The organism is Ensifer sp. 2TAB8 (genome assembly GCF_052115125.1).
In the GTDB taxonomy this organism is placed as follows: Bacteria; Pseudomonadota; Alphaproteobacteria; order Rhizobiales; family Rhizobiaceae; genus Ensifer.
The window spans coordinates 781,798-893,410 of sequence record NZ_JBFRGB010000001.1 but is presented as its reverse complement, the minus strand read 5'-3'; the positions used below and the strand labels follow the sequence as shown (position 1 = coordinate 893,410).

Below are 111,613 nucleotides of genomic sequence, written 5' to 3'. Positions count from 1 at the left end.
GTGCGCGAACCGGCGAGCCAGGAGAGATACTTCATATGCTGGCGGATATTGGCGCGCGACGTGCGCAGGATCTTGCTGTCCGGTGCGCCGCCGCCCTGGTCCGGCGTCATCTGCAGCTTGAAGATGCGTTCGCGCACCAGCGGCCGGGTGACGTCCGCTTCCATCTTCTGCAGGAACCACTCGACCAGGCGGCGGATTTCCGCGCGCTGGAACGGATCCTCGGCCAGAAGCCGGCGATCCCGCTTCATGATTCCGTTCGTCTCGTCGAGATATTCCGAGATGATCGTGGCGCCACAGAGCGCCCTCATACTGTCGTCAACATAGACCGGTAGCGTCCCGGCCGGGTTCAGGGCCAGGAAGTCGCGCCGGTTCTCCCACGGCTGCTCCTCGGACAATTCCGTCTGATAGCCATATTCCGAGAGGATAAGGCGAACGAAGCGTGAAGCGGAGGACATGGGGTGATGATACAGTGTCGGCATCGATGATCTGGCTTCTCAGCGTCTTTTTTCTGGGGGCGTCAGCGTGGCGGCGCAAGCGTCTGGCCACGGCTCCTGTGATAAAGCTATAGAAATTTGTGGTGGCAAACACAAGCGAATCAGCCTTTTCCTCCCACTCCAAAACTTGTCAGGAAAATCTCATACATGGCGGATCAATCGATCATCAGCGCGCTCGTCCTCGGGCTCATCGAGGGCTTGACGGAGTTTATCCCTGTCTCGTCGACGGCGCATGTCCTCCTCGCCGGCCACTTCCTCGGTTTCAAGTCGCCGGGCAACACCTTCGCCGTCCTCATCCAGCTCGGCGCCATTCTGGCGATCCTGCTCGTCTATTTCCAGAAGCTTCTGTCGATTGCGCTGGCGCTGCCGACGAGCATCAAGGCGCGTCGCTTCGTCCTGTCCGTGCTGATCGCCTTTCTGCCGGCAGCCGTCATCGGTGCGATCGCCCATGATTTCATCAAGACGGTGCTGTTCGAAACGCCTGTCCTGATCTGCGTCGTGCTGATCGTCGGCGGCTTCATCCTCTATGCGATCGACCATCTGCCGCTGAAGCCGCGCTACACAGACGTGATGGACTATCCGCCGTCGCTGGCGCTGAAGATCGGCCTGTTCCAGTGCCTGGCGATGATTCCCGGCACCTCGCGTTCCGGCGCCACGATCGCCGGGGCCTTGCTTATGGGAACCGACAAGCGCTCGGCTGCGGAGTTCTCCTTCTTCCTGGCGATGCCGACCATGCTCGGCGCCTTCACACTGGACCTCTACAAGAACCGCGACGCGCTCTCCTTCGACGACTTCACCCTGATCGCCGTCGGCTTCATTGCGGCGTTTGTCGCCGGCGTCTTCGTCGTGCGTTCGCTGCTCGACTTCGTCTCGCGGCGTGGGTTCACGCCCTTCGCGATCTGGCGCATTATCGTCGGCACCGCGGGCCTGATCGGCCTCTGGCTGCTCGGCTGATCCGGCATCATCAACAACCCAAAAAAAAGGCGCGTCTCGGACGCGCCTTTTTCTTTGCCCTCGTTCTTCTCCGGGCCTGGGCCGACCCTAAAAACAAAGCCGCGTGCGTTTCAAGGTGAAACGCACGCGGCCACTGGCCCCCGCCAATAACTTTAAATGCCCCAAACGCAATTCCAGGAATTGCGTGATCCAGAGGGCGCCGGCCTCAGTTGCCGGAAAGATCGATCGATGCCGTCGTGCACGGATCGACGCCATAGGCCGGCGCACAATCCTTGCCGCTGCTGGCGACCGTGTTCGGCGCCATGAATGAGCCAGCCAGAATGATCAGTGCCGCACACGCAAAAAAGATTGCGATCGACTTGCCCATGGACGCTATGCCTTTCGAGATTGATGCTGCCGCCGCCGTCATGCCTTGCGATCGGGGCGCGAGGCGGTGTTTAGTCGCTGGATATGACATGATCAATATCAGGACATGTTGAATTTGCGGTAAATGCCATTCGCTTTGTTAACTGCGGCAGAACTGCAACGCTGTTGCCTGGATACCACAGAAAAACGGCCGCCGGTGGTACCGGCGGCCGTTTTAAAAGAGTTGGCTTCGAAGCCGATCAGGCGGCGCGGCCGCTGCGGGTATACTGGCCCTGCGGGCGATAGCGCACGAGATAGGTCGGCAGGATCGGCTCCAGCATCGTCGGATCGATGCCGATGCCGGCGAGCGTGCGTCCTTCCGAAACCGCCTTTGCCGAGACAACATTGTCGGATTTCAGCAACACCACCTGGTCGGCGGTGAGCGGCGGCGTGACGAAGGGCACCATCGAGGCGATGCTGCCGATGAAGGACGCGACGCCGAAGGGAAGCGAGACGAGCGGACGCTTGCGGTCGATCGTGTTGAGCATGATCTCGAGACAGTCGCGGAAGCTCAAGACATCGGGGCCGCCGAGTTCGTAGATCTTGCCCTTGGCAATCTTGCCGTCGACGGCGCGCGCGACCGCCTCGGCGACATCGGTCACATAGACGGGCTGGAACTTGGTGTGGCCGCCACCGATCAGCGGCAGGACCGGCGAGAAGCGCGCCATGTCGGCGAACTTGTTGAAGAACCCGTCCTCGGGACCGAAGACGATCGAGGGGCGCAGGATGATCGCGTCCGGCTTCGTTTCCAGGATTGCCGTCTCGGCGCGACCCTTGCTGCGGGCGTAGTTCGACGGCGAGGAAGCGTCCGCGCCGATTGCCGAGATGTGTGTCAGCGTTGCGCCGACGCTACGCGCTGCTTCCGCAACGGCACGTGCGCCGAAATCCTGGACGGCGTCGAAGGTGTTGCGGCCGCTTTCAAAGAGCACGCCGACGCAGTTGATGACGTGGTCGGAGCCTTCGACGGCGCGGTCCACCGACTTGCGGTAGCGCAGGTTCGCCTGCACGAAGGAGATCTGGCCGACATTGCCGAGTGGTTGCAGGTGACCGGCAAGGTCAGGCCGGCGAACGGCGACGCGAATGCGGTAGCCGCGCCTGGCGAGCGCGCGCACGACATGACGGCCGACGAACCCGGATCCGCCGAAAATCGTCACCAGCGGCGGAAGGTTGGACAAGGTCATGGGAAACGCACTCCTGATCGCAGAGGAAAGAATTGATTGCTACATAGCCCAACAGCCGCGAGAGGTGAAGGCCAATCCACGCGGCTTGTCGGGTCTGTCGGAAGATGATGATGGTGGGTGGTCAGACGCCTTCGACGACGACCATCTCTGCGTCGGCGACTTCCTGGCGGATCGCGGCGGCAATCTGGTATTCGGGTGAGTTGTAACAGTCGACCGCGGCCTGCAGCGACGGAAACTCGATGACGACGTTGCGGGCGCGCACGCCGCCTTCCAGGCGCTGGTGTTCACCGCCGCGCGCGAGAAAATTCGCGCCGTATTTCTCGAAGGCCGGCTTTGCAGCCGCCACATAATCCTTGTACCGCTCGGTATCGCGGACATCGACCCGCGCGATCCAGTATCCCTTGGCCATTTTTGAGCTCCTCGTTTTGCGGCGCTGTAGGCTGACGGGAGTGTTACTTCCGGCAAATTTGGGTCGAGGTCAAGCGGATCGGCGCGGTCGCTGCGTGCGGGGAGCGTTCCTCGCGTCAGCGCGCGAGTGCGCCGTCCATTTCCGCGAGGATTGCGCGCGCGGCGGCGAGCGGCTCGACGACTGCGACGATTGGGCGCGCGACGACGAGATGACTGGATCCGGCCTTCAGGGCTTCGGCCGGCGTCATCACCCGCTTCTGGTCGCCCTTGTCGGCGCCGGCAGGGCGGATCCCCGGCGTCACCAGCGCCATGTTCGGGCCGATGATCTTGCGAACCGCAGCCGATTCTTCTGCCGAACAGACGATGCCCCCCATGCCGGCCGCGCGTGCCTGTTCGGCCCGGCGCAGCACCAACGTGTGCGGATCGTATTCGTAGCCGGCGTCGATCACGTCCTGCTCGTCCATGGAGGTCAGCACCGTGACGCCGAGCAGGCAGAGATCGGAGCCTTTCGCAGCCTCGACGGCCGCCTTCATGGCCTTCGGATAGGCGTGCAGGGTCAGCATCGACATGCCCATCTTCACGATGTTCTCGACGCCCTTGGCAACCGTGTTGTCGATGTCGAGCAGCTTCATGTCGAGGAAGACCTTTTTCCCGCTCTTGGCAAGGTCGCGCGCGAACTCGAGCCCGCCGGCAAAGACCAGCTGATAGCCGATCTTGTAGAAGGAGACGTCGTTTCCGAGCGTCGAGACGATCTTCTCGGCATCGGTGATCGTCGGAAGGTCGAGGCCTACGATCAGTCTGTCGCGCGCGGTTTCGGTCATCGTCTACATCCCCTGCCAGTGTTCCATCGGGGTCCAGTCGCACGCGACGGCCCGATCCGCAAGGCGGAAAGCGAAGACGTTGCCGCCGCCGCCACCCTTCTGGTCGGCGGTGCGCGAGATCGGTGCGCCGAGCAGCCGGCATTTCAGGAGGGTGCCGACGCCGCCATGGCCGACGAAGGCGATCGGAATCTTCGGATCGTGGTCGTCGAGGACGCGAAGGACTGCGTCCGAAATCCGCGTCTGGGCGTCGATCGCGCGCTCCCAGCCCTTGAAGCTCTCGGTCGGATTGGCGAAGAACCAGTCGGCCGCCTTCTCGAATTCCGGCGGCGGCAGGAAGCCCGTGGCAGAGCGATCGTTCTCGCCCATGTCGTGGTGGATCTCGACGGTGGCGCCGGCCGCATCGGCCAGCAGCTGCGCCGTCTCGACTGCCTTGGTTTCGTCGCTCGAGACGATCCTCCCGAGAAAGCGCGCCCACGGCAATGAGGCGGCGAGGGCCGCGCGTTCGCGGCCAACAGCGGATAGTCCCCATTTGGGGACGGGCACGTCCGGATCGATCTGGACCTGCGGATGGGTGACGTAGACGCCGAACATCCCGTCAGTGCGCCCGGCGATAGACCCAGAGCTGTGCCGGCGGGATGTTGCGCACGACGAAGTCCAGATGCTGGATGCTGTAACGATCCGGCATGGCGACGACGGGCGAAAGCGGCCCGTAGGAAATCTGCACCACCGGCCGGCCGACCGGGATGCGCGACAGCAGGTCATCGATCAGTTCGACGCGCCGATGCATCGGGAAGTTCAGGAGCGGAACCGCCGAGACGACGCTGTCGAAGGTCTGGCCCTTCAGTTCGCCAAGGGTGTGTTCCAGATCAAAGGCGTCGCCATTGACGAAGTTCACACCGGCGAAATTGGCCCTGAGCTGGTTATAGAAGTCGGTGGAGTATTCGACCGACACAAGGCTCTCGGCAGGCAGGCCGCGTTCCAGGATCGCCTTGGTGATGACGCCCGTGCCAGGGCCGAGTTCAAGCACCGGCAGGCCCGAAGCTGGATTGATCACACTCGCCATTCGGCGCGCGGTGACGGAAGAGGTCGGCAGGATTGCGCCGACAGCCTTGGCATTGCTCATCCATCCCTTGAAAAAGCGAATTTCCTCATCGAACTTCCGTCCGAGCCGTTCCTTCACCTTCACGCGCAAATTCATTGAACCCCTCAAAACCGTCGTCCTCTCCTCATACGGCCGCCCGCTTATGTCCCCGCTCGATGATTCGAGCCGGCTTGGACGGCGGCAATCATAATGTGTCCCCATCTGCGGCAAAAACAAGTCTATCTGCGCCTGAAAGCGTCCGCTTATCAACAGCCGCCGGATGGATCGACCAACAAAAAACCCGCCACGCGTGGGCGTGACGGGTTGGCATTTCGCCTCGCGTCAGACCCGGTTACACGCGCATCGGCATGAGCACGTAGAGCGCATCTTCAGCGGCAAGGTCGCGAACGAGCGTCGGCGAACCTGGATCGGCCAGCATGAAGATCGCATCGGTGCCGGTCAGCTGCGAGGTGATGTCGAGCAGATACTTGGCGTTGAAGCCGATCTCGATCGGATCGTGATCGTAGCCGACGGGCAGTTCTTCGGTAGCACTGCCGGAATCCGGATTGTTGACCGTCAGCGTCATCTGGCCTTCGTTCAGCGCCAGCTTGACGGCGCGACCACGCTCCGACGAGATCGTCGATACACGGTCGACGGCCTGGGCGAAGGACTGGCAATCGACGCGCAGTTCCTTGTCGTTGTTGGCAGGGATCACGCGCTGGTAATCCGGGAACGTGCCGTCGATCAGCTTCGAGGTCATGACGATCGAGCCGATGGTGAGGCGGATCTTGGCATCGGACACTTCGACCGTGACGACGAGATCCGGATTGTCGAGGAGCTTCTGCAGTTCGCTGACAGTCTTGCGCGGGATGATGATGCCCGGCATGCCTTCGGAACCGGACGGTGCTTCCACGTCGGCGCGCGCCAGACGGTGGCCGTCGGTGGCGACGGCGCGCAGCTTCAGTTCGCCCTTGCTCTCGACGGTGTGGACGAAGATGCCGTTGAGATAGTAGCGGGTTTCCTCCGTCGAGATCGCGAACTGGGTGCGATCGATCAACATCTTGAGGTCAGTCGCCTTGAGGCGGAACGAGTGCGAGAAGCTGCCTGCAGTGAGATCCGGGAAGTCGGATTGCGGCAGGCACTGCAGCGAAAATTTCGAGCGGCCGGAGGCAACGGTCATCGCCGTGCCCTCGGCATTGGTTGCGAGCAGCACTTCCGAGCCGTCCGGCAGCTTGCGCACGATGTCATAGAGCAGGTGTGCCGGCACCGTGGTCGCGCCCGCCTGTTCCACCTGCGCCGGGGTCGCCTCGGTAATTTCGAGGTCGAGGTCGGTCGCCTTCATTTCCAGGCTCGCGCCGTCGGAACGCAGGAGCACGTTCGAGAGGATCGGGATCGTGTTTCGCCGCTCCACCACGCGGTGCACGTGGTTCAGCGATTTCAGGAGGTTGGACCGCTCGAGAGTAATGCGCATGGGATGCCGCTTTCAACCATTGCCCGGCGGACGAGGCGCCCGCCTGAGCGTCAACTGCGAGTGTCCCGGCCGACGGACCGGAAAGATGTGGACCGGCAAAATGGCAGAAACAGCGCCCGGAAAGCAAGGGGTTTGAAGGCTTCTGTCCCCAGATGCGGCACGTAGCCCCGCTGCCTTGCCCTTGCTCTGTCATACGGGCTCACTCATAAAGACCGAACGAGAGCGGGATGAGGAAAAGTGCGTACGGTTTTCCGCCCGCGTCCCGCTTCAAGCAGCGGCATTTACGATTTCAGGTCGGACCGACCTGAAATCGTAAATCTAGGCATCGGCAAGCACGATCAGGACGTTACAGTTGGAAAAGCAGAAGACACCGGAACCGTCAGGCGGGCAGAGAGAGCGCAGCTATCGGCTGCACAATGTGAGCGTTCCGGCCCGCCCGCTCGATGCGGCGCTCTATCTGGTGGCAACCCCGATCGGCAATCTCGGCGATATCACTCTGCGTGCGCTGGAGACGTTGGCCGGTGCCGATGTGCTTGCCTGCGAGGACACGCGGGTCACCCGCGTGCTGCTCGACCGCTACGGCATCGTGAACCGGCCCTATGCCTACCACGAGCACAATGCGGACGAGGCCGGCCCCCGGCTGCTTGCAGCGCTTGCCGAAGGGCGATCGGTAGCACTTGTCTCCGACGCCGGCACACCGCTCGTCTCCGACCCCGGCTACCGGCTGGGCCAGCTTGCGATCGAAGCCGGGCACCGCGTCGTGCCAATCCCGGGCGCCTCGGCGCCGCTCGCAGCGCTCGTCGGTTCCGGCCTGCCGAACGACGCTTTCCTCTTTGCCGGTTTCCTGCCGACTAAGGACAAGGCGAAACGCGATCGTCTCAGGGAGTTTGCGACCGTTCCCGCGACCATCATGTTCTTTGAATCGCCGCATCGGATCGCCGCGACGGTAGCGGCCGCCTCAGAGGTGCTGGGCGAAGGCAGAAGAGCCGCCGTCTGCCGTGAGCTTACCAAGACCTTCGAGGAGTTCCGCCGCGGCACGCTCGGCGAGCTTGCCGCCCATTATGAAGAGGCAGGGGCCGTGAAGGGCGAGATCGTGCTCGTCATCGGCCCGCCGGATGCAGCACCAGAACCGGAAGCGGCCGATGTCGACGCGCTGCTACAAAGCCTCATCGCCGCCATGCCGGCCGGAAAGGCGGCAACCGAAGCCGCTCGCCAGACCGGCTTGCCGCGCAAGGAACTCTATGACCGGCTGCTGCAACTGAAGGAGCGCCATGACGACTGATGCGGGCGATCGGCGGAAGCTGAAGGCGCTCAGGCGGGGATACCTCGCCGAGTATCGCGCGGCGCTCTGCCTGTTGCTGAAGGGTTATCGCATCGTCGCCATGCGCCACCGCACCAAGCTCGGCGAGATCGACATCATCGCCCGGCGCGGCGATCTCATCGCCTGCGTCGAGGTCAAGGCCCGCCGCTCTGCTGATGAAGGCGTCTTCGCGGTGACGGCCACCGCGCAAAAGCGCATACGTGCCGCGAGCGATCTCTGGCTCGCCAAACAACCGGATTTCAACAGGCTTTCAGTACGTTACGATATCGTCACGGTGACGCCGTGGGCTTGGCCGCGGCATCTGCCGGACGCCTTTTGAGGCGGCGCGGCCGAGGAGGAAATGGTTGATGCGTTCCGTCCGCGCCTCGACTTGGAACATATTCTCGAATTTGTAATCGTTCCGACACAAAAGCGTAACCAGCCTGTCATTGAAGGTCACTAGTCCACTGCCATCCGTAATCCGGTGGAGAGGACAGTCATGTTCAAGAAGTTTTCGCTCGCAGCCCTTACTATTGCTTTTTCCGCAACGTCGTCGTTTGCCGCAACCAACATCACCTGGTGGCACGGCATGGCCGGCCGCAACGGCGAAGTCATCAATGAAGTTTCCAAGAAGTTCAACGAAGCCCAGAGCGCCTGTGCGCTGACCCCGGTTTCGAAGGGCACCTATGAAGAGGCGCTCGCATCCGGCATCGCCGCTTTCCGCTCGGGCGAACAGCCGAACATCCTGCAGGTGTTTGACGCCGGCGCCGCCACCATCATCAACGCCAAGGGCGCGGTCATCCCGGCCGAGGACCTGATCATCAAGGCCGGCCACAACTTCGACCGCAACGCTTTCATCGATGGCGTGCGCTACTTCTACGCCGACAGCGAAGGCAAGTTCGTCGGCATGCCGTTCAACTCGTCGGCGCCGATCATGTACATCAACGACGAGGCGCTCAAGAAGGCCGGCGTCGAAGCGCCGAAGACCTGGGAAGAGTTCGAGGCCGTTGCCCCGAAGCTGAAGGAAGCCGGCTACATCCCGCTCGTCCAGTCGCAGCTCACCTGGCAGTTCACCGAGAACTTCTTCTCGCGCAACAACATCCAGTTCGCCACCAACAACAACGGTTATGACGCCGTCGTCGACACGCAGCTGAAGGTCACCGACCCGAACCTCGTCATGATGTTCGACAAGCTGAAGGCCTGGAAGGATGAGGGCTACTTCGCCTTCTACGGCGCCGGCTGGAACGACAACCAGAAGGTCTTCGAAGAAGGCAAGGCCGCCTTCTGGATCGGTTCGTCGGGCTCCTTCGGCGGCCTGCAGAAGACGGCGCAGATGCCGTTCTCCGCGACCTTCCTGCCCTATTGGGGTTCGATCAAGGGCGCCGGCACCAACTCCTTCATCGGTGGTGCTGCTCTGTTTGCCATGTCCGGCAAGTCGGATGAAGAAAACAAGTGCGTCGCCGACTTCTTCCAGTTCCTGACCTCGCCCGAGATCCAGTACTTCTACCACAAGGCCACCGGCTACGTTGCCATCACCAAGGCAGCCTACGAGCTCGCCCAGAAGGATGGCTACTACAAGGAGAAGCCGGTCGCTGAAGTCGGCATCAAGCAGCTCATGCTGCCGGCCGGCGACTGGTCGAAGGGCTACCGCCTCGGCTTCTATCCGCAGATCCGAGAAATCATGGAACGCGAATACGGCCGCATCTTCTCGGGCGAAACGACCGTCAAGGACGCTTTCGACACGATCGAGAAGGAAGGCAACGAGCTGCTCGCTCGTTTCGCCAAGACCGCCGGCTGATCTCCCATGTCGACCGCGACAGATCTCCTCCCCGCAGCGCGGGGAGGAACCGGAACCCGGACCGGGAGGCGTCACTTCGGCGCCTTCCGGTCTTTCGGTGGCCAGTCGAGTGGCGAAGGGGAAAGTGCTGCCAAGCGCGTGCAGTTCTCATCGCCGTTCCTGCCCTACCTCTTCCTCGCGCCGCAGCTCGCGATCATCTTCATTTTCTTCTACTGGCCGTCGGTCCAGGCGATCCAGTCGTCCTTCTATCTCGAGGACCCCTTCGGCTTTGGCTCGACCTTCGTCGGCATGACCAACTATACCGACGTGCTGAAGTCGGGCGAATATCTCGGAATTGCCCGCTTTACCGCCGTCTTCACAGCGCTGGTGACATTCTTCGCGCTGTCGATCGGCCTGCTGCTCGCCGTCAAGGCCGACGGCGTCATCCGCGGCAACGCGGCCTACAAGACGCTGCTCATCTGGGTCTATGCCATCGCGCCGCCGGTCGCCGGCCTCATCGGCATGATGTTCTTCGATCAGCATATCGGCCCGATTGTCGAGCTCGCCCGCTGGTTCGGCTGGGACATCAAGGTTGGCCTGAAGTACTTCGACACCGCGTTTTCCATGGTGGTCGTTTCGGTCTGGAAACAGATCCCCTACAACTTCATCTTCTTCCTCTCAGGGCTCCAGGGCATTCCGGTCTCGGTGCGCGAGGCAGCGGCGATCGATTGCCGCTCCGGCTTCCGTCGCTTCTGGACGGTGATCCTGCCGCTGCTCGCGCCGACCGCCTTCTTCCTTTTGATCATCAACGTCACCTATGCGCTGTTCGACACCTTCGGCGTCATCGATGTGATGGTGAAGGACAAGGCCGCCAACAATCCGATCACCCTTGTCTACAAGGTCTACATGGACGGTTTCCGCGGCAACGATCTCGGCGGCTCTTCGGCCCAATCGGTGATCCTGATGCTGATCGTTTTCGTTCTCACCATCTTCCAGTTCCGCTTCATCGAGCGGCGCGTGCACTACAACTGAGGTCGGGCCGATGTATCGCACCAAGATTTTCGACCACATCATCCTGCTCTTCGGCGTCTTCATCATGGTGGCGCCGGTTGTCGTCGCCTTCATGACCTCGACGCACGAGGCGGCCGATATCCACCGCAACGGCCTGAGCCTCACCTGGGGCGGCCATTTCGTCGAGACCTATCAGACCGTGCTGACGCGTCAGGGCGGCTTCACCGGCAAGATCACCGGCTTCAACATGATGCTGAACTCGATGATCCTCGGGCTTGGCTTCGCCGTCGGCAAGATCGTGCTCTCCATGCTCGCGGCCTATGCGCTGGTCTACTTCCGCTTTCCGCTGGCGACGTTCTTCTTCTGGGTGATCTTCACGACGCTGCTCCTGCCGCTCGAAGTGCGCATCCTTCCCTCCTACGAAGTGATGAACACGCTGAGGCTGACGAACACCTATACCGGCTTGATCGTGCCGCTGCTGGCGTCTGCGACCGGCACCTTCTATTTCCGGCAGTTCTTCAAGTCGGTGCCGGACGAGTTGCTGGAGGCGGCGCGCATCGATGGCGCCGGGCCGTTCAAGTTCTTCATCGACGTGTTGGTGCCGCTCTCGCGCACCATGATGGCAGCGATCTTCATCATCATGTTCGTCTACGGCTGGAACCAGTATCTCTGGCCCACGTTGATGACCACCGACGAAGGCTTCTTCACCCTGGTGCGCGGCATCAAGCAGATCCTTCTCGTCTGGGTCGGCTCGAACATTCCTGACTATAACGAGGCCTTTGCGCTGGCGATCCTCGCCATGCTGCCGCCTGTGATGATCGTGGTGATCTTCCAGCGCTGGTTCATCAAGGGCCTGACCGAAAGCGACAAGTAAGCGGAGCGGCGGCGGGACAAAAGGTCCCGCCCGCTTCTGAAACGACACCAAATTTACGGAGGCAGCCATGGCGGCCATTACCATCGCCGAGGTCTCGAAGATCTATCACGGCAATGTCGAGGCGGTGAAATCCGTCTCGATCGACATCGAGGACGGCGAATTCATCGTGCTGGTCGGCCCGTCCGGCTGCGGCAAGTCCACGCTCCTGCGCATGGTCGCTGGCCTTGAAACGATCTCCAAGGGCACGGTCACGATCGGCTCGCGCGTGATCAACGACGTCGATCCGGCCGAGCGCGATATCGCCATGGTCTTCCAGAACTACGCGCTCTATCCGCACATGACTGTTTACGACAACCTCGCCTACGGCCTGAAGAACCGGAAGACCCCGAAGGCCGAGATCGACGCCCGTGTCGCCGAAGCCGCACGCATGCTGGAGATTGAGCCCTATCTTTCCCGTAAACCCCGCGCGCTCTCCGGCGGCCAGCGCCAGCGTGTCGCCATGGGCCGCGCCATCGTACGCAAGCCGGCGGCCTTCCTGTTCGACGAGCCGCTCTCCAATCTCGATGCCAAGCTGCGTGTCTCGATGCGCGGCGAAATCAAGCGCCTGCAGAAGCGCCTCGGCACGACCTCGCTCTACGTCACCCACGACCAGCTCGAGGCGATGACGCTCGCCGACCGGCTGGTGGTTCTGAATGGCGGCCGCATCGAGCAGATCGGCCGGCCGCTCGACGTCTACCACCGTCCGGCCTCGACCTTCGTTGCGAGCTTCATCGGTTCGCCGGCGATGAACCTCGTCAAGGGACACATCGAAGGCGGCAGCCTGCAGATCGGCCTCCACCGGATAGACCTCGCCGGCCGCGCGCCGGTGGAGGGCGCTGTGACCGTTGGCCTGCGCGCTGAGGATCTCCGGCTTGCCGGTGTCGGCGAAGACGCGATGCTGCTCCAGGTCGACTATGTCGAGGAACTGGGCGCCCAGCGGCTCGTGCATGGCACCGTCGAGGGCCAGGCCCTCACCATCGCGCTGTCGCCGGAAACGCCGCTGTCGGGCGATCTCGCTGTAACCATCGCCGTCGACCGCCTGCATTTCTTCTCGCCGGAGACTGGCAAGCGGCTGGAGCGCGGCACGTCGTTTGCGGGCGAAGCCTCGGCGCAGACCCTTCGTCTGGAGACCGCATCGTGATCTTTGAAATCGTAGAGCAGCTAGCCGTTCCCTCGCTCGAACTGCGCGAGGGATTTGCGTCGATCGTGCGCACCATTGCGGCCCATGACGCCGCCATGGGCGCACGCCCGGAGATGAACAGCATCGAGGTCGGCGGCACGCCTTCGTCGGATACGCCGCTCGCCTTTCCGTTCACCGTTGCTGCCTGGAACCTGGAACGCTGCCTGTTCCCGGCGGAAAGTGCCGCGCATCTGGCCGCAACGAATGCTCCGGTCGTCCTGCTTTCGGAAATGGACAACGGCATGGCCCGTACCGGCCAGCGTCATCCGACCGCCGAAGTCGCCGATACGCTCGGCATGCAATACGCCTATGGCATCGAGTTCATCGAGCTTGGCCTCGGCTCCGACACCGAGCGCGAATTCTGCGAGGACGATTTCAACGCCAAAGGGTTTCACGGCAATGCGCTGATGGCATCGATGCCGCTCGGCCGTCCGTTCCTGTTACGCCTGTGGGGCGAACGCCTCTGGTTCACCGATGGCGAGCAGCCGCGCCTTGGCGAGCGCTTTGCGATCGGCGCCGTCATCGAGACCGAGGCGGGGTCCTTCGTCGCCGTCGCCACTCATCTCGAAAGCGCAACGACCGCCGTCTATCGCGAGCGCCAGGTCAAGGAATTGATCGATGCCCTCGACGAGACTTTCCCGGGCCTGCCGGTGCTGATCGGCGGCGATCTCAACACCGGCAACCACGCCGGCGGCGACTTCGAGGCCGAAGGCCTCTTTGCCGTCAGTGCCGCACGCGGCTTTACCCGCCACGGCGGCTCGCTCGACATCATGACCACGCGTCCGAGCCTCATCACCCGCTGGCCGGAGCGGGCGATGAAGCTCGACTGGTTCCTGTCGCGCGGTTTGAAGATCGGCGAGACCCGCGTCGTCCCCTCGCTCGATGAAACCGGTCGTCCGCTTTCGGACCACGATCTCATCACCTGCGCCATTGAGGGCTTTGAATAGGCTCGCCTCTCCTTGCCTAAGGCGCGCCCGCATTCTACATGTCGAGGGCTTTGCCAGTGCGGCAGAGGGCAGCGGTTTTCCGTCCTCTTCCGTTCCGGCGGTTTGAAATCGATCACGGCTATCCGTGATCCATGAGGGATGGGTAGATGGCGAAAATCGTCAATGTCGGGGTCCAGATGGACCATGTCTCGGGCATCAACATCGCGGGGGATTCCACCTTCGCCATGAGCCTCGAGGCACAGTCGCGCGGCTATCGTCTCTTCCACTATACGCCTGAGAAACTGTCGCTGCGCGACGGCAAGGTCTATGCGAGCGCGCAGCAGATGACGCTGCGCGACGTCAAGGGCGATCACTTCACGCTTGGCGAAGCCGAGCGCGTCGATCTTTCGACGATGGACGTCATCCTGCTCCGCCAGGATCCGCCCTTCGACATGGCCTACATCACCTCGACGCATCTTCTCGAGCGCCTGCATCCGAAGACGCTGGTCGTCAATGATCCGGCCTGGGTGCGCAATTCGCCGGAGAAGATCTTCGTCACCGAATTTGCCGACCTGATGCCGAAGACGCTGATCACCCGCGACCCCGCCGAAATCGCCAGCTTCCGCCAGGAGATGGGCGACATCATCCTGAAGCCGCTCTACGGCAATGGCGGCGCCGGCGTTTTCCATTCGACGCGCGACGATCGCAACCTCTCTTCTCTTCTGGAAATGTTCGGCCAGATGTTCCGCGAGCCCTTCATCGCCCAGGAATACCTGCCGGCGGTGCGCAAGGGCGACAAGCGCATCCTGCTCGTCGACGGCGAGCCGGTCGGCGCCATCAACCGCGTTCCGGCCGAGCATGACGCCCGCTCCAACATGCATGCCGGCGGCCGCCCGGAGCCGACCGAACTGACGGCGCGCGAAAAGGAAATCTGCGAACGCATCGCTCCGGCGCTGAAGGCCCGCGGCTTCCTCTTCGTCGGCATCGACGTCATCGGCGACTACATGACCGAGATCAACGTGACCTCGCCGACCGGCATTCGCGAAGTCAAGAAGTTCGGCGGCGCCGATGTCGCCAGCCTTCTCTGGGATGCGATCGAGCGCAAGCGCGCCTGATCGGCGCTAGCGGATAGACTACTCCGGTCGACGAAGCGTGCTGCGGGCCTTCGCCCGCGGCCGTTTGCCGGAACTGCACCTTTGTCGGTGCGTCCGCCTCCTTTCGAATGTTCTGTAATTGTTCTTGTTTTTGTGCGTTATCCGTGCAAGGCTTCTGTCTGCAACTCTGGGCGGTTGCGGCGCCCGATAGCCGGGCTGCCTGGGCGAGGGGGCAAGCATGGTCGCGCGCGTCAGCACGGTGGCATTTCAGGGTATCGAGGGACTGCCTGTTGACGTGCAGGTGATGGTCGCGCCGGGCAAGGTCGGCATGCAGATCGTCGGCCTGCCGGACAAGGCCGTCGCCGAAAGCCGCGAGCGGGTACAGGCCGCGTTGCATGCCTCCGGTCTCGCCCTGCCGGCTAAGCGGGTCACCGTCAATCTCGCGCCCGCCGACCTGCCGAAGGAAGGCAGCCATTTCGACCTCGCCATCGCACTCGGGCTGATGGCAGCCCTCGGCGCCATCCCCGGCGATGCACTGGCGCCATACGTTGTGATCGGCGAACTCAATCTCGATGGCACCATTGCCGCAGTTGCCGGTGCGCTTCCTGCGGCAATCGGCGCCAATGCGCTCGGCAAAGGGCTGATCTGCCCGGCCGAAAGCGGACCCGAGGCGGCCTGGGCCGGGGCCGAGATCGATATCCTGGCGCCGCGCAGCCTGATCGCCATCGCCAACCATTTCCGCGGCACGCAGGTGCTTTCGCGGCCGGAGGCCGCAATCCGCTCGGGCGCATCTAACCTGCCCGACCTCGCCGATATCAAGGGCCAGGAGAGCGCCAAGCGCGCGCTTGAGGTGGCCGCTGCCGGCAACCACAATCTCTTGATGGTTGGCCCGCCCGGATCAGGCAAGTCGATGCTCGCCGCCCGCCTGCCGTCGATCCTGCCGCCGCTCAATCCGGCCGAGCTTCTCGAAGTCTCGATGATCCATTCGATCGCCGGGCAACTGCCGGGCGGCAAGCTGTCGGACCGGCGGCCGTTCCGCACGCCGCACCACTCCGCGACCATGGCGGCCATGGTCGGTGGTGGCTTGCGCGCCAAGCCCGGCGAGGCCTCGCTCGCCCATAACGGCGTGCTGTTCCTCGACGAGTTTCCGGAATTCTCGCCGCAGGTGCTCGACGCGCTGCGCCAGCCGCTCGAGACTGCCGAATGCATCATCGCCCGCGCCAATCACCGGGTGAGCTATCCCGCCGCGATCCAGCTCGTTGCCGCCATGAATCCCTGCCGCTGCGGGATGGCCGGCGAGCCCGGCCGCAGCTGCGCCCGCGGGCCGCGCTGCATGTCCGACTATCAGGCGCGTATCTCCGGTCCGCTGATGGACCGCATCGATATCCGCATCGACGTGCCGGCCGTCAGCGCCGCCGATCTGCTGAAGCCGGCGGCGGCCGAAATCAGTGAGGTCGTTGCGCGTCGTGTCGCTCGCGCCCGTGCCATGCAGATCGACCGCTTTGCCGTCCTCGGCCGCGCGGACCTGACCAGCAATGCCCGCGCGTCGACCTCGCTGATCGAGAAGATCGCAGCACCCGACGCGGCGGGGCTGCAGCTTCTGCGGGATGCGGCCGAAAAGATGAAATTCTCCGCCCGAGGTTACCATCGCGTGCTGAAGGTCGCCCGCACCCTCGCCGATCTCGACGGTGCCGCAACGGTCGGCCGTATTCATCTTGCCGAAGCGATTTCCTATCGGATCGCCGGCGAGCGGCTGCAGGCGGCGGCATAGCGATCGCCCCAGTGCGGCAATCGATCCATGTTTTCTTGTTTTGAGGTTCCGACACTATGTTCTCCCCCAGGCATAGCCGCTGCTCGAAACGCTTGGACGCGCTGATCAGTCTTGTGATGGACGGGTCTTTCCCGGGTCAGCGCCGCGCTTGTCGATCTCGCGCGATGCGGATGAGGTGTATCTCACCGCCGCCGCAAACTCCGGTACAATCATCCTTGAATTAGCCGACAGGGAGTGAACCGGATGACGGATGCATCAGACGGCAGAAGAACCGATCGCGCCGAACGTCTGATCAAGGCGCCGCCATCAGTCATCTATGCCGCGCTCATCGATCCCGTTGCCGTTGCGGTCTGGTTGCCGCCCGAAGGCATGAAGGGGCAGGTGCGTACTTTTGAGCCCCATGTCGGCGGCCTCTTCCGCATGGAACTGATCTACGAGGCGCCGGACGACAGGACGCAGGGCAAGAGCTCGGAGGACACCGACATTGTTTCTGGCCGCTTCGTCGCGTTGGAGCAGGATCGGTGCGTGGTGCAGGAGTCCGAGTTTCAATCCGACGATCCGGCCCTTGCCGGGACGATGCGGATCACCTGGGCGCTGGAGCCGCTGGCAGATGGCACCCACGTCAGCGTCACCTGCGAGAACGTGCCGGAGGGGATTTCCAAGGAGGATCACGACGCCGGCCTTCGCTCGACGCTCGCCAATCTCGCTGGCTTCACCGAGCAGGCTGGCTGAAGCGGGGCTGCCGGCCGCAAGGCAGAACGAAAAAAGGGCGCCCTCGGCGCCCTTACGGAACGTTGGAGAGCAGTGGACTAACCACCCAGACCCTCGAACAGCACCGTCGAGAGATAGCGCTCGGCAAAGGATGGGATGATGACGACGATGGTCTTGCCGGCATTTTCCTCGCGCTGGCCGACCTCGATCGCGGCGGTCAGTGCTGCGCCTGCAGAAATACCGACCGGCACGCCTTCAAGTCTTGCGACGAGGCGGGCGGCCTCGATCGCTTCAGTGCTGTTGACCGTGACGATCTCGTCATAGACCGTGGTGTCGAGGATCGCAGGGGCGAAGCCCGCGCCGATGCCCTGGATCTTGTGCGGCCCGGGATTGCCGCCGGAAAGCACGGGAGATTCCTCCGGCTCGACGGCGATGACCTTGATCGACGGCTTGCGCGCCTTCAGCACCTGGCCGGCGCCGGTAATCGTGCCGCCTGTGCCGATGCCGGACACGAAGATGTCGACAGCACCGTCGGTGTCGTTCCAGATTTCCTCTGCCGTCGTCCTGCGGTGAATTTCCGGATTGGCCGGGTTTTCGAACTGTTGCGGAATAATCGCGTCCGGCAACGTCTCGACCAGTTCCTGCGCCTTGGCGATCGCGCCCTTCATGCCCTTCGCGCCTTCAGTCAGCACCAGTTCGGCGCCGAACAGAGCCAGCATCTTGCGCCGCTCGACTGACATGGTCTCCGGCATGGTGAGGATCAGCTTGTAGCCCTTGGCGGCGGCGACGAAGGCGAGCGCGATGCCGGTATTGCCCGAGGTCGGCTCGATCAGCGTCGTGCGGCCGGGTGTAATCTTGCCTTGCGCTTCCAGGCTCTCGATCATCGCCACGCCGATGCGGTCCTTGACCGAGGCGATCGGGTTGAAGAATTCGAGCTTGGCGAGCAGGTTCGCCTTGACACCCTTTTCCTTGGCAAGCTTGTCCAGTCGCACGATGGGCGTGTCGCCGATCGTTTCCGTGATCGAGGAATAGACGCGGCCGCGGCCGGGCTTGCGTGTGTCGGACATCGGTTTCTCCCTTGGGCGTGAACTCTTGGCCTAAAGCATGTCGCACAAAAGTGTGCAGCGGTTCTGTGATAACGACATGCGAAAAACCATAAACTTGAAGCGCGGCGAGCGGATCTGAAGATCGCGACGCGCTTTAAGAATAGGAACAATGGCCGCGCAATTCCAGAACGGCAAACACGGAGCGACGATCCGCCGAAGGAAAAACCACCGGCGAAGTCGTTGTTCGGGAAAAGTTTTTTCAGCTCGCGCGGACGGCGATGTAGGCGGCCGTTCCGGCGAGCACGCTGGCGGCAACGCGGTTCAGCGCCTTCAGTGCCTTGGGTTGCTTGAGCAGAAGGCGTGCGCGTGCGGCGAGCAACATGTAGGGAACGAGCACTGTCAGGAGCACAAGGAAGGTTGCGGTCAGCAGCAGGCCGTAGTCGCGCGGGCCGATCGCCGCGATGTCGATCAGCGTCGGCACCAGCGCCACATAAAACAGCATCGTCTTCGGGTTTCCGAGCGTGACGAGCAGGCCGGAGAGGAAGGACATCGCCGCATTCGTCGAGGGCTTCGCCTTGATATCCTCGGGCAGCAGCCCCGCGGTCCAGAGCTTCCAGGCGATATAGCCGAGATAGAGGACGCCGGCGAGTTTTACCACCAGGAAGAGGGTGGTGAAGGTCTGGGCGATCAGCGCCAGCCCGAGCACGACCGCCGTCAGGTAGATCATGTCGCCGAGGATGACGCCGAGACCCATGAAGAAGGTTTCGCGAAAGCCGGAGCCGAGAGCGCGCGCAACGAGCGCCGTCACGCCGGGGCCTGGGATGGCTGCAGCGATGAAGAGCGCGCCGCTATAGGCGATAAGGGCCGCGAGCGTCATGGGACTTCCTTCCGATGGTGATGCCGGTTTCTAGCGCAAACGGCGCGAAAAGGGAAATCAAGGAGTGACGACCAATGGCACGCGGCGACAAAATTGATCCGGTGACAAGTCTCGCATTGTCCGCTGGCGCCGGATCGGTAGAGCTTGCAGAAAACGAGCGAAAGGCGCCTCTCCATGCCCGAGTTGAAAGACATGATCGGCTTTGCCCTGCTTGCTCTCGGCATGGTGCTGACGCCGGGGCCAAACATGATCTACCTGATCTCGCGATCGATCAGTCAGGGGCCGGGTGCCGGCTTGATCTCGCTCGGTGGCGTGGCGCTCGGTTTCGTCGTCTACATGGTCTCGGCCGCGCTCGGTATCACCGCACTCCTGTTGGCGGTGCCCTTCGCCTATGACGCCCTTCGGATCGCCGGYGTCGGCTATCTGCTCTATCTCGCCTGGCAGGCTGTGCGGCCCGGTGGGCGTTCGCCTTTTCAGATCAAGCATTTGCCGAAGGATGGGCCGAAGAAGCTGTTCGCCATGGGGTTTCTGACGAGCCTGCTCAATCCCAAGGTGGCGGTGCTCTACCTCTCGCTGCTGCCCCAATTCATCCGGCCTGAGCTTGGCAACGTGCTTGGCCAGTCGCTGGTCTTCGGCTCGATCCAGATCATGACCAGCGTCACCGTCAACGCGATGATTGCGCTTGCGGCCAGCGGCATCGCCGCCTTCCTCGCCGGTCGGCCACTGTTCATGGTGGTGCAGCGCTGGGCGATGGGGACGGCGCTGTTCGGCTTTGCGCTGAGCATGGCGTCGGAGGCACGGCGCTAACGCGCGCTTGCCGATGCCTCTCTCAAGCCCGGAGCTGGCTTACTCGAAAACCGGCCGCATGAAGCTGCGCTCGTAGCTGACGATGCAGCGCGTCTTTTCGGCATAGGCGAAGGCTTCCTGGCATTCCGGATCCGCAGCCATCTCCTTGCGGTAGGTCTCGTAGGCGGCAAGGCTCGGAAAGCTGAACAGCGCGAGCGCGATGTTGTTCGCCCCTTCATGCGGCAGGAAGTAGCCGTGATGCGTGCCGCCGAGGCGGTTGACCAGCGGTATCCAGAGCTTGGCATAGTGCTCGAACTCGGCCGCTTTATATGGGTCGATGACGTATTTCAGGTAGCAGGTGATCATGCAGTTCTCCCTTCGCGCTTACGCTTGATAAAAGAGGGCAGGCGAAGTTGCCAGCCGAGATTCATGCCCGCGGCGGCAATCAGGATCGCAATCGAGCCGAGGATCTGGATCGGCTGCAACTGGTGGCCGAAGGCAATGCGGTCGACGACGATCGCAGCGATCGGATAGATGAAGGAAAGCGCTCCGGTCATATGCGTCGGCAGTCGCTGGATCGCGCCGTAGAGCAGCACATACATCAGCCCGGTGTGGATGACGCCGACGGTGACGAGGATCGACCATTGCGCCCCTCCGGACGGGGCAGGGGCCGCAAGCGCCATCGGCGCCAGCATCAGGGTGCCGGTGATCACCTGGATCAGTGCGATCAGATGCGGCGGCGTGCCCTTGAGCAGCTTCGTCGCAATCGCCGCGATCGCATAGAAGAAGGCGGCGCCGATCGAAAGGGCGACGCCGATCAGATAGCTCTCCGGCGCGAAACCTTGGCCGGGCTTGGCCGCGATGATCGCGAGCATGCCGGCAAAGGAGACCGAGAGCCAGAAGATCTTGGTGGTGGTGATCCTCTCGCCGAGAAACAGCGCGCCGAGCCCCAGGAGCATGAAGGGCTGGGTATTGTAGACCATGGTCGCGATCGAGATCGAGGCATGGGAATAGGCGGCAAAGAGCAGCAGCCAGTTGACGACGATCGCGATGCCTCCAAGGACGGAAAGCAGCAGCATCCGCCGGCTGAAGTGGCGACGGTCGAGCAGCCCAAGCGCCCAGGCGATGGCAAAGAGCGTCACCGCCCCGAAGACGCAGCGCCAGAACACGACGCTCGTTACCGGCTGTCCGGACAGCAGCACGAACCAGCCGATGGTCCCGGAGATCAGCATTGCTGCCGTCATCTCGATGCTGCCGCGTTTGAGTTCGGTGTTCATGATGCTGCTCCATGTTGATGATCGGAGAATAGCTGGAGCCTGCCGCCTTTCCCATGGATGTAAGAAGGCAATTGTGCTAGATTGCCTAATTATCGAAGTTCTGTTTGCTGTTGTGACTTATGGTGCCGTGATGTTGGACGAGATTGACCGACGAATCCTCGACATTCTTGCCGCCAATGCACGGGTGTCGCTGAAGGAGCTGGCGCAGGAGTCCGGGCTATCCTCGCCGAGTGCCGCGGATCGCCTGCGCAAGCTGGAAGAGCGCGGCATTCTCGATGGCTTTACCATTGCGCTTAATCCGGTGAAGGTCGGCTATCCCCTGCAGGCGGTCATCCGCGTGCGGCCGATGCCGGGCATGCTGCACATTGTCGAGCGGCTGATCCAGGACACGCCCGAGATCGTCGAATGCGACAAGGTCACCGGCGACGATTGCTTCATCGCCAAGCTCTTCGTGCGCGACATGGCGCAGCTCGACACGATCCTCGACCGCATTGCCGAGAAGGCGCAGACCAACACCTCGATCGTCAAGTCGTCGCCGGTCAAGCGCCGCCTGCCGCCGCTGGTTTAATGGGAAGTCCGGCTTAAACGCCGGTCGAGCCGAAGCCGCCGGCGCCGCGTGCCGTCTCGCTGGCCCCGTCTGCCTCGCGGACCGCAACCTGGGTCACGGGCGCGATCACCATCTGGGCAATGCGCATGCCGCGCTCGATGAGGAAATCCTCGTCGCCGAGATTGACGAGCAGCACCTTCACTTCGCCGCGATAGTCGCTGTCGATGGTGCCTGGCGTGTTGAGGCAGGTGATGCCGTGTTTGAAGGCAAGGCCCGAGCGCGGGCGGATCTGCGCTTCGTAGCCAGCGGGGACTTCGAAAATGAAACCTGACGGCACCAGGGCGCGCTTGCCCGGGGTGAGCATGAGCGGCCGGTCTGCGGGAACGGCGGCCCGCAAATCCATGCCGGCGGCGCCTGCGGTCTCGTAGGCCGGAAGCTCCAGGCCTTCGCCGTGCGGCAGGCGAACGAGGTTGAGGGTCGGGCGGGATACGGAAGGGTGCGTGCTCATGCCCGCATAAGCCGGGCCGCGGGCGCCGCGGTCAATTGCATAATCAGGGCCGAGCCTGTAAAGGACGCGGCAACTCACAGGATTTTACGACATGGCTGAAACTCTCGCCGAGGCGGTCTCCCGCCGCCGCACATTTGCGATCATTGCGCACCCGGACGCCGGTAAGACCACGCTCACGGAAAAGTTGCTGCTGTTCGGCGGTGCTATCCAGCTCGCCGGTGAGGTCAAGGCCAAGAAGGATCGCATTCAGACCCGCTCGGACTGGATGAAGATCGAGCGTGAGCGCGGCATCTCGGTCGTCACCTCGGTGATGACCTTCGAATATGGCGGCAACGTCTTCAACATTCTCGATACGCCCGGTCACGAAGACTTCGCCGACGATACCTACCGCACCCTGACGGCGGTGGATGCGGCCGTCATGGTCATCGACGCCGCCAAGGGTATCGAGCCGCGCACGCTGAAGCTCTTCGAAGTCTGCCGCATGCGCGACATTCCGATCATTACCTTCGTCAACAAGATGGACCGCGAAAGCCGCGATCCCTTCGAGATTCTGGACGAGGTCGAGGAAAAGCTGGCGCTCGACTGCGCGCCTGTGACCTGGCCGATCGGCCGCTCGAAGACCTTCTGCGGCTCCTATCACCTGGCCGACAACACGGTGCGCGGCTCTGACACGCAGGAAATCCCGACCAAGGTCAACGGTCCGGAAATGGCCTCCCATCGCCTGCCGGAAAACGAGCGCGGTGCCTTTACCGAAGAACTGATGCTGGCGATCGAGGCTTGCAAGCCCTTCGACAAGAAGGCCTTCCTCGAAGGCCATTTGACACCGGTGTTCTTTGGCTCGGCACTGCGCAACTTCGGTGTGCGCGACCTCATCAACGCGCTCGGCGACATCGCGCCGCCGCCGCGCGACCAGGTCGCGGATATTCGCACGGTGCACGCCACCGATGACAAGATGACGGCCTTTGTCTTCAAGATCCAGGCCAACATGGACCCGAACCATCGCGACCGTATCGCCTTTGCCCGCGTCTGCTCCGGCAAGCTCGAGCGCGGCATGAAGGCGCGGCTGTCGCGCACCGGCAAGCAGCTGGGCCTCAGCGCCCCGCAATTCTTCTTCGCCTCGCAGCGCCAGCTCGCCGACACCGCTTACGCCGGCGACGTCGTCGGCATCCCGAACCACGGTACGCTCCGCATCGGCGACACGCTGACCGAGGGTGAGCCGCTGGTGTTCCAGGGTGTGCCGAACTTCTCGCCTGAAATCCTGCGCCGCGTGCGCTTGGAAGACGCGATGAAGGCGAAGAAGCTGAAGGAAGCGCTGCAGCAGATGGCCGAAGAGGGCGTCGTGCAGCTGTTCTCGCCGGAAGACGGCTCGCCGGCAATCGTCGGCGTCGTCGGCGCTCTGCAGCTCGACGTGTTGAAGGAGCGCCTGCAGGCAGAATACGGCCTGCCGGTATCCTTCGAAATGTCGCGCTTCTCGGTCTGCCGCTGGATTTCCTCCGACCAGCCTGCCGAACTCGACAAGTTCGTCACGGCCCGTCGTGGCGACATCGCCCGCGATCTCGATGGCGACCCGGTGTTTCTCGCACAGGACAGCTTCTCGCTGCGTTACGAGGCGGAGCGCTATCCGGCGATCAAGATGGTTGCGATCAAGGAATATCACGTCGCCAAGGCGGCCTGATCGATTTCGCTCCGGCCGGTGCCCAAGGGCGCCGGCCAGCACCTCGGCGCCGATGCGTCATATCTGAATGCCCCCTAAATCGAAAAGTCGAAACGCGGCGACGAGCGATCGAGCATGGCCGTGCTCGGGCGAGCGCCCCAGGCTGCGGCGATCGCCTCCGAAAGCGTGACGATCAACCGCATGACATCTTCTTGTGCCGTCCCGTGCAGGGCTTCGGCAACGATCAGTGCATGCGTCGTTTGAGGTCGGATCGCCGAGTGGCCGCTCTGCCGATTGGTCCAGCGCCGGGCATGCGCCTGCCCTTCGTCATCTGCAAAGATCACTTCGCCGGGCTCCGGGTTTTCCGTCTCTCCTGAGAAGGTCAGATAGGTCTCGCTGCCGGCCRCCCGGCGGACGTGCAGAAAACCGCTGACGTGGGAGAGGTCGAAGACGGCGATCGGGATCGCGAAGGCGAGCGAGGTGGCGTTGCAGAGGTCAATCAACGGATGGATCGCCGGCAAGCTGCCTTCCTTCCGGAAGCGTCGGAGCAAGGCTTCAGAAGCCGAGCGATATTGCGTCGGCTTCAGCCCCATCCTGGCAAAGGTCCGGCGCCAGGCCTGGATTGCCGGCAGGTCGCTTTCCGAGGCCGTTTCCAGGCGGTCATTCGCGATCGCCTGGAAACGGTGAATATGGTCCTCGACCGAAACGTCGCCGCTTATGCCGCTGATGAAAAGCGTACCGGCGCTCAGCTCCGGGAAGTCGCGCCAGATATCGTCTGCGTGTTGGAAGTGCATGAGGAGCCCTCGAAATGGATGCATTTATTCTCGTTCAAGCCTCTCCGGCGGAAAAGCTGCGTGCGGTCCTTCGGCTGGCAATGATCTGGGGCACGGTCAGGCCGAGAACGGCGCCGAGCACGCAGCCGATCCCAAGCAGTTGATGGCTGCCAACCGGCTCTCCGAGCAACAGAAAGGCGAAGATCACCGCCGAGACCGGTGCCAGCGCCGTGAAAACGGAGGCCTCGGTGCCGCTCACTTTCGCCGATCCCGCATACCAGAGCACGAAGCCGGCAACGGTCGGGATGAGGGCATAATAGAGGACCGCAAGGATCGCGTTCTTGTCGATCGCGGCAGTTGCATGCGCCTCGAAGAGGGCGGGGATGAGAGCGACGACGAAGCCGAGGCCGGTCATCAGTGTCGAGAGCGCCAGGGGCGAGATCTCTGCCTTCACGCGCTTGTTGAGAAGGATGAACAAGCCCTCGCAGATGACGGCGCCGAAGATGAGCGCGATACCGAGCGGAGAATGGCCGCCGTCCTCGCCGGGCTTGAAGACGATGGTGAGCACGCCGACAGCGGCGAGCGCGATCGCCGCCAGCATCCGACGGTCGGGGCGTTCGCCGAGAATGAGGATGGCGATGGCGGCGGAAACCACCGGCAGGGTGCCGATCACTACGCCGGCATCGGTTGCCGGCGTCAGGCTCAGGCCGGCGATCAGCAGGGTGGTGTAGCCGACGCTACCGGCGCCTGCCTGCGCAAGAAGGATCAGCCAGTCGCGGCCTTTAAGTTTCGGCCATGACGTCCTGGTGAGCCACATCAACAGCAGGAAGAGCGGAAAGGCGATGGCGAAGCGCAGGGCTGTCGCGGTGAAGGGTGCAAGCCCGGCGGCAATGATCTTGCTGGCGATCACGGTGCTGCCGACGAGGATCATCGCCAGCGAAAGATAGAGATAGCCCTGGAATTTTTTCGACATGTCCGTTCTCCGTTGCAGCGCCGCGCCTGTCGCTGTGCAGCCGGTGCAGCCATGCGCCCGGGGAGGGGGCGGGTCTTGAACGGAATTGCGGGTGCTACTTCGATTCTGACAGCTTAGAGCGGGATGCGGGCGGAGAACCGCGCATACTTTTCCTCATCCCGCCTTGCCTCGGCATAAAGGCCCGGGGAGAGGCCATATTTGCTGACGAAGACGCGCGTCATGTGGCTCTGGTCGGCGAAGCCGGCGGCAAACGCAGCCTCCGCCAGCGGCGTGCCCTCGCCGATCAGGCGGCGAGCAAGATCGATGCGGCGCTGGACGATATAGGCATGCGGTGTCAGGCCGACCGCGCTGGCGAAGTTGCGCACCAGTTGAAACCGGCTCAGCCTTGCCTCGGTCGCGAGGTCGGCAAGGGTGATCGCAGCTGTCGGATCATCGTCGATCATCGTCTTTGCGGCGGTGACCGTTGCCGGTCTTTCCTGGTACTCCGGTCTGCCGGTGGCAAGAACGCTCGCAAGCAGCAGCAGAAGCCGCTCCTCGCGCCGGATCGCCTCGTTCTCTGTTGTCGGGTCTGTGATCGTTGCGAACAGCGCCCGGAACTGATTTGCCGCGTCCGCATCCTTGAAAGCCGGTGAGGCAAACTCGGCGGCATCCGAACGGCCCTGGCTGATATCCTTGGCGGCGGCAGCGATGACGGACGGATCGAAATAGAGCATGCGCCAGGAGCGACCGGCATCCCCGATCGGTGCGCCGTCATGCACCTCGCCGGGATTGACGGTGATCATGTCGCCGGCGCCGGCTTCCACCACGCCGCGGCCGCTGAGCGATTTCTGGGCGCCCTGGTAGATCAGGCCGATGCCGAACTGGTCGTGAGTGTGGCGGGCGAAGGAATGGCGCGATTCCGCCTCGACCGCGTCAATACCCGCGGTCGCGCTGCGCAGTATCCTGAACTGACCCTTTGCCATCCGCGCGCCGATCCTGTTGCTCGTCGTTCTTTTACATCGTCCGAGCGTCTCCCGCTATCGTCTCCGCCTCGCCCAATCAAACGGCGCTTCGCATAAATTTTGAGCATAGTATTGAAATGTCAAAACATTGTGCAAATCCTGTTGCGAAAAATGCTGCGCCGCATCATGATCGACGCATGACGCACCGGGACCTCACCATTCTCGTCATTGACGAGAACGCCATCCGCGCCTCGATTATCGAGGAGGGATTGCATGAGGCCGGCCACCGCAAGGTCACGGTCATTCATGAAGTCCAGGGCATGGCCCGCACCATCGAGACGCTTCGGCCCGATGTCATCGTCATCGATATCGAAAACCCCAACCGCGACATGATGGAGCATCTGTTTCAGCTCACCCGCACAGTTGGGCGGCCGATCGCCATGTTCGTCGACCGCTCCGATACGGCCTCGATCGAGGCGGCGGTCGAGGCGGGCGTCTCGGCCTATGTGGTCGACGGGCTGAAGAAGGAGCGCGTCAAGCCGATCCTCGACATGGCCGTCAGCCGCTTCAACGCCTTCAGCCGCCTGCAGCGCGAGCTCGCCGATGCGAAATCGGCGCTGGAAGAGCGCAAGGTGATCGAGCGCGCCAAGGGCATCCTGATGAAGATGCGCGGCCTCTCCGAGGATGAGGCTTTCGCGCTGCTGCGTCAGACGGCGATGAACGAAAAGAAGAAGATGTCGGATATCGCGCAAAGCGTGGTGACGGCCGCAGGGCTGCTGATGTGACGGTTGCGTCATGGTCGAGCCGTCGGAAGGAGACACCGGAGTGAACATCATGACGACCATCGATAATTCGCGACCCGGCGCGGCGATGGGCGAGGGCGTGCCCGCGCCGGTGAAGCTCGGCGGCGAAGGCACACGAACCATCCGCGCCGGCTTCATTCCGCTGGTCGACGCTTCCGTGCTGATCGTGGCGGCGGAGCTCGGCTTTGCCCGCAGGGAAGGGCTGACGCTCGATCTGGTCAAGGACGTTTCCTGGGCCAATGTGCGCGACCGGCTCGCCTTTCGTCAGTTCGATATCGCCCACATGCTTTCGCCGATGCCGGTGGCCGCCATGCTCGGCCTAGGTTCCAATCCCTCGCCGACGATCGCCCCTTTCTCGCTCGGGCGTGGCGGCAATGCGATCACGCTGTCCAACCGGCTCTTTGCGCGCATGCAGGAGGAGAGCGGTCTTGGCGAGGTTGGGGATGCGCTTGCCCATGCGCGCGCGCTCGCAGTGGTGCTTGCGCGCATGCGCCGGGACGGCGAGGCGGCACCAAGGCTCGGTGTCACCTATCCCTTCTCCTCGCACAATTACGAGGTCCGCTACTGGCTCGCGGCCGGCGGCATCGATCCCGACCGCGACGTCAAGCTCGTGGTGGTGCCGCCACCGCTGACCTCGGATGCGTTGGCTGCCGGCGCCATCGACGGTTTCTGCGTCGGCGCCCCCTGGAACATGGTGGCCTCCGAGCGTGGTCTTGGGCGCATTGTCGCTGCCAAGCAGGATATCTGGCCATCGGCGCCGGAAAAGGTGGTCGGCATGCGACCAGAATGGGCTGAGGGCAACGCCGAGACCGTATCGCGGCTGCTTGTGGCGCTCGACCAGGCGGCGCGCTGGTGCGATGTGCCTGACAATCGCGGCACGCTTGCCGAATTGCTTGCCACCCCCCGCTACATTGGCGCCCCGGTCGAAATCATCCGCAGGGTTCTCGCCGGCGAGTTCGCCATTGATGCGGCCGGCAACAGGCGCGTGATCGACGACTATTTCGTTTTCCATCGCGATCACGCCAACTATCCCCGTTCCGGTCAGGCACTCTGGATCTACAGCCAGATGGTGCGTTGGGGGCAGGTACGGCTGTCACCAGGCATGCAGGCGCTTGCGGCTGCCGCCTATCGCCCCGACATCTATCGCCAGGCACTCGGCACGGCGGCCGCTCCCGCCGATGCCGATATTCGTATCGAGGGTGACAGACCGGGCGAGCGCTTCATGGATGGCCACGTTTTCGATCCCGTTGATATCGAGGCCTATATCCGCTCTTTCCCCGTTCGCGCCTCGATGGCGCACGCTTCGGTCGAGCTGGAGAGCTGAGCATGGCGCACCATGTTTGTGCAGAGTCTCGACGCGGAATATGTGCACCGCACAATAATTCAGCAGGCTCTACAATAGGCGCATTTATGGGCGCCGCACTCGCATCCGAAAATTACGGTTTTAATTCAAGGCGCTAACTGTCGCGCCGACGAACTGGCACGGCCTTTGCTTTTCTTGAAATGCTTCGGTCAACGGCGATCGAAGCGAAATCAAACGCCAGATCGCGTTTGCCGAAGACACCGACGTCGCAAGGTTTTGTTCCCGAGGATTCCTCCCGATCCCGGACGCAATCACCGAGCGGCGTTTTTTTATGTCCGTTATCCGGCCAGCAGAGGAACCTGCGCATGACCAAGTTTTCGACCGGCGGTCTGACCCGCCGCAGCCTGCTGAAGACCACCGCGACCGCTGCACTGTTCGGCGCGGTCAAGACGGCCTTCCCATCCGGTGCCTTTGCGCAAGGCTCCGGGCCGGAAACCACCAAGGCGGTACTCGGCTTCATCGCGCTTACCGACTCGGCGCCGCTGATCATCGCCAAGGAGAAGGGGCTCTTCGACAAATACGGCATGACCGACGTCGAGGTGGTCAAGCAGGCCTCCTGGGGCACGACGCGTGACAACCTGGTGCTGGGCTCCGCCGGTTCCGGCATCGATGGCGCCCATATCCTGACGCCGATGCCCTATCTGATCTCGACCGGAAAGGTCACCCAGAACAACCAGCCGCTGCCGATGGCAATCCTCGCCCGCCTCAATCTCGATGCGCAGGCGATCTCGGTCGGCCAGGCATACGCCGATCTCAAGGTCGGGATCGACGCCTCGGCCCTCAAGGAAGCCTTCGCCAAAAAGAAGGCAGAAGGTGCTGCCGCCAAGATGGCGATGACCTTCCCCGGTGGAACCCATGATCTCTGGATCCGCTACTGGCTGGCCGCCGGCGGCATCGACCCGGATACGGACGTCGAAACCATCGTGGTGCCGCCGCCGCAGATGGTCGCCAACATGAAGGTCGGCACCATGGACTGTTTCTGCGTCGGCGAGCCCTGGAACGAACAGCTCGTCAACCAGAAGATCGGTTATACCGCCGTCAACACCGCCGAGATCTGGAACGAACATCCGGAAAAATCCTTCGCCATGCGGGCCGACTGGGTGGAGAAGAACCCGCGCGCCGCCAAGGCGCTCACCATGGCCATCCAGGAAGCGGCGCAATGGTGCGACGACATGGCCAACAAGGACGAGCTGGCGAAAATCGTCGGCAAGCGCAGCTGGTTCAACGTACCGCCGAAGGACATCGTCGATCGGCTCAAGGGTGAATACGACTACGGCAACGGCAAGGTCGTCGAACAGAGCCCGCACTTCATGAAGTTCTGGCGCGATCACGCGTCCTATCCCTTCCAGAGCCACGATAGCTGGTTCCTGACCGAGAACATCCGCTGGGGCAAGTTCGCCCCCGATACCGACGTCAACGCGCTCGTCGCCAAGGTCAACCGCGAAGACATCTGGCGCGAGGCCGCCAAGGATCTGGGGGTGACCGACGTGCCGGCATCCACTTCGCGCGGCGTCGAAAAGTTCTTCGACGGGAAGGTCTTCGATCCCGCCGATCCGCAGGCGTACCTGAAGAGCCTATCCATCTCGCGCGTCGCCTGACCATTGCGACGGTCGCGGCCAGTGCTTCGCGACCGTCCGTTTTCGAATTCCAAGGAGAACGGCCATGACCGTCACCAACCTCAAACTCAAGGACCAGTCGGCGCCGCGGCCTGCCGCGCGCGTGATCGCCTTGACCCACTCGGCAAAGCCTGGAAGCAGCCGTCCGTGGCTCGCACGGATCACCGCCGGTGCTGCCAACATTGCGCCGCTTATCGTCACCCTGTCGTTGATCCTCATCGCCTGGCAAATCCTCTGTTCGGCGCCCGATTCCAGCCTGCCGTCACCGACGCGCGTGATGGAAGAAAGCTGGGAGCTGATCGCCCATCCCTTCTATGTGGGCCAGGGTGTCGACCAGGGGCTCTTCTGGCACATCGCGGCAAGCCTGCAGCGCGTCGCGGTAGGATATGCACTCGCCGCCGTCGTCGGCATCGCGCTCGGCGCGCTGGTCGGCCAGAGCCAGCTTGCCATGCGCGGACTCGATCCGATCTTCCAGGTGCTGCGCACCGTGCCGCCGCTCGCCTGGCTGCCGCTGTCGCTTGCCGCCTTTCAGGACGGCAATCCCTCGGCGATCTTCGTGATCTTCATCACCGCTATCTGGCCGATCATCATCAACACCGCCGTCGGTATCCGCAACATCCCGCAGGACTACCAGAACGTCGCCAAGGTGCTGCGTCTCAACGCGTTCGAGTACTTCGCCAAGATCATGCTGCCGGCCGCAGCCCCCTACATCTTCACCGGCCTTCGTATCGGCATCGGTCTCTCCTGGCTCGCGATCGTTGCGGCCGAAATGCTGATCGGCGGCGTCGGCATCGGCTTCTTCATCTGGGACGCCTGGAACTCCTCGCTGATCAGCGACATCATCGTCGCGCTGATCTATGTCGGCATCGTCGGCTTCCTGCTCGATCGCCTCATTGCCCTCGTCGGCCGCGTCGTCACCCGCGGCACCGCAACCGCCTGAGAGAGGGGAAAGCCATGACCAAGAGCTATCTTTCGCTGGAACTGATCGACAAGAGCTTCGAGCGCGGCGGCACCCGCACCGAGGTGCTGAAACAGGTGTCGCTGTCGGTGGACAAGGGCGAGTTCATCTCGATCATCGGTCATTCCGGCTGCGGCAAGTCGACCTTGCTCAACATCGTTGCCGGCCTGACCCAGGCGACGACCGGCGTCGTACTGCTCGACGGCCGGGTTGCCGACGAGCCGGGGCCGGACCGTGCCGTCGTCTTCCAGAACCATTCGTTGCTGCCTTGGCTGACGGTCTACGAGAACGTCCGCCTCGGCGTCGACAAGGTCTTCCGCGCGACGAAAGCCAAGGCCGAGCGCCACGACTGGACGATGCGCAATCTCGAGCTGGTGCAGATGGCGCATGCGGCCGAGAAGCGCCCGTCGGAAATCTCCGGCGGCATGAAGCAGCGTGTCGGCATTGCCCGCGCGCTTGCCATGGAGCCGAAGGTGCTGCTGCTCGACGAGCCTTTCGGCGCGCTCGATGCGCTGACCCGCGCGCATCTTCAGGACCAGGTGATGCAGATCCATGCCGAACTCGGCAACACCGTGCTGATGATCACCCACGATGTTGACGAGGCGGTGCTGCTTTCCGATCGCATCGTCATGATGACCAACGGACCGTCGGCCCGCATCGGCGAAATCCTCGACGTGCCGCTCGCCCGTCCGCGCCGGCGCATCGAGCTTGCCGGCGACCGAACCTACCTCAAATGCCGCGAAGCCGTGCTCAAGTTTCTCTATGAGCGCCACCGCTTCGTCGAAGCTGCGGAGTGATCACCATGGCCGAACACACCCCCGAAAAGCTCGTGATCGTCGGCAACGGCATGGCGCCGGGCCGCATGCTGGAAGAACTGTTCGAGAAGGCGCCCGGCCGCTACGCGGTGACGATCTTCAACGCCGAGCCGCGCGTCAACTATGACCGCATCATGCTGTCGCCGGTGCTTTCGGGCGAGAAGGACTACGAACAGATCATCATCCATGGCGACGGCTGGTACATCAAGCATGGCATCACGCTGTACAAGGGTCACAAGATCGTTGCCATCGATCGAAACGCCAAGACCGTCACCTCCGACCATGGCGTGACGGAGAGCTATGACAAGCTGGTGATCGCAACCGGTTCGGTGCCCTTCATCATTCCAGTCCCGGGCAAGGATCTGCGCGGTGTCATCACCTATCGCGATCTCGACGATGTGCAGGCGATGCTTCTTGCGGCCCAGTCGCGCGAAAAGGCTGTCGTCATCGGTGGCGGTCTCCTCGGTCTTGAGGCCGCGGCCGGCCTCAGCGCCCGCGGCATGGACGTCACCGTCCTGCACGTCATGCCGACCCTGATGGAACGGCAGCTCGATCCGGCCGCCGGCTATCTCCTGCAAAGGGCTGTCGAGGAGCGCGGCATCAAGGTCATCACCAAGGCGAACACCAAGCGGATTGTCGGCGATGAGAAAGTCGAGGGCATCGAGCTCGACGACGGCCGTATCATCCCGGCGACCCTGGTCGTGATGGCGGTCGGCATCCGGCCGAATGTCGGCCTTGCCAAGGAGGCGGGGCTTGCCACCAATCGCGGCATCGTCGTCGACGCCGGCATGCTGACCTCCGACGGGGACATCATGGCGGTCGGTGAGTGCGCCGAGGTCGGCGGCATGGTCTATGGCCTTGTGGCACCGCTCTACGAGATGGCGCGGGTTGCGGCACGACACCTGGCTGGCGATCGCAGCGGCGCCTTCGTTCATTCCGATACGCCGACAAAGCTGAAGGTGACCGGCATCAACCTCTATTCGGTCGGTGACTTCGCCGACGGCGACGAACGCGAGGAAATCGTCCTTCGCGACGCCACCGCCGGCGTCTACAAGCGGCTGGTGCTCAAGGACAACCGCATCATCGGCACGGTGCTCTACGGAGAGACTGCTGATGGTGCATGGTTCAACGACCTGATGAAGCGTGGCACCGACATCACCGAAATGCGGGAAACACTGATCTTCGGCCAGGCCTATCAGGGGGGATCGCCCCTGGACCCTATGGCGGCCGTTGCAGCCTTGCCGGATGATGCGGAGATCTGCGGCTGCAACGGCGTCTGCAAGGGCAAGATCGTCGAGACGATTACCGGCAAGAGCCTGACCTCACTCGACGACGTGCGGGCTCATACCAAGGCGTCCGCCTCCTGCGGCTCCTGCACCGGTCTCGTCGAGCAACTGATGTCGCTGACGCTCGGCGAAAGCTACAATCCGGCGGCGGTCCAGCCGATGTGCACCTGCACCGAGTTCGGCCATGATGATGTCCGTCGGCTGATCAAGGCGAAGAGCCTGAAGACCATTCCGGCCGTGATGCAGGAGTTGGAGTGGAAGACCTCCTGCGGCTGCGCCAAGTGCCGGCCGGCGCTCAACTACTACCTCGTCTGCGACTGGCCGGACGAATATGCCGACGACTACCAGTCGCGCTTCATCAACGAGCGCGTCCACGCCAACATCCAGAAGGATGGCACCTACTCGGTGGTGCCGCGCATGTGGGGCGGCGTCACCAATTCCGGCGAACTGCGGGCGATCGCCGATGTCGTCGACAAGTTCGAGATCCCGCTGGTCAAGGTGACCGGCGGCCAGCGCATCGACCTGCTCGGCATCGAGAAGGAAGACCTGCCGGCCGTCTGGGCCGATCTCGGCAAGGCCGGCTTCGTTTCCGGCCAGGCCTATGCCAAGGGGCTGCGCACGGTGAAGACCTGCGTCGGCTCCGACTGGTGCCGCTTCGGCACCCAGGATTCGACCGGTCTCGGCATCCGCATCGAGAAGTTCATGTGGGGCTCGTGGACGCCCGCCAAGCTGAAGATGGCCGTCTCCGGCTGTCCGCGCAATTGCGCGGAGGCGACCTGCAAGGACATCGGCGTCATCTGCGTCGATAGCGGTTTCGAGATTCATTTCGCCGGTGCGGCCGGTCTCGACATCAAGGGCACGGAAGTTCTCGGGTTGGTGAAGACCGAGGATGAGGCGCTGGAGCACATCGTGGCGCTGACGCAGATGTACCGCGAGCAGGCCCGTTACCTCGAGCGTATCTACAAATGGGCAAAGCGCGTCGGCCTCGACGAGATCCGCCGCCAGATCATGGGCGATGCCGAGAAGCGCAAGGCCTATTTCGACCGCTTCGTCTTCAGCCAGAAATTCGCCCAGGTCGATCCCTGGTCGGAGCGCGTCTCCGGCAAGGACAAACACGAGTTCCGGCCGATGGCGACGGTCGGTTTTTCTGAAGCAGCGGAGTGAGGTGATGGACATGAACTGGCATCCGATCGGCAACATTTCCGACATTCCGCTGAGGGGCGCGCGCTGCGTGAAGACGCCTGAGGGCAAGATCGCGGTGTTCCGCACCGCCGAAAACGAGGTCTTCGCCATCGAGGATCATTGCCCGCACAAGGGCGGGCCGCTGTCGCAGGGCATCGTCCACGGCGCGGCGGTGACCTGCCCTCTGCACAATTGGGTGATTTCGCTCGAGACCGGCAAGGCGCTCGGGGCGGACGAGGGCGCGGTACGCACGATCCCGGTGCGCATCGACGGCGGCGCGCTCTTTATCGCGCTCGAAAGCCTGCTGATTGCGGCGGAATAGCCATGGAGCGGGAGGTCAAGACCACCTGTCCCTATTGCGGCGTCGGCTGCGGTGTGATCGCAACGGTTGCTGAAGATGGCGCCGTTGCCGTCCGCGGTGACACGGATCATCCCGCCAATCTCGGCCGGCTCTGCTCCAAGGGCTCGGCGCTGGCCGAGACCCTCGACCTCGACGGCCGGCTGCTGAATCCGGAAATCGGCGGCGAGCAGGCCGGCTGGGACGAGGCGCTCGATCTCGTCGCGGAGCGCTTTGCTCAGACGATTGCCGAACACGGGCCGGATGCGGTCGCCTTCTATGTCTCGGGCCAGTTGTTGACCGAAGACTATTACGTCGCCAACAAGCTGATGAAAGGCTTCATCGGGTCGGCCAACATCGACACCAATTCGCGGCTCTGCATGTCCTCGTCGGTTGCCGGCCACCGCCGCGCCTTCGGCTCGGACACGGTGCCGGGCTGCTACGAGGATCTGGAGCTCGCCGACCTCGTGGTGCTCGCCGGCTCCAATCTCGCCTGGTGTCACCCGGTGCTCTACCAGCGCCTTGCGGCCGCCAAGACGGCGCGACCGGACATGCGCGTGGTGGTGATCGATCCGCGCCGCACGATGACCGCCGATATCGCCGACCTGCATCTGGCGATCCGCCCCGATGGCGACGTGGCGCTGTTCAATGCACTCTTCGCGTATCTGGCGGCAAGTGCGGCCCTCGACTATGCCTATGTCGCCGCCAACACCAGCGGCTTTGCCGAAGCCCTTGCCACGGCCGCGATCGATGAAGCAGCACTGGTCCGGGCGACCGGCCTCGAACCGTCGGAAATCGCCGCCTTCTTCCGCCTGTTCGAAACGACGGAAAAAGTCGTCACCTGCTATAGCCAAGGCGTCAACCAGTCCTCTGTCGGCACCGACAAGGTCAACGCCATCATCAACTGTCATCTCGCCACCGGCCGCATCGGCCGGCCGGGCATGGGGCCGTTTTCGCTCACCGGCCAGCCCAATGCCATGGGTGGTCGCGAGGTCGGCGGCCTCGCCAACATGCTCGCCGCCCATATGGACATCGAGAAGGCCGGGCACCGCGATCAGGTGCGTCGCTTCTGGGGCGCGCCGTCAATCGCCGCAAAGCCGGGGCTGAAGGCCGTCGATATGTTCAGTGCCGTTGCCGATGGCCGCATCAAGGCGATCTGGATCATGGCGACCAATCCGGTCGTATCCATGCCGGATGCCGATGCCGTCGAGGCGGCGCTCGAGGCCTGTCCCTTCGTCGTCGTCTCCGATGTGCTCCGAGAAACCGACACCACCCGCCACGCCCATGTGCTGCTGCCCTCGCTCGGTTGGGGCGAAAAAGACGGCACGGTCACCAATTCCGAGCGCCGCATCTCGCGCCAACGCGGCTTTCTCACTGTCCCCGGCGAGGCGCGCGCCGACTGGTGGCAGCTTGCCGAAGTCGCCCGGCGCATGGGTTTCGAAGGTGCCTTCGCTTTTGCCACGCCCTCGGAAATCTTCGCCGAACATGCCGGTCTTTCGGCCTTCGAAAATGCCGGGCGGCGCGATTTCGATATCGGTGCGCATGCGAAGATCGACGCTCCCAACTATGATGCACTCGCTCCGTTCCAGTGGCCGCAGCCGCAGGGAGGGCCGAAGCGCGAGACACGCTTCTTTGCCGATGGTGGCTTTTTCCATGCGGATGGGCGCGCTCGTTTCGTGGCGGTGAAAAGCGCTGTGCCGGACCGTGTCAGCGAGGCCTTTCCCTTCACCTTGAACACCGGCCGCGTGCGCGACCACTGGCACACGATGACCCGTACCGGGAAAAGTGCGCGGCTCTCGGCTCATCTCGCCGAGCCTTTCGCCGAGATCCACCCGCGCGACGCGATGGGCCTCGGCATTGCCGCGGCCGACCTCGTCACGCTCGAAAGCCCGCATGGCTCGGCGATCGTCCGCACGCTGATCACCGAGCGCCAGGCGCGCGGCAATCTCTTCGTGCCGATGCACTGGAACGATCAGTTCGCGGCAAAGGCGCGCATCGACGCGCTGGTCCCACCAGTCACCGATCCGGTTTCGGGCCAGCCGGCTTCGAAAAATGCTGCCGTTGCGGTGCGCCGCTTTTGCGCCTCTGTCTACGGCTTCGCCGTCAGCGCGGCAAAACCCGCTGGCCTCGATCTCGGATACTGGGCCGTCGCCAAGGCAAGCGGCGGTTGGCGTCTGGAGCTTGCGACCGAAGTGGCGCCGGAGGATTGGGCCACCTGGTGCCGGAAGACCTTTCAGCTTGATCAGGATATCGAGCCGATCGGCTATGTGGACGGCCCCACCGGTCAGCGCCGCCTTGCCTTCTTCGACGGCGATCGCCTGCTGCTGGCACTCTTCCTGGCGCCGGAACCGGTCGCCGTTGCCCGCAACTGGGCCGTCGAGCAGCTGAGCGCCTCGCACGCGGATCTGCGCATGCGCTTCGCGCTCGTCGCCGGCCGACCCGGCGCCGACAGGCCCGACCCGGGGGCGACCGTTTGCTCCTGCTTCAATGTCGGCGTCAACCAGATCGTTGCTGCTGTGCGCGGCGGCTGCCGCTCGGTTGAAGCGGTCGGGCAGGGCGTGAGTGCCGGAACCAATTGCGGCTCCTGCCGCGCCGAAATCAGGGGGATCATCGATGGATGCCTTGCTGCCGCTGCGGAATGAAAAGCAATCGCGCGCCGAGCCGGCGCGTATGGCGGCACTCGCCAAGCTGCCGGTTTTCTGGTCGCTCGAAGGCAAGCGCGTCGTCGTCGCCGGCGGCGGCGATGCTGCGACGTGGAAAGCGGAGCTGCTGGCCGCCTGTGGCGCCGAGGTCCATGTCTACGCGCCCGTGGAAGAACTTGGCGACGTTTGCGCGGCGCTGCTCGAGAAGGGTGCCGCTCACCCGTCGGGTCGTTTCATTCACCACAACGAAGCCTGGAGGCCGGATACGCTTTCCGGTGCAGCACTCGCGGTTGCCGATTGCGACAGCGATGAGGAAGCGCAGGTCTTCTTCACGGCAGCCCAGCAGGCCGGTGTACCGGTCAACGTCATCGACAAGCCTGCCTTCTGCCAGTTCCAGTTCGGCTCGATCGTTAATCGCTCGCCGGTCGTCGTGTCGATCTCGACAGATGGCGCAGCGCCCATTCTCGCCCAGGCGATCCGTCGGCGTATCGAGACGTTGTTGCCGCCGGTGTTGAAGGACTGGGCGGCGCTGGCGCAGGCGTTGCGAGACAAGGTGAATACGCGGCTCAAGCCGGGCGCCCCGCGCCGCGCCTTCTGGGAACGTTTCGTCGATCTCGCTTTTCAGGCGACACCGGAGGAGGGTGTCGATACGCGGCTGGTGGCGGAAATGGAGCGCCTGTCGGCGAACCATGCCGCCACCGGCCGTGTGACGCTGGTCGGCGCCGGTCCCGGCGACAGCGAGTATCTGACGATGAAAGCCGTGCGGGCCCTGCAGGCGGCCGATGTCATCCTGTTCGACGATCTCGTTTCCAGCGAGGTTCTGGAACTCGCCCGCCGCGAAGCCAAGCGTATGCTGGTCGGCAAGCGCGGCGGGCGCGAGAGCTGCCGGCAGGAGGACATCAACGACATGATGGTGGCGCTGGCGCGCGCCGGCAAACGCGTCGTTCGGCTGAAGGCCGGCGATCCCATGATCTTCGGCCGTGCCGGCGAAGAAATCGCCCGTCTGGAGGACGAGGGCATTCCGGTTGATGTCGTGCCCGGCATCACGGCCGCGAGCGCGATGGCGGCGCGCCTTGGTGTGTCGCTGACCCATCGCGATCATGCGCAGGCGGTACGCTTCGTCACCGGCCATTCCCGCCATGGCGGCCTTCCCGCTGATATGGACTGGCGCGCCTTGGCTGACCCGAAGACCACGACGGTCTTCTACATGGGCGGTCGCACCGCACCGGCCATCGCCGCACGCCTTCGGGAGGAAGGGCTAGGCGGCGAGACTCCGGTCGTCATCTCGGCCAATGTCAGCCGCGACAATGAGCGGCGCTGGCAAGGTACCTTGCGCGACCTTGCAGCCGGCATCGCCGTGATCGGCTACGACGATCCGGTTCTGATCGGCATCGGTGCAGCTTTTGGCGTCAGGCGGGCGCCGATGGTTACTGTCCAGCCTGCGCCTTTTGCCGCAGGTTCGCTTGCAGGTTGAAACTTTCCCTCGTTCGGCGTTGCAAACACCGGCCGCATGCTTACCTTGCCGCGCGGTAGAGTGATGTCGATGACGGGAGATTCGCCAGATGCTGGACCTGCGTGTTCACTTCCTTGAAGCGTATGGATCGCTTGCCCCCTGGCGCGAAGAGGTTCTTCGCCAGGTGCGTGATACCGCCCATCGGGTCGGCGCGCGCGTTCCGGCCGCGGACAGTGCCGCTCCCATCGACATCGTCGTTGAAAACAGGCCGGGCGAGACCATTCCGGAAATGGGCGTGGCCGGCAGTTGCCATCGCAGGGGCCTGGTTTGCCTCACGCTCGACCCTGACAACGAGAATTTCCCTGCCAGTCTCGCCGCCGAAGAAGTGCGGAGAATGCTGACGCATGAACTCCATCATTCCTTCCGCCACGCGACCTGCGGCTATGGCTCCAAGCTCGGCGAAGCCTTGGTCACCGAAGGCCTTGCTGATGCCTTCGAGGCCGAGATAAACGGCGGCGACGGCCATGCCTGGAACCACGCGATTGCGGCAGGCGATTGGGCGGGCTTGCTGGAACGCGCCGAGCGGGAACTCTGGGAAGACGGCTATGATCATGCCGGCTGGTTCTTCGGCTGCGATCGCGCCCTGCCACGTTGGGCCGGCTATACGATCGGCTATCACCTCGTGAAAACCTATCTCGCGGCCAACCCCGATGCGTGCTCGTCGCAGATGACGGCGACGCCTGCATCCGTCGTCATAGGCGAAGCCTGGGCGCCGCTGAAGGAAGGTCTTCGCGCCGCCGCCTGAGTGGCGCGAACGGGATGAAGGAGCCTGCTTGCGGTCGTCCGCCCGCATTCCGTCCGAAGACATCGTGCTCTAGGCGTAGGGCGCTTCATCCCGATCGCGTCCGGGCAGCTTCCTGACGTCGCCGATCCAGGGCAGGGCCGAGGAACACCAGATCTGCGACCGTGGCCGGAGCTGCCGGCGCTGATTGATCGTACCCACCCGGATGCCGACTTCGAGCGCGTCCTCGTCCGTGCCGGTCGTGTAGATCGGCGAGCCGCAATTCGGGCAGAAGAACTGCAGCCGCTGCCGGCCGTTGTCGCCGATCTTCACATAGAGCTTTGGTTCGCCGCCGGTCAGTCGAAAGTTCTCGCGTGCCGTGCCGGCGGTCACGCGATAGGCGGATCCCGTCAGTTGCTGGCAATCGGTGCAATGGCAGATCGCGACGTCGGCCGGATCGATCTCGGCTTCATAGGTCACAAGGCCGCAGTGGCATTGCCCGTTGATGTGCATGGAGGCCTCCCTGAAAGCAGGGAAGCTAGAGCGGAGCCGCAAAAAGTGTATGCCGCTTTCCGCGTTTGCGCTTGGATGGCGCCATCGACGACGGCCGTCACTGGCTGCATCTGAAAGCTGGTGCAGTTGACGCGTAAGTGGAAACTTACACGCCGGTGAACAGCCACTCGTGTTCGCGGGCGTTGTGGAACTTCCAGATGCGCTTCGGCCCGGCCATGACGTTGAGATAGTAGACGTCGTAGCCATGCACGGCGGCGACCGGATGATAGCCCCTCGGCACCAGCGTCACATCGCCGTCCTCGACCGCCATGGTCTCGTCGAGCGAGCGATCGTCGGTATAGACGCGCTGCATGGCAAAACCCTGCGGCGGGTTCAGGCGGTGGTAATAGGTCTCTTCCAGATAGCTTTCGGCCGGCAGGTCGTCCTGATCATGCTTGTGCGGCGGGTAGGAGGAAGTGTGGCCGCCGGGCGTGATCACCTCGACCACGAGCAGCGACTGCGCCGAGCCGTCATCTTCCGGCATGATGTTGGTGACGTAGCGGGTGTTGGTGCCCTTGCCGCGGGTCATTTGCGGATGGGTGCCTGGCGCAATGACCTTCGCCTTGAAGCCGTCGCCGCCCGGCGCCGAGCAGATGGCGAGGTCGAGGTTCGAGGTGGCCGTTGCCTGCCAGCGGCTGCCTTTCGGTATGTAGACGGCATAGGGCTGGCCCTCGAAGGGGGTCATGCGCTCGCCGAGTTCGCCGAAGCTTTCGCCGTTGACGGCGACTTTCGCCTTACCGGAAACCAGTACCAGGCAGATTTCCTTGTCGCCGGTCTCGCCTTCGGTCGTCTCGCCGGCCTTCAGCCGCTCGACCGCGAAGCCGACATAGGTCCAGCCGGCGCTCTCCGGCGTCACGTTTTGCATGAGGCCCGATTTGGCCTTCGGTTTGACGAGCAGCTTGGACATGTCGATCTCCCTAACTCTTTATCATGGGGTGCCGGTCGTGCGGTCTGCCCCTCACCCTAGACCTCTCCACGCTTGCGGGGAGAGGGGACACCGTTTGCACTTCACCGCTGCCGTTGAGAGGATCGAGCGGTTGCAGCATATCCCTTCTCGCCGCGCGCGGCGAGAAGGTGGCGGCAGCCGGATGAGGGGCGCTGCGTTTCCCTCACCGCGCCGATGAGGGCACTCACTCCAAGTCCGGCGTCCGAAAGTCTGGGCCTACTTGTCGAGCCCGGCTTCCTTGGCGAAGGCCTTCAGCGACTTCAGGCCGAGCGACTGGTATTCGAACGGGTTGCGCACGGCCGAATCCTGTTCGGCCTCGATCACCAGCCAGCCGGAATAGTTGTGCTCGGCCGCGATCTTCAGCACCGGAACGAAGTCGACGCCGCCCTCGCTGTCGCCGGGAACCGTGAAGACACCGCGGCGCACGCCTTCGAGGAAGGAGAGGCCTTCGCCCTCGACGACCTTGCGCACGGCAGGCCGCACGTTCTTGCAATGGATATGGCGGACGCGGTGCATGTATTTCTTCGCGACCTCGGCCGGGTCGGAACCGCCGAACCAGGCGTGGCCGGTGTCGAGCAGCAGCTTGGTCGCCGGGCCGGTGTTCTGCATCAGGAGATCGATCTCCTCGCCGGTCTGGACGATCGTGCCCATGTGGTGATGGTAGACGAGGTCGATACCCTGGTCGGCGCAATATTGCGCGATCGCTTCGAGGTTAGCGCCGAACGTCTTCCACTGGTCGGCCGGCAGTACCGGCTTGTCGTTGGCGACCGACTTCGTATCGTCGCCATGGATGGCGTTCGAAGTTTCGCAGACGATCGCCACCTTGCAGCCATTGTGCTTCAGGAGGTCGAGATGCGGCTGGATCGCCTTCTTCTCGGTTTCGACGTCATGGGTAAGCAAGTTGGTCGAGTGCCAGCCGGAGACGAAGACGAGATCGTAGGACCCGAGCTTCTGTTTCAGCGCCTCCGGGTCGGATGGCATCTTGTGGCCCTTCTCGATGCCGTCGAAGCCGATCTTCTGGCAATCGGAGAGGCAGTCCTCGAGCGTCAGATGCGCGCCGATCGAATGATCGTCGTCGTTGCTCCAGGCGATCGGGTTGGTTCCGTAACGGATCATGTCTTTCACTTTCTGATGCCATCCGCGGAAGACGGATGTTTTGTGAGCATAAACGGGAAAAGCGCCCGCGCGGAAAGCGCGGGCGCCGAAAGAGCAATCTTAGCCGAAGCGCTGGGCGGCGAGCGCCTTCTCATAGCCCTCGCGCGCCGCGTTAACCTGGGCGCGGCCGGAGACCTCGGGCACCGCAACGTCCCACCAGTGGCCGCCGGCCTCGGTGGTGATCAGCGGATCGGTGTCGATGACGATGACGGTCGTGCGCGTCTCGCTCGCGGTCTCCTTGAGCGCCGCTTCGAGTTCGGAGATCGAGCCGACCTTGCGGGCGACGGCGCCCATGGCGCCGGCATGCGCGGCGAAGTCGATCTGTGGCAGCTCCACGTGGTGCGTGTCCTTCAGCAGATTGTTGAAGTTGGCGCCGCCGGTGCCCATCTGCAGCCGGTTGATGCAGCCGTAGCCGGCATTGTCGAGCAGCACGATGGTGAACTTGGCGCCGAGCATGATCGAAGAGGCGATCTCCGAGTTCAGCATCATGTAGCTGCCGTCGCCGACCATGACGATCACGTCGTTCTCGGGCTTGGCGAGCTTGACGCCGAGGCCGCCAGCGACTTCGTAGCCCATGGTTGAGAAGCCGTATTCCATGTGGTAGCCGCCTGGCTCTTCAGCCTGCCAGAGCTTGTGCAATTCACCCGGCAGACCGCCGGCGGCGCAGACGAGCGTCGTGTTCTTGGCTCCGCGGGCGCGCTGTACGGCGCCGATCACCTGGGCGTCGGAGGGAAGGGCCGCATTGGTCGTGGCCGTTGCCTTATCCGCAACCGCCAGCCATTCGGCCTTTCCGGACTTCGCCTTGGCGGTCCAACTCGGATCGGCCTTGTGGCTGCCGAGCCCGCCGGAAATGCGGCTGAGGCCGGCGCGCGCGTCGGCGATCAGCGGCAGGCCGTTGTGCTTGCCGGCGTCGAAGGGCTGGACGTTGAGGCCGATGATCTTCAGGGCGTCGTTCTTGAAGAGCGCCCATGATCCCGTCGTGAAGTCCTGTAGGCGCGAGCCGACGGCGAGGACCACGTCGGCCTCCTCGGCAAGCGCGTTGGATGCCGAGGTGCCGGTAACACCGACCGAGCCCATGTTGAGCGTATGCGAATGCGGCAGGGCCGACTTGCCGGCTTGCGTCTCGACGACCGGGATGCCGTGGCGTTCGGCAAAGTCGCCGAGTTCCTTGCTCGCTTCCGAGTAAAGCACGCCGCCGCCGGCGATGATGATCGGCTTCTTCGCTTCCTTCAGCGCCGCGATCGCCGTGGCCAGTTCGTCGAGATCCGGCTCGATGCGACGCGGCACCCAGACCTTCTCGTCGAAGAAGTTTTCCGGGTAGTCATAGGCTTCGGCCTGCACGTCCTGGCAGAGCGACAGCGTCACCGGGCCGCAATCGGCAGGATCTGTCAGCACCTGCATGGCACGGCGGAGCGCCGGGATGATCTGTTCCGGCCGGGTGATGCGGTCGAAGTAGCGAGAGACCGGGCGGAAGCAGTCGTTCGCCGAAATAGTGCCGTCGCCGAAGCTTTCCACCTGCTGCAGCACCGGATCGGGGCGGCGGTTGGCAAAGACGTCGCCCGGAAGGAACAGAACCGGCAGGCGGTTGACATGGGCGAGCGCCGCGGACGTCACCATGTTGAGTGCGCCGGGGCCGATCGAGGTGGTGCAGGCCATGAAGCGGCGGCGGAAGCTCGCCTTGGCAAAGGCGATCGCCGCATTCGCCATGCCCTGCTCGTTCTGGGCGCGGTAGGTCGGCAGCGTCTCCTTGATCGCATGCAGCGCTTCGCCGACGCCGGCAACGTTGCCATGGCCGAAGATGGCGAAGACGCCGCCGAAGATCGGCACCCTCTTGCCATCGATGACGGTCATCTGGCGGGTCAGGAACCGCGCCACGGCCTGTGCCATGGTCAGGCGCACGGTCTTCTGGCTCATAATCTGTTTCCTCCTCGTGGGCGGAATCGTCCCGTTCCACCCTGCTTGCTGCATTGTCCGACGTTTGGCGTCGATCCTATGCCGCCTTTGTTTCACCCAGTTGCAGCCAGAGATCGACCAGCGCCTTGAATCTCCCGGCCATGTCGGCGATCGCCTGGTCGTCGCTCATCGTGCCGCCGAGCCAGGCCCGGCCGGCATCGGCGAAGATCGTGCGGCCAACTGCAAAGCCCCGGACCGTCTTCGAGGTGCGGGCGGCTGCAAAGCCGTCCTTGAGCTGCTCATAGGGCGCTTCGAGGCCCAAGAGCACCACGCCGCGGCAGAGCGGATCGCGCGCCTCGATGACGGCATCGATCGCTGCCCAGGCGCCGCGGCTCGCCTGCGGCTCGAGCTTCCACCAGTCCGGCTTGAGACCGGCATCGTAGAGTTCGGTCAGCGCCCGCGGAATGGTCTGGTCGTCGAGCTTGCCATGCTTGCCGGCAATGATCTCGATCAGGATCTCACGGCCAACCTTGCGCGCCGCCTCGAAGGCCGAGCGGAGCTTTGCCACCTGCTGGGCTTTCAGCTCTGCCGGATCGTCCGGGTGATAGAAGGAGAGGACCTTGATGCAGTGATCGACCGGCCAGTCGATCAGGCGGCTGCCGAGATCCTGGCTGAATTCGAACTGCAGCGGCCGCGAGCCCGGAAGTTCGATCGGCTTGCCGATCCAGAAATCGCGGTGGGCGCCGGCGGCGTAAAGCGCGTCACGACCGTATTTGTCGTCGATCAGCATGCCGAAGCCGGAGCGGCCGGCCGCGACCTGTGCGGCGGCCTTCACCGCCAGCATCTTGAAGGCGGGAATGCGGTCAAGCAGAGCCTGGTCGCCAGCGGCCATGTCTTCGAGCTGGCTGCGATGGTCGATCGCCAGCGCCATCAGAAGCGGGATGTCGCGGCGGCGCGTGGTTGCCCAGTGAACGTGGTTGATCGCCTCGTCCTTGCGCAGCGCCCGTTCCTTGCTGCCATTTTCCAGGAAGAACTGCAGTTCAGTCCAGGTCGGGATTTCAGGCGCGCAGAGCAGGCGCGAGACGGCGAAGGCGCCGCAAGCATTGGCCCAAGTGGCGGACGTTGCGTGCGGCTCGTTCTTCAGCCAGCCGCGCAGGAAACCGGACATGAAGGCGTCGCCGGCGCCAAGCACGTTATAGACCTCGATCGGGAAGCCCTTGCCGACGATACCGTCTTCGAGATTGTCGGAGATCGGGCCGTCATAGACGATGCAGCCCATCGGTCCGCGCTTCAAGACGATCGTCGCCTTGGAGAGCGAGCGGATCGTCTTCAGTGCCTGGAGCAGGTCGCTTTCGCCCGAGGCGATCAGCACTTCCTCTTCCGTGCCGACGATCAGGTCGCAATCGGCAAGAACCGTTTTCAGGTGCGCCGAAACCCGGTCAGACGCAATGTATCGGCTTTCGCCAGCGTCATGGCCGGCAAGGCCCCAGAGGTTCGGGCGGTAGTCGATGTCGAAGACGACCTTCGCGCCGTTTTCCTTGGCTATACGGATCGCCTTGCGCTGGGCGGCATCGGTGTTCGGCTTGGAGAAATGCGTGCCCGAGACAAGCACGGCGCGGGCGGAGCGGATGAACTCTTCCGAAACGTCGTCTTCGCAGAGCGCGTTGTCGGCGCAGTTGTCGCGATAGAAGAGCAGCGGGAAGGTCTTGTCGTTTTCGACCGCGAGGATCGCGAGCGCTGTCAGCCGCTCCGGATCGGTGACGATGCCGCGTGTCTCGACGCCTTCACGGGTGAGCTGCTCGCGGATGAAGCGGCCCATCTGTTCGTCGCCGACGCGGGTGAGCAGCGCCGACTTGAGGCCGAGGCGCGCCGTGCCGACCGAAATATTGCAGGGGCATCCGCCGACCGACTTTGCAAAACTCGATACATCCTCGAGCCGCGTGCCGATCTGCTGGCCATAGAGATCGACCGAGGCTCGGCCGATGGTGATCAGGTCGAGCGGCTTGGCTCCCTGTGCCGAAACGTTCTGGCTCACTGCTTCCTCCCCGCGGACACCTTGGCGGGCCCGACCATTTTCGTACTGTGGGTGATGGCCGTATGAAACATAAATTCCGACGTTTAGTCAATATGGAATTTTCATTCTATATGTTCCGTTTCGCCTAATTGCCCTCGGCTAAGCGCTGGCGCTTCTCGGCGATGGCGACCGTCAGCGCCATCGCGAAGGCCATGCTGGCGGAGAGCGAACGGAAGCCGGCATGGTCGGCCTCGACCAGTTCGAACCAGACTTTCGAGGATTCTGCCAAGGGCGAGAAGGCCGAATCCGTCAGCGACACGACCGGCACCTTGCGTTCGGCAAGAAGCCGCGCCTGGGCCGCACTTTCGGAAGCATAGGGCGAGAAGCTGACGGCGAAGGCGGCATCGTGCTTCGTCGCCATGGCCAGCATGTCCTCGTCGATGCCGGCGGCCGTGCCGACCAGCTGGTACTTCACCTTGAGCTTGCCGAAGGCATAGGCCATGTAGCTGGAGATCGGGTAGGAGCGGCGCTTGGCGATCAGGTAGATCGTGTCTGCCTTGGCGAGGATATCGACCGCGCGCTCGAAAGCTTCGGGATCGACCGAGGAGGCGATGTTGTCGAGCGAGCGGTGGGCGGCGGCGACGAAGCCGTTGAAGATCGAGCCGCTTTCGAGCTTGCTGTGATCGTTGGCGCTTAGCGCCTTCAGCCGGTCCTCGTAGCCGGGCGTGCGCTCACGCAGCCGGGCGCGAAAGATCTGCTGCAGGCTGGAAAAGCCCTCGAAGCCGAAATGCTGGGCGAAACGCACCAGCGTCGACGGCTGCACCTCGGCGGAGGTCGCGATGCTAGCTGCGGTGCCGAAGGCTATTTCGTCAGGATTGTCGAGCGAATAGGCGGCGACCTGGCGCAACCGTTTCGGCAGCTGCGCCTTGCGCTCCAGAATGGCGGCCTTCAGCGCCTCGAAATCCTGCGGCACCTCTGTCGTCGTTTCCGGCATGGCCATGTCTCGCTCGTCTCCCTCGATGTCAGTCTGGTTTTCGACCTCACCCTAATCGATTAGTCAGGAACGGGATAGAACAGGTGTTCTATTTTTCTCGGAGCATTTCCAGGAAAAGTGCAAAGCGGTTTTCCGTCCGGAATGCGCACCAAAATTGAGAGCATTTCCAGCAAAAGTGCGCAGCGGTTTTGCGTCCGGAAATGCGCAGCAAGATGGGCGGCATTTCCAGCAAAGTGCGCAGCGGTTTTGCGTCCGGAAATGCGCAGCGCGGAACCGCTTAGATATGCACCCATTCGTTTGTCTTGGCCGATTGATAGGTCGCCGAGAGCACCTTCTGCACCTCATAGCCTTCGCGGAAATCGGTCGACGGCGACTTGCCCGCGGCGATCGCGTCGAGGAACTCCTTGACCTCGATCGCCTTCAGGTCGTTGAAGCCGATCTGGTGGCCGGGCGCGACGCAGAAGGCGCCATAGGGCGGGTGCTCTGGCCCCGCCCAGATGGTGCGGAAGCCGCGCGTGCGGATATCGTCGCCGGTCTTGTAGAGGCGGATCTCGTTCAGCCGCTCCTGGGTAAAGACGATGCTGCCCTTCGAGCCGTAGATCTCGAAATCGTGCTGCATCTTGCGGCCGGTCGCGATCCAGCTTGCCTCGAAGCTGCCGGTGGCGCCGTTTTCGAACCGCACGAAGGCGCGGGTAATGTCATCGACCTCGACGGCGCGGGTTTCGCTGGAGCCGGCGGCGAGCGGGCGTTCCGGGATCTGGATGATGGTCTCGGCGAGCACCTGTTTGATCGGGCCGACGAGGTGGCGCATGGAGGCGATGATATGGCTGCCGATATCGGCAAGCGCGCCGCCGCCGCTGGCCGGGTTCAGGCGCCAGCCCCACGGAACTTGCGCATCGGCCATGAAGTCTTCCGCATGGATGCCGCGCATCGAACGGATCTCGCCGATCTCGCCGCTTTCGATGATGTCCTTGGCAAGGAAGATCAGTGGATTCTTCAGATAGTTGAAGCCGACCTGGGTGACAATGCCGGCTTTTTCCGCCGCCTCCACCATCTCGCGGCATTCGGCAACGGTCGGCGCCAGTGGCTTTTCGCAGTAGACGTGCTTACCATGGGCGATCGCCGCCAGCGCCATCTCCTTGTGCAAAAGGTTCGGCGTCGTGATGTCGATGATGTCGATATCCGGATCGGTCAGCAGTTCCCGCCAGTCGGCCGTCGCCTTGCGGAAGCCGAGCTGACCACGGGCGCGCTCCGCACTTTCGACGGTCACGTCGGCGACTGAAACGAGATCGAGCTCGAAGGGCAGGTCGAAGACCCGCGCGGCAATGGTGAAGCCGAGCGCATGGGCCTTGCCCATGAAGCCCGTGCCGATCAGGCCGATGCCGAGTTTGCGCTTGCTGCCCATGCTGAATTCCTCCCTGGCGGCGCTGCCGTGTAGTTCGAAATGAAATGAATTGTGCAAGTTTTGTCAATATGGAATGTTTGTTCGAAATACGGCGACGATACCGACGTTGTGCCGTTTGAAACAGCCAAAACGGTGCGTTCCGGTTAGCTTCACTTGACGAAGGGGGAATGTGTTAACGCATTTTTACCATGTTCCGTTGGAACATCGCACTTCGTCATGGTTAACGAATCGCTCCGGAAAGATACGGAGCGGAGCTGGAGTGAAATCAGCATGTGCCGTTGGGCAGCCTATCGCGGGGAGCCGCTCTATCTCGAGGAACTGGTGACCTCTCCGGCGCACTCGCTGATCGAACAGTCCCATTGCGCGACACGGGCGAAGACCGCCACCAACGGCGACGGCTTTGGCATTGCCTGGTATGGCGATCACCCGGAGCCCGGACGCTACCGCGATATCCTGCCGGCCTGGTCCGACTGCAACTTGAAGAGTATCGCTCGGCAGATTCGCTCGCCGCTCTTCCTCGCCCATGTGCGCGCCGCGACCGGCGGCGGTACCAGGCGCGACAACTGTCACCCCTTCGTCTTCGGCCGCTGGTCCTTCATGCACAACGGCCAGATCGGCGACTTCGAGCATCTGCGTCGGCCGATGGAGAGCATGCTCGACAACGACCTCTATTCGGCGCGTACCGGCACGACCGATTCCGAACTCCTGTTCCTGCTCGCCATGCAGTTCGGCCTCGATCGCGATCCGCTCGGCGCCATCGCCGAGGCGCTGGCCTTCATCGAGCAGCTTGCCGAGCATCTGGAACGCCAGGTGCTGGTGCGCTTCACCGCCGCCTTCTCCGACGGCCAGGATCTCTACGCCGTGCGCTACGCTTCCGACTGGAAGGCGCCGACGCTCTATGCCGCACCGATGGGCCCGAGCGGCGGCTATTGCCTCGTTTCCGAGCCGCTCAACGACGACGACAGCGCCTGGGTGGAAATCCCCGACGGCACGGCGGTCATCGTCGGCGAGAACGGAGTCGATGTGCGGCTGTTCTCGACGAAGGGCGCGCCGGTGAGGACGCGTCAACTGGCCTGAGGCCCCGTATCCGCAAGCTAAGCGGCTGGCGTCAGCGCCTCATCCGGGTGCCGCCACATTCTCCCCGCGAGCGGGGAGAATGTCCGTGTGGCGCTCGCTCGCCCACAATGCGACCCTGGAGAGAGCGACTAACTGAAATCACGCCCTCCGTCAGTCGGGCAACGGAACCCCTGCGCGTGTTCGCCATAGTTCTGCCAACGTAAGCGACAGAGACGGTAGTAACGTTTGCCACGTCCCCTCGCGCCGCCTGCGGGGAGAGGGGTAGTCCTCGGGTTTAACCCTAGGAGAGGGGCGATGGTGGATCAGCCCCGTTCTTTCCGCGCAAGTTCGTCCGCAATCATGGCCGCCAGTTTCTGTGCCACCGCGTCCTTGTCCATCTCCGGCCAGTCGTCGTTGCCGGCGGCCGAGATCAGTTTCACCTTGTTGCGGTCGCCGCCCATGATGCCGGTCGCCGGTGACACGTCGTTGGCGAGGATAAAGTCGGCGCCCTTGCGTTCGAGCTTGGCGCGACCGTTGTCGGCGACGTTTTCGGTTTCGGCGGCAAAGCCGATGACGAGTTTCGGCCGCTTGGCGTGGTGGCCGACCGACTTCAGGATATCGGGGTTTTCCGCAAGCTGCAGCGGAGGCGGGGCCTCGCCCGGCTTCTTCTTGATCTTGTTGCCGGCAGCTGTTGCCACCCGCCAGTCGGCAACGGCTGCGACCATGACCGCAACATCGGCGGGCAGGGCGGCAAGCACCGCGTCGCGCATCTCTTCGGCCCGTTCCACATGCACGACCTTCACGCCCGCCGGATCCGGGATAGTCACCGGGCCGGAGACCAGCGTGACGTTGGCGCCAAGTCGCGCCAGCGCGCCAGCGATCGCGTGGCCCTGCTTGCCGGAGGAGCGGTTGGCAATATAGCGCACCGGGTCGATCGGCTCATGCGTCGGCCCTGAGGTGACGACGATGCTGCGCCCGGAAAGCGGTTTTGGCGTTCCGCCAAGAAGTTCCTCGACGGCCGCGACGATCGCTAGCGGCTCGCTCATGCGGCCCTCGCCGGCCTCGCCGCTTTCCGCCATCTCGCCGGCTTCTGGGCCGATGAAGCGGATGCCGTCCTTGGCAAGCGTCGCCCGGTTGCGGCGCGTTGCCGGATGCGCCCACATCTTCGGGTTCATCGCTGGTGCGACCAGCACGGGCCGGTCGGTTGCAAGCAGAATGGTCGAAGCCAGATCGTCCGCATGGCCGTTCGCCATCTTCGCCATCAGGTCGGCGGTTGCCGGCGCCACGACGATCAGGTCGCATTCGCGCGCGAGGCGAATATGGCCGACATCCTGTTCGTCTTCGCGGGAGAAGAGGTCGAGATAGACATGCGAGGCCGAAAGCGCACCGACAGCAAGAGGCGTCACGAATTGCTGCGCGCCCGCGGTCATCACAGGCCTTACGCTCGCCCCGCGCTCGCGCAGGCGTCGAATGAGATCGAGGCTTTTATACGCCGCGATGCCGCCGGAGATGATCAGGAGAATGCGCTTGCCCGACAGTGTCATTTGCTACCGGCCTTTCGGCCGTCCTCTTGCCCGGCATGGGCCGCCGAGCCTACGCGATACCAGAATATTCCCATCGGCTGGCCTCGCCAGCGTCTTCCAGGTCGAACCTACTTGAGCGACCTGCCGGGCGCAACGTGTCCCGCCGGGTGGGCTGGTCGTGCATCGACAGTTGCTCCGCTCCGTGGTGTGCGATGGAACAAAAGCCGCGTCGTCCGCTTCAACCTGTTCCGGGCCTGTTGCCGAAGCCTGATAATGCGGTTAATCCGCTCTCAATCCGCGGGGGCTAAGCTTCTCACCATGCGAATAAATGCGATCACCAACTGGGCCTATGGCGTGACCGTCCTCCTGACGGCGCTTTCGGGCGCTGCCTTCATCCTGTCGACGGACAGCGCGATCAAGGAGCGCCAGGCGGTTGAGCAGCATCTGGTGCTCGATACGCTTGGCGAAGAGCTGGCACTCGGCGCGGAAACGCGAACCGACGAAGCCCGGCTCTACGTGATACGCGGCGACGCGCGCCATCTCGAAGCCTTCCATCGCGCCGAGGATGAAGAGCGCAAGCGCGAAGAGGCGGTCAAGACCGCGACGAATTTCGGGGCCTCTCCGAGCGAGATTGCGGTCTTGCAGGATATCGTGCGCGAGGCCGAGGCACTCGACAAGGTCGAGATCGCCGCCATCGAGGCCTATCAGAAGGGCGATCGCGCGGTCGCGCAGGAAAGGCTATTCGGACCGGAGCACGAGCGCCTGCAGACTGCACTTCTGGACACGGTTGCGCGGTTTCGCGACCTGACCACCGTGCGCACCGGCGCGGCCCTCACCGAAGCGCAGGAACGCAGCGATTGGTTCGCCGCCGCCGCCAAGACGATGCTCGGCATAACCGCCGCGTTGTTCCTGAGCGTGCTCTATTTCATCCTCAAGCGTCGCGTCGCCATGCCGCTGACGCGCATGAGCGGCATCGTCACACGCCTCGCCGAGCAGGATTACGCCGTCGAAGTCCCGCTCGACCGCCGCACCGACGAGATCGGCGAGATGAACAAGGCAATCCATATCTTCCGCGAGAACGGTCTAGAACGGGACCGTCTCGATGCCGAGCGGCGGTTGGACCAGCAGACCAAGGACCTGATCCTGCAGATGATGCACCGGCTGCAGGCCTGCCAGGGTCAGGACGAACTGGCCGAGGTCGTGGCCCGTTTCGCACCGCAGGTCTTTCCCAATCTTGCCGGCCATCTCTACGTCCTGAACGACAGCCGGACGCTCTTGACCCGCGTTGGCTCCTGGCTCGATCCGCAGCACTCGGCGCCGACATTTCCGTCCAGCGCCTGCTGGGGCCTTCGCCGCGGCCGGCCGCATGTGAGCAACCGTGGCCACAGCGACATTGCCTGCCAGCACCTCGATGACGATGGTGTGATCGGCCTCTGCGTGCCGCTGACGGCCCAGGGTGATACGATCGGGCTTCTCTATTTCGAGGAACGTTCGCAAGAGGAGTTCGCGGTTGATGCCTCGCGTCTTTATCTCGAACTGATCGCCGAGAATATCGGCCTTGCCGTCGCCAATCTTCAGCTGCGCGAGAAGCTCACCAATCTGGCTGTGCGGGATGCGCTGACCGGGCTGCTCAACCGTCGTTGCCTCGACGAGGCGCTCAATCGCCAGCCGCGCGGGCAGGACGGCAAGCTACTTACCTGCCTGATGATCGACATCGACCACTTCAAGCGCTTCAACGACGAGTTCGGCCACGATGCCGGCGACGTCGTCATGCAATATGTCGCGCAGCTCATCGTCGATACGTTGACCGAGGCTGGCAACGCTTATCGCTTTGGCGGCGAGGAATTCACCGTGCTGTTGCCGGAAGCCGGTGAAGCCTCGGGTTATGAACTTGCAGAGCGGCTGAGGACCCGGATCGGCACCACGCCGCTATCGCATCGCGGCCGAATTCTTGGCACGGTGTCGGTCTCGATCGGCATCGCCTCGGCCCCGGACGACGGGCCGGTCGCCACGCTGCTGACCCGCGCCGACGCGGCCCTTCTCCACGCCAAGAGCCATGGCCGAAATCGCAGTGTCTGCGCCTCCGGGTTGAGTTTCAGCGACGGCCTGGAACGACGCAGTCTCGCCTGAAGGCATCATCCTCGCCGCGCTGCATTGCATGTTCCGCCTTGAAACCGGCGCATTCGGTGCTATCTATGGCCGCGATAGAAATTTGAACAGGATACACGCATCGATGGATTTCACCCTGACCGCCAAGCCGAACCGTCTTGCCATCAGGGAAAACCATATCCATGCCTGCTTCGATTTCACTCTCCCAAATTTCGTGGTCCACGCCTGAGGGCCGAAGCCTTTTCTCCAATCTCGACCTGACCTTTGGTCCTGTTCGTACCGGCCTTGTCGGCCGCAACGGCGTCGGAAAATCCACGCTGCTGCGCCTCGTCGAAGGATCGCTTGCGCCGCAATCCGGTAAGGTCACCGTCGCGGGCAGCCTCGGCATGCTCAGCCAGACCGTCCAGGTCGCGGCCGGTGAGACCGTCGCCGATCTTTTCGGCGTCTCCGACGCGCTTGCGGTTCTGCAGAAAGCGGACGAGGGGCACGCCTCCGTGGACGAACTGGCTTCCGCCGATTGGACGCTGGAGGCTCGCATGGAGGAGGCGCTGGCGCGCGTCGGTCTGGACGCGGTAGCGCAAACGCGCCTTGCCGCCCTGTCCGGCGGGCAGATGACCCGCGTGAAGCTTGCCGCGCTCCTCTTCAAGGAGCCGGATTTCATTGTGCTCGACGAACCCACCAACAATCTCGATCGCGAGGGCCGGGCCGCCGTAGCCGCGCTGATGGCGGGCTGGCGCGGCGGCGCCATCGTCGTCAGCCATGACCGCGAACTCCTGGAGACGATGGATGCGATCGTCGAACTGACGACGCTCGGCGCCACCACCTATGGCGGCAACTGGAGCCACTACCGTGAGCGCAAGGCGATCGAGCTCGCCTCGGCCCGCCATGATCTCGCCGATGCCGAGCGGCGCCTCGCCGAGGTTGACCGCAAGGCCCAGGAAACGGCCGAACGCAAGGCACGCAAGGATGCCGCCGGTCGTCGCAAACGTGCCAAGGGGGACCAGCCGTTGCTTTTGCTCGATGCGAAGAAGGAGCGTAGCGAAAAGACCGGTGGTGACAACGCCCGCCTTGCCGAACGCCGTCGTGATCAGGCGGTCGGCGATCTCGCCGAGGCACGCGAACGGATCGAGATCCTGCAGCCGCTGACCGTCCGCCTGCCTTCGACCGGCCTGCCGGCCGGCCGCAACGTGCTGCAGATCGAAGATGCCAGCGTCGGCTATGAACCGGGCAGGTCCGTGGTCGACGGGCTGTCGCTTTCGATCGTCGGTCCGGAACGCGTCGCGCTCACCGGCCGTAACGGTTCCGGCAAGACGACGTTGCTCTCGTTGCTGACCGGTGACCTGCAGCCATGGTCCGGCAGCGTGCGCATCCTGGTCGAGCACGCCATGCTTGATCAGCAGGTGAGCCTGCTCGATCCCAACCTTTCAATCCGCGACAATTTCCGGGGTCTCAATCCCGAAGCAACCGAGAACGCCTGCCGTTCGGCACTGGCCCGCTTCATGTTCCGTGCGGATGCCGCCTTGCAGATCGTTTCGAGCCTCAGCGGCGGCCAGATGCTGCGCGCCGGGCTTGCCTGCGTGCTCGGCGGCAGCAACCCGCCGCAACTCTTGATCCTCGATGAGCCGACCAACAATCTGGACATCGATTCGATCGAGGCGGTCGAGGCGGGTCTCAGCGCCTATGACGGTGCGCTGCTGGTCGTCAGCCACGACCGCGCCTTCCTTGAAACGATCGGCATCAGCAGGCGGATCGAGCTTTCCTGAAAGGGGGCTCACTCCGCCCAGCGCGCTTCTCCGGTAAAGGCAATGGTCAACCAACGGTCGTGACCGGGATCGCCGATCTCCTCGCCGATCTCGGTGCGGATCCGGTCGAGTTCGGCGAGCGTGCCGACCTTGGTTTCGGGCGTTCCGATCAGATAGACCTCGATCGTCTTGGAGCGTCCGACCTTGGCGACATAGGTGCGGTAGTCGGCAAAGCCGTGGCGCGTGACGGCGTTGGCCGCTGCCTGCCGCACGCGTTCATCGAGTTCGGCGGGCGCGACGAGGAAGATCTCCTTCAGCGCCTGGAAGACGGTGCGGATCGGCAGCGGGATGAGGCAGAGCGTCAGCACGATCAGGATCGCCGGGTCGACATAGGGCGTGACGTGTTCGTAAGCCGTGCCCTTCAGGGCGGCGGCGATCACGAAGGCAACGAGCAGCGCGGAGGTGATCGCGCCGGACATCGCCCAGGCGCGCACGTCGAGCGCCAGGAACTCAGAGCCGATCGGCCGGTTCGCCCGGCGTACATAGAAGAACATGAAGACGCAGATCACCACGACGACGGCCGCATAGGCGATCGCCCAGTCGAAGGCGAGGTGGTTGCCGCCCGACAGGAGCGAGCCGACGGCGTTCACCATCGCGTAGAAGGAAAGCAGGGTCAGGAGCCCGGCATTGAAGAGCAGCACCATCGGCTCGATGTGCCAGAAGCCCATCTGGAAGCGCTTGCTCGGCTTCGGGATCAGCTGCGTCACGCCGAGCGCAAGCAGGGTCATGGAGGCGTCGACGGCCGAAAAGACGCCGTCGAACACGATCGAGACCGAGCCCGAAAGCAGACCGAAGATAACACCTGTCACCCCGACGACGACGGTGGCCGCGATCGACTGCTTGAGCACTGTCTGTTCGGTCTTGGCAGTCATGATGTTGTTTTTACTCCTGTTTCGGCGCGGTTCTTAGGGGCTGGCGGTGTCGAAATGGTGGCAACGGCTGCAACATAGCGGCTTGCTTGCGCGCAAGACAGCCGTCGCGTGCGGTCGCTAATAAAGCGAGGCGTTGTATTTCCGGTCCTCTATGCTCAGAATTGCAGATGTTATCGGCGACCGGCGGAGGGGAACATGATCGTCGAGATTTTGCTCGGTGCCCTTTTCGTTTTCGGTACGGTCACCCTGACGCTTGCAGCCTATTTCCTGATGCGGCTGATCATGGGGGGAGAGGCGGAAGGGCACGAAAAGGAACTGGCCAGTTCCGTCATCTTCCGCATCTCCGCGCTGCACGGCCTGATCCTCGCGCTCGTCTTTGCGCAGGAAATGGTCGAGTACCAACAACTCAAATACACAATGGCCATCGAAGCCGGCGCCATCGCCGACATCTACTTCGATGCCGGGCGCTACGGGGAGGACTTCAAGGCGCCGATCCAGCAGGCGATCTCCGCCTATGCAGCAGAGGTAATCGATGGCGAATGGCAGTCGCTGGGCGACAAGGGACGTCTCTCACCAAAGGCCTGGGCGCATTGGGATCGCGCCTGCCAGCATGTGCTGAACCTGGTGCCGGCGGACAAGCGTCAGGAAAGCCTGCGCAGCCAGATGCTGGAGCGTCTGCACGACGTTTCGCAAAGCCGGACCAAACGGGAAAGCAATGTCGCGGATTCGATCGACAGCATCTTCTGGTTCGCGGCACTTGCCGGCGTCATCTTCATCGCGCTCGCCTATTATTCGTTCCCGCCGATGCGGCGCAATCTGCTGCTGCTCTGTCTCTTCGGTGCCTATACCGGCATCATCCTCTTCCTGATCTATGCCTTCTCCAATCCCTATCAGCCGCCAGCGGCGCTGGCGCCGGGGCCGCTCGAACGGGTGCAGCAGCAGATTGGCGCGTCGCAGCCGGCAAGCGGCGGATAACGGCGCTAGGCAAACTGTCCCGTCCGCAGGAGATCGCCGCCGATGGCGGCACCGTCGGACGCATCGGCGCGTGCGGTCTGCGGGCGCGGCGGCGGCATGGAGTGACCGATTGCAAACAGAAGTGCGCTTGCGGCCGACAGTAGCGCAAACAGCAGGAACATGCCGGCGCCGCCGACAGTGCCGAGTGCCAGGCCGCCGATGAGTGGACCAAGGAAGTTCCCGACCGTCGACAACGAATGAGCACCGAAATAGGTGCCGCGATTGCCGTCATCGGAAATGCCGTCGACCAGCACATACTCGGAGGGCACGACGAGCACCTCGCCGATGGTAAAGAGGATCATCGAGGCGACGAGCATTTCCATTCCGGACGAGGCTGCAAAGCCGATTTCCCCAACCAGGAACAACAGGCAGCCGAGCGACAGTGCCGGCAGCGCACCGATCCGTTCGATGAGGAAGCGGGAGGGCGTGCTCGCGATCAGCACCGTTGCGGCATTGGTCGAGACCAGAAGCGCAAAGAGGGTGACGCCATCCTCGAACCCGGTGTTCAGATATTGCGACAGGGTTACCGACCACTGGCCATGGACAGCGAGCAGCAGGGTGCCGCCGATGACGAAGAAGACCAACCGTCGGTCGCGCAGGGCGGTGACCAGCCCGCGCCAGCCACCGGTGGTGCGGGATGCCTGCTGGCTTTCAATCGCCTGCCTGTTGCCGGCTTCCGGCACGGCGAAGAAGAGCACGAGGGCGAAGGCGGCATGCATTGCGCCGGCAGTGACGAACAGGGTCGCATAGGCAGCGCTGACCCAGACGCCGATCAGCGGGCCGATGGCCCAGCCGGCATTGATGGCGAGATAGCGCCAGGAGAAAACCCTGAGGCGCAGATGCGCCGGCGCGGCATCGCTCATCAGGGCCCGTGAAACCGGTTCATAGACAGCGGCTGCGACGGCAGAAACAATATGCGCCAGCGCGAAGGCCGCGATCGATTGCGCCAGCCCGAGCCCTGCAAGCGCCAGCCCGGCCATGAAAAGCGCTGCGGTCAGCACGCCTTTTCTGCCGATCCGGTCGGAGAGCGTGCCGGCAAAGGGGCTGACGATGGCGCCGAGCAGGGGACCAACGCCGATCAAGGCGCCGATGCTTGCGGGAGTGAGGCCGAAATCACGCTGCAGGCGGATCGCAAGGAAGGTCAGGCTCATGCCCTTGGCGATCGTCACCACGCCGGAGCCCGCGATGAGAAGCAGCGCGACACGGCGACCCGCTCGTTCGGAATAGGCGTTCATCTCGGGCACCTGCAGGCTGGGGTCGCTCCGTGCAAACGGCGAGCGACGAGGATGGAGTAGGAGGCTCTCCTTGCGATTACATCCGCCGCGTGTGCTCGGCAAGTGGCACGAGCTTCCAGCGGCGATCAGCCTCTGTGGTCGAGGGTGTTGCTTTTCCCCGCGAGCCGGATCCCGAACGAAAATCGGAGGCGACCACCTGACGTGGCCGCCTCCGGGGCAATGCCGGCTGGGCTTGGTGCCGGCTGAGCCAGCAGCCTATTCCTTCCCCTGGCGTTCGTGCCAGGTCTCGTAGAGCGGAGTCGCGCCGCTATCGGCGACTGGTACATGGCGGAAGCGCATGGCCTGTTCGGTAAGCGGTTTTGCCAGTTCCGCATAGATTGCAGCCGTCGACAGGCCAAAAGGTTCCGCGTCGGCATTCGAGTTCGCATAGGCGATCTCGGTGATCCCGGCCATGCGCATGGCGGCAAGGCACATCGGGCAGGGCTGGCCGCTGGCGTAGACGGCGGCACCTTCGAGCCGCGGCGAGCGAAGGTTCCGGGCGGCGGCGCGCAGCGCATTCAGTTCCGCATGCGAGGTCGGGTCGCCGCTTGACAGCATCTCGTTGACGCCTCGGCCGACGATCTCGCCATCCTTGACGACGATGGCGCCGAAGGGGCGGCCGCCTTTTTCGATGTTGCGACGGGCGAGCGTTACCGCTTCGGCGAGATAGGTCTGTTCCTGGTTCATTGGGGGGCTCCAGTAAGAGCAATTCCGGGAAAGCGCGGAACGGTCCGGACTTGCGTTCGTACGAACTAGCGCGCGCCGGCGTCGGCCAGCAGTTTCTCGATCTGGCCGTAGCCGCGCTGGCGCGCATGGCGCAGCGGGCTGACGCCTTCACCATCGGCAAGGTTGACGTCGGCGCCCCCTTTGATCAGCAGCCGCACGATCTCGGTGTGCTTTTCGCCGCCGCTGCCGAGGATGATCGCCTCCAGCAGTGCCGTCCAGCCGAGCCGATTGACGTGGTCGACGTCGACGCCCGCCTCGATCAGTGTCTTGACGGTCTCGACGTGGCCGCGCTCGGAGGCCGGGATGAGCGCCGTTCCGCCATAGCGGTTCGTGCTCTTGAGGTCGGCGCCATTCGCAAGCGTCAGCTTCAGGATCTCGAGATGGCCGCGCGCACCGGCATAGAGATAGGGGCTGTCCTGGATCTTGTCCTTGGCGTTGACGTCCGCGCCGGCCTGGATCAGGGCGCGCGCCGCATCGACGCGGTTTTCATGGGTGGCGACGAGAAGGGCGGTGGCGCCGCTGGCATCGCGGGTCTCGGGGCTTGCGCCCTGCTGCAGCAGCGATTTGACCTTGTCGGCATCGCCGGCTTCGGCAGCAGAAATCAGTTGGGTTTCGAGCATGGAGGCTCCCACGGCTGCGGGTGAAAGGCTGAAGGCGGCGATCGATGCGCCGACCAGCGAGCCGAAAAGTCTTGGTCGCATTTGGTCTTTCCGATCATGCCGATCGGTCGAGCAGGCCGACCGATCGCGGTGGTTCCGGTTGAGGGCGAGACGTGAAAACCCGGAAGTGGGCGCACTTTCGTCCCGCTCTCGCTCATCGCGATCTCGTGCTTACTTGAGCCGGTTCGTGACCTTTTCAAGGGCGCAAGACACGCGTTGTGCCGAACGTGTCCCGCGCCCGGCATGGCACCCCTCGATGGCGACCATAGGTGGCAGTCCATCTATTTGGAAATTAAATGTACGAATGATAAAAAGTGGAAATATGAATGATCTTCGGTCCGAGTGGGAGCTGCTCAGAACGTCGGCAATCGTGACCGATTGCGGAGGCGTTGCGGCGGTGGCTGGCCGTCTTGCATACCACCTCATCAACCGGGATGTGCGGGCATGGGGACCGGGTGTGACCTGACGAACGATCACACCATCCGTGGCCAGACGCGCCTGAATTGCCCTAGAGCATAGACCGGCTGAGACCGCCATCGACGGGCAACGCGACGCCGGTGATGTAGCTGGCCTGGCGGCTTGCGAGGAAGGCCGCCGCCGCGCCGAATTCCGCCGGGGTACCGTAGCGTCCAAGCGGGATCTCCTGCTGGCTGCGGGCGGCGACCGTCGCGATATCGACCCCCTCGCTTTCGGCATCCATCCGGTCGAAGCTGAGGGTACGGTCAGTGGCAAGTCGCCCAGGAAGAAGCAGGTTGACGGTCACGCCCTCGGCTGCGACCTCGCCAGCCAGTGTCTTCAGCCAGCCGGCGACAGCGCTACGCAGCGCATTCGATGCGGTGAGCCCGACGATCGGCTCGCGGATGCTGGTGGAGGCGACGGCGATGATGCGTCCGAACTGGCGTTCCCGCATGCCGGGCAGGAGACGTCCGGCGATGCGCATGCCGGCCAGCACCATGGTTTCGAATTGCGCGCGCCAGAAATCGGGTTCGATCGCCGAGGCAGGCGAGGGCGGCGGTCCGCCGCCATTCAGCACCAGAATGTCGATCGCGCCGAAGTCGGCTTCGAGCCGGTCGAGCAACCCGTCGAGCGTATCGGGCTTGGAAAGGTCGAGAGCGTAGCCCCGCGCCGACGGGCCGATGTCGCTTGCCACCTTGGCGGCCGATGCCGCATCGCGGCCGGTCAGTGCAACGATGACGCCTTCGCTTGCCAGCGCCTCGGCAATGCCGCGGCCCAGTCCCTTGCTGCCGCCGAGCACCAGCGCGCGCTTTCCAGCAATGCCAAGATCCATGACCGCTTCTCCTCGATGTGGAATGCAAAATGACCAGGAATTGGAGCTACTACAGTTTTGACCGAAGCGGAATCGAATTGAGTGCCGGTGAACGGCAGGCGCAGGCCGAACGGAAAAGCCCGGTCGGAAACCGACCGGGCTCTTGCCCCTCACCCTGCTTGCGACGGATCAGCGGCAGATGCGGACTTTCTTGAAGTAGAGGTTGCCGTAGTGGTCGTAGCGCTTGACCTTCTTGATGAAGCAATAGGGCTCTTCTTCATAATAATAAGGGCCGCCGTAATAGTCGCCGACGTAGCCGACATGCCCACCCCAACCATGGCCGTAGTAGCCGTTGCTGAAGCCGATCGTCAGGCCGCCCGCCTGCGACGGGGCGGCAAAGGAGACGGCGGCGGTAACGGCAACTGCGGCTGCGATGATGAACTTGCGCATGATGTTCTCTCCTCCGGGTTGGTTGGGATGAGCCTTCGTCATCCATGGGGAGACCATCGCATCGGTCGGATATATTCGCAGTTCCGGATGGAACAGGGTGTAGCCGGTGGTTGCGTTGGACAGCCATCGGCCGACACTGGCCGATGACGATTACCGGATCTACGGCGCCAACCTAAGGGCGCGGACCTGCTGGAGCGCGGATACGTGCCATGGCGAAAACGTCCGCGAGCACGCCGTTGCGGAGCGCATAGGCCCTGTGCGTGCCCTCCATCTCGAAGCCCGTCTTGCGGTAGAGCGCGATCGCCGCCTCGTTGTCGGTGAACACCGTGAGTTCGATACGGCTGATGCCCAGCCAGTTGTCGGCGGCATCAATCAGAGCCGTAAGTAACGCCTTACCGATCCCTTCGCCGCGATGACTGTCGTCGACGCTGATGCCGAGCGCTGCCGAATGAAGCCGGCGCCCCTTGCTGCGATGCAGCCCGGCCATACCGATGATGCGACCGGCGCGCTCGGCGACGATGACGATGCTGTCGTCCGAGAGGCTCTCCAACCACTTGCGCGTCTGTTCCGGGGTGGCGAAGGGCTGGCGCAGCGTACCCGAGCGGATGCCCGGCTGGCTCATCAGCGCCGAGATCGCTTCGAAATCGGCGACGCGGGCCGCGCGGATGCTGATGTCTGAAGGATCGTGTGCCTCGGTCATTGTTTCCTCTCTTTGGTTCCGAGGAAACAGGACCCAACCCTGCTCGCCTCGGCAGGGTTGGTGGGGGACTTTTCGCTTAAATCAGCGCAATAGGTCTCCCGCACACCCCTGGGGTATGCGTGACCATTGCGAGCATCGAACGATTGTCCATGCGCCGAGAATAGCAAGCGGAAGTGGAAAGACAAGCCCGCAGAACGCTCAGCGCTCCCCGATCAGGTCACCTGCCAGGCGATGTAGACGAGCGTGGCGGCGATCAGCCAGAGCGCGACGCGGCCGGAGCGGGTGTGTTTTGCTTCCGCCTTGCCGATTGCATGCGCGGTCTCCGCGTCGAAGCGCAGGCCGTTTTCGCTCATTGCCATGATCTCGCTGGAGAACTTTTCCGTGCGGGCGGCAATTTCAGGCGCGGCCTCGGCGAGCCGAAGGGCCGCATGCAGGCCGTCGCGCAGATCCGTGACGATGCGCTTCGGTCCAAGATTGTCGCGGATCCATTTGCCGACGACAGGCTCCGAGGCCTTCCACATGTTAAAGCGCGGATTGAGCGTGCGGGCGACCCCCTCGACGACCACCATGGTCTTCTGCAGCATGACCAGCTCGGGGCGCGTCTGCATGTCGAAGAGTTCGGTGACCTCGAAAAGCAAAGTCAGCAGCTTCGCCATGGAAATGGTTTCGGCCGGCTGGCCGTGGATCGGCTCGCCGATCGCGCGGATCGCCTGGGCGAAGCTCGCGGCATCGTGGTGCGACGGCACGTAGCCCGCCTCGAAATGCACGTCGGCCACGCGCTGGTAGTCGCGGGTGATGAAGCCGAACAGGATCTCGGCCAGGAACCGACGTTCCTTCTTGCCCAGCCTTCCGACAATGCCCATGTCGACGGCGACGATATGGCCGCTATCGTCGACGAAGAGATTGCCCTGGTGCATGTCGGCATGGAAGAAGCCGTCGCGCAGCGTGTGGCGCAGGAAGGACTGGATCAGCACTTCGGCAAGGAGGTTGAGGTCGTGCCCTGCAGCCTTCAAGCCGTCGATATCCGACATCTTGACGCCATCGATCCATTCCATGGTGACGACGTCGCGGCCGGTCCTCTCCCAGTCGACCTTCGGCACGCGGAAGCCGGAATCGTCCTTGGTATTCTCGCCAAGTTCGGAAAGGGCTGCCGCCTCCAGACGAAGATCCATCTCGATCTTGGTCGTCTGCTCCAGCGTCTTGGTGACTTCGACCGGCTTCAGCCGGCGCGTATAGGGCAGGAAACGCTCCTGCATGTGGCTGACGAGGTACATCGCCTCGATGTCGGAGGCGAAGCGCTGCCGCACGCCGGGGCGGATGACCTTGACGGCGACCTTTTCAGGCCCGCTGTCGCGCATCACGATCGCCGGATGCACCTGCGCGATCGAGGCGGCGGCCATCGGTTCGGAAAATTCGGCATAGAGATTATCGACTGTCCGGCCGAGTGATCCTTCGATCGCCGCCTTCGCGTCGCTCTGCGGAAAGGTCGCCATACGGTCCTGCAGCAGCGACAGGTCGGCCGCAAACTCTGCGCCGACGACATCGGGGCGCGTTGCCAGGAACTGGCCGATCTTGACATAGGAGGGCCCGAGGCGGGCGACGGCGCGCGACAGCCGGTCGCTGCGCTCTTCTCCCGGCACTCTGCGGCGCGCCAAAAGTCCGGCCGCCTTCTGGGCGAAGCGGGCAAACGGCGGCAGGTGCTCCGTCGGGACGGCGGAGACGACGCCTTCGCGCACGAGAACCCAGCCGATCCGCGCGAGGCGGACATATGCTCCAGGCGTGCTCATCGGGATCAGATTTTCCAGCCGGAATGCAGCGCTGCGATGCCGCCGGTGTAGTTGGTGAAGGAGACGCGGGAGAAGCCGGCCTCCTTGATCATGGCTGCGAAATCGCGCTGGTTCGGGAACTTGCGGATCGATTCCACCAGATACTGGTAGGGCGCTTCGTCGCCGGTGATCAGCTTGCCGAACTTCGGGATCGCGTTGAACGACCAGGCATCATAGAAGCGATCGAGCAGCGGCATCTCCACTTCGGAGAATTCCAGCACCAGCAGACGTCCGCCGCGCTTGAGCACCCGATATGCTTCCTTCAGCGCCACGTCGATGCGCGGCACGTTGCGGATACCGAAGGCGATCGTATAGGCGTCGAAAGTGTTGGCCTCGAACGGCAGTTCCTCGGCATTGGCCTCGACGAATTCGAGATTGGCGGAGAGCTTCTTCTTTTCGGCGCGCTCGGCGCCGACGGCAAGCATCGAGCCGTTGATGTCGAGCACCGTCGAGTGCGCCTTGCGGTCGGAGGCCTCGATGATGCGGAAGGCGATGTCGCCGGTGCCGCCGGCAACGTCGAGGGTCCTGTAACCTTCGCGGCGCGGCGGGTTGAGCGCGGCGATCATCGCGTCCTTCCAGGCGCGATGCAGGCCGGCCGACATCACGTCGTTCATGATGTCGTAGCGCTTCGCCACCTTGTGGAACACGTCGTTGACGAGCGGCTGCTTTTCGCCGGCGTCGACATTGCGGAAACCGAAAGATGTTTCCATGCCGCCGTCGGCCGATACGCGCTGATCCGTCATACGAAGAACTCCATCTGAACCAATTTTTCCGGCACCATAGCGAAAAGGCCCCGTCCGCGCTATCTCGTGGGCGGGGTCGCGCCTGCGGCATAGCGCATCCCCTATAGGATAAGAAGGCCGCCAAGGAAATGCTGTCTGCCGCATCCAGCGAGCGAGAGCGAAGGAGTGCAGGAATGCCGGAGTTGCCTGAGGTCGAAACCGTCAAGCGCGGCCTGGCGCCGACCATGGAGGGCGCGCGGATCGTGACTGCGGAATTACGTCGGCCGGATTTGCGTTTCCCGTTCCCGGAGAATTTTTCCTCGACCGTTGCCGGCCAGCGCATCGTCTCGCTGTCGCGCCGCGCCAAGTATCTGATGATCGATCTCGAAGCCGGTGATGTGATCATCGCCCATCTCGGCATGTCCGGTTCCTTCCGCATCGAGGCAGGGCCGGCGGCAGCGACACCGGGCGAATTCCACCATCCGCGCGGCAAGGACGAGAAGCACGATCATGTCATCTTTCATCTCGACGCTGCCAATGGCCCTGTGCGGGTAATCTACAACGATCCGCGCCGCTTCGGCTTCATGGACCTTGCCCGCCGCGACACGGTGGCGAACCACGCCTATTTCCGCGCGCTCGGCGAGGAACCGACCGGAAACGTGCTCGATGCCGCCTATCTCGCCGCACGCTTTTCCGGCAAGGCGCAGCCGCTGAAGGCGGCGTTGCTGGACCAGAAGAACATCGCCGGTCTCGGCAATATCTATGTCTGTGAAGCGCTCTGGCGCTCGCACCTGTCGCCGGTGAAACCGGCCGGCGCGCTTGTCGACAAACGCGGCAAGCCGAAGGACGGGCTTGTGCGCCTGACGGATGCGATCCGCGAGGTGATCGCCGATGCCATTGCCGCCGGCGGCTCGTCGCTGAAGGACCACATCCAGGCCGACGGCTCGCTCGGCTACTTCCAGCACTCCTTCTCCGTCTATGACCGCGAAGGAGAGGCTTGCCGCACGCCGGGCTGCAACGGTACGGTCGCCCGCATCGTGCAGGCGGGCCGCTCTACCTTCTATTGTCCGCACTGCCAGAAATAATCGCCGGACCGTAAACGGTCTCGCGTCTGAGATGAACCGGAGGAAACAGGAATGACTTACGAAACGCTGCTGGTCGAAACGCGTGGCCGCGTCGGCCTCGTGACGCTCAATCGTCCGCAGGCCCTGAATGCGCTGAACTCGACCGTCATGCGCGAGCTTGCCGCAGCGCTGAAGGCCTTTGATGCCGACAAGGAAATCGGCGCTGTGGTCGTCACCGGCTCGGAGAAGGCCTTTGCCGCCGGCGCCGATATCAAGGAGATGCAGACGCTCGGTTTCGTCGACAGCTATCTCGGCGACTTCATCGGCGGCTGGGACCAGGTCGCTGCGGCCCGCAAGCCCGTGATCGCCGCGGTCTCCGGCTATGCGCTCGGCGGTGGCTGCGAGCTGGCGATGATGTGTGACTTTATCATTGCATCCGAGACCGCAAAGTTTGGCCAGCCGGAAATCACCCTTGGCGTCATTCCCGGCATGGGTGGCTCGCAGCGCCTGACGCGCGCCGTCGGCAAGGCCAAGGCGATGGACCTTGTGCTGACCGGCCGCATGATGGATGCCGCAGAGGCTGAGCGCGCAGGACTCGTATCGCGTGTGGTGGCGCCGGAGAAACTGATGGAGGACGCGCTGGCCGCTGCCGAGAAGATTGCGTCCTTCTCGCTGCCCGCCGTCATGATGGCGAAGGAGGCGGTGAACCGCTCTCTCGAGCTGACCCTTGCCGAAGGCCTTCGCTTCGAGCGGCGGCTCTTCCATTCGCTGTTTGCAACCGAAGACCAGAAAGAGGGCATGGCCGCCTTCGTAGCCAAGCGCAAGCCGGAGTTCAAACATCGCTAGCCCAGAGAACAGCGCGCAGATTCTGGAAATTGCGCGTTGACGGGGCGGTCGTTTCCCGCTATACGCCGCCCTCAGTTTGGAACGCCATCTGGGCTTTCCGGAAATGCTCCCGAATTGCTTTGATGACAGGTCGCAGTGACCCGGCACGGCGAGGGCGGAGTTCATATCAGTTTTCGAAGAGAGGCACCAATGGCCAATACAACTTCGGCGAAAAAGGCGACCCGCAAGATCGCACGCCGCACCGCAGTGAACAAGGCCCGTCGTTCGCGCGTTCGTAACTTCATCCGCAAGGTCGAAGAAGCGATCGCTACCGGCGATCAGGCAGTCGCAGCCGCAGCGCTCAAGGCAGCTCAGCCCGAGCTGATGCGCGCCGCCACCAAGGGCGTCCTGCACGCCAACACTGCATCGCGCAAGGTTTCGCGTCTCGCGCAGCGCGTGAAGTCGCTTTCGGCCTAATCCGGCTAAGAAAATTCTATTGATGAAGAGCCCGGCCCTTGCGCCGGGCTTTTCGGATTCATACTTCTGTCATCGCGATGGTTAATCCAGCGGTATTAGCTTGTGTCAGAGCGATGACAAAATTTTTGAAATAAATTCAATGACTTATGAGAGGTCCTTATCAAAAGGATGTCTCCGGATGGGGGTCTCCTGAGCCCATAATGAGTCAAGCGAATTTTTATTTTTTTTCTTTTTCGCCAGCTAAGCAAAGAGCGAAAAATCAAAACCCTTGATTCAACAGGGATTCTTCTCGGACTCGGAATGCGGCAAGCAAAAGGCAGACTGAGAGTCAACGGTCAGTGCTTAAGGTTGCTTAAAAATCGCGATTGATCTTGCCCATCGATCCTGCCTAAATGCCCTCCACAGGGGACACGGACCACATCTGTAAAGGAGGCAGAAGACGCCATTTCAAAGAAATGGTTTCAATGCTTCTGTCCTTTGTATCAGGGCGGCTCCGCGTCGTTCAATCAGACAAGTCGAAGGTGAAAAACCGGATGGTTCATTCCACTCCGGATGAGAAACTTTCGTCTTATGGTTGTGGCGAGGTGCTCCTGCATGTTTCCTTCAGTCGTCTTCGATTTAAGGACAGGACATGCGGTACTTCTGAAGTGACACGGTGACCTTTGCGCGTCCAGTCAAGGCGCACGGTGCCGTGGGTCTGGATGACGGGTGCAAGCGGCGCCTGACGGCAGACGAAAGTCCAACGCGCGGCTCATCGCTTCGTACGAGGGTGCGGAGAGCTGTTGACGAGGAGGAGGATCCGAGGCGGTGCGGGAGCGCACCTAAGGATTGTTGACAAGAGGCGCGAGGGGACATCCTCCGGCCACATGTGGCGGGTGGGTGCGCGTAGCGCGCAGCGAGGCGGGAGATGAGGAGCCCGGCGTCGACTGCGACTGTGACGTTCGACGAATGCGGCATGGCCTTCGAGGCGCCGCGAGCGACGGACATAAGAGATGACGCCGGCAGCGATGACGGCATCTGAACATGAATTGGAAGGCGGCAAAATGCAGATGAATTTGGTGACGGCGGGCGCACTTCAGAAAGAAGGAGACGCATTCCAAGCCGGAAGCAATCTATCTCAGGCGGCGGGGGAAAAATTCGACATGAGGCACGACGCACTGTTCGAGCGGGTAAGTGCGCGTCTCAAGGCTCAAGTCGGTCCGGACGTCTTTGCAAGCTGGTTTGGGCGTCTGAAGCTCCATTCCGTATCCAAGAGTGTCGTGCGCCTCTCGGTGCCGACCACGTTCCTGAAGTCCTGGATCAACAATCGTTATCTCGATCTCATCACCTCGATCTTCCAGCAGGAAGACGGCGAGATTCTGAAGGTCGAGATTCTGGTGCGCACGGCCACCCGTGGCGCTCGTCCGACGACCCAGGAAGATGTATTGCCGCAGGCAACCGAAGCGGCTCCGGCAACGCCGGCACGCCGTCCGACGTCCGCCCAGCCGGTCGCAACGGTCGCAGCTGCGGCGGTTGCTAGCGTTCAGAAGCCGACACAGGCGCCGCTTTTCGGCTCGCCGCTCGATCAGCGCTATAACTTCGAGAGTTTCGTCGAAGGTTCTTCGAACCGTGTGGCGCTTGCCGCTGCCCGGACGATCGCGGAAGCCGGCGCCGGAGCCGTGCGGTTCAACCCGCTCTTCATCCATTCGAGCGTCGGCCTCGGCAAGACGCACCTTCTGCAGGCCATCGCCATCCAGGCGCTGCAGAGCGCGCGTGCTCCGCGTGTCGTCTATCTGACGGCCGAATACTTCATGTGGCGTTTCGCCACCGCGATCCGTGACAATGATGCGCTGTCGCTCAAGGAGTCGCTGCGCAACATCGACCTCCTGATCATCGACGACATGCAGTTCCTGCAGGGTAAGTCGATCCAGCACGAGTTCTGCCATCTCTTGAACATGCTGCTCGATTCCGCCAAGCAGGTCGTCGTCGCCGCCGACCGCGCTCCGTGGGAACTGGAATCGCTCGACAGCCGCGTTCGTTCGCGTCTGCAGGGCGGGGTTGCCATCGAGATGGACGGCCCGGACTACGACATGCGCCTCGAAATGCTGAAGCGCCGTCTGGACACGGCCCGTCAGGACGATGGATCGCTCGACATTCCCGGCGATATCCTGAGCCATGTCGCCCGCAATGTGACTGCCAGCGGTCGCGAACTGGAAGGCGCTTTCAACCAGCTCCTGTTCCGCCGTTCCTTCGAGCCGCAGCTGTCGATCGAGCGTGTCGACGAATTGCTTGGCCATCTCGTCAATGCCGGCGAGCCGCGTCGTGTCCGCATTGAGGACATCCAGCGCGTCGTTGCCAAGCATTACAATGTCTCGCGGCAGGAGCTCGTCTCCAACCGCCGCACCCGCGTAATCGTCAAGCCACGGCAGATCGCCATGTATCTGTCGAAGACGCTGACGCCGCGCTCCTTCCCGGAGATCGGCCGTCGCTTCGGTGGACGTGACCACACCACGGTACTGCATGCCGTGCGCAAGATCGAAGAGCTGATCTCGGGCGATACCAAGCTCAGCCACGAGATCGAGCTTCTGAAGCGTCTGATCAACGAATAGTCATGGCTGACTGTTTTTAGAAAAAGGCCCGGTTTTCCGGGCCTTTTTCTTTGGATCACGTCTGTGCTTCGTCGATTCCCGCGCGGAAACCGTTCCGTGCTTTCGTGAAAGCTCAGGTCTACCGTATCGCTTTCAACGTCGGTTGTTGTGCCGCCTTGACCGCCTGATCCTCGATGGCCTGCGATGCCCGGGCTTCGGCAATGATCCAGGTGCGAAAGGCAGCGACTGGCGGTCGATCGAGGGCGGCCGGCGGGTAGACGAGGTGATAGGCAAGGCCGGTCATCACGCCCTCGGGGAAGGGGGCAATCAGCATGCCGTCCGCAAGTTCCCGCGCCACCAGCGACAGGCGGACAAGGGCGACGCCGTCGCCGGCCTTGGCCGCTTCGATGGCGCCGTTGCTGTTGACGAAGACCGGCCCGCGCCCGGGATCCACCCCTTCCGCTCCCGCCGCATCCAGCCATAGCCGCCAGTCCTGGCGATGCACGTCGTGCAGCAGCGCATGGCGGGCAAGATCGCTGGGTGTGTCGAGCGGCTGCCTGGCCCGGAGCGCCGGATGGATAACAGGGACCGGGTCGTCGTCGATCAGGCGCTCGCTGACAAGGCCGTCATAACGGCCCAGTCCATGCCGGATGGCGACGTCGACGCCGTCGCTCCCGAAATCCGTCAGCCGGTTCGTGGTGCTGATGCGTACGTCGATGCCGGGCACCTGCTGCTCGAAGGCGCCGATCCGGGGCACCAGCCATTGAGCGGCGAAGGTCGGCGTGCAGCTCACCGTCAGCATCGGCGCACGCTTGCGCGCTGTCAGCTCCTCGGTTGCCTCCCGCATCATGCGGAAGGCGCGCCGGAGCGTCGAAAAATAGATGCTCCCGTCTTCGGTCAAAACCAATTGCCGGGGGCGACGTTCGAAGAGCGTTACGCCCAGTGTCTGCTCGAGTTCTCGTACCTGCAGGCTGACTGCGCCCGGTGTGACGTTAAGTTCTTGCGCGGCCTTTGTGACGCTCGAATGCCGCGCTGTCGCCTCAAAGGCTCGAAGCGATGCGAGGGAAGGAAGAGTTGTTGTCATGGTTTAGCCAAACTCAATCATGTAGCGAAAAATGATCGTTTGTCCGAAGCGTAATATGCTGAGAATAATGGCACAAATTCAGGACGGTCAACACCGTTTGGGTTTAGTCAGACAAACAAACGAGGGTTTTCGCGATGGTGCAGCCGGTTCAGGCCAAGGTCATGGGAGCGCGGGAATGGGGCATGCTGATCATGCTCTCTCTCCTCTGGGGCGGTTCCTTCTTCTTCATCGGTATCGCCGTCAAGGCGCTGCCACCGTTTACGATCGTGGCGCTGAGGGTCAGTCTCGCGGCGCTCACATTGCTCGCTTTTGTGCGCTTTGCGGGGCTGTCGCTGCCGCGGGATCCGCGTGTCTGGCTGGCGTTCTTCGGCATGGGTCTGCTGAACAATCTCATCCCCTTCTCGCTGATCGTCTGGGGTCAAACACATATCGCTAGCGGCCTTGCGTCGATCCTCAATGCCACCACGCCGCTATTCGGCGTGATCGTCGCGCATCTGCTGACGGATGACGAGAAGCTGACCGTCAACCGTTTCGCCGGGGTGGTCGTCGGTTTCCTTGGCGTTGCCATGATGATCGGTCCGGCTGCCCTCGGCGGGCTCGGCTCGAACCTTGTTGCCCAGCTTGCCGTTCTCGGTGCGGCGCTCTCCTATTCGCTCGCCGGCGTCTTTGCCCGCCGCTTCAAGCGCATGGGTGTGGCGCCGATCGTAACGGCAACCGGCCAGGTCTCGGCCGCGAGCATGATGCTGGTGCCGCTGTCGCTACTCGTCGATCATCCCTGGACGCTCACCATGCCTGGCCTCGACGTCTGGGCGGCGATCGTCGGTATCGCTCTGGTCTCTACAGCGCTCGCCTATGTTCTGTTCTTCCGCATTCTCGAAACGGCAGGTGTCACCAATCTGATGCTCGTCACCTTCCTGATCCCCGTCAGTGCCATCCTGCTTGGCGCGATGTTCCTGGGCGAGACACTGGAGCCGAAGCATTTCTTCGGCATGGCGTTGATTGCCATGGGGCTTGCAGCGATCGACGGGCGGCTCCTGCGCCTCTTGCGCCGGCCGACGGTCGACCCCAACTTGGAATGCCGCGAGAACGTCTGAACGTCCATCCACACGCAAGGCGGGCTGGTAGGCGAAAGCACTACCGGCCCTGTTTTTTTCGGCAGGGTTGTCGGCTATCTGTCGATGCCATCGTCTTTGATTCAGGAGCAGGAGAGTTCCATGCTTTATGCCGTGTTTTGCTACAACCAGGAAGATGTCACGAGTACCTGGAGCAAGGAACAGGATGACAAGGTCATGCATGACCTCGCGGCTGTGCAGAGCAAATATGCCGAAGCCGGCAAGCTCGGGCCGGTGGCGCGGTTGCTGCCGACGTCCGCTGCCACGACGCTTAGGCACAGCCACAGTGAGACGATCGTGCTCGATGGCCCCTTTGCAGAGACCAAAGAGCAATTGCTCGGCTTCTATGTCGTCGACTGTGCGTCTCTCGAGGAAGCGCTTGCGTTTGCGCGCGATCTGAGTTCCGCCAACCCGGCTGCCGGCTCCTACGAAATACGACCTCTCGCCATCTACAAACCCAGTGAGCTTGCTTCATGACAGACACAGCCTGGATAGACCTCGCACTCGTTTCAGCCCGGCCGCAGGCAATGGGCGCATTGCTGCGCTATTTCCGCAATCTCGATACGGCCGAAGAAGCGTTTCAGGAGGCGTGCATCCGGGCTTTGAAGACCTGGCCGAAGAGCGGGCCGCCGCGCGATCCGGCGGCGTGGCTGATCTTCGTCGGCCGCAACAGCGGGATCGACAAGGTCCGGCGGCAGTCGCGCGAGACGGCGCTGCCGCCCGAGGAAATGCTCTCCGATCTTGAGGATCAGGAAAACGAACTCGCTGATAGGTTGGATGGCTCCCAGTATCGCGATGACATTCTTCGCCTGCTGTTCGTCTGCAGCAATCCCGCGCTGCCTGCCACGCAACAGATCGCCCTGGCGCTGCGCATCGTCTCAGGCCTTTCCGTCAAGCAGATCGCCCGCGCCTTTCTCGTCAGTGAAGCTGCAATGGAGCAGCGCATTACCCGCGCCAAGTCCCGCGTTGCCGCCGCCGGCCTTGCCTTTGAGACGCCCGATGCGGCCGACCGCTCCGATCGGCTCGCCGCCGTTGCAACGATGATCTACCTCGTCTTCAACGAGGGGTACTCGGCGATGAACGGGCCGGAAAGCGTCTCGGCCGATCTCTGCGGCGAGGCAATTCGCCTCGGACGCCTGTTGCTGCAGCTTTTCCCGGCAGAGCCGGAGATCATGGGGCTGACGGCCTTGATGATGATTCAGCATTCCCGTGCGCATGCGCGCTTTGATGCCGATGGAGCCGTCATCCTTCTCGAAGACCAGGATCGAACCCTATGGAACCGGCCGCTGATCGATGAGGCGTTGGCCTTGATCGACAAGGCGATGCGCCGTCGTCAGCCCGGCGCATACCAGATCCAGGCGGCAATCGCCGCACTGCATGCGCGGGCAGAGCGCCCCGAAGACACCGACTGGGCACAGATCGATCTGCTCTATCAGGCGCTCGAACGATTGCAGCCGTCGCCGGTGATCACACTCAACCGGGCGGTGGCGGTGTCGAAGCGTGACGGCCCGGAAGCGGCGCTCGCCATGATCGCGCCGCTGTCTGACAAGCTGTCGGGATACTTCTATTTCCACGGTCTCAGCGGCCACCTGTTGAAGCAGCTCGGCAGGGTCCGCGAGGCGCGCGTCGCCTTCGACCATGCGATCGCGCTTGCGACCAATGCCGCCGAATGCGCTTATATTCGCATGCAGCTCGACAAGCTCGACGAGGAACCGGATGCCAAGACGCTCGGTTCGAAAAAATAGTTGAAAAATCTTGGGCAGCTGTCGGCGGCGGCCTCGTGGCTTCGTCCTTGGACTGACAACGAGATCCAAGGAGAGATCACAATGAATACCAGCCTCGCTTTGCCCGTGCCGACAACAAAGTCCGTGATCCTCGGCCGCGCCTTGAGCGGCCTCGTCATTCTGTTCCTGGTCTTCGATGGTGCCATCAAACTGGTGCCGCTGCAGGTCGTCACCGAAACCATGGCAGCACTCGGCTACTCGGCAGACCAGGGCCTGGCGCGCCTGCTCGGCGTGCTGACGCTGCTCTGCACCCTGCTTTATGCCATCCCGAGAACCTCCATTCTGGGCGCCATCCTGCTTACCGGCTACCTCGGCGGCGCCATGGCCACGCATCTTCGGGCGGAGAGCCCGCTCTTCACCCATCTGTTGTTCGGCTTCTATCTGGGCGTCATCGCCTGGGGCGGCCTGTGGCTCAGAGATCCGCGGCTGCGCAGCCTCCTCCCGTTCAAGAACTGACAACCGTCCCCAACCGCTCGAAAGACGACCATGACCAAGACTGTCGAAGACTACATTGCCGGCCTATCCGGTGTTCCAGCAGACGTGGCGAAGTGCTTGCATGCAGCGCTCGATGCCGCAGGCGGGCTCACCGATATCGTCAAGTGGGGCCATCCCGTCTACCAGGCCGGCGGGGCGGTTTGCCTGCTCAAGGGGGCCAAGGATCACGTGACCTTCGGCTTCTGGCGCGGGGCCGAGATGCTCGATCTCGATGCCCGCCTGGAGAAGGGCGGCGGCAAGGGTGACATGGCCTTTATCCGTCTGCGTAAGGTCGACGATGTCGATGACGCTCAGGTAGCCCGCCTGGTCGCAAAGGGCATCGAGCTCAACCGGCTGAAAGGCGATCCGCTGAAATAGCCGTTCGCGAAACAAACTTGCAGCGCGACCGGTAAAACAGAGCGCCTTTATCGGTCGCGATGAAATACCTCTTCACGGGAACAGGAATTCACGCCAGATCCCGCGAGGCAATCATGATCCTCTACTATCAGACCCATTCTCCCTTCGCCCGCAAGGCGCTCGTCTTTGCGCGCGAGATTGGTGTTGCCGACCAGCTCGAGGTCATCCACCACGAGACCAGCCCGACGCGGCGCAACGACGAGGTCTATGCCGAAAACCCGCTCGGCAAGGTTCCGGTCCTTTTGCGAGAAGGCCTGGAGCCGATCTTTGATTCCGACGTCATCTGCGCCTATCTCGACACGCTGCATGAGGGGCGCAAGCTGATCCCCGAAAGCGGCGAACCGCGCTGGCGGGCGCTCCGACTGCAGTCTGTGGCGCAGGTCCTCGCCCAAACCGGCATCGGTCTGCGTTGGGAATGGGAGCGCCGGCCCGAGCACCTGCGTTTTCCGGCGTTGGCCGAGGGCTATGCCGAAAAGATCGAGGAGACCTACGATTGGCTGGAGCGGACGCTGGAGCCCGAGGGGGCCGTCGATGTCGGCCAGATCGCGCTGGCGACGGCGCTTTCGTGGATGGCGTTTCGCGACCTGCCCTCGTTCCGCAACCGCCCGAAGTTGACGCGCTGGTTCGACGCGTTCGAGGGGCGGCCATCCATGCTGGCAACACCGCTTTCCGGTGAAACGTTCGATTGAACCTGTAGCCGGCGAAGATGCCGGAATTTCCAGGAAACGCGGGCCGTTGCCCGCCGGGAAACTCGACCTAGCCGCCTCAGGGGCAGGCTAGGTCGGCGACCACGGCGTCGAGGATCAGCATGCCGGCCGGCGTGCAGCGCAGGCGTGAATTGCCGAGCCGCTCGATGAAGCCGTTGTCGATCAGGAATTGTTCGCGCTCCGGGTCGGGGTCGCGGCCGGAAAGGGTCTGCCAGCGGGCGAGATCGACGCCTTCCTTCAGGCGTAGGCCCATCAGCAACAATTCGTCCGACTGTGCTTCGAGATCGAGCGCTTCACGTTCGATCATGCCGTGACCGTAGGTCTCGACAAGGCGCAACCATTCCTCCGGCTTTCGCTCAGTCGCCGTTGCGATCTTGCCGTTGCCAACGCTCAGGCGGCCGTGGGCGCCGGGGCCGATACCCGCATAGTCGCCATAGCGCCAGTACGTCAGGTTGTGGCGGCTCTCGGCGCCCGGACGAGCGTGGTTGGAGACTTCATAGGCCGGCATACCGATGGCGGCAGTGATGTCCTGCGTCGCCTCGTAAAGAATCGCCGATTGTTCACCGTCGGGAACGATGAGCTTGCCAGCCTTGTGCAGGCCGTAGAAGGGCGTGCCTTCTTCGATCGTCAGCTGGTAGAGCGACAGGTGGTCGACCGCGTAGGAAACGGCCTCTTTCAATTCGCGCTCCCACTCCTCGACCGTCTGATTGGGACGGGCGTAGATCAGGTCGAAGGACATGCGCGGGAAGATCTCGCGCGCAAGCCGGATCGCCTTCAGCGCATCCTCGACATTGTGCAGCCGCCCGAGGAACTTGAGGTCGCGGTCGTTCAGCGCCTGGACGCCAAGCGAGACACGGTTGACGCCGGCGGCCCGATAGCCGTGAAAGCGCGTCGCCTCGACGCTCGAAGGGTTGGCCTCCATGGTGATTTCGATGCCGTCGGGCACGTGCCAATGGCGGGCGATACCCTGCAGGATCGCGTCGACCGTCGAAGGCTCCATCAAGGACGGCGTACCGCCGCCCATGAAGATGCTGGTGACGGTGCGCGGACCGGAGAGCTCCCGCGCTTCCTCCATCTCCCTCAGGAAGGCGGAAACGAAACGCGGTTGATCCACCGGCTGGTGGCGCACGTGGCTGTTGAAGTCGCAATAGGGGCATTTGGCCGCGCAGAACGGCCAATGCACATAGACCCCGAAGCCGGGATCCATGCCGTCACCGATCGCCGAAAGCGTGGCCGTCTGCATCGTTGCGTCTCTCATGCGGCTCAATCAGGCTCCGAGGCAGGTCTCGGCGAAGATCTTGAAGGCGCGGGCGCGGTGCGACAGGGCCTCCGCATCCCCCGGCTTCCAGCCGTGCTTCTCATCCGCGCTCATTTCGCCGAAGGTGGTCTCATAACCCTTGGGCTGGAACACCGGATCGTAGCCGAAGCCCTGGCTGCCGCGGGGCGGCCAGACGACGAAGCCTTCGACCTCGCCGCGGAAGAGTTCCACATGGCCGTCCGGCCAGGCAAGGCACAGGACCGAGACGAAGCGGGCGGTGCGCTGCGTGGGCGCCGTGGCGCCTTTTTCCTGCAACGCTTTCTCGACCTTCTCCATCGCCATCGCGAAATCGCGGCTGCCGTCCTCGCGCTCGGCCCAGTTGGCGGTATAGACGCCGGGCGCGCCGTCGAGCGCGTCGATCGCGAGACCCGAATCGTCGGAAAGCGCCGGCAGGCCGGAGGCCTTGGCCGAGGCGAGCGCCTTGATCGTCGCGTTCTCCTCGAAGGTGGTGCCGGTTTCATCCGGCTCGATGAAGTTTAGATCCGCGGCCGATTTCGCCTCGAAGCCGAGCGGGCCGATGAGGTCGCGGATTTCGCGGATCTTGCCGGCATTGTGGCTGGCGACGATCAGCGTCTTGTTGTCCAGTTTGCGCATTGTGTCTCGTTTCGTATTCATTCGACGGACCAGAGGCCCGGCTCCGCACATTCGAGGCTGTTGCCGGCCGGATCGCGGAAGTAGAACGACCGCGCTCCGTTGGGCCAGCGAAGATCGCTTTCTATTGCAATGCCGGCCCCTTCCAGCTTCGCCTTCCAGGCATCGAGCGCCTCGGCCGCCACCCGGAAGCACATGTGCCCCCGGCCGGTCGTACCGTGCGGAGGCACCGGCAGGGCGGCGTCCGGCGCTGGCGGCTTCACCGTTTCGGCCGGGTTGAAGATCAGAAGCACGCCCTGGCCGCAACGGAAGAACACGTGCCGGTTTCCGGCGCGGGTGATCCTGTCGAGACCGAGAACGCCACCATAGAAGGCCTCGGCGGCGTCGAGATCGGCCGCATAGAGCGCCGTCTCGAGAATGCCTTCCAGTGCCGGGGCCATGTCAGTTCCTTTTCGTCAGCCGGCGATCGCCTGCTTCTGCAGCGCGACCAGTTCGGCAATGCCGTTCTTTGCCAGACCCATCAGGCTTGCGAATTCCTCTTCCGAGAAAGGCTTGCCTTCGGCCGTGCCCTGGATCTCGACGATACCGCCGGAGCCGGTCATGACGAAGTTGGCATCGGTCTCGGCAGCGGAATCTTCAAGGTAGTCGAGGTCGATCACCGACTGGTTGGCGAAGATGCCGCAGGAGATCGCCGCCACATGGTCCTTCAGGACCTTCTCGACCTTGACCATGTTGCGCGCTTCCATCCACTTCAGGCAGTCGTGCAGTGCGATCCAGGCGCCGGTGATCGAGGCCGTGCGCGTGCCGCCATCCGCCTGGATGACATCGCAGTCGATCGAGATCTGACGTTCGCCGAGCGCAGGCAGGTCTACGACGGCGCGCAACGACCGGCCGATCAGCCGCTGGATTTCCTGGGTGCGGCCGCTCTGCTTGCCGCTTGCCGCCTCGCGCCTCATGCGCTCGCCGGTGGCGCGCGGCAGCATGCCGTATTCCGCCGTCACCCAGCCCTTGCCGCCGTTGCGCAGCCAGGCCGGAACCTTTTCCTCAAGGCTGGCGGTGCACAGCACGTGCGTGTCGCCGAACCGCACCAGACAGGAGCCTTCTGCGTGCTTGGAAAAATTGCGCTCGAAGGAAACCTTGCGCATTTGGTCGGTTTTTCTGCCGGATGGCCGCATCGTCAACTCCTATCGTATCTGGTGAGCCTTCTACTGCATAATTCCCTAAATCGAAATCGATCTAGGGATAAAATTATGCAGCGGTTTGAAGCGCTACAGCGACCTTGAGCGCGTCTAGCGACACGCGGCGCTGTAGAGCATGGCGCAAGTAAAGGGAACCGGTGGATAGCCGGGGGTGAGGCTGCTTTTTCCCTTTTGCCATTGGGCGGCAGGATCACTATATTCCGGGCACGGCAGGATGTGCCTGCAAGTGTGGAGTGACATGGTACTGCGCAGTCCCGGAGCAAAGGAAATCGCCGCGGCGCTGGACGAGCGCTCGGGCGAGATTTTCCGTCGCATCGTGGAAACGTATCTGACGAGCGGCGAGCCGCTCGGCTCGCGTAATCTTTCGCGTTTGCTGCCGATGTCGCTTTCCCCCGCTTCCGTTCGCAACGTGATGAGCGATCTCGAAGATCTCGGTCTCATCTATTCGCCGCATGTCAGCGCCGGCCGTCTGCCCACCCAGACGGGGCTGCGCTTCTTCGTCGATGCCTTCATGCAGGTCGGCAATCTCTCGACCGAGGACCGGGCGTCGATCGATCGCCAGGTCCGGCGCGGCGACCACGCCCAGCCGGTGGACGCATTGATGGCTGAGGCGAGCCAGATGTTGTCGGGCATGTCGCGCGGGGCGGGCCTCGTCATCACCGCCAAGGCTGATCCCGTGCTGAAGCATGTCGAGTTCATTCGCCTTGCGCCGACAAAAGCGCTTGCCGTTCTCGTCGGCGAGCACGATCAAGTGGAAAACCGCATCATCGAGCTGCCGGCCGGGGTGACCAGTTCGCAGCTCACCGAAGCGGCAAACTTCCTGAACGCCCATCTCGCCGGTCAGACAATCGCAGAAGTGCGCACGCAGCTCGAAAAGGTAAAGCAGACGGTACGCGGCGAACTCGATGCGCTGTCTCAGGATCTGGTCGAGCGCGGTCTCGCCATCTGGTCGGGCAATGAGGGCGACGAGAAGCCGGCGCGGTTGATCGTGCGCGGCCGAGCCAATCTGCTCGAGGGACTGGAAGGGGCCGAGGACATCGATCGGCTCCGCATGCTTTTCGACGATCTCGAAAAGAAGGACAGCATGATCGAGCTGCTCGATCTTGCAGAGAGCGGCCCGGGTGTGCGGATCTTCATCGGCTCCGAAAACAAGCTCTTCTCGCTCTCGGGCTCCTCGCTGATCGTCGCGCCCTATCGCGATGGCGAAGATCGCATCGTCGGCGCAGTCGGCGTCATCGGTCCGACGCGGCTCAACTATTCCCGCATCGTGCCGATGGTCGACTATACCGCGCAACTGATGTCGCGGCTTTCCCGTTAAAGGCGCGCTTTTGGTCGCGCGCACGATTGAACCCTTGATTTTTCGGCCCCAAACCTCGATATCGGCTTCAAATCCAGTCACTGGGCATTTTTGCTGAGACGCAGGCTCGCGCTTGCGACGCGGAAATGCGAAGGACGATAGAGACGACACTGCGGAGAACGTCATGACCGACGATACGAACAAGCACGGACCCGAGGCCACCGACGAGGTATACGACGCTGCGCCGGACGTTGCCGACGCTGCTCAAGCTGCGCCGGTTGCCGAGCCTGATCCGTTGGAACTCGCCAAGGCCGAGAACACCGAGCTGCGTGACAAGTACCTTCGGCTTGCCGCCGAGATGGACAATCTGCGCCGCCGGACCGAGCGCGACGTGAAGGATGCGAAGTCCTACTCCGTCGCCGGCTTTGCCCGCGACATGCTCGCTGTTTCGGACAACCTTCGCCGGGCGCTCGACGCCATTCCGGCAGAGGCCAGGGAAACCGCCGAAGCTGGTCTCACCGCGCTGATCGAAGGCGTGGAAATGACCGAGCGTTCGATGCTTTCGGCGCTTGAGCGTCATGGCGTCAAGAAGCTGGAGCCGGAAGGCCAGAAGTTCGACCCGAACTTCCATCAGGCCATGTTCGAGATTCCGAATGCGGACGTGCCGAACAACACCGTGCTGCAGGTCGTTCAGGCCGGCTACACCATCGGTGACCGCGTTCTGCGTCCGGCCATGGTCGGTGTGTCCAAGGGCGGACCGAAGGTCGTGGCCGCAGAGAACGGCGACGCACCGTCCGCCTGATCCAACGGATCAGAGTTTCAAGAAAACGCCGCGCGAATTTCGCGCGGCGTTTTTGTTTGGGCAGAAGGATGGGCGCAGCTTCAGGCGCAGTCCCTATCCGAAGAGCTGGTGCAGGTGATCGTTAAGGAAACGGCCTTCCGGATCGACCTTGGCCCGCAGCGCCCGGAAATCGCCTGCGCGGGGATAGAGCGCGGTCACATCCTCGGCGCCGAGGAAGTGCAGCTTGCCCCAGTGCGGCCGTGACCCGTACTGCCTGAGGATCGTGTCGACGTCCTTCAGATAATCCCAATAGTCGGTTCCCGGCTCGCCCGAGACCGAGAGCGTGATCGAGTCCTGTTCGAAGAAGGGGCTGATCCAGCCGGTGTCGCCGGCGGTGAAGCGGTACTCGATCGGATAGATGCAGGTCGGGTGCTTCTCCAGCATCAGCTTGCGCACCGCCTTTACCGCTTCCTTGCCGTGGGCGACGGGCACCGCATATTCCAGCTCGTGGAAATTCGGCACGTATTCGATCGGGTAGATCTCCGAGGAATAGGCGATCTTCTCGAAACGGCGCTCGGTCGGCGCTTCCTCGGTGATGTCGATCACCTTCATCTCGCAGACGTCGGAGGTGCTCTCCGTCGTCGAGACCGACGCCGTGTCCGGCAGGCAATAACAATGCCGGCTTTCCGGTACGGGGCACCAGAAGAAGCCGAAATGGCGGTGCTTGGCGGCCAGTTCGTCGTGCTGCTCGATCATTTCGTCGAAGGTGCAGCGCCAGAGCTTTTCATGCAGGTTGTAGCTGTCCATCGCCTGCAGCGTGATCTCCGAGATCACGCCGAGCATGCCGACCGACACCCGCGCCGCCTCCAGCAGATCGGGCGTCGTCTCGTCGACGACGAGGATGCTGCCATCCGGCTGCACCAGGCGCATGCCGACGATCTGCGAGGCCATGTTGCCGAGCTTGGCGCCGGTCCCGTGGGTGCCGGTGGTGAGCGCGCCGGCCAGCGCCTGGCTGTCGATATCACCCTGATTGATCAGCGAAAGGCCATTGGATTTGAGCACCTTGCCGAGCTGGTTGATGGTCGTGCCCGCCTTCACCGCGACGCGCTTGCGTGCGTAGTCGATGCCGACGACGCCCTGCATGCTGGAGAGCGTCAGCTGCAGCCCGCTGGTCAGCGCCACCGGGGTAAAGGAATGGCCGGAGCCGGCGCAGCGTACGTTCAGCCCTTGCGAGGTCGCCTCACGCACCATTTCGGCCAGCGCCGCCTCATTTTCCGGAGCGCCGCGATGGCGCACGATGCATGATTGGTTTCCGACCCAGTTGCGCCAGTGTCCACCTGCCTGAAGCATTTTCCCCTCCCTCAAACCGCGGTGAAGCAATTGTCGACGAACAGATGCGTGCCGTTGATGAAGCTCGCCTCGTCGCTTGCCAGGAACAGCGCCGCATTCGCCACTTCCTTGGGGTCGCACATGCGGCCCTGCTGGGCGGCGATGGCCGCCTCCGAAACGTCGACACCATATTTGCTAAGGCCGACAAGCTCGCGCTTGCCGTGGTCGGTGGCAATGAAACCCGGGCAGACGGCGTTGCAGCGGATGCCGCGATCGCGGAACTCGACGGCGATGGCGCGGGCGAACATGTGGCAGGCGCCCTTGGTCGTGTCGTAGAGCACTTCCATCGGCGTTGCCGCGATGGCCGAAATCGACGAGGTGCAGACGATGCTGCCGCCGCCGGCGGAAAGCATGCCCGGCAGCACTGCCTTGGTCATCAGGAACATGCTGCGCACGTTCACCGCCATCAGCCGGTCCCATTCGTCTTCCTCGACTTCGAGGAAGGGACCGACGGCGAGGATGCCGGCGTGGTTGAAGAGCACGGTGATTGGGCCGAACGCCGTCTCGACCGCCTTGACGGCTGATGTCACCTCTGCGGATACCGAGACGTCGGCGGGCGCGAAGATCGCTTCGCCGCCATTGGCGCGGATCGATGCCGCGACCTCTTCACCCTTGCTGCGCGGCAGGTCGACGATAGCGACCTTTGCGCCTTCGCGCGCGAAGAGTTCTGATGCGGCCAGGCCGCACCCGCCTGCGCCACCGCTGATCAGCGCCACCTTGCCTGAAAGCCTGCCTGCCATTGCGTCCTCCTCATCGGTGTTCGTCGCAACGCTCGCCAAGGCGATCCGTTTCGCGGCGACCTGTTGCTCTCTCCCGGGGGAATTATTGTTGACGAAGCAGGGGCTGTCGATATCCCATGGGGGATACGAGGAGTGGGGGGATGAAACCGGAATGCTGGCAAGGGAATCCGCCGATATCTCGGCGATGATCGGTCTGATCGGTACTGAGGATTTCGGCCAGGCGCTCGACCGGATGCTGCGATCGGTCACCAGTTTCGATCTCTCCGTCGCCTTCGCCTATCCCTATGGTTCACGGCCGATCGTGCTGCACGACGGCTACACGGCGAAGGTATCGGCGAGCGCGCTCTCCGCCTATCTCGGCGGCGCCTATCTGCTCGATCCCTTCTATGTCGCCTGTTGCGCCGGACAGCCCGCCGGCCTCTGGCGCATGCGCGAGCTGGCACCGGACCGGTTCTTCCAGTCCGACTTCTCGTCGTCCGCCGAGGTTCATCCTTGCGTCTCGATGGAAACGGGCGTCCTGGTGGAGGAGGTCGGCTTCGTCATACCGCTCGACGGAGGCCTGCAGGCGACCTACTCGCTGATGCGAGGTCGCGGCGGCGAGCCCTTCAGCGCGACCGAACTCGAGCGGCTGCGTGTCTATGAGCCGATCGTGCGTGAGGCGGTCCGCTCGAACTGGCGCCAGCAGGGGCAGAGCTTTGCACCGCCGCCCTCCGAAGAGGGCGACGATGCGATGGAAGCAGCGTTCGACAGCCTTTGTTCGGACCGGCTGACCAAGCAGCAGCGCAACATCGTACGCCTGATCCTCAGGGGACACAGCAACCTTTCGATCGGCAAGTTGATGAACATTGCCGAGGGAACGGTCCGGATCCATCGCAAGAACATCTACCGCCGGCTCGGCATTTCAAGCCAGGGTGCGCTGTTCCGGATTTTCATAGATCATTTGAACGGTCGTCAGCTCTACTGACGCAGGCACTGCGCGTCCGGCGGACGCGCGCCGTTGCTGCTTTCAGGCGGCGTGGGAGGTCGCGTCGTCGTCGAGCAGCGTGTAGATCGCGCTGGCGGAATCGCTCGAACGGATCTTGGCGACCATGTCCTGGTCGCGCAGCACGCGGGCGATACGCGACAGGGCCTTGAGGTGATCGGCGCCGGCACCCTCCGGGGCGAGCAGCAGGAAGACGAGATCGACCGGCTGGTCGTCGAGCGCTTCGAAATCGACAGGCGTATCCAGTCGCGCGAAGATGCCGATGATCGAGGGAAGATTGTTGAGCTTGCCGTGCGGGATGGCGATGCCATTGCCGACGCCGGTGGAGCCAAGACGCTCCCGCTGCAGGATCACGTCGAAGATTTCACGCTCGGGAAGCCCGGTGATCTTTGATGCTTTTGCCGCCAATTCCTGAAGGAGTTGCTTTTTCGAGTTGGCCCTCATGGCCGGGATGATCGCATTTTGATGCAGTAGACCTGCCAATGCCATTCTTTTGTCCTCGTTCGCCGGTTAGAGCCCGACAACATCATCACAAATGCGTCGCAATGGCTCTAACCATCTTTGTCATGGCGGGTTCCATGCACAGAAAAGTCACATTTTTCCGGCCTGCCCGCTGATTATGGGCAAGAGGAGCACTGGCGCGCCAGCGCTCCTCTATCCGCTCATGCTTTGATATTGGCAGCGTCGATCCAGCCAATATTTCCATCGTTGCGTCTGTAGACGATATTCAGATCGTCCTTGCCGGGGCTACGGAACATCAGGACAGGTTCGTCGGTCATGTCGAGTGCCATCACGGCACTGGCGACAGACATCGTCCTCAATTGTTTCGTGCTTTCGGCGACGATCGTCGGTGCATAATCCTCGGGGACTTCGTCGTCCTCGAAGGGCACCGAATCCATCACTGTGTAGGCGACCTCGGCAGCGCTCTGCCCGTTGCCGTTATGGTGATCCTTCAGCTTGCGCTTGTAGCGACGCAGACGCTTTTCGATGCGATCCGACGCCGCGTCAAACGCAGCTTGAGGGTCGTTCGCTTGACCGTTCGCCTGCATAACCACGCCCGTATCGAGATGAAGCTTGCAGTCGGCGCTGAAGCGCGACCCGGATTTTTCCACAGTGACCTGGCTTGAATATCCTCCGTCGAAATATTTGGTTACGGCCTGCTCGATCTGCTCGCCGATGCGGGCTCGGAACGAATCGCCGATTTCCATCTGTTTACCGGATACACGCACACTCATGGAGTTTCCTCTCTCGTTCGTGATTTGCGCAGCCAGTCTATTCCAAGCGGTCCCGTCATCCAAGCCTTTCAGACTTGCGGGCGCGCCTTGTCGCAGCCACCGGTCGTACCGGTTCGCTTCCGGGGCGAGCATCTCCCCGGCAATTGCGGCGGGCTCATATCGCCTGTGTCGGAGAGAGTCAATTGGAGGTCGCAAAAAAGTTAATGCAGCTTAACTTATGGTGCTCAGAAACCGGCGGCCTTCGCCAGCGCCCGCTTCTCCCGTCGCCGCTGCACGGAAGAGGGAATGTTCATCGCTTCCCGGTATTTGGCCACGGTACGGCGGGCAATGTCGATGCCGGCCTTCTTGAGGTTGTCGACGATATCGTCGTCGGAAAGCACAGCTTCGGCGCTCTCCTCCTGGATCAGCGCGCGGATGCGGTGGCGCACGGCTTCCGCCGAATGGCTGTCGCCACCTTCGGCCGAGCCGATCGAGACTGTGAAGAAATACTTGAGCTCGAACAGCCCCCGCGGCGTCAACATGTACTTGTTCGAGGTAACACGGCTGACGGTCGATTCATGCATCTTGATCGCATCGGCAACGGTCTTGAGGTTCAGCGGCCTGAGGTGGCCGATGCCGTTGGCGAGGAAGGCGTCCTGCTGGCGAACGATCTCCGTCGCAACCTTCATGATCGTCCGGGCGCGCTGGTCGAGGCTGCGTGTCAGCCAGTTAGCGTTCTGCAGGCACTCGTTGAGGAAGGCCTGGTCGGCGCTGTTTTTCTGCGTGCCGCGCGAGACCGTCGCGTAATAATCCTGGTTGACCAGCACCCGGGGCTGGGCGTCCGGATTGAGCTCGATCATCCACGAGCCGTCGGGCGCGGCACGCACGACGATGTCGGGCACGATTGCCTCGCTGACGCTGGTCTCGAAGCTGGTACCGGGCTTCGGATCGAGCTTGCGGATTTCCGCCAGCATGTCGATCAGGTCTTCCTCGTCGACGCCGCAGATCTTCTTGAGCGTCGCAAAATCGCGCCGTGCCAGCAGTTCGAGATTGGCAAGCAGGGCCTCCATCGCCGGGTCGAGGCGGTCTCGGGCACGCAACTGGATTGCAAGACATTCGCCAAGCGAACGTGCGAACACGCCGGGCGGATCGAACTGCTGCAGCGTCAGCAGGACCCGCACGACCGCCGCATGGTCAGCGCCCAGCCGTTCGGCGACTTCGCCGAGATCGGCCTGGAGATAGCCGGCATCGTCGAGCTGATCGATGAGGTGCTGCGCGATCAGCCGATCGGAAGGGTCGGATAGTGCAAATGGCAATTGCTCCGTGAGTGTCTCGCGCAGGCTCTTGCGGCCGGCAACGAAGTCGTCGAGGTCGTAGTCCTCGCCTTCGGCGCCCCCCGGCATCGACTTCCACTGGCCGAGCAGTTCCGGCGCATCGGCGCGCTGCGGCGCCGTGTCGTCCTGGAAGACATTGGCGAAATCGGCGTCGAGCTGTTCGCCGAGCCGCTCGCCGCTCGGCGATGTCGCGCTGTCGTAGAGATCGGCTTGTGCGCCGAAGTCGTCGCCCGCAGACTCGTCTCCGGCCGTGCCTTCGCTTCGCTCGGGCGTGCCTGGCAGATCGTCATTCGCCTGAAATTCGAGCAGCGGGTTCTTTTCGACTTCCTGGGCGATGAATTGGTTGAGCTCAAGATGAGTCATCTGCAGCAGCTGGATCGACTGCATGAGCTGTGGCGTCATCACCAGGGACTGGGACTGGCGCAGATGAAGGCTGGCGGACAGTGCCATGCTGACGCGAAACTCCCGAGAAATCTCTTGGGCCGCGGTGCGTCTCCGTTTGCCGGGGCGGGCCCTTATCAATTGGCCCAAAAATTGCTTATCGAGAAGGTTTGGTCAAGCGTGGTCGCGGGCGGAATCGCCCGCGAAGCGGCCTCAGAGGCTGAAATTGTCGCCGAGATAGAGCCGGCGCACGTCAGGATTGGTGACGATGTCGTTGGCGCGACCATGGGTCAGCACTTCACCGGCATGGATGATATAGGCGCGATCGATGAGGCCGAGCGTCTCGCGGACGTTGTGGTCGGTGATCAAAACGCCGATGCCGCGCGAGGTCAGGTGACGGACAAGTGCCTGGATATCGGCGACCGAGATGGGATCGACGCCCGCAAAGGGTTCGTCGAGCAGCATGAAGGTCGGATCGGTCGCAAGCGCGCGGGCGATTTCGAGACGCCGCCGCTCGCCACCCGAAAGCGCGATTGCCGGGGACTTGCGCAGGTGCGTGATGTTGAACTCGCCGAGCAGGTCGTTGAGCTTGCTCTCGCGTCGCTCCAGGTTCTTGTCATGGACCTCGAGCACGGCGCGGATGTTTTCCTCCACCGTCAGTCCGCGAAAGATCGACGCTTCCTGTGGCAGGTAGCCGACGCCAAGACGGGCACGCCGGTACATCGGCATGGTCGTGACATCGTTGCCGTTGATTTCGATCGAGCCTTCGTCGACCGGCACGAGGCCGGTGATCATGTAGAAACAGGTGGTCTTGCCGGCGCCGTTCGGTCCGAGGAGGCCCACGGCCTCGCCGCGCCGCACCACGAGTGAAACGCCGTTGACGACGCGGCGCTCACGATAGGCCTTCGTCAGACCGCGCGCGATCAGCGTGCCGTCATAACGCGCCTTGTCGACCGCGTGTCCGGAAACGGCCGCGACGGTCGCCGACGGCTTGCGGACCCGTTTGCGTTTGTGAAGGAAGGGAAAGTGCACGAGCGGTCTACGTCAGTTTGGCTTGCGGGACTTCGGGTCGAGCTGGATCTGCACGCGGCCGCCACAGGCTTCGAGCTGGGCCTCACCGGTCTCCATCTGGACGTTGAGCTGGCAGCCGACGAAGACGTTCTTGCCTTCCGACAGCACCACCTTGTCGCCCTTCAGCACGAAGATCTGCTTCGTCATGTCGAAGGAGCCGGTGTCCGCCGTTGCCTGTTGCGTGCCCGAGCTCAGGAAAACCTTCTCGCTGACCTCGATGCGGTCGATGTCGGCGTCGCCGCTCGAAACCGAGCCACCGCCGGACTTGTAGAAGACCACCATGTTGCCGGCCTGGAGCGTCGTCGTGCCCTGCACGACCTTGACGTTGCCGGTAAAGATCGCCTTGCTCTCCGGATCCTTGATTTCGAGCTTGTCGCTCTCGATCTGGATCGGCTTGTCGTTGGAGAGTTCAAGGCCCTTCATCTTGCTTGATGTGGCCTGCGCAAAAGCGCCGGAGGCAATGATCAAAGCGCCGGCGCCAGCAATCGCCAGGCTGGCGGAAATTTTGAAAAAAGAGGCGGTTGTGACCGACATGGAGTGCACCGGGTCCTATTTCGCGTTCTTGCGGATGGCGGTGGGCTCGACGTTCACCCTCACCATGCCCTCAAATATTACAATACGTCCCTTATCTGTCATTCGCAGCGTCTGCGCAATGATCGAACCGCCCTTCATGCTGATCGCAACGGGCCGCTTCGTTTCCATCTCGCCGGCATTGATGTCCAGATAGGCCGACTGGAAGTCGGCGTTGAGGCCATTATTGACGGAAATGGTGAACGGGGCGTTCATGTCGAGCGTATTGGCGCCACGGTCGTAGATGCCGTTGGTGGCGTCCACGGTTGCGACCATCGAATCCTTCATCGGCATTTCCGCGTGGATCGTCTGCAGCGTGATGATGTCCGGGTTGGCGATATCTTGGAGCGCCCGCTGGGCCTTCATCGAGTAGCTGATGCCCTGCTTGTTTCGGCCGGAGATGGCTGGATTCTGCATGACGATCTTGCCGTCCTCGATCGTCGCCGATTCGAGTTGCAGATTCACGGGCATGAAGGCCCTGACAAACGACACGGCTGCAAAGATCACGGCAATGATGCCGGCGGCGACAGGCAGAATGACCTTCAGCCGCCGGACGCGCACGGAATGCCTCGCGGCGAGCGCATAAGCGTCGGCGGAGCTCTCACCCGTATCGGCAAAAATGCCCGGGGCTGGCGCGTGGTTCAACATGAAAGGGCCTGTCGTTTTACTGCTTTTATCGCCGACCCTGTCGAAGGGTCATATACATACACTGGTGTAAGTCGTCGCAAATATGGATATTTTTTGCTGCTGCACAATGCTGCTGCAAAAAAACTCGGGTGAAACACGAAAACGCCAGCCGCGGCTTTCAACCGTGGCCAAGCGCGTTTATGGAATATGCCTCTGCGCGCGCAGATAGCACGTTCCCGCGGAAACTGACAGAAGCTGCGCCAACATTTCGGGAGAAACCCACATGGACGAACTCGCCATCGCCGACCGCCGCAGCCTTCGCCGGAAACTGAGCTTCTGGCGCTGGGTGGTGGCGGGGCTGCTTCTCGTTGCAGCGCTCGCGATCTTTGCCTGGTCGGGCGCTGCAGACGATGTCGGTCGCAGCCGTCAGCAGGTGGCGCGCGTCACCATCAGCGGTCTGATCCAGGATGACCGCGAGCTGCTGGAGCGGCTCCAGAGGATAGCCGATAACGACAGCGTCAAGGCGCTGGTCGTGACCATTTCCTCCCCGGGCGGCACCACCTATGGCGGCGAAGTGCTCTACAAGGCGATCCGCAAGGTTGCTGCCAAGAAGCCCGTCGTCTCCGACGTGCGCACGCTCGCCGCCTCGGCGGGCTATATGATTGCGCTCGCCGGCGACACGATCATCGCGGGCGAAAGCTCGATCACCGGCTCCATCGGCGTCATCTTCCAGTACCCGCAGATCAAGGACCTGATGGACAAGCTCGGCGTGTCGCTGGAATCGATCAAGTCGCGGCCGCTGAAGGCGGAGCCGTCGCCCTTCCATCCGGCAAGCGACGAGGCGAAGGCGATGATCCAGGCGATGATCGACGACAGCTATGCCTGGTTTGTCGACCTGGTCGCCGAGCGCCGCAAGCTGCCGCGTCCCGAGGCGCTGCTGCTCGCCGACGGCCGCATTTTCACCGGCCGACAGGCGCTCAAAGCCAAGCTCGTCGACACGCTCGGCGGCGAGGACGAAATTCGTGCCTTCCTCACGGAGAAAAAGGTATCGAAGGACCTGCCGATCGTCGACTGGGAAGCGCCGCGAAAGACCCTGCCTTTTGGCCTCGGCGCGCTCGCCGCCAACTGGATCAAGATGTTGGGATATGACGCTTTTCCGGCAATGAGCGGTCTCGAAAAAATCGCGGGCGACAAGTTGTTTCTTGACGGTCTTGTTTCGGTTTGGCAGGTTGATGGCCAATGAGGAAGGCGACATATACCCAGCCTGAGCCGCCAGGAGATGCCGGCGTTCTTGCAAGCGTCGGCGACACACTGTCGGCAATCACAATGCAGACCGAAAAAGCAAAACAAACAAGAATTTGAGGGGGCGACAGTGATCAAGTCAGAACTGGTGCAGATTGTTGCAGCTCGCAATCCGCATCTCTATCACCGCGATGTCGAAAACATCGTCAATGCGGTACTCGATGAGATCACAGATGCGCTCGCGGCAGGTAACCGGGTCGAACTGCGCGGCTTCGGTGCCTTTTCCGTCAAGAATCGGCCGTCGCGCTCCGGGCGCAACCCACGCACCGGCGATTCCGTTTTCGTCGAAGAAAAATGGGTACCGTTCTTCAAGACCGGCAAGGAATTGCGCGAGCGCCTTAATCCCGGCATGAATGGCGACGACGAAGACTGATCATCTTTCTCGGTCTCAGCGGTCCGGCGCAATCGATGCCCGTTGTCCCCCGTGGCCACCGGAAACCATGCGGCCGCCCGCAAGATGGAGTGATTGAATGTTCAAGAAACTGATCAACATCGTTGTGCTCATTCCGGTTGGCGTGATCCTGATCGTTCTCAGTGTCGCCAACCGCCAGAGCGTGACGCTGGCGCTGAACCCCTTCCGTCCGGAAGACAGCGTGCTTTCCGTCAGCGCGCCCTTCTTCGTCTTCCTGTTCCTGGCCGTCATCGTCGGCGTGATCCTCGGCGCGGCAGCAACCTGGTTCAGTCAGGGAAAGCATCGTCGCCGCGCGCGCACCGAGGCCAACGAGGCCGTGAAATGGCACCGCGAAGCCGAGAAACATCGTAGCCAAGCTGAAAAGCTTGCCACCCAGGCGACGTTGGCCGCCCCACAGAACTGACCGCTTGTTTTGCTGCTGCGGAGCTGCGAGCCCTTCAGCTCGCCGCTTCCGCCTGCTCGCCACCAACGGCCGCGCCGAAGTCGGCAAAGAACTGTTGCGCCAGCTTCTTCGCGGTCGAATCGATGAGGCGCGAGCCGAGCTGGGCGAGTTTGCCGCCGATCTCCGCCTTGACGTCGTAGCGCAACACCGTTTCCGCCCCATCCTCCATCAAGGTGACGTCGGCGCCACCCTTGGCGAAACCTGCGATCCCGCCCTTTCCTTCGCCCGAGATCGTGTAGCCCTCCGGCGGATTGAGGTTGGAGAGCACGACATTTCCGCTGAAGGTGGCCGAGACCGGACCGATCTTGATCTTCACCACGGCCGCAAGCTCGGTTGGCGACGTCATTTCCAGTGACTGGCAGCCCGGGATGCATCGTTTGAGGACCTCCGGATCGTTGAGCCCGCGCCACACCGCGTCGCGCCCTGCCGAAATCCGCTCTTCGCCGGTCATATCCATGCGTTTTCCTCCCCGTGCAGCGCCGCGCGTCGCTATCGGCGCGCAAAGGTCGCTGCAACACATTAGGTCTGCTGCCGCGTTTTGTCCCTAAGCCGGTTCCGGCCCAGTGAAATTTGCGGCGGGTTCTCCCGCGCCGATCTTCGCAAAACGGAAACGGCTTTGCCAAGAGCATCAGCGATGCTATTTGCAGCTTCAATAGATGCCGCGGCTTGAGGCTGCGGCGACAAACCTCATGGCGTCCGCCCGCTCGCGCTCGATACTGCGAAGGGCAGGCGGCACATGCTCTAACAAAGCCCAGGGATCTCAGCGTGAAGGAAAAGGACCGGCGGTCGAAGAATGCCTCCGTGACCACGGCCAAGGGCCGCGGCGCCGAGGCGCGTGGCGGCGGTCGCCACGGAGAGAAGCGTCCGGCGCCGCCAAAGGGCGGCGGCTTCAAGGAACGGCCGGCGCGCGCACAGGCAGCGCAGGTTGCCGAAACGCGCGACCGGCCCGTCAAGCAGGCCGCGACCCAGGAAACACCGGCGCGGATGATTGCCCGGCGGACCGGCGAAAAGCCGGCCGAGCGCATACCGCTCATCCTCGAAACGTCGGACGCTGCCGGTTACCATCTCATCGACAGCGGCGCCGGCGAGAAGCTCGAGCAGTATGGCCCCTATCGCATCGTGCGACCCGAGGCACAGGCGCTGTGGCCGCGCAGCCTGCCCGACAGCGTCTGGGAAAAGGCCGACGCGATCTTTACCGGCGACACCGACGAGGACGGCATGGGCCGCTGGCGCTTTCCCGGCGCTGTGCTCGGCGAAACCTGGCCGATGCAGCTTCTCGGCACCGATTTCCACGGTCGCTTCACCTCGTTTCGCCATGTCGGCGTCTTCCCCGAGCAGCTCGCACACTGGAGTTGGGTCAAGGACCAGGTGGAAAGAGCAGGGCGACCGCTCAAAGTCCTGAACCTGTTTGGCTACACCGGCGTCGCCTCGCTGATTGCCGCCAAGGCTGGCGCAGAAGTCACCCACGTCGATGCCTCGAAGAAGGCGATTGGCTGGGCGCGCGAGAACCAGCAGTTGGCGCGCGCCGAAAACTTGCCGATCCGCTGGATCTGCGACGATGCGATGAAGTTCATCCAGCGCGAAGAGCGCCGCGGCAGCCGCTACGACATCATCCTGACCGACCCGCCGAAGTTTGGCCGTGGGCCGAATGGCGAAGTCTGGCAGCTTTTCGACCATCTCGCAGCGATGCTCGACATCTGCCGCGAGATCCTGTCGCCGGAGGCGCGCGGCCTGGTGCTGACCGCCTATTCGATCCGGGCGAGCTTCTATTCGATCCATGAACTGATGCGCGAGACGATGCGCGGCCGCGGCGGCCGGGTGGAATCGGGCGAGCTCATCATCCGCGAGGGCGGGCTTGACGGCCGGGAGCCGGGCAGGGCGCTTTCGACCTCACTCTTCAGCCGCTGGGTACCGCAATGACGAACGACAGAAGCGAGCACGGCACCGGTCGTGTCGGTCAGGTGAAGGAGGTCACGAGCCTCACCAACCCGATCATCAAGGACATCCGCGCGCTGGCACAGAAGAAGCACCGCGACGAGACGCGCTCCTTCATGGCCGAGGGCCTGAAGCTGGTGATCGACGCGCTCGATCTCGGCTGGAAGATCAAGACGCTGATCTATGCCAAAGCGGCCAAGGGCAAGCCGCATGTGGAGCAGGTGGCGGCAAAGACCTTCGCCAAGGGCGGGCTGGTGCTGGAAGTCAGCGAGAAGGTGCTGTCGACGATCACCCGGCGCGACAATCCGCAGATGGTGGTCGGCATCTTCGAACAGCGCTACCAGGCGCTGAAGGATCTGAAGCCGCAACTGGGCGAAACCTATGTAGCGTTGGACCGGGTACGCGACCCGGGCAACCTCGGCACCATCATCCGCACGGCCGATGCTGCCGGCGCCTCCGGCATCATTCTCGTCGGCGAGACCACCGATCCGTTTTCGCTCGAAACCGTGCGCGCCACCATGGGTTCGGTCTTTGCGATGCCGGTGGCACGCGCCAGCGCCGAGGATTTCATCCGCTGGCAGAAATCCGCCGGCGTGAAGGTGGTTGCCACCCATCTTGCCGGTGCCGTCGATTACCGCACCATCGACTACAAGTCGAAGCCGGTGGTGATCCTGATGGGCAACGAACAGGCCGGTCTGCCGGAAGAACTTGCCCGTGAGGCAGGCGCGCTCGCGCGCATCCCGCAGGCCGGACGCGCCGATTCGCTCAACCTTGCGATCGCCACCGGCATCATGCTGTTCGAGGCACGCCGTCACCTGCTGACGCTGGACGCCCGCGCATGAGCGAGAGACAGGTCCTGTTTTCCCGACCGCTACCGATCGCGGTCTTCATCCTTCTCGCGCTTATCGCCGACCAGATGATCAAGTATCTGGTCGAGCTCTACCTGCCCTTCAATCAGGCGGTCCACGTCGTGCCGATGCTGGCGCTCTACCGCACCTACAACTACGGCGTCGCCTTCTCGATGCTGTCGGGCATGGAAGGCTGGTTCATCGTCGGCATGCGGCTCACCGTCGTCGCCTTCGTTCTCTGGCTCTGGAAGCGCACGCCTAAGGACCGCTTCTTCGCCCATCTCGGCTATGCGCTGATCATCGCGGGCGCGCTCGGCAATCTCGTCGACCGGCTGATCTTCGGCTACGTGATCGACTACATTCTTTTCTATACGGAAACATGGTCCTTCGCCGTCTTCAATCTGGCCGATACCTTCATCACCATCGGTGCCGGCGCCATCATCCTTGACGAACTGCTGCACGCGAAAAAGGCAGATCGGTAAGATTTTACCGGTCCATTGAAGCCATTCGGAACGCTTGTCGTGTTAGCCGGATCGCATGAGCGAACCGTCACGATTGCTGGAGCGGATCGAATCCGGCTTCCGGACAGGAAACCGGACCGGTGACGCGCAGCCGGTGTCTCCGCCCGCCGTGGAGGCACCGCCTCCAGCCCGCGAGCAGGAAGCCCCCGTCAATGGCAAGCGCCGTGCGATCAACCAGGCGTCGCTGGCGCTGCTCGGCCTGGTCGCCTCCGGTCTCATTCTCGTCATCGGCATGAACGCCGGCTTCTACCTGTTTTCCGCCGCGATCGCGGCGGCAGGCTCCGTCGGCGTGCTTCTGCTCGTTGTCGAAGCCATGCGGTCGTTCGATGGCAGGCAGGCCCGCGACGAAGCGGACCGGGATCGCGATTGGCATCGCTCTGAGACGTCCGCGCTGCTCTCGACCATTCACGATGCGCTGGGCGACCTTGCGATCATGCGTGGCATGGACGGAAAGATCGTTCATGCCAATGCGGTCTTCCATCAGGTCTGCGGCCACCATGATGTCCGCGGTCTCAATTGCGCGGCGCTCGGCCTGAGTTTCGAGCCGAAGGCCGCACCCAATCACTATCTGGTCCGGATGGCCGCATCGGACGGTGTGCGCCTTTACGATTGGCATGACGTGATCGCCCGCGATCCGGCCAGCGGCAAGCTCATGCGCCACAGCATCGCCCGCGACGTCACCGAGGAGGCGAAGGCCGCACGCGAGCGCGAAGCGGCACGCCGGCGGGCGGAGGAGGCAAGTCAGGCGAAGTCGAGGCTTCTCGCCACCGTCAGCCATGAAATCCGCACACCGCTTTCCGGCATTCTCGGCATGAGCCACCTGCTCGGCCAGACCCGGCTGTCCAGCGAGCAGAAAAACTACCTCGCCGGCATGCAGCAGTCCGGCCATGCGCTGGTCCAGCTCGTCGAGGATCTGATCGATTTCTCGTCGCTTTCGGCCGGTCGCTTCCAGTTTCGCCCGACCCGGCAGGATCCGCGCGGCGTCATCGAGAGCGTGGTGGAGATGCTCTCCAACCGGGCGCATGAAAAAGGCATCGAGATCGGCGCCACGGTCGCCGTCGATGTGCCCGCCGAAATGGCCTTCGATGCGGCGCGCCTGCGCCAGGTGCTTTTCAACGTCATCGGCAATGCGGTGAAATTCACCGAGGTCGGCGGCGTCTTTGTCAGCGCCGATACGGTCGACGAATGCGTGCGGATCCGGATCGACGACACTGGTCCGGGCATGTCGCCCGAGGATCTGAAGCGCATCTTCGAGGAGTTCGAGCAGGCTGGAAACGACGAACAGCGGGCCAAGGGCACAGGTCTTGGCCTCGCCATCTCCCGTCGGATCATGCAGGCCTGTGGCGGCAGCCTCACGGCGGCCAGCGCGCCGGGACGCGGCAGCCGTTTCGAAATTCGCCTGCCCTTCGCCGAGATCGAAGCGGTTGCAGCGGAGCGCCGGTTCTGCCTTGCCGGATCGCATGTCCTGGTCATGGCGCCGGACGGTCCTGCCTCGGCGGCGCTTGCCGCGACCATCGCCACCCTCGGCGGACGGTGCCATCGCGCCACCACGCTTGCCGCGGCCCAGCATGTCCTTGCGGACGTGCTCGCCGGCGGCGCAGCCCTGACCGACGTGATCGTGGACCACCGTCATGCCCAGCAATACAAGCAGCTGCTTTCGTTGCAGCCGGCAATCGCGCGGCTGGAGGTGCGCCGCACCTACCTGATCAATCCCGAAGAGCGCAACAGCCATCCCGTCAACCAGATGGACGGCTACGAGGCTTGGCTGATCCGGCCGCTGCGCGAAAAGTCCCTGGTCGAGGTGCTGCTTGGCCGCCTGAAAGGCATCGAGAAGCGCGACGCGATCAACGACAACCGGCCCGTTCTGCGCGAGGAGCCGGCGACCACGCCCGTTCGAAGCAAGGCTGATGGGATCCTTCTCGCCGAAGACGATCCGGTCAACGCGCTGATCGTGCGCACCGTGCTCCAGCGCTCGGGATATTCGGTCCGCGTTGTTGGCGATTTCGGCGCTGTCGCCGAAGCCCTGAACGCGCCCGGCGAGCGTGCGCTGCCGGAGCTGCTGGTGACCGATCTCAACATGCCGGGTGGCGACGGCCTTTCGCTGCTGCAGCGCCTGCGCGCCGATGAGACCACGCGATCCGCGCCGCGGCTGCCTGTTATCGTCCTGACCTCTGATGTCCGTGCCGATATGCGCGAGAAGCTGACGGATGCCGGCGCGGACGCCGTGTTGTCGAAGCCCGCGGACCCGCAGCTTCTCACGTCGGAGATCGCCCGCCTGCTGCGTAAACGGTAACTTCTACAGCGGTTACGGTAACCATCGGAGCGTTGGGGTTGTATGCCGCTTTCATGTCACTATGTTGTTGCAGAAACGTGGTCTAAGCCCGGCAGACAGAATTGATTCGGGATGACGCGGATGGCCATCGAGCTACTGGATTCGGCGAACGTGGTTGACACTTCTCAAGCTTGCATCGGCAAGAAGACCGCCGTCCCGACGACTGACGTTCTAGGCAGGATCGCCAATCTCGAGACGCGGCTGGCACGCACGGCATCGGAGATAGATGCCGCCCAGGCCGTACGTTACAAGGTTTTCGTCGAGGAGATGAAGGCGCAGGTCGGCGCCGAAGCCGATCGTCGCAAGCGCGACGTCGACAGCTGGGACGCGATCTGCGATCACCTCCTTGTCCTCGACACCTCGATCGAGGGCGATGCCGAGGATCAGATCGTCGGCACCTATCGCCTGCTGCGCCAGGACGTGGCCGAACGTGCGGGCGGTTTCTACTCGGCTTCCGAATTTGCCATCGACCAGCTCCTCGCGCGCCATCCGACCAAACGCTTCATGGAGCTCGGCCGCTCCTGCGTGCTGCCGGACTACCGCACCAAGCGGACGGTGGAGCTGCTTTGGCAGGGAAACTGGGCCTACGCCCTGAAATACGGCATGGACGCCATGTTCGGTTGCGGCTCGTTCCCCGGTGTCGTTCCGGCGGAGCACGCACTGGCGCTTTCCTTCCTGCACCACAACATCCGCGCCCGAGACGAATGGGCCGTGAGCGCACGTCCGGAGCTGCATCGGACCATGGATCTGATGCCGGCCGAAGCGATCAATGCGAAAAAGGCACTCACCGCCCTGCCGCCGCTGATCAAGGGTTACATGCGCCTGGGCGCCATGGTTGGCGACGGCGCCGTGGTCGATCATGCGTTCCACACGACCGATGTTTTGATCGTGCTGCCGATCAGCAATATCTCCGGCCGCTACCTCAATTACTACGGCGCAGACGCCGGCCGGTTCGCTACCTCCGTCTCCTGACGGGCGCCTGACAGGATTAACCAAATATTAATGACGAGTTTGACTTTCGTGCCTGAAAGAGAGACTTGTATTGTCAAGTTCTTCTCTGATTTCATGACGAGAGAATAAGAAAATAACGGAGGAATGGCCGATCAATTCCGGAGGTCGGCCGGCATGAAATTCCAAATCCTCCGTCTTTTATCACCTGAAACGTAGTTCGGTTGCCAATTTTTGAGCTCGCTTCTTCTCTCCAGGGGACGCGAGCTCTTCTTTTTATAAGTTGTGCCGATTTGTTACTAATCCGGTCGACCTGGCGACTTACAGCGCCAGGTCTGTACCAAAACGGCACATCCGGCAGTGTCACATGCCGGCATTGTAGGCGGCAATCGCCGCCATGTTGACGATGTCGGAATCCTTGGCCGACATCGAAACGATCTGGATCGACTTGTCGAAGCCGACGAGCAGGGGGCCGATGACGGTCGAGCCGCCGAGTTCCTGCAGCATCTTGGTCGAGATCGATGCCGAGTGGAACGCCGGCATGACGAGCACGTTCGCCGTGCCCGAAAGGCGGCAGAACGGATACTGCTCCATGACACGGGCATTCAGCGCCACGTCGGCGGCCATTTCCCCGTCATATTCGAAGTCGACCCGGCGCTTGTCGAGGATGTTGACCGCTTCGCGCACCCGCTCGGAGCGTTCGCCCTGCGGATGGCCGAAGGTGGAATAGGCAAGCATAGCCACGCGCGGCACATAGCCGAGCCGCTTGGCGAGGCCGGCTGCTTCCTCGGCGATATCGGCAAGCTCCTCCGAAGACGGCATGTCGTGCACGGCGGTGTCGGCGACCAGCACGGTGCGGCCGCGGCAGAGCGCGATCGACACACCGATGACGCGGTGGCCGGGCTTCGGATCGATGCAGCGGCGCACGTCCTCGAGCGCGGTCGAGTAGTTGCGGGTGAGACCCGTGACCATGCCGTCGGCGTCGCCGAGTGCGACCATGCAGGCGGCGAAATGGTTACGGTCGTTGTTGATCAGGCGCTGGGCGTCGCGGAACAGGAAGCCCTTCCGCTGCAGGCGGGCATAGAGATAGTCCGTATAGGCGCCGACGCGCTTGGAAAGACGTGCGTTGACGATCTGGATGCCGGGGCGATCGAGGTCAATCCCCTCGCGCTCCGCCGTCTCGCGCATACGCTCTTCCCGGCCGAGCAGGATGGCGGTGCCGAGCTGCTGGTTGGCATAGGCGATCGCCGAGCGCATGACCTGCACCTCCTCGCCTTCGGCGAAGACGATGCGCTTGGGCTGGCGCCGCACGCGCTCGTAGATGCGCTGCAGCGTCGAGGCGATCGGGTCGCGCCGGGCGGAAAGCTGGCGGCCATAGGCCTCGAGATCGGTGATCGGCTTGCGCGCGACGCCGCTTTCGATCGCAGCCTTGGCGACCGCCATCGGGATCGCCGAGATCAGGCGTGGATCGAAGGGGACCGGGATGATGTATTGCGGGCCAAAGCGCGGGCGGTTGCCCTGATAGGCCGCGGCAACATCGTCAGGCACATCTTCCTTGGCAAGGCTTGCCAGCGCCACTGCGGCGGCAATCTTCATCTCGTCGTTGATCGTCGTGGCGCGCACGTCCAGTGCCCCGCGGAAGATATAGGGGAAGCCGAGCACGTTGTTGACCTGGTTCGGATAGTCCGAGCGGCCGGTGGCGACGATCGCGTCGTCGCGGATGCGGGCGACTTCCTCGGGCGTGATTTCCGGATCCGGGTTGGCCATGGCGAAGATGATCGGCCGTGGTGCCATCGAGCGTACCATGTCTTCCGACAGCGCACCCTTGGCGGAGAGGCCGAAGACCACGTCGGCGCCGTCGAGCGCTTCGGCGAGCGTGCGGCGATCAGTCTTGACGGCATGCGCCGACTTCCACTGGTTCATGCCCTCGGTGCGGCCTTCGAAGATGACGCCCTTGGTATCGCACAGGATGATGTTTTCCGAGGCAAAGCCCATGGACTTGATGAGCTCGATACACGCGATGGCCGCAGCGCCGGCGCCATTGCAGACGAGCTTCGTCGTCTTGAAATCGCGGCCGGTTAGCGCCAGCGCATTGATGAGGCCGGCCGCGGCGATGATCGCGGTGCCGTGCTGGTCGTCGTGGAACACCGGGATGTCCATGACCTCGCGCAGTTTCTGCTCGATGATGAAACAGTCCGGCGCCTTGATGTCTTCGAGGTTGATGCCGCCGAAGGACGGGCCTAGGAAGCGCACGCAGTTGATGAACTCGTCGACGTTTTCGGTATCGACCTCAAGGTCGATGGAATCCACATCGGCAAAGCGCTTGAACAGCACGGCCTTGCCTTCCATGACCGGCTTGGAGGCAAGCGCTCCGAGGTTGCCGAGGCCGAGAATGGCGGTGCCGTTCGAGATTACGGCCACCATGTTGCCGCGTGTGGTATAGTCGTAGGCGGTGTTCGGATCCTCGGCGATCGCCTTGACCGGGACGGCAACGCCCGGCGAATAGGCAAGCGACAGGTCGCGCTGGGTGGCCATCGCCTTGGTGGGGGAAATCTCCAGCTTTCCGGGACGACCCTGCGAGTGAAAATCGAGCGCTTCCTGCGCGGTGACGCTCGTCATTGTGCGATCGGTCTTGTCGGTGGCCGGCATGTTTCCTCAATCCTCCTGTGGGCGAGCCTTGCGGCGCGCCTCTTTATGGTTGTCGTCTATAATTGCTTGGGGATAGTGTGCCATCTCTTTTTTCGGAACAATCATGAATTTCGTGACAGACCAATCGAACCGCGCCAGCGAGGTGTTGTCCGCAGCCGAACTGGCGACGGAGGAGAGCCGTTCCACCGCAACGCCGATGATGGAACAGTTCATCGAGATCAAGGCTAACAACCCGGATTCTCTGCTCTTTTACCGCATGGGTGACTTCTACGAGCTGTTCTTCCAGGACGCGGTAGAGGCATCGCGGGCGCTCGGCATCACGCTGACCAAGCGCGGCCAGCACATGGGACAGGAAATCCCGATGTGCGGGGTGCCGGTGCATGCCGCCGACGATTACCTGCAGAAGCTGATCGGGCTCGGCTTCCGCGTTGCCGTGTGCGAGCAGGTCGAGGATCCGGCCGAGGCCAAGAAGCGCGGCAGCAAATCGGTCGTCCGCCGGGATGTCGTTCGGCTTGTTACTCCGGGAACGATCACGGAAGAGAAGCTTCTGTCTCCGTCGGAGACCAACTATCTGATGGCGCTGGCGCGGATCAAAAGCGGATCGGAGCCGGCTTACGCACTTGCCTGGATCGATATCTCCACCGGCATCTTCCGGTTGGCGGAAACCGCCGCAAGCCGTCTGCTCGCCGATATCCTGCGTATCGAGCCGCGCGAACTAATCCTCGCCGATACGGTGTTTCACGATCCGGAACTGAGGCCCGTCTTCGATGTGCTCGGCCGCGTCGCGGTGCCGCAGCCGGCGGTTCTGTTCGACAGCGCCACGGCCGAGGGCCGCATCGCCCGCTACTTCGGCGTCAAGACGCTCGACGGTTTCGGCACGTTCTCTCGCGCCGAGCTAGCCGCCGCTTCCGCGGCAATCTCTTACGTCGAGAAGACCCAGCTTGCCGAACGTCCGGCGCTCGGCACGCCGGAGCGCGAAAGCGCCGCCTCGACGCTGTTTATCGACCCGGCAACCCGCGGCAATCTCGAACTGGTGAAGACGCTTTCTGGTGCGCGCGAAGGCACGCTGTTGAAAGCGCTCGACCGCACCGTGACGAGCGGCGGCGCCCGGCTTCTTGCCGAACGGCTGATGTCGCCGCTGACCGACCCGGACCGTATCAATGAGCGTCTCGATTCGATCGAGATTCTTGCGGACCAGCCGTCCTTCGCCGGCGACCTGCGTGATGCGCTCAGGCGTGCGCCGGACATGCCGCGCGCCTTGTCGCGATTGGCGCTTGGCCGCGGCGGTCCGCGTGACCTCGGCGCCATTCAGGCAGGCCTGCATGCGTCCGCCTCGATTTCGCGTTTGATGGCCGCGGGCACGTTGTCTGATGAGCTGAAGGAAGCACGCGCCGCGATCGATGCACTGCCCGCCGGCCTGCTCGGTCTGCTCGACGCAACGCTTGGCGAAGAGCTGCCGCTTCTGAAGCGTGACGGCGGTTTCGTCTGCGAAGGCGCCAATGCCGAACTCGACGAAGTCCGGGGGCTGCGCGACCAGTCGCGCCGGGTGATCGCCGGGCTGCAGCTGCAATATTCCGAAGAGACCGGCATTAAGTCGCTGAAGATCAAGCACAACAACGTGCTCGGCTACTTCATCGAGGTGACGGCCGGCAATGCGGGCTCGATGACCGATACGGATGCCGGACGTGCCCGCTTCATCCATCGCCAGACGATGGCGAATGCCATGCGCTTCACCACGACGGAACTGGCCGAGCTTGAAAGCAAGATCGCCAATGCCGCCGACCGGGCGCTTTCGATCGAGCTCGAGGCCTTCGATCAGATGACATCAGAGGTCGTCGCTGCCGCCGAGACGCTCAAGGCTGCTGCCTTGGCGCTTGCGACCGTCGATGTGTCGGTCGGTCTCGCTGTGCTTGCCGAGGAGCAGGCCTATGCCCGTCCCACTGTCGACCGCTCGCGCATGTTCGCAATCGACGGCGGCCGTCACCCTGTGGTCGAGCAGGCGCTGAAGCGCCAGGCAGCCAATGCCTTCGTCGCCAACGGCTGTGATCTCTCGCCACCGGAGGGCGAGGAGGGTGGCGCGATCTGGCTGCTCACCGGTCCCAACATGGGCGGTAAATCGACCTTTCTGCGCCAGAACGCGCTGATCGCGATCATGGCGCAGATGGGCACCTTCGTCCCTGCCGCGAGCGCCCATATCGGGATCGTCGACCGCCTGTTCTCCCGCGTCGGCGCCTCCGACGATCTGGCGCGCGGCCGCTCGACCTTCATGGTCGAGATGGTCGAGACGGCGGCGATCCTCAACCAGGCCACTGACCGTTCGCTGGTGATCCTCGACGAGATCGGCCGTGGCACCGCCACCTTCGACGGTCTGTCGATCGCCTGGGCGGCTGTCGAACACCTGCACGAGGCGAACCGCTGCCGCGGCCTCTTCGCCACCCACTTCCATGAGCTGACCGTGCTTTCGGAAAAACTCGCACGGCTTTCCAACGCGACCATGCGCGTCAAGGAGTGGCACGGCGACGTGATCTTCCTGCACGAGGTCGGGCCTGGCGCTGCCGACCGCTCCTACGGCATTCAGGTCGCCCGCCTTGCCGGCCTGCCGGCTTCCGTCGTGGCGCGCGCCAAGGACGTGCTCGCCAAGCTCGAGGATGCCGACCGCAAGAACCCCGCGAGCCAGCTGATCGACGACCTGCCGCTCTTCCAGGTGGCGATCCGCCGCGAAGAGGTGAAGGCCGCCGGTCCGTCCAAGGTCGAGGACGCGTTGAAGGCGCTCAACCCCGACGACATGACGCCGCGCGAAGCGCTCGATGCGCTCTATGCGCTGAAGAAGGAACTGAGCGCCGCCAAGCCGGGATGAGGAAAGCCGTGTGCGGCTCTTTCCGCCCGCATCCCGCCAGCCGTTAAAACAGGCTGAGGCGGCGCGCGCCTTTTTCCTGTGCAGCTGTCGGTAAAAAGGCTATACAGCGCCGCGCGCCTTTGCCGGCGCGGCGATCGAAATTCTGTGTGGTCTTTATTCGGCCTCGGTCGCAAGGATCATGCAGGAGCGCTTGATCGCGAGCGACCACGCAACCAGTCGGACAGGACGCCCCTCGGCACTTCATGGGCAGACACGAAATATCTTTCCCCGAGATCCTCGACGTCGCAGCGCTGCGGGCGAAGTGCGACTTCATCGCTTCGGCCCATGCCGAACAGCGCGATCCGATGCGCCAGGCACTGCTGGCCGCCTTCAAGCAGGCGAATGTCGCCGGCCGCGCCAAGGCGCGCGAGCTGTTCAACGCCGACGGCGCCGGCATTCTCTGCGCCGAGCGCATTTCCTGGCTGCAGGATCAGCTGATCACCGTGCTGCACGATTTCGTGCTGAACGAGATCTTCGATGCCGCCAATGCGCCGCCGGCCTCCCGCATTGCGGTCGCCGCGGTCGGCGGTTATGGTCGCGGCACGCTGGCGCCGGGCTCGGACATCGACCTTCTGTTCCTGCTGCCGGTCAAGAAGGCCGTCTGGGCGGAGCCGGCGATCGAGTTCATGCTCTATATCCTCTGGGATCTGGGCTTCAAGGTCGGCCACGCCACCCGCACTATCGACGAGTGCATTCGTCTTTCGCGCGCCGACATGACGATCCGTACGGCCATTCTCGAAACGCGCTACATCTGCGGCTCCGAGACGCTGAGCGCCGAGCTCGAAACCCGTTTCGACCATGAGATCGTGCGCAACACCGGCCCCGATTTCATCGCCGCCAAGCTGGCCGAACGCGACGAGCGCCACCGCAAGGCGGGCGATACGCGTTATCTCGTCGAGCCGAACGTCAAGGAAGGCAAGGGCGGTCTTCGCGACCTGCACACGCTGTTCTGGATCGCCAAGTATTTCTACCGGCTCAAGGATACGGCCGACCTCGTCAAGCTCGGCGTTCTGTCACGGCAGGAATACAAGCTCTTCCAGAAGGCCGAGGACTTCCTCTGGGCGGTGCGCTGCCACATGCATTTCCTGACCGGCAAGGCGGAAGAGCGGCTTTCCTTCGACATCCAGCGTGAGATCGCCGAAGCGCTCGGCTATCACGATCACCCCGGCCTCTCCGCCGTCGAACGCTTCATGAAGCACTACTTCCTGGTGGCGAAGGACGTCGGCGACCTGACGCGCATCTTCTGTGCTGCGCTCGAAGATCAGCAGGCGAAGGATGCGCCCGGCATTTCCGGCATCATCGGCCGCTTCACCCACCGCAGCCGCAAGATCGCCGGGACGCTCGATTTCGTCGACGACGGCGGCCGCATTGCGCTCGCCAGCCCGGATATCTTCAAGCGCGATCCGGTCAACCTTCTGCGCTTCTTCCATATCGCCGACATCAACGGGCTCGAGTTCCATCCGGCAGCTTTGCGCCAGGTTACCCGCTCGCTGAGCTTGATCACGCCGCACCTGCGCGAGAACGACGAGGCGAACCGCCTGTTCCTGTCGATCCTCACCTCGCGCCGCAAGCCGGAACTGATCCTCAGGCGCATGAACGAGGCGGGCGTGCTTGGCCGCTTCATCCCGGATTTCGGCAAGATCGTCTCGATGATGCAGTTCAACATGTATCATCACTACACGGTCGACGAGCACCTGTTGCGCACCGTCGATGTTCTCTCGCGCATTGAGGGCGGCATCGAGGAAGAAGCCCATCCGCTGGTCGCCAAGCTGATGCCGGGGATCGAGGATCGCGAGGCGCTCTATGTGGCCGTGCTCCTGCACGACATCGCCAAGGGCCGGCCGGAGGATCACTCGACCGCGGGCGCCAAGGTGGCCCGCCGGCTCTGCCCGCGCTTCGGGCTTTCGCCGAAGCAGACCGAACTCGTCGCCTGGCTGATCGAGGAACATCTGACGATGTCGATGGTTGCCCAGACGCGCGACCTCAACGACCGCAAGACCATCGTCGACTTTGCCGAACGGGTGCAGTCGCTCGACCGCCTGAAGATGCTCCTGGTGTTGACGGTCTGCGATATCCGCGCCGTCGGCCCGGGCGTGTGGAACGGCTGGAAAGGTCAGCTGCTGCGTACGCTCTACTACGAAACCGAACTGCTGTTGTCGGGCGGCTTCTCGGAACTGTCGCGCAAGGAGCGCGCGGCGCACGCCGCTACCATGCTTGGCGACGCACTGACGGACTGGTCCGAAAAAGAGCGCGAGGCCTATGTGCGTCTGCACTATCAGCCCTATCTGCTGACGGTTGCGCTCGAAGATCAGGTGCGCCATGCGCGCTTCATCCGTGAGGCCGATGCGGCCGACCAGGCGCTGGCGACCATGGTGCGCACGCACCAGTTCCATGCGATCACCGAAATCACCGTACTTTCGCCCGACCATCCGCGCCTGCTGACCGTGATTGCCGGCGCCTGCGCGGCCGCCGGCGCCAACATCGTCGATGCGCAGATCTTCACGACCTCGGATGGCCGCGCGCTGGATACGATCCTGGTCAACCGCGAGTTCGCGGTGGATGGGGACGAGATGCGGCGCGCCGCCAGCATCGGCAAGCTGATCGAGGATGTGCTTGCCGGCCGCAAGCGCCTGCCGGAAGTCATCGCCAGCCGAACGAAGGTGAAGAAGCGCACCCGCGCCTTCACAGTGACGCCGGAAGTGACGATCAGCAACACGCTGTCGAACAAGTTCACGGTGATCGAGGTCGAGGGTCTCGACCGTCCGGGCCTCCTGTCCGAGATCACCGCGGTGTTGTCCGATCTCTCGCTCGATATTGCCTCGGCCCACATCACCACCTTCGGCGAGAAGGTGATCGATACCTTCTATGTCACCGATCTCGTCGGCCAGAAGGTAACGAGCGAAAACCGACAGATGAACATTGCCGCCCGCCTCAAGGCCGTCATGGCCGGCGAGGGTGACGAAGCCCGCGACCGCATGCCCTCCGGCATCATCGCGCCGCCACCGGGCGTCTCCTCCGCTCAAAGAACGACAAAAGCCGAAACATGAGTCTGGTCAAGAAATTTGCAACCGTCGGCGGCGCGACCCTTGGAAGCCGCCTGTTCGGCTTCATCCGCGAAACCTTCATGGCGGCAGCGCTCGGCACCGGGCCGGTCGCCGACGCCTTCAACACGGCCTTCCGCCTGCCGAACACCTTCCGCCGGCTGTTTGCCGAAGGGGCTTTCAACTCCGCCTTCGTGCCGCTCTTTGCCAAGGAGATCGAGGCGAACGGCATGGAGGGCGCGCGACGCTTTTCCGAGGAAGTCTTCGGTGTCCTCTTCACCGTTCTGCTCTTTCTGACGATCGCAATGGAACTGACGATGCCCTTCATCGTCAGCAAACTGATCGCTCCCGGCTTCGCCGATGATCCGGAAAAGCTCGGCAATACCATCATGTTTGCCGGCATCATGTTCCCCTATCTCGCCTGCATGTCGCTGGCGGCGATGATGGGCGGCATGCTGAACTCGCTGCATCGCTTCTTCGCAGCAGCGATTGCGCCCGTCTTTCTCAATGTCATCCTGATCGGGGTGCTGGCCTATGCCTGGTATGCGGGTCAGGATCCGGTGGCCGTCGGCTACGCGCTTTCCTGGGGCGTCATGGCGGCCGGTCTGGTGCAGCTGGCGATCGTCTGGATCGCCGTGCGCGACGCCGGCATCAAGATCGGCCTTCGCCGGCCGAAGATGACCGCCAGCGTCAAGCGCCTGCTGGTGCTGGCCCTGCCGGCGGCAATTACCGGCGGCATCACCCAGATCAACCTCCTGATCAACACCAACATCGCCTCGAGCAGCGAAGGCGCGGTCTCGTCGCTGGTCTATGCGGATCGCATCTACCAGTTGCCGCTGGGTGTGGTCGGCATCGCCGTGGCGACCGTACTGCTGCCGGAACTCGCTCGTGCCCTTCGCTCCGGCAATCTCAACGAGGCGTCGAACCTGCAGAACCGCTCCGTCGAGTTCACGCTGTTCCTGACGTTGCCGGCGGCGGCCGCGCTGCTGGTCATGTCCGAGCCGATCGTCCGGCTGCTCTTCGAGCGCGGCAAGTTTGCGCCGGAATCGACCATCATCRTCGGCCATATCCTGGCGATCTACGGTCTCGGCCTGCCGGCGTTCGTGCTGATCAAAGCCTTCATTCCCGGCTTCTTCGCGCGAGAGGATACGCGCACGCCGATGATCTTCGCTGCCATCTCCGTCGTCGTGAACGTGTCGCTGGCGCTCACCCTGTTTCCGCGGCTCGGTGCCAGCGGCATAGCCACCGCCGAGATCGTCGCCGGCTGGGTCAATGCGGTCCTGCTGTTTGCAACGCTCGTCTGGCGCGGTCATTGGGGCAGGGATATCCCGTTGTTGACCCGCATTCCGCGCCTCGTCATCGCGGCCGCCGGCATGGCCGCCGCGCTCTATTTCGCGATCGACTGGTTCGCCTTCGAACTCTCCTCGGCCGCGCCGCTCGTGACGCGGGCAGCAACCCTCTTCGGTCTGGTCTCGGCAGCGATGGTGGTCTACTTCGCGCTCGCCTTCGGCCTTGGCGGTGCCAGCCTCGGCATGATCCGCCGCAGCGTCAAGCGCAAGACGGCAGCACCGGCAGAGGCCGTCGCTGCATCGGAGGCAAGCGAATGATGCGCCAGACGATCGCACGCGTCGCCTTGGTCGTTCCGGACTACGATGCCGGCATTGGATTCTATTGCGACAAGCTCGGCTTCGACCTCGTTGAAGATACCAGGCTCGACGACAGCAAGCGTTGGGTCGTCGTTCGTCCGAAGGGCGCGGTCGAGACTTCGCTGCTGCTCGCCAAGGCCGACGGCGAACGTCAGCAGGCGGCGATCGGCAACCAGACCGGTGGTCGCGTCGGCTTCTTCCTCTTCACCGACGATTTTGCCCGCGACCACGCAGCGATGCTGGCCGCCGGCGTCGTCTTTCTGGAGGCGCCGCGGCACGAACCCTACGGCGTCGTTGCCGTCTTCAGCGACCCGTTCGGCAACCAGTGGGATCTGCTGCAACCGGCGGCGTGATGGGGCTTCTCCGAGCCCCTTGATTGCCTCTCATCCTGCGTGCATAAGCCATGCCGTTAGCAACATGGGCGACAAAGGCCCTGGGGCCCTCCACCAGCCTATTGAGGACGACATGAACGAATTCAAGCCGCTCGTATTCTCCGGCGTTCAGCCGACGGGCAATCTCCATCTCGGTAATTATCTCGGCGCGATCCGCAAGTTCGTGGCGCTGCAGGAAAACAACGATTGCATCTACTGCGTCGTCGACCTGCATTCGATCACGGCGCAGCTCGTGCATGAGGACCTGAAGGGGCAGATCCGCTCGATCGCCGCCGCCTTCATCGCTTCGGGCATCGATCCGAAGAAGCATATCGTTTTCAATCAGTCCGCGGTGCCGCAGCACGCCGAACTCGCCTGGATCTTCAACTGCGTCGCCCGCATCGGCTGGATGAACCGCATGACGCAGTTCAAGGACAAGGCCGGCAAGGACCGCGAGAACGCCTCGCTTGGTCTGCTTGCCTATCCGAGCCTGATGGCGGCTGACATTCTCGTCTATCGTGCGACCCACGTTCCTGTCGGCGACGACCAGAAGCAGCACCTGGAACTGACGCGCGATATCGCCCAGAAGTTCAACATCGACTTCATGGAGCATATCCGCAGCGCCGGCTATGGTGTCGACATGGTCGTCGGCGAAGAGCCGATCCATGCCTACTTCCCGCCGGTCGAACCGCTGATCGGCGGCGCGACGCCGCGCGTCATGTCGCTGCGTGACGGCACCAAGAAGATGTCGAAATCCGACCCGTCCGACCTTTCGCGCGTCAACCTGATGGACGACGCCGAAACGATCTCGAAGAAGATTCGCAAGGCCAAGACCGATCCGGACGCGCTTCCGAGCGAAGTGGATGGCTTGAAGGGGCGCCCGGAAGCGGAAAACCTCGTCGGCATCTACGCGGCGCTGTCGGACAAGACCAAGGAGCAGGTGTTGGCCGAATTCGGCGGGCAGCAGTTCTCGGTGTTCAAGCCGGCGCTCGTCGACCTCGCGGTCGAGGTCCTGTCGCCGATCACCACCGAAATGCGCCGCCTGATGGGCGACACCGCGCACATCGACGCGATCCTCAGGGATGGCGGCGAGCGCGCGCGTGCACGGGCCGAAAAGACGATGCGCGAAGTTCGCGAGATCATCGGCTTTCTGCAGTAAACCGGAGAAATAGGGTCTCCGCGCCCCAGTTCACGACGAGCGGGGCGCGGGCGCAAAGCCGCCCTCGCTTTCGTGGTCACGCTCCAAAAAGGCGAAAATGAGAGCTTGCGGCGGCTCGCCCGGGATGTAATGTTCACCCTATGGTCTCGACCCGACTCTCTCGACTTGAAGGTCACCGCCGCAAATTCATGGCGGTGATTGACGATACCCCGGAATGCGGGCGCGCCGTGCACTATGCGGGCATGCGCGCCAAGAATTCGAATGGCGGTCTCGTCCTGCTCTATGTGATCGCCGATGGCGACTTCCAGCAATGGCTGGGGGTCGAGGAAATCATGCGTGCGGAAGCGCGCGAGGAAGCCGAGGCGACTCTCGCCAAGGTGGCCCAGGCCGTCCGCGAGCGGATCGGCATCGAACCCGAGATCGTAATCCGCGAGGGGACTGCTACCGAGCAGATCCATGCGGCGATCGAGGAGGATCGCGACATTGCCATTCTGGTGCTGGCCGCCGGATCGGCAAAAGAGGGCCCGGGCCCCCTGGTGTCGTCGATCGCCGGCAAGGCCGCAGCCTTCCCGATCCCCGTCACGGTCATCCCCGATGCCTTGACGGACGAGGAGATCGACGCGCTCAGCTGATCGGTATCGGTTTTCACGGGCATGCGGGATGCGGCGGAAAACCGCGTACACTTTTGCTGATCCCGCTTCATGCGCTCTTGCGACCATGGAGCCATCCTCCTATATTCTTTTGAACTATTCTAAAGAGCTGGGCGAATGTCGCTCCCGGCGAAACGGAGACAGACATGTTCATTCAGACCGAAGCCACGCCGAACCCGGCCACGCTGAAGTTTTTGCCGGGCAAGGTTGTTATGGAAAACGGCACTGCCGAGTTCCGTGACGAGGAAGAAGCGCGCGCCGGCTCGCCGCTGGCGGCACGGCTGTTTTCGATCCCGGGCGTCACCGGCGTCTATTTCGGCTATGATTTCATCACCGTCAGCAAGGAAGGCCAGGAATGGCAGCACCTGAAGCCGGCGATTCTTGGTTCGATCATGGAACATTTCATGTCGGGCCAGCAGATCATGGCCGGCAGTGGTCGCGCCGAGCAGTCGGACCAGGAAGACGAGTTTTTCGACGAGGGCGACGAGACGATCGTTGCCACGATCAAGGAGCTCCTGGAAACCCGCGTGCGCCCGGCCGTTGCTCAGGACGGTGGCGACATCACCTTCCGCGGCTTCAAGGACGGGACAGTTTTCCTCAACATGAAGGGTGCCTGCTCCGGTTGCCCGTCGTCCACCGCGACGCTGAAGCATGGCGTGCAGAACCTGTTGCGCCATTTCGTTCCCGAGGTGGAAGCCGTCGAGGCCGTCTGACATCGGACGCCGTCCGGCGTCTGAGCTAGGTGAGATGCGGGAGAGGATGCGCGGATTTCCGTCCGCATCCCGACCCAGCCGAGTAGTATCGATTTTGCCGCAAAGCCCCGCCGGCTTTGCGGCTTGTGGCGTCTGAAAGATCCAGCGTTGAAATGATTGTACTTGCGATCGACACGTCCGGCTCGGGCTGCTCCGCTGCCGTCTACGACAGCGAAACCGCCGTTGTGCTCGGGCGCTCCGGCGCCGATCTCGGCAAAGGTCATGCTGAGCGGCTGATGGAATTCGTCGACGAGGCGCTGGCCGTGGCCAGCCGATCGCTTGCCGACATCGACCGCATCGCGGTCACCGTCGGCCCTGGCTCGTTCACCGGCATTCGCGTCGGCGTGGCCACTGCCCGTGGTCTGGCGCTGGCGCTCGGCAAATCCGCCGTCGGCGTCTCGACGCTCGCGGTCCTGGCTGAAGGCATCCGCGCAGCAGCGCCGGGCAGGGAAGTTCTCGTCGCCATCGATGCCAAGCGGGACGAAGTCTATGTCCAGGCTTTCGACGCGACCGGTGCCGCCGCAAGTGAGCCAGAAGCGCTCTCCGTCGAAGGTGCGCGCGAGCGTTTCTCGGGTTTCGATGGCGTCATCGGCGGTTCCGGCGCCCATCTCGTTGGCCCGGATGCAGAT

The 111,613-nt window shown here is 63.2% G+C and carries 106 protein-coding genes (2 of these 106 running past the window's edge); 57 read left to right on the top strand and 49 right to left on the bottom strand.

Going from position 1 to position 111,613, the window contains the following annotated elements:
• On the bottom strand, positions 1–479 hold the 5' portion of the coding sequence (locus AB4Z53_RS04390) for a glutathione S-transferase family protein (protein ID WP_113536712.1). Its footprint begins 214 nt before the window's first position; only the first 479 of its 693 coding nucleotides appear in the window; the start codon lies at positions 477–479; its stop codon lies off the left edge, out of view.
• A 162-nt stretch (positions 480–641) separates the two neighbouring features.
• On the opposite strand from AB4Z53_RS04390, the gene AB4Z53_RS04385 reads away from it, so the two are divergent.
• On the top strand, positions 642–1,448 hold the full coding sequence (locus AB4Z53_RS04385) for an undecaprenyl-diphosphate phosphatase (protein ID WP_291150193.1): 807 nt from the start codon (positions 642–644) through the stop codon (positions 1,446–1,448).
• Between the two features lie 205 nt (positions 1,449–1,653).
• Here the strand turns inward: AB4Z53_RS04385 and AB4Z53_RS04380 are convergent, their stop codons facing one another.
• The 7 genes from AB4Z53_RS04380 to dnaN form a co-directional block, all read right to left on the bottom strand.
• Positions 1,654–1,815 carry a hypothetical protein gene (locus AB4Z53_RS04380; protein WP_043615437.1) on the bottom strand — a complete coding sequence of 54 codons (162 nt, stop codon included), beginning with the start codon at positions 1,813–1,815 and terminating at the stop codon, positions 1,654–1,656.
• A 238-nt stretch (positions 1,816–2,053) separates the two neighbouring features.
• On the bottom strand, positions 2,054–3,034 hold the full coding sequence (locus AB4Z53_RS04375; RefSeq protein ID WP_441594893.1) for a complex I NDUFA9 subunit family protein: 981 nt from the start codon (positions 3,032–3,034) through the stop codon (positions 2,054–2,056).
• Positions 3,035–3,155: 121 nt separating this feature from the next.
• Positions 3,156–3,443, bottom strand: a complete 288-nt coding sequence (locus AB4Z53_RS04370) for a DUF1330 domain-containing protein (RefSeq protein ID WP_113536709.1) — start codon at positions 3,441–3,443, stop codon at positions 3,156–3,158.
• 115 nt (positions 3,444–3,558) lie between these two features.
• Positions 3,559–4,263 carry an orotidine-5'-phosphate decarboxylase gene (gene pyrF, locus AB4Z53_RS04365; protein WP_441594890.1) on the bottom strand — a complete coding sequence of 235 codons (705 nt, stop codon included), beginning with the start codon at positions 4,261–4,263 and terminating at the stop codon, positions 3,559–3,561.
• A 3-nt stretch (positions 4,264–4,266) separates the two neighbouring features.
• The gene (locus AB4Z53_RS04360; RefSeq protein WP_441594888.1) at positions 4,267–4,854 is read right to left on the bottom strand and encodes a histidine phosphatase family protein; all 588 of its coding nucleotides are present in this window, start codon (positions 4,852–4,854) and stop codon (positions 4,267–4,269) included.
• A 4-nt stretch (positions 4,855–4,858) separates the two neighbouring features.
• Entirely contained in the window at positions 4,859–5,461 is a 603-nt protein-coding gene (pmtA, locus tag AB4Z53_RS04355; protein WP_113536706.1) for a phospholipid N-methyltransferase PmtA, read from the bottom strand.
• 235 nt (positions 5,462–5,696) lie between these two features.
• Complete coding sequence (gene dnaN / locus AB4Z53_RS04350) at positions 5,697–6,815, bottom strand: DNA polymerase III subunit beta (protein ID WP_113536705.1); 1,119 nt, start codon at positions 6,813–6,815, stop codon at positions 5,697–5,699.
• Between the two features lie 352 nt (positions 6,816–7,167).
• Here dnaN and rsmI point away from each other — a divergent pair, with 352 nt between their 5' ends.
• The 10 genes from rsmI (at position 7,168) to AB4Z53_RS04300 (ending at position 17,519) form a co-directional block, all read left to right on the top strand.
• Positions 7,168–8,097: a 16S rRNA (cytidine(1402)-2'-O)-methyltransferase gene (rsmI, locus tag AB4Z53_RS04345; RefSeq protein ID WP_113536704.1), complete on the top strand. Its 930-nt coding sequence runs from the start codon at positions 7,168–7,170 to the stop codon at positions 8,095–8,097.
• The gene (locus AB4Z53_RS04340) at positions 8,087–8,455 is read left to right on the top strand and encodes a YraN family protein (protein WP_113536703.1); all 369 of its coding nucleotides are present in this window, start codon (positions 8,087–8,089) and stop codon (positions 8,453–8,455) included. The genes rsmI and AB4Z53_RS04340 overlap by 11 nt, the downstream gene beginning before the upstream one ends.
• A 159-nt stretch (positions 8,456–8,614) precedes the next feature.
• Positions 8,615–9,913 (top strand): extracellular solute-binding protein, encoded by a 1,299-nt coding sequence (locus AB4Z53_RS04335; RefSeq protein WP_291150221.1) that lies wholly within the window; start codon positions 8,615–8,617, stop codon positions 9,911–9,913.
• 6 nt (positions 9,914–9,919) lie between these two features.
• Positions 9,920–10,924, top strand: a complete 1,005-nt coding sequence (locus AB4Z53_RS04330; protein WP_441594885.1) for an ABC transporter permease subunit — start codon at positions 9,920–9,922, stop codon at positions 10,922–10,924.
• A gap of 10 nt (positions 10,925–10,934) precedes the next feature.
• Positions 10,935–11,777 carry a sn-glycerol-3-phosphate ABC transporter permease UgpE gene (gene ugpE, locus AB4Z53_RS04325; protein WP_441594883.1) on the top strand — a complete coding sequence of 281 codons (843 nt, stop codon included), beginning with the start codon at positions 10,935–10,937 and terminating at the stop codon, positions 11,775–11,777.
• A 67-nt stretch (positions 11,778–11,844) separates the two neighbouring features.
• Positions 11,845–12,957 (top strand): sn-glycerol-3-phosphate import ATP-binding protein UgpC, encoded by a 1,113-nt coding sequence (locus tag AB4Z53_RS04320; RefSeq protein ID WP_441594881.1) that lies wholly within the window; start codon positions 11,845–11,847, stop codon positions 12,955–12,957.
• Positions 12,954–13,943 carry an endonuclease/exonuclease/phosphatase family protein gene (locus AB4Z53_RS04315; RefSeq protein ID WP_441594879.1) on the top strand — a complete coding sequence of 330 codons (990 nt, stop codon included), beginning with the start codon at positions 12,954–12,956 and terminating at the stop codon, positions 13,941–13,943. Before AB4Z53_RS04320 ends, AB4Z53_RS04315 begins: the two co-directional genes overlap by 4 nt.
• Before the next feature lie 146 nt (positions 13,944–14,089).
• Positions 14,090–15,037, top strand: a complete 948-nt coding sequence (gene gshB, locus AB4Z53_RS04310; RefSeq protein ID WP_441594877.1) for a glutathione synthase — start codon at positions 14,090–14,092, stop codon at positions 15,035–15,037.
• A gap of 217 nt (positions 15,038–15,254) precedes the next feature.
• Positions 15,255–16,787 carry a YifB family Mg chelatase-like AAA ATPase gene (locus AB4Z53_RS04305; protein WP_441594875.1) on the top strand — a complete coding sequence of 511 codons (1,533 nt, stop codon included), beginning with the start codon at positions 15,255–15,257 and terminating at the stop codon, positions 16,785–16,787.
• Between the two features lie 243 nt (positions 16,788–17,030).
• Positions 17,031–17,519: an SRPBCC domain-containing protein gene (locus AB4Z53_RS04300; protein WP_441594873.1), complete on the top strand. Its 489-nt coding sequence runs from the start codon at positions 17,031–17,033 to the stop codon at positions 17,517–17,519.
• A gap of 77 nt (positions 17,520–17,596) precedes the next feature.
• Here the strand turns inward: AB4Z53_RS04300 and cysK are convergent, their stop codons facing one another.
• Positions 17,597–18,565: a cysteine synthase A gene (gene cysK / locus AB4Z53_RS04295; RefSeq protein ID WP_291150234.1), complete on the bottom strand. Its 969-nt coding sequence runs from the start codon at positions 18,563–18,565 to the stop codon at positions 17,597–17,599.
• Positions 18,566–18,803: 238 nt separating this feature from the next.
• The gene (locus tag AB4Z53_RS04290) at positions 18,804–19,421 is read right to left on the bottom strand and encodes a LysE family translocator (protein WP_441594870.1); all 618 of its coding nucleotides are present in this window, start codon (positions 19,419–19,421) and stop codon (positions 18,804–18,806) included.
• Positions 19,422–19,595: 174 nt separating this feature from the next.
• Between AB4Z53_RS04290 and AB4Z53_RS04285 the strand changes: the two genes are divergently transcribed.
• The gene (locus tag AB4Z53_RS04285) at positions 19,596–20,228 is read left to right on the top strand and encodes a LysE family translocator (RefSeq protein WP_441594868.1); all 633 of its coding nucleotides are present in this window, start codon (positions 19,596–19,598) and stop codon (positions 20,226–20,228) included.
• Positions 20,229–20,267: 39 nt separating this feature from the next.
• Here the strand turns inward: AB4Z53_RS04285 and AB4Z53_RS04280 are convergent, their stop codons facing one another.
• On the bottom strand, positions 20,268–20,573 hold the full coding sequence (locus AB4Z53_RS04280; protein ID WP_113536693.1) for an NIPSNAP family protein: 306 nt from the start codon (positions 20,571–20,573) through the stop codon (positions 20,268–20,270).
• Complete coding sequence (locus AB4Z53_RS04275; protein ID WP_291150238.1) at positions 20,570–21,484, bottom strand: DMT family transporter; 915 nt, start codon at positions 21,482–21,484, stop codon at positions 20,570–20,572. The genes AB4Z53_RS04280 and AB4Z53_RS04275 overlap by 4 nt, the downstream gene beginning before the upstream one ends.
• Positions 21,485–21,614: 130 nt before the next feature.
• On the opposite strand from AB4Z53_RS04275, the gene AB4Z53_RS04270 reads away from it, so the two are divergent.
• Positions 21,615–22,052, top strand: coding sequence for an Lrp/AsnC family transcriptional regulator (locus tag AB4Z53_RS04270; protein ID WP_113536691.1), 438 nt, complete (start codon positions 21,615–21,617; stop codon positions 22,050–22,052).
• 13 nt (positions 22,053–22,065) lie between these two features.
• Here the strand turns inward: AB4Z53_RS04270 and dut are convergent, their stop codons facing one another.
• Positions 22,066–22,539: a dUTP diphosphatase gene (gene dut, locus AB4Z53_RS04265; RefSeq protein WP_441594866.1), complete on the bottom strand. Its 474-nt coding sequence runs from the start codon at positions 22,537–22,539 to the stop codon at positions 22,066–22,068.
• A gap of 91 nt (positions 22,540–22,630) precedes the next feature.
• Between dut and AB4Z53_RS04260 the strand changes: the two genes are divergently transcribed.
• Positions 22,631–24,214 (top strand): peptide chain release factor 3, encoded by a 1,584-nt coding sequence (locus AB4Z53_RS04260; protein ID WP_441594864.1) that lies wholly within the window; start codon positions 22,631–22,633, stop codon positions 24,212–24,214.
• A 74-nt stretch (positions 24,215–24,288) separates the two neighbouring features.
• On the opposite strand, the gene AB4Z53_RS04255 is transcribed toward AB4Z53_RS04260, so the two are convergent.
• The 3 genes from AB4Z53_RS04255 to AB4Z53_RS04245 form a co-directional block, all read right to left on the bottom strand.
• Positions 24,289–24,987, bottom strand: coding sequence for a B3/B4 domain-containing protein (locus tag AB4Z53_RS04255; RefSeq protein WP_441594862.1), 699 nt, complete (start codon positions 24,985–24,987; stop codon positions 24,289–24,291).
• A 34-nt stretch (positions 24,988–25,021) separates the two neighbouring features.
• Positions 25,022–25,939, bottom strand: coding sequence for a DMT family transporter (locus AB4Z53_RS04250; RefSeq protein WP_441594860.1), 918 nt, complete (start codon positions 25,937–25,939; stop codon positions 25,022–25,024).
• Between the two features lie 113 nt (positions 25,940–26,052).
• Entirely contained in the window at positions 26,053–26,901 is an 849-nt protein-coding gene (locus tag AB4Z53_RS04245) for an AraC family transcriptional regulator (protein ID WP_441594858.1), read from the bottom strand.
• 176 nt (positions 26,902–27,077) lie between these two features.
• Here AB4Z53_RS04245 and AB4Z53_RS04240 point away from each other — a divergent pair, with 176 nt between their 5' ends.
• The 10 genes from AB4Z53_RS04240 to AB4Z53_RS04195 all read left to right on the top strand — a co-directional run bounded on the left by AB4Z53_RS04240 (position 27,078) and on the right by AB4Z53_RS04195 (position 40,140).
• Positions 27,078–27,665, top strand: a complete 588-nt coding sequence (locus AB4Z53_RS04240) for an ANTAR domain-containing response regulator (protein WP_113536687.1) — start codon at positions 27,078–27,080, stop codon at positions 27,663–27,665.
• Positions 27,666–27,705: 40 nt separating this feature from the next.
• Entirely contained in the window at positions 27,706–29,007 is a 1,302-nt protein-coding gene (locus AB4Z53_RS04235) for a CmpA/NrtA family ABC transporter substrate-binding protein (RefSeq protein WP_441594855.1), read from the top strand.
• 344 nt (positions 29,008–29,351) lie between these two features.
• Positions 29,352–30,644 (top strand): CmpA/NrtA family ABC transporter substrate-binding protein, encoded by a 1,293-nt coding sequence (locus AB4Z53_RS04230; RefSeq protein WP_441594853.1) that lies wholly within the window; start codon positions 29,352–29,354, stop codon positions 30,642–30,644.
• A gap of 64 nt (positions 30,645–30,708) precedes the next feature.
• Positions 30,709–31,602: a nitrate ABC transporter permease gene (gene ntrB / locus AB4Z53_RS04225; RefSeq protein ID WP_223726211.1), complete on the top strand. Its 894-nt coding sequence runs from the start codon at positions 30,709–30,711 to the stop codon at positions 31,600–31,602.
• Between the two features lie 14 nt (positions 31,603–31,616).
• Positions 31,617–32,417 carry an ABC transporter ATP-binding protein gene (locus AB4Z53_RS04220; RefSeq protein ID WP_113536683.1) on the top strand — a complete coding sequence of 267 codons (801 nt, stop codon included), beginning with the start codon at positions 31,617–31,619 and terminating at the stop codon, positions 32,415–32,417.
• Between the two features lie 5 nt (positions 32,418–32,422).
• A complete protein-coding gene (gene nirB, locus AB4Z53_RS04215) occupies positions 32,423–34,885 on the top strand; it encodes a nitrite reductase large subunit NirB (RefSeq protein ID WP_113536777.1) in 2,463 nt (820 codons plus the stop codon).
• Between the two features lie 4 nt (positions 34,886–34,889).
• A complete protein-coding gene (gene nirD / locus AB4Z53_RS04210; protein ID WP_441594850.1) occupies positions 34,890–35,225 on the top strand; it encodes a nitrite reductase small subunit NirD in 336 nt (111 codons plus the stop codon).
• A gap of 2 nt (positions 35,226–35,227) precedes the next feature.
• Complete coding sequence (locus tag AB4Z53_RS04205) at positions 35,228–37,882, top strand: nitrate reductase (protein WP_441594848.1); 2,655 nt, start codon at positions 35,228–35,230, stop codon at positions 37,880–37,882.
• Entirely contained in the window at positions 37,854–39,356 is a 1,503-nt protein-coding gene (cysG, locus tag AB4Z53_RS04200) for a siroheme synthase CysG (protein WP_113536680.1), read from the top strand. The genes AB4Z53_RS04205 and cysG overlap by 29 nt, the downstream gene beginning before the upstream one ends.
• 88 nt (positions 39,357–39,444) lie before the next feature.
• Positions 39,445–40,140, top strand: coding sequence for a DUF2268 domain-containing putative Zn-dependent protease (locus AB4Z53_RS04195; protein WP_113536679.1), 696 nt, complete (start codon positions 39,445–39,447; stop codon positions 40,138–40,140).
• Between the two features lie 69 nt (positions 40,141–40,209).
• Here AB4Z53_RS04195 and AB4Z53_RS04190 read toward each other — a convergent pair whose 3' ends face one another.
• From AB4Z53_RS04190 to AB4Z53_RS04155, 8 genes are all read right to left on the bottom strand, one after another.
• On the bottom strand, positions 40,210–40,629 hold the full coding sequence (locus AB4Z53_RS04190) for a GFA family protein (RefSeq protein ID WP_441594845.1): 420 nt from the start codon (positions 40,627–40,629) through the stop codon (positions 40,210–40,212).
• Between the two features lie 145 nt (positions 40,630–40,774).
• Positions 40,775–41,575 (bottom strand): 5-deoxy-glucuronate isomerase, encoded by an 801-nt coding sequence (gene iolB / locus AB4Z53_RS04185; protein ID WP_113536677.1) that lies wholly within the window; start codon positions 41,573–41,575, stop codon positions 40,775–40,777.
• A 255-nt stretch (positions 41,576–41,830) separates the two neighbouring features.
• Entirely contained in the window at positions 41,831–42,730 is a 900-nt protein-coding gene (gene iolE / locus AB4Z53_RS04180) for a myo-inosose-2 dehydratase (RefSeq protein ID WP_113536676.1), read from the bottom strand.
• A gap of 99 nt (positions 42,731–42,829) precedes the next feature.
• Entirely contained in the window at positions 42,830–44,683 is a 1,854-nt protein-coding gene (gene iolD, locus AB4Z53_RS04175) for a 3D-(3,5/4)-trihydroxycyclohexane-1,2-dione acylhydrolase (decyclizing) (RefSeq protein WP_441594843.1), read from the bottom strand.
• Between the two features lie 76 nt (positions 44,684–44,759).
• On the bottom strand, positions 44,760–46,697 hold the full coding sequence (locus AB4Z53_RS04170) for a bifunctional 5-dehydro-2-deoxygluconokinase/5-dehydro-2-deoxyphosphogluconate aldolase (RefSeq protein WP_441594841.1): 1,938 nt from the start codon (positions 46,695–46,697) through the stop codon (positions 44,760–44,762).
• Between the two features lie 124 nt (positions 46,698–46,821).
• Positions 46,822–47,676, bottom strand: a complete 855-nt coding sequence (locus AB4Z53_RS04165) for a MurR/RpiR family transcriptional regulator (RefSeq protein ID WP_113536673.1) — start codon at positions 47,674–47,676, stop codon at positions 46,822–46,824.
• A gap of 53 nt (positions 47,677–47,729) precedes the next feature.
• Positions 47,730–47,963 (bottom strand): hypothetical protein, encoded by a 234-nt coding sequence (locus tag AB4Z53_RS04160; protein ID WP_441594838.1) that lies wholly within the window; start codon positions 47,961–47,963, stop codon positions 47,730–47,732.
• Positions 47,948–49,075, bottom strand: coding sequence for a Gfo/Idh/MocA family protein (locus AB4Z53_RS04155; RefSeq protein ID WP_441594836.1), 1,128 nt, complete (start codon positions 49,073–49,075; stop codon positions 47,948–47,950). Before AB4Z53_RS04155 ends, AB4Z53_RS04160 begins: the two co-directional genes overlap by 16 nt.
• Positions 49,076–49,345: 270 nt before the next feature.
• Here AB4Z53_RS04155 and AB4Z53_RS04150 point away from each other — a divergent pair, with 270 nt between their 5' ends.
• Positions 49,346–50,152, top strand: coding sequence for a class II glutamine amidotransferase (locus AB4Z53_RS04150; protein WP_291150282.1), 807 nt, complete (start codon positions 49,346–49,348; stop codon positions 50,150–50,152).
• Positions 50,153–50,454: 302 nt separating this feature from the next.
• Here AB4Z53_RS04150 and coaBC read toward each other — a convergent pair whose 3' ends face one another.
• Entirely contained in the window at positions 50,455–51,675 is a 1,221-nt protein-coding gene (gene coaBC / locus AB4Z53_RS04145; RefSeq protein WP_441594834.1) for a bifunctional phosphopantothenoylcysteine decarboxylase/phosphopantothenate--cysteine ligase CoaBC, read from the bottom strand.
• A gap of 297 nt (positions 51,676–51,972) precedes the next feature.
• On the opposite strand from coaBC, the gene AB4Z53_RS04140 reads away from it, so the two are divergent.
• Together AB4Z53_RS04140 and AB4Z53_RS04135 are read left to right on the top strand one after the other, a co-directional pair.
• Positions 51,973–53,784: a diguanylate cyclase gene (locus AB4Z53_RS04140; RefSeq protein ID WP_441594833.1), complete on the top strand. Its 1,812-nt coding sequence runs from the start codon at positions 51,973–51,975 to the stop codon at positions 53,782–53,784.
• A gap of 161 nt (positions 53,785–53,945) precedes the next feature.
• On the top strand, positions 53,946–55,526 hold the full coding sequence (locus AB4Z53_RS04135; protein ID WP_441594831.1) for an ABC-F family ATP-binding cassette domain-containing protein: 1,581 nt from the start codon (positions 53,946–53,948) through the stop codon (positions 55,524–55,526).
• A gap of 8 nt (positions 55,527–55,534) precedes the next feature.
• Here AB4Z53_RS04135 and AB4Z53_RS04130 read toward each other — a convergent pair whose 3' ends face one another.
• On the bottom strand, positions 55,535–56,437 hold the full coding sequence (locus AB4Z53_RS04130; RefSeq protein WP_113536666.1) for a cation transporter: 903 nt from the start codon (positions 56,435–56,437) through the stop codon (positions 55,535–55,537).
• Positions 56,438–56,632: 195 nt separating this feature from the next.
• On the opposite strand from AB4Z53_RS04130, the gene AB4Z53_RS04125 reads away from it, so the two are divergent.
• Positions 56,633–57,412, top strand: a complete 780-nt coding sequence (locus AB4Z53_RS04125) for a bestrophin-like domain (RefSeq protein WP_441594829.1) — start codon at positions 56,633–56,635, stop codon at positions 57,410–57,412.
• A gap of 5 nt (positions 57,413–57,417) precedes the next feature.
• Here AB4Z53_RS04125 and AB4Z53_RS04120 read toward each other — a convergent pair whose 3' ends face one another.
• The 8 genes from AB4Z53_RS04120 to ubiE form a co-directional block, all read right to left on the bottom strand.
• A complete protein-coding gene (locus tag AB4Z53_RS04120) occupies positions 57,418–58,686 on the bottom strand; it encodes an MFS transporter (protein WP_441594827.1) in 1,269 nt (422 codons plus the stop codon).
• Between the two features lie 255 nt (positions 58,687–58,941).
• Positions 58,942–59,412, bottom strand: coding sequence for a nucleoside deaminase (locus AB4Z53_RS04115; RefSeq protein WP_113536663.1), 471 nt, complete (start codon positions 59,410–59,412; stop codon positions 58,942–58,944).
• A gap of 65 nt (positions 59,413–59,477) precedes the next feature.
• Entirely contained in the window at positions 59,478–60,071 is a 594-nt protein-coding gene (locus AB4Z53_RS04110; protein ID WP_441595227.1) for an ankyrin repeat domain-containing protein, read from the bottom strand.
• Positions 60,072–60,618: 547 nt separating this feature from the next.
• Positions 60,619–61,398 carry an SDR family oxidoreductase gene (locus AB4Z53_RS04105; protein WP_113536662.1) on the bottom strand — a complete coding sequence of 260 codons (780 nt, stop codon included), beginning with the start codon at positions 61,396–61,398 and terminating at the stop codon, positions 60,619–60,621.
• Between the two features lie 168 nt (positions 61,399–61,566).
• Entirely contained in the window at positions 61,567–61,827 is a 261-nt protein-coding gene (locus AB4Z53_RS04100) for a hypothetical protein (protein WP_113536661.1), read from the bottom strand.
• Positions 61,828–61,999: 172 nt separating this feature from the next.
• Positions 62,000–62,527 (bottom strand): GNAT family N-acetyltransferase, encoded by a 528-nt coding sequence (locus tag AB4Z53_RS04095; RefSeq protein ID WP_441594825.1) that lies wholly within the window; start codon positions 62,525–62,527, stop codon positions 62,000–62,002.
• 212 nt (positions 62,528–62,739) lie between these two features.
• Positions 62,740–64,314, bottom strand: a complete 1,575-nt coding sequence (gene ubiB / locus AB4Z53_RS04090) for a 2-polyprenylphenol 6-hydroxylase (protein WP_113536659.1) — start codon at positions 64,312–64,314, stop codon at positions 62,740–62,742.
• A gap of 5 nt (positions 64,315–64,319) precedes the next feature.
• Positions 64,320–65,096 carry a bifunctional demethylmenaquinone methyltransferase/2-methoxy-6-polyprenyl-1,4-benzoquinol methylase UbiE gene (gene ubiE / locus AB4Z53_RS04085; protein ID WP_113536658.1) on the bottom strand — a complete coding sequence of 259 codons (777 nt, stop codon included), beginning with the start codon at positions 65,094–65,096 and terminating at the stop codon, positions 64,320–64,322.
• A gap of 173 nt (positions 65,097–65,269) precedes the next feature.
• Here ubiE and mutM point away from each other — a divergent pair, with 173 nt between their 5' ends.
• The 4 genes from mutM (at position 65,270) to dnaA (ending at position 70,029) form a co-directional block, all read left to right on the top strand.
• A complete protein-coding gene (mutM, locus tag AB4Z53_RS04080) occupies positions 65,270–66,160 on the top strand; it encodes a bifunctional DNA-formamidopyrimidine glycosylase/DNA-(apurinic or apyrimidinic site) lyase (protein ID WP_113536657.1) in 891 nt (296 codons plus the stop codon).
• Between the two features lie 51 nt (positions 66,161–66,211).
• The gene (locus tag AB4Z53_RS04075) at positions 66,212–66,985 is read left to right on the top strand and encodes an enoyl-CoA hydratase (protein WP_441594822.1); all 774 of its coding nucleotides are present in this window, start codon (positions 66,212–66,214) and stop codon (positions 66,983–66,985) included.
• Positions 66,986–67,174: 189 nt separating this feature from the next.
• Positions 67,175–67,441 (top strand): 30S ribosomal protein S20, encoded by a 267-nt coding sequence (rpsT, locus tag AB4Z53_RS04070; RefSeq protein ID WP_034797494.1) that lies wholly within the window; start codon positions 67,175–67,177, stop codon positions 67,439–67,441.
• Positions 67,442–68,583: 1,142 nt separating this feature from the next.
• Positions 68,584–70,029, top strand: a complete 1,446-nt coding sequence (gene dnaA / locus AB4Z53_RS04065) for a chromosomal replication initiator protein DnaA (RefSeq protein ID WP_291161100.1) — start codon at positions 68,584–68,586, stop codon at positions 70,027–70,029.
• Between the two features lie 118 nt (positions 70,030–70,147).
• Here the strand turns inward: dnaA and gcvA are convergent, their stop codons facing one another.
• Positions 70,148–71,092 (bottom strand): transcriptional regulator GcvA, encoded by a 945-nt coding sequence (gcvA, locus tag AB4Z53_RS04060; protein ID WP_441594819.1) that lies wholly within the window; start codon positions 71,090–71,092, stop codon positions 70,148–70,150.
• Positions 71,093–71,226: 134 nt separating this feature from the next.
• Between gcvA and AB4Z53_RS04055 the strand changes: the two genes are divergently transcribed.
• The 6 genes from AB4Z53_RS04055 to AB4Z53_RS04030 all read left to right on the top strand — a co-directional run bounded on the left by AB4Z53_RS04055 (position 71,227) and on the right by AB4Z53_RS04030 (position 75,568).
• Complete coding sequence (locus AB4Z53_RS04055) at positions 71,227–72,186, top strand: DMT family transporter (RefSeq protein WP_291161094.1); 960 nt, start codon at positions 71,227–71,229, stop codon at positions 72,184–72,186.
• 120 nt (positions 72,187–72,306) lie between these two features.
• Positions 72,307–72,681, top strand: coding sequence for a YciI family protein (locus tag AB4Z53_RS04050; protein ID WP_113536654.1), 375 nt, complete (start codon positions 72,307–72,309; stop codon positions 72,679–72,681).
• Complete coding sequence (locus AB4Z53_RS04045) at positions 72,678–73,949, top strand: RNA polymerase sigma factor (RefSeq protein ID WP_113536653.1); 1,272 nt, start codon at positions 72,678–72,680, stop codon at positions 73,947–73,949. Before AB4Z53_RS04050 ends, AB4Z53_RS04045 begins: the two co-directional genes overlap by 4 nt.
• A gap of 81 nt (positions 73,950–74,030) precedes the next feature.
• The gene (locus AB4Z53_RS04040) at positions 74,031–74,444 is read left to right on the top strand and encodes a DoxX family protein (RefSeq protein ID WP_291161091.1); all 414 of its coding nucleotides are present in this window, start codon (positions 74,031–74,033) and stop codon (positions 74,442–74,444) included.
• 30 nt (positions 74,445–74,474) lie between these two features.
• Positions 74,475–74,840: a DUF1801 domain-containing protein gene (locus tag AB4Z53_RS04035; RefSeq protein ID WP_291161088.1), complete on the top strand. Its 366-nt coding sequence runs from the start codon at positions 74,475–74,477 to the stop codon at positions 74,838–74,840.
• 113 nt (positions 74,841–74,953) lie between these two features.
• On the top strand, positions 74,954–75,568 hold the full coding sequence (locus AB4Z53_RS04030; protein WP_441594816.1) for a glutathione S-transferase family protein: 615 nt from the start codon (positions 74,954–74,956) through the stop codon (positions 75,566–75,568).
• Positions 75,569–75,644: 76 nt separating this feature from the next.
• Here AB4Z53_RS04030 and hemW read toward each other — a convergent pair whose 3' ends face one another.
• The 4 genes from hemW to rph are packed head-to-tail and all read right to left on the bottom strand — an operon-like array spanning position 75,645 to position 78,670.
• A complete protein-coding gene (hemW, locus tag AB4Z53_RS04025) occupies positions 75,645–76,829 on the bottom strand; it encodes a radical SAM family heme chaperone HemW (RefSeq protein ID WP_441595226.1) in 1,185 nt (394 codons plus the stop codon).
• Between the two features lie 24 nt (positions 76,830–76,853).
• Positions 76,854–77,498 (bottom strand): RdgB/HAM1 family non-canonical purine NTP pyrophosphatase, encoded by a 645-nt coding sequence (rdgB, locus tag AB4Z53_RS04020; protein ID WP_113536649.1) that lies wholly within the window; start codon positions 77,496–77,498, stop codon positions 76,854–76,856.
• 17 nt (positions 77,499–77,515) lie between these two features.
• Positions 77,516–77,935, bottom strand: a complete 420-nt coding sequence (locus AB4Z53_RS04015) for a VOC family protein (protein WP_441594813.1) — start codon at positions 77,933–77,935, stop codon at positions 77,516–77,518.
• A gap of 15 nt (positions 77,936–77,950) precedes the next feature.
• Entirely contained in the window at positions 77,951–78,670 is a 720-nt protein-coding gene (gene rph, locus AB4Z53_RS04010) for a ribonuclease PH (RefSeq protein ID WP_113536647.1), read from the bottom strand.
• 262 nt (positions 78,671–78,932) lie between these two features.
• On the opposite strand from rph, the gene hrcA reads away from it, so the two are divergent.
• Together hrcA and grpE are read left to right on the top strand one after the other, a co-directional pair.
• Positions 78,933–80,012: a heat-inducible transcriptional repressor HrcA gene (gene hrcA, locus AB4Z53_RS04005; protein ID WP_291161077.1), complete on the top strand. Its 1,080-nt coding sequence runs from the start codon at positions 78,933–78,935 to the stop codon at positions 80,010–80,012.
• Positions 80,013–80,175: 163 nt separating this feature from the next.
• The gene (gene grpE, locus AB4Z53_RS04000) at positions 80,176–80,793 is read left to right on the top strand and encodes a nucleotide exchange factor GrpE (RefSeq protein WP_223726249.1); all 618 of its coding nucleotides are present in this window, start codon (positions 80,176–80,178) and stop codon (positions 80,791–80,793) included.
• A 93-nt stretch (positions 80,794–80,886) separates the two neighbouring features.
• Here the strand turns inward: grpE and AB4Z53_RS03995 are convergent, their stop codons facing one another.
• Both AB4Z53_RS03995 and AB4Z53_RS03990 read right to left on the bottom strand, forming a co-directional pair.
• Entirely contained in the window at positions 80,887–82,122 is a 1,236-nt protein-coding gene (locus AB4Z53_RS03995) for a D-arabinono-1,4-lactone oxidase (protein ID WP_113536644.1), read from the bottom strand.
• 11 nt (positions 82,123–82,133) lie between these two features.
• Positions 82,134–82,901, bottom strand: coding sequence for an SDR family NAD(P)-dependent oxidoreductase (locus tag AB4Z53_RS03990; protein ID WP_441594810.1), 768 nt, complete (start codon positions 82,899–82,901; stop codon positions 82,134–82,136).
• 151 nt (positions 82,902–83,052) lie between these two features.
• Between AB4Z53_RS03990 and AB4Z53_RS03985 the strand changes: the two genes are divergently transcribed.
• Positions 83,053–83,865, top strand: coding sequence for a helix-turn-helix transcriptional regulator (locus AB4Z53_RS03985; protein WP_441594808.1), 813 nt, complete (start codon positions 83,053–83,055; stop codon positions 83,863–83,865).
• A gap of 42 nt (positions 83,866–83,907) precedes the next feature.
• Here the strand turns inward: AB4Z53_RS03985 and ptsN are convergent, their stop codons facing one another.
• From ptsN to lptC, 6 genes are all read right to left on the bottom strand, one after another.
• Complete coding sequence (gene ptsN / locus AB4Z53_RS03980; protein ID WP_043615607.1) at positions 83,908–84,372, bottom strand: PTS IIA-like nitrogen regulatory protein PtsN; 465 nt, start codon at positions 84,370–84,372, stop codon at positions 83,908–83,910.
• 173 nt (positions 84,373–84,545) lie between these two features.
• Entirely contained in the window at positions 84,546–85,118 is a 573-nt protein-coding gene (gene hpf / locus AB4Z53_RS03975; protein ID WP_113536641.1) for a ribosome hibernation-promoting factor, HPF/YfiA family, read from the bottom strand.
• A gap of 224 nt (positions 85,119–85,342) precedes the next feature.
• Positions 85,343–86,881 carry an RNA polymerase factor sigma-54 gene (rpoN, locus tag AB4Z53_RS03970; protein WP_441594805.1) on the bottom strand — a complete coding sequence of 513 codons (1,539 nt, stop codon included), beginning with the start codon at positions 86,879–86,881 and terminating at the stop codon, positions 85,343–85,345.
• A gap of 144 nt (positions 86,882–87,025) precedes the next feature.
• A complete protein-coding gene (lptB, locus tag AB4Z53_RS03965; protein ID WP_113536639.1) occupies positions 87,026–87,844 on the bottom strand; it encodes an LPS export ABC transporter ATP-binding protein in 819 nt (272 codons plus the stop codon).
• Positions 87,845–87,856: 12 nt separating this feature from the next.
• The gene (locus AB4Z53_RS03960) at positions 87,857–88,417 is read right to left on the bottom strand and encodes an LptA/OstA family protein (RefSeq protein WP_441594803.1); all 561 of its coding nucleotides are present in this window, start codon (positions 88,415–88,417) and stop codon (positions 87,857–87,859) included.
• A 15-nt stretch (positions 88,418–88,432) separates the two neighbouring features.
• Entirely contained in the window at positions 88,433–89,101 is a 669-nt protein-coding gene (lptC, locus tag AB4Z53_RS03955; RefSeq protein ID WP_441594801.1) for an LPS export ABC transporter periplasmic protein LptC, read from the bottom strand.
• 262 nt (positions 89,102–89,363) lie between these two features.
• Here lptC and sppA point away from each other — a divergent pair, with 262 nt between their 5' ends.
• The 3 genes from sppA to AB4Z53_RS03940 all read left to right on the top strand — a co-directional run bounded on the left by sppA (position 89,364) and on the right by AB4Z53_RS03940 (position 91,197).
• Positions 89,364–90,323 (top strand): signal peptide peptidase SppA, encoded by a 960-nt coding sequence (sppA, locus tag AB4Z53_RS03950; RefSeq protein ID WP_441594799.1) that lies wholly within the window; start codon positions 89,364–89,366, stop codon positions 90,321–90,323.
• Between the two features lie 129 nt (positions 90,324–90,452).
• The gene (locus tag AB4Z53_RS03945) at positions 90,453–90,755 is read left to right on the top strand and encodes an integration host factor subunit beta (RefSeq protein ID WP_025425688.1); all 303 of its coding nucleotides are present in this window, start codon (positions 90,453–90,455) and stop codon (positions 90,753–90,755) included.
• A gap of 97 nt (positions 90,756–90,852) precedes the next feature.
• Positions 90,853–91,197, top strand: coding sequence for a LapA family protein (locus tag AB4Z53_RS03940; protein ID WP_113536635.1), 345 nt, complete (start codon positions 90,853–90,855; stop codon positions 91,195–91,197).
• Positions 91,198–91,231: 34 nt separating this feature from the next.
• On the opposite strand, the gene AB4Z53_RS03935 is transcribed toward AB4Z53_RS03940, so the two are convergent.
• Entirely contained in the window at positions 91,232–91,693 is a 462-nt protein-coding gene (locus tag AB4Z53_RS03935) for an SRPBCC family protein (RefSeq protein ID WP_113536634.1), read from the bottom strand.
• A 308-nt stretch (positions 91,694–92,001) separates the two neighbouring features.
• Between AB4Z53_RS03935 and AB4Z53_RS03930 the strand changes: the two genes are divergently transcribed.
• The 5 genes from AB4Z53_RS03930 to AB4Z53_RS03910 all read left to right on the top strand — a co-directional run bounded on the left by AB4Z53_RS03930 (position 92,002) and on the right by AB4Z53_RS03910 (position 97,844).
• Positions 92,002–93,156, top strand: a complete 1,155-nt coding sequence (locus tag AB4Z53_RS03930; protein ID WP_113536633.1) for a class I SAM-dependent rRNA methyltransferase — start codon at positions 92,002–92,004, stop codon at positions 93,154–93,156.
• Positions 93,153–94,013 (top strand): TrmH family RNA methyltransferase, encoded by an 861-nt coding sequence (locus tag AB4Z53_RS03925; protein ID WP_113536632.1) that lies wholly within the window; start codon positions 93,153–93,155, stop codon positions 94,011–94,013. The genes AB4Z53_RS03930 and AB4Z53_RS03925 overlap by 4 nt, the downstream gene beginning before the upstream one ends.
• Positions 94,010–94,501: a signal peptidase II gene (gene lspA, locus AB4Z53_RS03920; RefSeq protein WP_113536631.1), complete on the top strand. Its 492-nt coding sequence runs from the start codon at positions 94,010–94,012 to the stop codon at positions 94,499–94,501. Before AB4Z53_RS03925 ends, lspA begins: the two co-directional genes overlap by 4 nt.
• 55 nt (positions 94,502–94,556) lie before the next feature.
• A complete protein-coding gene (locus AB4Z53_RS03915; protein ID WP_441594794.1) occupies positions 94,557–96,833 on the top strand; it encodes an ATP-binding response regulator in 2,277 nt (758 codons plus the stop codon).
• Positions 96,834–96,953: 120 nt separating this feature from the next.
• Positions 96,954–97,844, top strand: coding sequence for a GNAT family N-acetyltransferase (locus AB4Z53_RS03910; RefSeq protein ID WP_113536629.1), 891 nt, complete (start codon positions 96,954–96,956; stop codon positions 97,842–97,844).
• A gap of 339 nt (positions 97,845–98,183) precedes the next feature.
• On the opposite strand, the gene AB4Z53_RS03905 is transcribed toward AB4Z53_RS03910, so the two are convergent.
• Complete coding sequence (locus tag AB4Z53_RS03905; RefSeq protein WP_113536628.1) at positions 98,184–100,469, bottom strand: NADP-dependent malic enzyme; 2,286 nt, start codon at positions 100,467–100,469, stop codon at positions 98,184–98,186.
• A gap of 103 nt (positions 100,470–100,572) precedes the next feature.
• Between AB4Z53_RS03905 and mutS the strand changes: the two genes are divergently transcribed.
• From mutS to tsaB, 8 genes are all read left to right on the top strand, one after another.
• Positions 100,573–103,326 carry a DNA mismatch repair protein MutS gene (mutS, locus tag AB4Z53_RS03900; protein WP_441594791.1) on the top strand — a complete coding sequence of 918 codons (2,754 nt, stop codon included), beginning with the start codon at positions 100,573–100,575 and terminating at the stop codon, positions 103,324–103,326.
• Positions 103,327–103,568: 242 nt separating this feature from the next.
• Positions 103,569–106,412, top strand: coding sequence for a [protein-PII] uridylyltransferase (locus tag AB4Z53_RS03895; RefSeq protein WP_113536626.1), 2,844 nt, complete (start codon positions 103,569–103,571; stop codon positions 106,410–106,412).
• Positions 106,409–108,013 (top strand): murein biosynthesis integral membrane protein MurJ, encoded by a 1,605-nt coding sequence (gene murJ / locus AB4Z53_RS03890; RefSeq protein WP_441594789.1) that lies wholly within the window; start codon positions 106,409–106,411, stop codon positions 108,011–108,013. Before AB4Z53_RS03895 ends, murJ begins: the two co-directional genes overlap by 4 nt.
• Positions 108,013–108,405 (top strand): VOC family protein, encoded by a 393-nt coding sequence (locus AB4Z53_RS03885; protein ID WP_441595225.1) that lies wholly within the window; start codon positions 108,013–108,015, stop codon positions 108,403–108,405. The genes murJ and AB4Z53_RS03885 overlap by 1 nt, the downstream gene beginning before the upstream one ends.
• A 112-nt stretch (positions 108,406–108,517) precedes the next feature.
• Complete coding sequence (gene trpS / locus AB4Z53_RS03880) at positions 108,518–109,582, top strand: tryptophan--tRNA ligase (protein WP_113536623.1); 1,065 nt, start codon at positions 108,518–108,520, stop codon at positions 109,580–109,582.
• 140 nt (positions 109,583–109,722) lie between these two features.
• Entirely contained in the window at positions 109,723–110,214 is a 492-nt protein-coding gene (locus AB4Z53_RS03875) for a universal stress protein (RefSeq protein ID WP_113536622.1), read from the top strand.
• 164 nt (positions 110,215–110,378) lie between these two features.
• Positions 110,379–110,945, top strand: a complete 567-nt coding sequence (locus AB4Z53_RS03870; RefSeq protein WP_223726263.1) for a NifU family protein — start codon at positions 110,379–110,381, stop codon at positions 110,943–110,945.
• 152 nt (positions 110,946–111,097) lie between these two features.
• Positions 111,098–111,613, top strand: partial view of a tRNA (adenosine(37)-N6)-threonylcarbamoyltransferase complex dimerization subunit type 1 TsaB gene (tsaB, locus tag AB4Z53_RS03865; RefSeq protein WP_441594786.1) — the 5' portion only. It continues 144 nt past the right edge of the window; only the first 516 of its 660 coding nucleotides appear in the window; it begins with the start codon at positions 111,098–111,100; the stop codon falls past the right edge of the window.

What these genes read in the sequence shown, in the direction of transcription:
- AB4Z53_RS04385 (WP_291150193.1), top strand. Translation starts at nt 642, where the DNA reads ATGGCGGATCAATCGATCATCAGCGCGCTCGTCCTCGGGCTCATCGAG.
- AB4Z53_RS04380 (WP_043615437.1), bottom strand. Translation starts at nt 1,815, where the DNA reads ATGGGCAAGTCGATCGCAATCTTTTTTGCGTGTGCGGCACTGATCATT.
- AB4Z53_RS04375 (WP_441594893.1), bottom strand. Translation starts at nt 3,034, where the DNA reads ATGACCTTGTCCAACCTTCCGCCGCTGGTGACGATTTTCGGCGGATCC.
- AB4Z53_RS04370 (WP_113536709.1), bottom strand. Translation starts at nt 3,443, where the DNA reads ATGGCCAAGGGATACTGGATCGCGCGGGTCGATGTCCGCGATACCGAG.
- pyrF (WP_441594890.1), bottom strand. Translation starts at nt 4,263, where the DNA reads ATGACCGAAACCGCGCGCGACAGACTGATCGTAGGCCTCGACCTTCCG.
- AB4Z53_RS04360 (WP_441594888.1), bottom strand. Translation starts at nt 4,854, where the DNA reads ATGTTCGGCGTCTACGTCACCCATCCGCAGGTCCAGATCGATCCGGAC.
- pmtA (WP_113536706.1), bottom strand. Translation starts at nt 5,461, where the DNA reads ATGAATTTGCGCGTGAAGGTGAAGGAACGGCTCGGACGGAAGTTCGAT.
- dnaN (WP_113536705.1), bottom strand. Translation starts at nt 6,815, where the DNA reads ATGCGCATTACTCTCGAGCGGTCCAACCTCCTGAAATCGCTGAACCAC.
- AB4Z53_RS04340 (WP_113536703.1), top strand. Translation starts at nt 8,087, where the DNA reads ATGACGACTGATGCGGGCGATCGGCGGAAGCTGAAGGCGCTCAGGCGG.
- AB4Z53_RS04335 (WP_291150221.1), top strand. Translation starts at nt 8,615, where the DNA reads ATGTTCAAGAAGTTTTCGCTCGCAGCCCTTACTATTGCTTTTTCCGCA.
- AB4Z53_RS04330 (WP_441594885.1), top strand. Translation starts at nt 9,920, where the DNA reads ATGTCGACCGCGACAGATCTCCTCCCCGCAGCGCGGGGAGGAACCGGA.
- ugpE (WP_441594883.1), top strand. Translation starts at nt 10,935, where the DNA reads ATGTATCGCACCAAGATTTTCGACCACATCATCCTGCTCTTCGGCGTC.
- AB4Z53_RS04320 (WP_441594881.1), top strand. Translation starts at nt 11,845, where the DNA reads ATGGCGGCCATTACCATCGCCGAGGTCTCGAAGATCTATCACGGCAAT.
- gshB (WP_441594877.1), top strand. Translation starts at nt 14,090, where the DNA reads ATGGCGAAAATCGTCAATGTCGGGGTCCAGATGGACCATGTCTCGGGC.
- AB4Z53_RS04305 (WP_441594875.1), top strand. Translation starts at nt 15,255, where the DNA reads ATGGTCGCGCGCGTCAGCACGGTGGCATTTCAGGGTATCGAGGGACTG.
- AB4Z53_RS04300 (WP_441594873.1), top strand. Translation starts at nt 17,031, where the DNA reads ATGACGGATGCATCAGACGGCAGAAGAACCGATCGCGCCGAACGTCTG.
- cysK (WP_291150234.1), bottom strand. Translation starts at nt 18,565, where the DNA reads ATGTCCGACACACGCAAGCCCGGCCGCGGCCGCGTCTATTCCTCGATC.
- AB4Z53_RS04290 (WP_441594870.1), bottom strand. Translation starts at nt 19,421, where the DNA reads ATGACGCTCGCGGCCCTTATCGCCTATAGCGGCGCGCTCTTCATCGCT.
- AB4Z53_RS04280 (WP_113536693.1), bottom strand. Translation starts at nt 20,573, where the DNA reads ATGATCACCTGCTACCTGAAATACGTCATCGACCCATATAAAGCGGCC.
- AB4Z53_RS04275 (WP_291150238.1), bottom strand. Translation starts at nt 21,484, where the DNA reads ATGAACACCGAACTCAAACGCGGCAGCATCGAGATGACGGCAGCAATG.
- AB4Z53_RS04270 (WP_113536691.1), top strand. Translation starts at nt 21,615, where the DNA reads ATGTTGGACGAGATTGACCGACGAATCCTCGACATTCTTGCCGCCAAT.
- dut (WP_441594866.1), bottom strand. Translation starts at nt 22,539, where the DNA reads ATGAGCACGCACCCTTCCGTATCCCGCCCGACCCTCAACCTCGTTCGC.
- AB4Z53_RS04260 (WP_441594864.1), top strand. Translation starts at nt 22,631, where the DNA reads ATGGCTGAAACTCTCGCCGAGGCGGTCTCCCGCCGCCGCACATTTGCG.
- AB4Z53_RS04250 (WP_441594860.1), bottom strand. Translation starts at nt 25,939, where the DNA reads ATGTCGAAAAAATTCCAGGGCTATCTCTATCTTTCGCTGGCGATGATC.
- AB4Z53_RS04245 (WP_441594858.1), bottom strand. Translation starts at nt 26,901, where the DNA reads ATGGCAAAGGGTCAGTTCAGGATACTGCGCAGCGCGACCGCGGGTATT.
- AB4Z53_RS04240 (WP_113536687.1), top strand. Translation starts at nt 27,078, where the DNA reads ATGACGCACCGGGACCTCACCATTCTCGTCATTGACGAGAACGCCATC.
- AB4Z53_RS04230 (WP_441594853.1), top strand. Translation starts at nt 29,352, where the DNA reads ATGACCAAGTTTTCGACCGGCGGTCTGACCCGCCGCAGCCTGCTGAAG.
- ntrB (WP_223726211.1), top strand. Translation starts at nt 30,709, where the DNA reads ATGACCGTCACCAACCTCAAACTCAAGGACCAGTCGGCGCCGCGGCCT.
- AB4Z53_RS04220 (WP_113536683.1), top strand. Translation starts at nt 31,617, where the DNA reads ATGACCAAGAGCTATCTTTCGCTGGAACTGATCGACAAGAGCTTCGAG.
- nirB (WP_113536777.1), top strand. Translation starts at nt 32,423, where the DNA reads ATGGCCGAACACACCCCCGAAAAGCTCGTGATCGTCGGCAACGGCATG.
- nirD (WP_441594850.1), top strand. Translation starts at nt 34,890, where the DNA reads ATGGACATGAACTGGCATCCGATCGGCAACATTTCCGACATTCCGCTG.
- AB4Z53_RS04205 (WP_441594848.1), top strand. Translation starts at nt 35,228, where the DNA reads ATGGAGCGGGAGGTCAAGACCACCTGTCCCTATTGCGGCGTCGGCTGC.
- cysG (WP_113536680.1), top strand. Translation starts at nt 37,854, where the DNA reads ATGGATGCCTTGCTGCCGCTGCGGAATGAAAAGCAATCGCGCGCCGAG.
- AB4Z53_RS04195 (WP_113536679.1), top strand. Translation starts at nt 39,445, where the DNA reads ATGCTGGACCTGCGTGTTCACTTCCTTGAAGCGTATGGATCGCTTGCC.
- AB4Z53_RS04190 (WP_441594845.1), bottom strand. Translation starts at nt 40,629, where the DNA reads ATGCACATCAACGGGCAATGCCACTGCGGCCTTGTGACCTATGAAGCC.
- iolB (WP_113536677.1), bottom strand. Translation starts at nt 41,575, where the DNA reads ATGTCCAAGCTGCTCGTCAAACCGAAGGCCAAATCGGGCCTCATGCAA.
- iolE (WP_113536676.1), bottom strand. Translation starts at nt 42,730, where the DNA reads ATGATCCGTTACGGAACCAACCCGATCGCCTGGAGCAACGACGACGAT.
- iolD (WP_441594843.1), bottom strand. Translation starts at nt 44,683, where the DNA reads ATGAGCCAGAAGACCGTGCGCCTGACCATGGCACAGGCCGTGGCGCGG.
- AB4Z53_RS04165 (WP_113536673.1), bottom strand. Translation starts at nt 47,676, where the DNA reads ATGGCCATGCCGGAAACGACGACAGAGGTGCCGCAGGATTTCGAGGCG.
- AB4Z53_RS04160 (WP_441594838.1), bottom strand. Translation starts at nt 47,963, where the DNA reads ATGGGTGCATATCTAAGCGGTTCCGCGCTGCGCATTTCCGGACGCAAA.
- AB4Z53_RS04155 (WP_441594836.1), bottom strand. Translation starts at nt 49,075, where the DNA reads ATGGGCAGCAAGCGCAAACTCGGCATCGGCCTGATCGGCACGGGCTTC.
- AB4Z53_RS04150 (WP_291150282.1), top strand. Translation starts at nt 49,346, where the DNA reads ATGTGCCGTTGGGCAGCCTATCGCGGGGAGCCGCTCTATCTCGAGGAA.
- coaBC (WP_441594834.1), bottom strand. Translation starts at nt 51,675, where the DNA reads ATGACACTGTCGGGCAAGCGCATTCTCCTGATCATCTCCGGCGGCATC.
- AB4Z53_RS04140 (WP_441594833.1), top strand. Translation starts at nt 51,973, where the DNA reads ATGCGAATAAATGCGATCACCAACTGGGCCTATGGCGTGACCGTCCTC.
- AB4Z53_RS04135 (WP_441594831.1), top strand. Translation starts at nt 53,946, where the DNA reads ATGCCTGCTTCGATTTCACTCTCCCAAATTTCGTGGTCCACGCCTGAG.
- AB4Z53_RS04130 (WP_113536666.1), bottom strand. Translation starts at nt 56,437, where the DNA reads ATGACTGCCAAGACCGAACAGACAGTGCTCAAGCAGTCGATCGCGGCC.
- AB4Z53_RS04125 (WP_441594829.1), top strand. Translation starts at nt 56,633, where the DNA reads ATGATCGTCGAGATTTTGCTCGGTGCCCTTTTCGTTTTCGGTACGGTC.
- AB4Z53_RS04120 (WP_441594827.1), bottom strand. Translation starts at nt 58,686, where the DNA reads ATGAACGCCTATTCCGAACGAGCGGGTCGCCGTGTCGCGCTGCTTCTC.
- AB4Z53_RS04115 (WP_113536663.1), bottom strand. Translation starts at nt 59,412, where the DNA reads ATGAACCAGGAACAGACCTATCTCGCCGAAGCGGTAACGCTCGCCCGT.
- AB4Z53_RS04110 (WP_441595227.1), bottom strand. Translation starts at nt 60,071, where the DNA reads ATGCTCGAAACCCAACTGATTTCTGCTGCCGAAGCCGGCGATGCCGAC.
- AB4Z53_RS04105 (WP_113536662.1), bottom strand. Translation starts at nt 61,398, where the DNA reads ATGGATCTTGGCATTGCTGGAAAGCGCGCGCTGGTGCTCGGCGGCAGC.
- AB4Z53_RS04100 (WP_113536661.1), bottom strand. Translation starts at nt 61,827, where the DNA reads ATGCGCAAGTTCATCATCGCAGCCGCAGTTGCCGTTACCGCCGCCGTC.
- AB4Z53_RS04095 (WP_441594825.1), bottom strand. Translation starts at nt 62,527, where the DNA reads ATGACCGAGGCACACGATCCTTCAGACATCAGCATCCGCGCGGCCCGC.
- ubiB (WP_113536659.1), bottom strand. Translation starts at nt 64,314, where the DNA reads ATGAGCACGCCTGGAGCATATGTCCGCCTCGCGCGGATCGGCTGGGTT.
- ubiE (WP_113536658.1), bottom strand. Translation starts at nt 65,096, where the DNA reads ATGACGGATCAGCGCGTATCGGCCGACGGCGGCATGGAAACATCTTTC.
- mutM (WP_113536657.1), top strand. Translation starts at nt 65,270, where the DNA reads ATGCCGGAGTTGCCTGAGGTCGAAACCGTCAAGCGCGGCCTGGCGCCG.
- AB4Z53_RS04075 (WP_441594822.1), top strand. Translation starts at nt 66,212, where the DNA reads ATGACTTACGAAACGCTGCTGGTCGAAACGCGTGGCCGCGTCGGCCTC.
- rpsT (WP_034797494.1), top strand. Translation starts at nt 67,175, where the DNA reads ATGGCCAATACAACTTCGGCGAAAAAGGCGACCCGCAAGATCGCACGC.
- dnaA (WP_291161100.1), top strand. Translation starts at nt 68,584, where the DNA reads ATGAGGCACGACGCACTGTTCGAGCGGGTAAGTGCGCGTCTCAAGGCT.
- gcvA (WP_441594819.1), bottom strand. Translation starts at nt 71,092, where the DNA reads ATGACAACAACTCTTCCTTCCCTCGCATCGCTTCGAGCCTTTGAGGCG.
- AB4Z53_RS04055 (WP_291161094.1), top strand. Translation starts at nt 71,227, where the DNA reads ATGGTGCAGCCGGTTCAGGCCAAGGTCATGGGAGCGCGGGAATGGGGC.
- AB4Z53_RS04050 (WP_113536654.1), top strand. Translation starts at nt 72,307, where the DNA reads ATGCTTTATGCCGTGTTTTGCTACAACCAGGAAGATGTCACGAGTACC.
- AB4Z53_RS04045 (WP_113536653.1), top strand. Translation starts at nt 72,678, where the DNA reads ATGACAGACACAGCCTGGATAGACCTCGCACTCGTTTCAGCCCGGCCG.
- AB4Z53_RS04040 (WP_291161091.1), top strand. Translation starts at nt 74,031, where the DNA reads ATGAATACCAGCCTCGCTTTGCCCGTGCCGACAACAAAGTCCGTGATC.
- AB4Z53_RS04035 (WP_291161088.1), top strand. Translation starts at nt 74,475, where the DNA reads ATGACCAAGACTGTCGAAGACTACATTGCCGGCCTATCCGGTGTTCCA.
- AB4Z53_RS04030 (WP_441594816.1), top strand. Translation starts at nt 74,954, where the DNA reads ATGATCCTCTACTATCAGACCCATTCTCCCTTCGCCCGCAAGGCGCTC.
- hemW (WP_441595226.1), bottom strand. Translation starts at nt 76,829, where the DNA reads ATGCAGACGGCCACGCTTTCGGCGATCGGTGACGGCATGGATCCCGGC.
- rdgB (WP_113536649.1), bottom strand. Translation starts at nt 77,498, where the DNA reads ATGCGCAAACTGGACAACAAGACGCTGATCGTCGCCAGCCACAATGCC.
- AB4Z53_RS04015 (WP_441594813.1), bottom strand. Translation starts at nt 77,935, where the DNA reads ATGGCCCCGGCACTGGAAGGCATTCTCGAGACGGCGCTCTATGCGGCC.
- rph (WP_113536647.1), bottom strand. Translation starts at nt 78,670, where the DNA reads ATGCGGCCATCCGGCAGAAAAACCGACCAAATGCGCAAGGTTTCCTTC.
- hrcA (WP_291161077.1), top strand. Translation starts at nt 78,933, where the DNA reads ATGGTACTGCGCAGTCCCGGAGCAAAGGAAATCGCCGCGGCGCTGGAC.
- grpE (WP_223726249.1), top strand. Translation starts at nt 80,176, where the DNA reads ATGACCGACGATACGAACAAGCACGGACCCGAGGCCACCGACGAGGTA.
- AB4Z53_RS03995 (WP_113536644.1), bottom strand. Translation starts at nt 82,122, where the DNA reads ATGCTTCAGGCAGGTGGACACTGGCGCAACTGGGTCGGAAACCAATCA.
- AB4Z53_RS03990 (WP_441594810.1), bottom strand. Translation starts at nt 82,901, where the DNA reads ATGGCAGGCAGGCTTTCAGGCAAGGTGGCGCTGATCAGCGGTGGCGCA.
- AB4Z53_RS03985 (WP_441594808.1), top strand. Translation starts at nt 83,053, where the DNA reads ATGCTGGCAAGGGAATCCGCCGATATCTCGGCGATGATCGGTCTGATC.
- ptsN (WP_043615607.1), bottom strand. Translation starts at nt 84,372, where the DNA reads ATGGCATTGGCAGGTCTACTGCATCAAAATGCGATCATCCCGGCCATG.
- hpf (WP_113536641.1), bottom strand. Translation starts at nt 85,118, where the DNA reads ATGAGTGTGCGTGTATCCGGTAAACAGATGGAAATCGGCGATTCGTTC.
- rpoN (WP_441594805.1), bottom strand. Translation starts at nt 86,881, where the DNA reads ATGGCACTGTCCGCCAGCCTTCATCTGCGCCAGTCCCAGTCCCTGGTG.
- AB4Z53_RS03960 (WP_441594803.1), bottom strand. Translation starts at nt 88,417, where the DNA reads ATGTCGGTCACAACCGCCTCTTTTTTCAAAATTTCCGCCAGCCTGGCG.
- lptC (WP_441594801.1), bottom strand. Translation starts at nt 89,101, where the DNA reads ATGTTGAACCACGCGCCAGCCCCGGGCATTTTTGCCGATACGGGTGAG.
- sppA (WP_441594799.1), top strand. Translation starts at nt 89,364, where the DNA reads ATGGACGAACTCGCCATCGCCGACCGCCGCAGCCTTCGCCGGAAACTG.
- AB4Z53_RS03940 (WP_113536635.1), top strand. Translation starts at nt 90,853, where the DNA reads ATGTTCAAGAAACTGATCAACATCGTTGTGCTCATTCCGGTTGGCGTG.
- AB4Z53_RS03935 (WP_113536634.1), bottom strand. Translation starts at nt 91,693, where the DNA reads ATGGATATGACCGGCGAAGAGCGGATTTCGGCAGGGCGCGACGCGGTG.
- AB4Z53_RS03925 (WP_113536632.1), top strand. Translation starts at nt 93,153, where the DNA reads ATGACGAACGACAGAAGCGAGCACGGCACCGGTCGTGTCGGTCAGGTG.
- lspA (WP_113536631.1), top strand. Translation starts at nt 94,010, where the DNA reads ATGAGCGAGAGACAGGTCCTGTTTTCCCGACCGCTACCGATCGCGGTC.
- AB4Z53_RS03915 (WP_441594794.1), top strand. Translation starts at nt 94,557, where the DNA reads ATGAGCGAACCGTCACGATTGCTGGAGCGGATCGAATCCGGCTTCCGG.
- AB4Z53_RS03910 (WP_113536629.1), top strand. Translation starts at nt 96,954, where the DNA reads ATGGCCATCGAGCTACTGGATTCGGCGAACGTGGTTGACACTTCTCAA.
- AB4Z53_RS03905 (WP_113536628.1), bottom strand. Translation starts at nt 100,469, where the DNA reads ATGCCGGCCACCGACAAGACCGATCGCACAATGACGAGCGTCACCGCG.
- mutS (WP_441594791.1), top strand. Translation starts at nt 100,573, where the DNA reads ATGAATTTCGTGACAGACCAATCGAACCGCGCCAGCGAGGTGTTGTCC.
- AB4Z53_RS03895 (WP_113536626.1), top strand. Translation starts at nt 103,569, where the DNA reads ATGGGCAGACACGAAATATCTTTCCCCGAGATCCTCGACGTCGCAGCG.
- AB4Z53_RS03885 (WP_441595225.1), top strand. Translation starts at nt 108,013, where the DNA reads ATGCGCCAGACGATCGCACGCGTCGCCTTGGTCGTTCCGGACTACGAT.
- trpS (WP_113536623.1), top strand. Translation starts at nt 108,518, where the DNA reads ATGAACGAATTCAAGCCGCTCGTATTCTCCGGCGTTCAGCCGACGGGC.
- AB4Z53_RS03875 (WP_113536622.1), top strand. Translation starts at nt 109,723, where the DNA reads ATGGTCTCGACCCGACTCTCTCGACTTGAAGGTCACCGCCGCAAATTC.
- AB4Z53_RS03870 (WP_223726263.1), top strand. Translation starts at nt 110,379, where the DNA reads ATGTTCATTCAGACCGAAGCCACGCCGAACCCGGCCACGCTGAAGTTT.